Here is a 114,117-nt window from a genome sequence, read left to right as displayed (position 1 = left end):
CGCCCGCCGCCTAAAGGCTGCTGCGCGAACCTCGCCGTGCGGCAGCTCGCTCCGCTGTTCGGCATCTCGCCCGCCACGGTCTGCCGGGTCATCCGGAGGCTGCGCCGGTTGCCGGCCCGCGAGCGGGCTCCGCGGCCGGTGGCGGACACCGAACGGTTGTGGATCGTGGACTGCACCCTGGTCCCGGTCCGCGACCGGAAGGTCGGTGCCTCGTTCCGCAACCACCGTGACGGCAACGGTCTTCTGATCGTTGTCGGGGCGCATCCTTTCCACGGCATCGGTGGGCGCCCGGCCTTCCCTCTCTGCGGCTTTCCGATCCCGAGGGCTGGAGGGAATCCGTGTCGACCGTGGGGGCCACATGCCCGAAGAACGCCTTGATCCCGCCCTGCTCAGGCTGTGCGGCGTTCTCGCTGTGGGGGCCTTCGCTCCGCTGCTCGACAGCACGATCGTCTCCGTCGCGGTCGACGCCCTCGCCGACGACCTCGGTGCCCCGACGACGACCGTGCAATGGGTCAGTACCGCCTACCTGCTGGCGTTCGCGATGGTCATGCCGGTGAGCGGCTGGGCCGGCGAGCGGTTCGGGACGCGGCGGGTCTGGCTGGGCGCGCTGGTCCTGTTCACCGTCGGATCGTTGCTGTGCGCCTGCGCCTGGAGCGTCGGGTCGCTGGTGGTGTTCCGAAGTCTGCAGGGGGCCGGTGGAGGACTGATGATGCCCGTCCTGCAGACCATCGTCATCCGGGCCAGCGGTGGCCGACAGGTCGGGCGGCTCGTCGCGGTCGTCTCGTTGCCGGCGCTGCTCGGCCCGGTCCTGGGGCCGGTGTTCGGCGGGCTGCTGCTCGGGCATCTCGACTGGCGCTGGATCTTCTTCGTCAACCTGCCCGTCTGCGTGCCGGCGCTGTTCCTCGCCTGGCGAGGTGTGCCCCGGGATCCCCGGCAGCGGGCTTCCCGCCTCGACGTGGTGGGCCTGGTGCTGGTCTGTCCGGGCCTGACCGCGCTCGTGTACGGGCTCTCGCAGTGCGGCGGTCAGGACCGGGCAGGAGGAGGGCGGGTGCTGCTGCCGATGGCGGCGGGGGCCGTCCTGGTCGCCGCGTTCGTCGGACGGAGCCTGAGGAGCAGCGCGCCCCTCATCGACATGCGTCTGTTTCGGCTGCGCTCCTTCGCCGCGACGTCGGTGCTGATGTTCGTGGGTGGTTCGACCATGTACGGCGGGATGTTCCTGCTGCCCCTGTACTGCCTGCTCGTGCTCGACAAGGGCGTCGTCGCCACCGGGCTGCTTCTCGTGCCCCAGGGCATCGGCGCGCTGGCGGCGCGGGTGGCGGGCGTGCTCACCGACAGGATGGGGCCCCGTCCGGTCGTGGTGACCGGTCTGCTGGTGAGCGCGGTCGCGACGTGGCCCTTCGCGGGCACCGTGGGTGAGGGCGCGGTCATCGCTGTCGCCCTGTTCTTCCGGGGCCTCGGTACGAGCGCCGTCAACCTCGCCCTCACCGTCGGTGCCTACCAGGGATTGGGCGACTCCCAGGTCGCGGACGCCAGCACCATGACGCGCATCCTCCAGCAACTCGGCGGCTCCTTCGGCATCGCCGCCCTCGCCGTCCTGCTCCAGCGCGGTGGCCACACCGCCACGGCCTTCGCCCACGCCTTCGGCCTGACGGCCGCCCTCACCCTCTGCGCCGTCATCGCGGCAGCACTGCTGCCCGGCCGGCGAGCCGCGGCCTCAGCGCCTCTGGCGACAGCCGAAGGACGGCCCTGACGGCCCGGCGCCGACGGCCCGATCCGGACCGACCGGCCAGCCACCACCCCAAAGGGCCCCGACAGGCTGCGCGTGACGGGACCGGTCAGGTGATCACCTCTCGCGTGACCTATGCCCGCACGTCACTGTTGACCGGGCATGAACATTGAGAGGATCCGTCACCTCACCTTCGACGGCTTCGACTACCGGTGCCGGATCGTCGAGAACGTCGCTCCCACCACCGATCCCGTCGTCGTGCTCGGCGGCGCCTTCCAGGACATGTACGCCTATCAGCGGCTCGAAGCACGCTGGGCGGCGTCCGCGACCGTCATCAGCGTGGACCTGCCGGGATCGGGCGGGGCCGATGTGCTGCCCGCCTCGTACGACTTCGACTTCCTCACCGGCGCGCTGGCCGACCTGCTGGACCGGCTGGGCCTGGGACGGGTGAACGTCTTCGGGGCCTCCTACGCCATGCCGATCGCCTACGGCCTGGCCCAGAGGCATCCTGAGCGCGTCGCCCGCCTGGCCCTGGTGGGCGCCGCTCCCGTCTACCCGCCGGACCAGCGCGCCGCGCTGCGGACCATGGCCGACGCCCTGGAGTCGGGCGACGCCGGCGTCTACGCCCGTATGAGCATCGCGGCCCTGTTGTCCCCCGCCGAGCGGGACGTCCACAAGCGCGCGGTCGTCACCCGCGTCCTCGGCCGCACGATGGGATCGGTCACAAGGGACGACATCCCCCGGCATCTCGCCTCGACCTACCGTGTCATCGACTGGCAGGGGCTACGGCCCGGGGGCGTCCGGGACGTCCCGGCGCTTGTCTTCACGGGTGAACACGACAGTCTCACCCACCCCGACCTCGGCCGCGAGGTCGCCGCGACCATCGCCGGAAGCGTCTTCACCCTGATCCGGGGCGCCGACCACCTCTGCCATCTCGAACGGCCGTTGGAGATGTCCCAGTTGCTGGATCGCTTCTTCACCGATCAACCCCTCGACGACCTGCCGTACCTCACCCCCCTCGAACACCTCGCCAGGCCGGCGGCCCTGGTCCCGTGACGGCTGCCCAGCGCCCCACGACCACCAGCCCGACACCACCTGCTTCGGCCACCTACCAAGGGACACAGATGTCCGACCTCAAGGCCGAGACGGCCGCGCCGCCCGAGCCCGCTGACCCCGGCTTCGTCACCTACACGGACGCCATCCTCCGCACCCTGGAACGCCGTCCTGCCCTTCCCGTGATCATCTGCCCTGATCGCCGGCAGATCACCGCGGGCGAGCTGCGCGACAGCATCCACCGGCTCGCCCGCGAGCTGATCACGCGCGGCGTCCGTCCCGGACAGACCGTCTCCCTGCTCACCGGCAACACCCCTCAGGCGCTCGTCGCGCGCTACGCGGCCAACCTGGCCGGGGCGCGCGTGACGCCCCTGTACGACGGGCTGAACGCGGACGCTCTGGCGCACCTGATGGACGTCGCCGACACCGAGATGCTGCTGGCCGACCCCACCCGGTACGCGGACCTGGACCTGCTGAAACCGTTCCTCCACGCGCCGATGGTGGCGACGCTGGGCCCGCACCCGGACGCCGACGACATCTGGACGGCGGCGGCCGGGCAGCCGTCTGCGCCCGTCGCCGTGCCCGTCGGCGCCGACGACGACTGGTGCATCCGGCACACGGGCGGCACCACGACCGGGCTGCCGAAGAGCCTGCAGATGAAGCACGGCCCGTACCGCCGTACCCTGGACCACCTCTGCTCCGCCGGAGGCGCCCCGCCCCGCTATCTGGCTTGCACGCCGCTCACGCACATCGCGGGCCTCTGGGCGGACGTGGCGCTCCTCCAGGGCGGATCCGTCGTCCTGCAGCCGGCCTTCGATCCCGGCGAGGCCCTCGCGGCGATCGAACGCGAGCGGATCACCCGGCTGTTCCTCCAGCCACCCCTGCTGCACCGGCTCCTCGACGATCCCGCGCTGCCCGCCACCGACACCTCCAGCGTCCAGCAGGTCACCTATGGCGGCAGCCCCGCGTCGACGTCCAGGCTGCGGCAGACCGAAAGCGTCTTCGGCAAGGTGCTGCACAGCTGGTACGGACAGAACGAGACGCTCGGGCTCACCGAGGTGGGCCCCGACGAACACGACCGCGTCGGCCGGCACGGACAGATCACCGTCGGCCGCGCCATGCCCGGCGTCGAACTCCGCGTCGTCGACCGGGACGGCAGCGTCCTCCCGCGCGGCAGCGAAGGCGAGATCCACGCCCGCGCCCACAGCGCCATGAACGGCTACTGGAAGCAGCCCGAACTGACCGCCCGCGTGCTGCTCGACGGCTGGGTGCGCACCGGCGACATCGGCTACCTCGACGACGACGGATATCTCTTCCTCGCCGACCGAGGCCACGACACGATCACCGTCGACGGCACCCGGGTCTACCCCAGCGAGATCGAGGAGGTGCTGACGGCCCACCCCGCCGTCGCCCAGTGCGCCGTCTTCGGCATGCGTCGCGACGACAGGTTCGAGCACGTCCACGCTGCCATCGTGCCGGCCCGCGGCCACAGCGCCGACATCGACGACCTGCGCCGCTTCGTCGAAGCCCGCAAGAGCGCCCTCCATGTCCCCCACACCTTCCACGTCCTGAAGGCCATCCCGCTCAGCGGCATCGGCAAGCCCGACAAGCACGCGCTCCGCCGAGCGCTTTCCTGAGCGGCGGATCCGCGACGTGGGCGGGCCGCGCGGCCCGGGCCTCACGGACACGTCGTGGACTTCGCGCCCGGCCTGCGGCACCTGCGTCCCCTCAGAGGTCAGTCCGCGGTGATCCGCAGGACCCCCGTCACGGTTCCCTGGAGGTAGGAGCCGTCGGGGGCGACGGTTCCGGCCATCTGGAGCGTGTCGTACAGCGACCCGATGCCGACCTGGTGGGAGCGGACGACCCGCCCGGTGGCCGGGTCGACCTGCACGTAGCGGTACGGGTCGAGGAGGCTCGTGCCCTTCGTGCCGGGGATGACGGGGTCGCGCACCACGGTGTGGAGGGTGTGCGTGGCGGTGGACAGCTTCGGGACCGCCGCCGAGCGCAGGGCGTTGTCCCAGACGATCGCGCAGCCGCTGCCGTCCGGGCGGATGTCGACCCGGGTCAGGCCGCCGGCGAAGTCCGCCGACGACGGTTCGGAGGGGCCCGCTCCGTCCGGGAGCGCCGGATACGGGTAGCCGTAGGTGCCGGCGACGTAGACGCTGGTGCCGGCGCCGACGGGGGAGTTCTCGCTGCCGGGGCCGCCGGAGGCCACCAGCACGGGCGAGGAGCAGACCTCCGTCCCGTCGGCCGTGCGGTACACCTTCAGGCGGACGGTCGTGTCGGCGTTGTCGACGATCGCGACCCACTCGGTCCCGGAGGACGGGCCGAGGAACGTCGGGGTGGAACCGCTGCCCCAGCTCAGCAGGCCCGGCTTGCGGGCCCGCCCCCGGTCGTACGCCTGCCGCCAGACGGTCCGGGGCACGCCGTCGTCGCCCGCGGTCAGCAGGTAGGTGGCGTGGGTGCTGGTCACGGCGGTGCCCTCGGGAGCGGTGGAGATGCTGTTGGCGACCCGCTCCCCGGCGGGCAGCCGCAGCGAAGAGACCTGCCCGGTGCGGTCGTCGGCGAGGCCGACCGTGCCGGCGCCCGTGGCGAACCAGACGCGGCCCCGCCAGTCCGGCGACAGGCCGGTCACCGCGTCGCCGTCGGGGACGGCCTCGGCCAGCGAGAGCCGCCGGTCGACCGAGAGGCGCCAGTCGCCGGAGGCGTCCCTGCGGTGGCCGACGCGGAGGAGGCTGCGGCTGCCGTCCACGACGACCAGCCGGTCCTCGTGGTCGAGGTAGGCGTAGACGCCGCCGAGGAGCGAGCCCTTGGTCAGTTCGAGCGAGGTGAGGGACGCCCCGGTCGCCGGGTCCAGGAGGTGCACGGTCGGCACCTGGCCGAAGATCGGCGTGCACAGCACCACCGGGAGGCCGTCGGAGCCGACCAGGACGGTGGGGCAGGCCGAGGCGAGGGCAGTCCGCTTCGAGGACAGGGCGCCCGCACCGGGCCCGGCCAGCGGGGTGGTGTCGGAGGAGCCGGTGTCCCCGTGCATGGTGGCCGTGCCGTCGGGGCCCGCGTACGGGTTGTGCGGCGGTACAGGTACGGAGGCGGCGGCCGCGATCGGGGCCGCGCCTGCGGGAACGGCTCCGGCGGGGACGGCGCCCGCGGGGAGGGTTCCGGCGGCGAGGGTTCCGGCGGCGAGCGCGAGGACGGAGAGCAGCGCGGCGGTCGGCGGCCGGCGCCGGGCGCGGGGGAGTGTGTTCGGGACGGACAGGGGGGCGGGCATGACGGGGTCCTTCCGGGCGGCGGGGCTCGCACGTGGGGGCGAGCCGGGAGTTGGCCGCGCGCACGGCGGGGAGCCCCCTCGCCCCGAACACGCCGGCCGGGGCCTCGAACCTCAGGACGGCAGGGAAGGGCGGGGAGCGGTGGTGCGGGGGAGAGCGGTGCGCGCGGGCGGCTCCGGCCGTGCGGACACGGCGGGCCGGTGGGACCGCGGCCGGGCACGTGCGGGCGGGGCCGCGGGGGTCAGCGCGGAAGGCGACAGAGCGCGCCCGACGTCCGTACGAGATCGACGTGACGTCGGCGCGTGAACAGCGGGCGCCGGGGATGCATGGGTGTGAGGGAATCAGGTGCCCGTCGGCGGGGTCAAGGCTCTCCGCCGACCGTTCCACGGATCGGGACGGAGGGAGGAAACGGGATGAACAGGGCTGAGCGGGCGGGGAGTTGGTGCCACCGGCGCTCTTCGGGACCCTTCCGGGCCCTTCCGGCCCTTCTCGGCACTTTTGGGGCCGTCTGGGGCCGGCCCCACACCACCACCGCGCTGCCCGGCGGCCGAGTGCCGCCGACTGGTAGAGACGCACCGTCACCACCGTCCCATGCTGATCCCCTGGCTCCCCGTGCGGGGATCAGCCGTTTCCAGGCCACGCACACCCTCACTCGTCCGCGTGGCTCCTGCCCCGCCGCCGCCCTGACGTCCGGTGTCTGAGGGACCGATACGCTCATGAACTGCCGCACCACACCTCCGCCGTCCTCCTTGCGGCCGGCGGCGCGGTGCCGGGGCTGGGGAGGGCTCCGCATCCGGCTGGTGGCCGCGGGCGCTGCGCCGGCCCCTGCGGCCTCGTACGGGTACGACCGGCAGAACTCCTGCCGTGCGGTGAAAGGGCGCGCGGGGTGCTCGCCGGATCGCGGTCAAGCGCGGGCGCAAGCAGGGAGCAGATCGCGCCGCGTCCGCCCGGACAAGAGCGGCGCGCCGGCGTGCGGGCCCCAGCATGTCAGGACCCGGAAACACGCTGTACGGGCTGGCACAACTTCGGCAAGCTGTCCCGATGCGCATCAAGACCATCAGCCTCATAGCCACCACCGCCCTCGCTCTCGCTCTCACGGCGTGTAGCGCCGCCGACAATCCGCCCGCCACGTCGACCAGCAAGGACGGAGCCCAGGCATCCACCGCCGCCGCCCCGCCGGCCGCCGACGACGCCCCGAAGTCCGGCCTCCCCCCGAAGCCCACGGGGAAGAAGCGCACCGAACTCCTCGAAGCCCTCGCGGTCGTTGCGCCCGACGTGGTCCGCTTCGAGGAGAAGGCCATCGACGCCTCCCGCAACCAGTGCAGCGGACTCACGTCCGATCGGGCAGCATGGCTCGCGTCCCAGCGGTTCACGTACAAGGACGTCACCACTGACGAAGCCATCGGCGCCGCCATCAACCAGGTCCTGAAGGACCTGAAGTTCTGCGACGTCTGATCCCCAGGGGGTGCGGAGACGGACACCCACCCCTGGCAGGAAGGCCCGGATGGACCCGAAAGCGGTGGAACGAGCAGGGCCACGGGATGCACCACGTGACCCCGACCGAATGCGACAGCTCCTTGTGGGACGTCAGGGCCGTCGACGAGCGCGTACTCAGCGCACTTCGCCACCACGACCCGGGGGCCACGGACCTCTGAACGAGGTGCTCCACTCGGGCGAAGCGACAGGCGGTTCGCGGCCTCGGCGACGGTCCCGTGGAAGAGGTAGGCATGCCTTGAACGGTTCCAGCATGAGACAGGAGGAACAGGTCCGGCGCACATCACCAGGCCACTTTGGCCGGATCGGGGCTCGACAGGTGGTGCGAGGCTCCCGAGCATGGCGCAAGACGTCGAGACGCTACGGGGGACCCTGAGGTGTGCGCGTTCTCGTTGTGGTCGCGCCGGAGGTCGTCCGGCGCGGGGTGAAATGGGGGCTGGGGGGCCGTGGAGCGGATCGGCGACTACACGGTCGTCCGCCTGCTGGGCAGTGGAGGAATGGGCTCCGTCTTTCTGGCACGCTCGCGGTCGGGAAGGCTCGTGGCCATCAAGGTCATCCGGCCGGAGTTCGCAGCCGACCCCCGGTTCAGGGAACGCTTCCGCCAGGAGATCGAGGCTGCCCGCAAGGTCGGGGGCTTCCATACGGCGGCCGTGGTCGACGCGGATGCGGACGCCCCACAGCCGTGGATGGCCAGCGCATACGTCGAGGGACCGACCCTGCAGGCGGAGATCGCCGAGCGCGGAGCACTTTCCGCAGCGGAGTTGTGGCGGCTCGCCGCGGCGCTGGCCGAGGCACTCAAGGCGATCCACAGCCACGGTCTCGTGCACCGCGACCTGAAGCCCGCCAACATCGTTCTGGCCTCCGACGGCCCCCGCGTCCTGGACTTCGGGATCGCCCGGGCCGTCGAGGAGTCCCGGCTGACGACCGACGGCGTGGTGGTCGGCACCGCGGGATACCACTCCCCGGAGCAGGCCCTCGGACGTCCGGTCACGGGGGCGAGCGACGTCTTCGCTCTTGGCGCGGTCCTCGTCTCGGCGTCCGGCGGCAGCGCGTTCGGCCACGGCTCGCCCGCCGGACTGATGTACCGGGTGGTGCACGAGAATCCGGACGTCTCCACAGTGCCGCCATCGCTGCGGCCCGTGGTCCTCGCCTGCCTCCACAAGGAGCCTTCCCGCCGCCCGGACCCGCACGAACTGCTCAACCTGTGCGCAGCGGAGGCCGGAGCCACGCCGACGCACGACGACACGGTGCTCGACGACGCGCCACCCCCTCGCACCGTTCCATCGCCGCCGCGGCCCCCACGGCAGCCGCCGACGGTGACGGCGGAGAACCCGTCCCCTCCCCTGGCCGTGTACGGCGTTCGCAGATCCGTCTGGCTCGTGCAGATCCTGCGCAACGCGCTCGGTGTGGCCGGACTCGTCACCGGAGCGGTGCTGAGCGGCACGGACGCCGTCCCCGTCGCGGTACCGGTGACGTGCGGGTCGGCCGCCTTCTTCCTGGCCATCCGGCTCCTCGGCCTGCTCGGTACGGCCAAGGACGGCCTCTCCCTCAGCAGCCGCGGTATCGGACTGGGCCCGCCGAACAACCTCGTGGTCATGCCCTGGCACGACATCGAGGCACTGGAGCTGACCCGGCACTCCGGGTGGACGGAGCTGACCGTCCACCTCGCCGTGGTGCGGCAACTGCCCACGGGTGCCCACCACCCGACCTGGGTCCGCAGCGGCCGGAACGGTGCCACCCGGATCCGTACGCGCAGGCTCACCCCGCTCGACACCACGCCCCAGCTGTCCGACGCCGTGCGTGCGTTCGCGAAGTGGCAGCGGATCCGGGTGAGCGAAGGCTGAACGGGGGGGCGCACTGCAGGGCTGCGGGCGGGCAGGTCGGCCGGTGCCCGGGAGTCTTCACGCCGTCGAGGCCGGGCGTCAAGGAGCTGTCAGGGGAGGGCAGAGCGGCGCCAAGAACGCGCCAGGACGGGCGGACAAGCATGGGGGAGGGGTGGACGCTGAGCGGAACCCGATCTGAAGGAGTCCCGCCCGCATGACCACCGTGACCGCCGAGAAGGACGCCGTACCCGGTGCCGAGGAACCGCCCGATACCGGCGCGCGGCACAAACTGACCGCCGTCACCGGGCTCGCGGCCCTGTCCCTGGACGCGATGGCGTCGGTGGCGTACGGGCCCGAGGCCGTCGTGCTGGTCCTCGCCACCGCCGGCGGGCACGGGCTGGGGTTCACGCTGCCGGTGACGCTCGCCATCGCGGGGCTGCTCGCCGTGCTGGTCGCCTCGTACCGTCAGGTCATCGCCGCGTTCCCGGACGGCGGCGGTTCCTACGCCGTGGCGAAGGCGCACCTGGGACGTCGTACGAGCCTCGTCGCGGCCGGTTCGCTGGTCCTCGACTACGTGTTGAACGTGGCCGTCGCGGTCACCGCCGGTGTGGCCGCGCTGACGTCCGCCTTCCCCGGCCTGTACGGCGACCGGCTGATGATCTGCCTCGGTGTCCTGGTGCTCGTCACGGCCGTGAACCTGCGGGGGATCGTCGACTCGGCCCGCGCCTTCATCGTCCCGACCGCCGTCTTCGTCGGCGCGATCCTCGTCGTGATCGCCGTCGGCCTGTTCCGCGACGCGCCGGCATCCACCGCGGCCTCCGACGGACACGGCTCCGTCCTCGCTGACAACGCCACCACCGTCGGCGCTCTGCTCCTTCTCAAAGCGTTCGCCTCCGGCTGCTCCGCGCTGACCGGTGTGGAGGCGATAGCCAACGCGGTGCCGTCCTTCCGGCCGCCGGCCGCCCGCCGGGCGATGCGCGCGGAGGTGGCACTGGGCGGGCTGCTGGGCGTGATGCTGATCGGGCTGTCGGTGCTGATCTCCCGTTTCGGGCTCCAGCCGGTGGAGGGCGTCACCGTCCTTGCCCAGCTCACCGACGCCTCCCTCGGCCACAACGGAGCCTTCTACGTCGTGCAGTTCGCGACCGTGGTGCTGCTGGCGCTCTCGGCCAACACCTCCTTCGGCGGGTTACCCGTCCTGCTGAAACTGCTGGCCCGGGACAACTACGCGCCGCACGTCTTCGGCCTGAAGGCGGACCGGCAGGTGCACCGGCACGGCGTGGTGTGGCTGGCGATCGTCTCGGCGGCACTGCTGGTCTTCTCCGGAGGCGACACCAACACCCTGGTGCCGCTCTTCGCGATCGGTGTCTTCGTCGGCTTCACGATCGCCCAGGCCGGCATGGTCCTGCGCTGGAGGGCCACCCGGCAGTGGGGCAGGGCCTTGCTCAACGGTCTCGGCGCCGTCCTGACCGGCGTCTCCGCCGTCGTCGTCACCGCCACGAAGTTCCACGACGGAGCCTGGCTGATCGTGATCGCCCTGCCCGCGCTCGTCCTCGCCTTCGAGACCGTCCATCGCGCGTACGGGCGGATCGGCGAGCGCCTCGGCGTGGGCAGGATCCCGGAGCCGCCGCACCGCGAGCGCTCCCTGGTCCTGGTCCCCGTCTCCTCGCTCACCCGGCTCACCAGCGAGGCCCTCACCACCGCCGTCTCCCTCGGCGACGAGGTCCGCGCCGTGACCGTCTGCCATCCCGACCCCGAGGACCTCGCGGCTACCGAGGCCCTGGAGCGTGACTGGGACCTGTGGAACCCGGGCGTCCAGCTCGTCCGGCTCTCCTTCGAACACCGCTCGCTCGGCCGGCCCCTCAGCGCCTACGTCCGCGCAGTGCGCGACGCCGCCCCCGCAACGCGTGTCACGGTCCTGATTCCCGAGGCCGAGCCCGAGCGGCTGTGGCAGCGACTGCTCCAGAACCAGCGCGGCGCGGTCGTCGCCCACGCCCTGCGCCGGGACACCGACGCCGTGATCTGCCGGCTCAGGTTCCGGCTCGGGAACCGCTAGCCGGCCGATGGTCTCCGCCATGCCTCCGACGCGGACACGCCGCCGGAGACAGGACCCCTGGCCATGGGTCTCACGACGGCCGTGCACCAGGGGCGAGGGGCGGCCGTCCGGTCAGCCGACGTGGACGCGGGGGCGGCGGTCCCGGTCGGACTCCGCCTCGCGCAGGATCTCGCGGGTGACCGGGGCGATCTCGCCCTGACCGAAGAGGAAGAAGCGGAGGAAGTTGGCGAAGGGGTTGCCCTCGGTCCACTCGAAGTAGACGTGCGGGCGGACGCCGGTCATGTCCCGGGCGTGGAGCAGGAGAGCCGCCAGAGCATTGGGGACGGAAGAGGACTCGACGGTGAGCACCCGGAAGCGGTCGTGCAGCACCTCGCCGCGGACGGTGAGGCCGGCCTCGAACTCCGACGGGTCGGTGACCGTCACCTCGACGAAGACGAAGTCCTCCGTGCCGGGCAGGTCGTTGTCGGCGCGGATCTGGTCCTTCTTCGCCCGGTACTCCTCCGCGTCGCGGTTGTCCGGCTCGTTGGCGATGAACCGCGGGGTCCGGCTGGCGATGTCGCGGATGAACCGCTCGGCCATGTCGTCGAGCTCGACGTGGGTGACCCGGAGCTCGAAGGCGCGGCCGAGCCGGGAGAGCAGCGAGATCAGGATGATGCCGGCGATGAAGCAGGCGCCGATCTTCACGCCGTCCGGGCGCTCGATGACATTGACGACCGTCGTGTACAGGAAGACGACGGAGATGATCCCGAACCCGATCGTCCAGCCGCGCTGCCCTGCCTTGCGGGCCGCGATGGTCACCGCGATGGCGGCCGAGCAGATGAGCACCAGGACGCCGGTGGCGTAGGCGCCGCCCTGGGCGTCGACGTCGGCGTCGAAGATCCAGGTCACGAGGAAGGCGACGAGGGTGAAGACGATGACCATGGGGCGCACGGCTCGCGCCCAGTGCGGGGCCATGCCGTACTTCGGCAGGTAGCGCGGCATCAGGTTGAGCAGGCCGGCCATGGCGGAGGCGCCCGCGAACCAGAGGATGAGGATCGTGGAGACGTCGTAGACGGTGCCGAAGGCGTTGCCCAGGTACTCGTGGGCCAGGTAGGCGAGCGCGCGGCCATTGGCTTTGCCGCCGGACTCGAACTCCTCGTGCGGGATCAGCACCGTGGTGATGAAACTCGTGCAGATGAGGAAGACGCTCATGATGAGCGCGGCGGTCGTCAGGAGCTTCTTGGTGTCACGGATCCGGCCGGCGGGCTGCGCCTCGGTGTCGCCCTGGTGGCCCTTGACGTGAGGCATGACGGCGACGCCGGTCTCGAATCCGGACAGGCCGAGGGCGAGCTTGGGGAAGACGATCAGCGCGACGCCGATCATGACGAGGACGTTGCCGTGCTCCTGCGTCAGGGCGGCGGTCCAGTCGGTGACGACGTGCCCCTCGGTCAGCACCTGCCACAGGCCCTTGACCACGACGACCGCGTTCAGCGCGAGATAGATCCCCACCAGCGCGACGGCGACGCCGATGGCCTCCAGGAACCCCTTCAGGAAGACCGCGCCGAGCAGCGCGATCAGCACCATCGTGATGAGGACCTGTTGGTCGTGCAGGGCCGACTCCAGGTGCGGGTTCTCCACGAGGTGGGTGGAGGCGTCGGCGGCCGACAGGGTGATGGTGATGAGGAAGTCGGTCGCCGCGAAGCCCAGCAGCGTGAGGACGAAGAGCTTGCCCTTCCAGAAGGACAGCAGTCGCGAAAGCATCGCGATCGAGCCCTCGCCGTGCGGGCTCTCCTCGGCCACCCGCCGGTAGACCGGCAGCGCGCCCGCGAGGGTGACGACCACGAGGACGATCGTGGCGATGGGGGAGAGCAGGCCGGCCGCGAGGGCGGCGATGCCGGGCTGGTAGCCGAGGGTCGAGAAGTAGTCGACACCGGTCAGGCACATGACCCGGTACCAGGGCTGCCCGGTGTGCCCGGCGTTCGGGGCCGTCTCCTTCGGGCGGGAGGGTTTGCCCTTGCCCATGTCGGACAGGCCCTCCAGCATCCACGCGCGCAGCCTGCTGCCGCGCGTATCGGTCGTGGTGGCCATGGGGGTGCTCCTGGGGTCTGCTCGACGAAGGGATTCGGGCCGCTGGTCGCGCGGCCGAGCCAGCGTAAGCAGCGGCTGAGAGGGTTCAGCAGTCGAGCGCGTCAGGGAAGCGTCAAGATCCGCCGGTGGGGCGTCACGTTCCTCACACCGGGCGCAGCCTTGAGGCGTCCCCGGCGTACGGGGGCCATCGAGGAGGCCGACGATGCGTGTGCCGTTCCGGGAGGTCGGCGCCGTGGCGGCCGCGGTCCTCGCCCCTTCCTCGTGGCGCTCGCGTTGCTGCCGGTCCGTGCGACCGTCACTCCCGCCCACCTCGCGCTGGTGCTGGTCCTCGTGGCCGTCGCCGTCTCGGCGTGGGGAACCGGTGGGCCGGCGCGCTTGCGGCGGTGACGGCGGCCGGGTTCGACTTCTTCCACACCGAGCCGTGCCAGGTGCCCGGAGCCGTACCGGTCCCGGTCGAGGGCGCGGCGGGCGTACCCGAAGGCTCAGGGCGGCTGGTTCACCCCGACGGACACCCCCGGGGAAGGACCGCCCATGGTCGTCACGCTGCCCTGCGCGTACTCCCGGACGCAGGGTGTCCCCGCCCCTACGGAGCCCTGACAGCGGCCTGGGACGTGCGAACGATGCCCCCAGTCAGGCACGGGAGCCGGTCGCGTAGGGGACGCGTCAAGAGCGGCGTCAAGGACGTTAGAGCGGCGTCAACGACGACGGAGTGCGGCCGAAAAGGCTGTTTCCTCATCTCGTCAGAGAATCCGCTCTTCCTTCTTCCGGGAGTTCACGATGGCCGACGTGGCCTTCGTCGTCACCACGGTCGCGGTCTTCGCGCTGGTGGCGTTCATCGCCAAGGGGGTGGCGAAGCTGTGAGTGCCGAGAACGTGATCGGTCTGCTCGTCGCCGCCGCCCTGCTGGGATACCTCGTCCTCGCGCTGGTCAAGCCGGAGAGGTTCTGAGTACGGATATGAGTCCCGTCCTGGCTGGAATCCTCCAGCTCCTGGCACTGATCGTCGCGCTCGGTCTCTCGTACCGGCCGCTGGGTGACCACATGGCGAAGGTGTACTCCTCGGAGAAGCACCTGAAGCCCGAGAAGTGGATCTACAAGGCGATCGGCGCCAACCCGGCGGTCGAGATGCGCTGGCCCGCGTACCTGCGCGGCGTCCTCGCCTTCTCCGCGGTGAGCGTCCTCTTCCTCTACCTGCTCCAGCGGGTGCAGGGGTCGCTGCCCGGCTCGCTCGGCTTCGTGTCGATCGACCCCGACCAGGCGTTCAACACCGCCGCCTCCTTCGTCGCCAACACCAACTGGCAGTCTTACTACGGCGAGCAGGCCATGGGCCACGTCGTGCAGACCGGCGGCCTCGCGGTGCAGAACTTCGTGTCGGCGGCGGTCGGCATGGCCGTCGCGGTCGCCCTCGTCCGCGGCTTCGCCCGCTCGCGCTCCGGCGAACTGGGCAACTTCTGGGCCGACCTGGTCCGCGGAGTCGTCCGCATCCTCCTCCCGATCGCCGTGATCGGCGCCCTCGTCCTCGTCGCGTGCGGAGCGATCCAGAACTTCTCCGGCATCCACGAGGTCGGCCAGTTCACGGGCGGGACGCAGCAGTGGAACGGCGGGGCGGTGGCCTCCCAGGAGGTCATCAAGGAACTGGGCACCAACGGCGGCGGTTACTTCAACGCCAACTCCGCCCACCCCTTCGAGAACCCCAACGGGCTGTCGAACCTCTTCGAGATCTATCTGATCCTCGTCATCCCCTTCGCGCTGACGCGGACGTTCGGCCGCATGGTCGGCTCGCTGAAGCAGGGGTACGCGATCCTCGGCACGATGGTCACCATCTGGATCGGTTTCACCGCGCTGATGATGTGGACCGAGTTCGCCGGGAAGGGCCCGGCGTTCGAGCTGGCCGGCGGGGCGATGGAGGGCAAGGAGACCCGGTTCGGCATCGGCGCCTCCGCGATCTTCTCGGTCGCCACCACGCTGACCTCGACCGGCGCGGTGAACTCCTTCCACTCGTCGAACACCGGTTTCGGGGGTGGAATCAACCTGCTGGGCATGCAGCTCGGCGAGATCGCGCCCGGCGGCGTCGGCTCCGGCCTCTACGGCATGCTGATCATGGCGATCATCGCGGTGTTCATCGCGGGCCTGATGGTCGGCCGCACCCCGGAGTACCTGGGCAAGAAGATCGGCACCCGCGAGATCAAGTTCGCGGCCTGCTACATCCTCGTCACCCCGGCGCTCGTCCTCGGCTTCACCGCCGCCTCGTTCGTGCTGGACACCCCCGCTCACTCGATGACGAACAGTGGCGCGCACGGCTTCTCCGAGATCCTGTACGCCTTCACCTCCGGCGCCAACAACAACGGCTCGGCCTTCGCCGGCCTCAACGCCGACACCCAGTGGTTCAACTCGACCATCGGCATCGCGATGCTGCTCGGCCGGTTCCTCCCGATGGTGTTCGTCCTCGCACTGGCCGGCTCGCTCGCCGAGCAGACGCCCGTCCCCGAGACCGCGGGCACCCTGCGGACCGAGAAGCCGCTGTTCACCGGCCTGCTGGTCGGCACGATCATGATCATCACCGGTCTCACCTACTTCCCGGCCCTCGCGCTGGGACCGCTCGCCGAAGGGCTCGCGGCATGACCATCGACGTAAAGAAGCACGAGGACGACATGTCCACCTCCGTCCCCTCGACGAAAGCACCACACGGCGACCTGTCCGGCGGGCACCCGTCGGCCGGCAGGGTCGGCGGCGGCCTCTTCGATCCGAAGCAGCTGATCGCCTCTTTCCCTGACGCGATCAAGAAGCTTGACCCGCGCGTGATGATCAAGTCGCCGGTCATGTTCGTGGTGCTGGTCGGCTCGGTGGTCACCACCGCGCTGGCGATCAAGAACCCGGGCGACTGGTTCGGTTGGGCCATCACCGTCTGGCTGTGGCTGACCACGGTCTTCGCCAACCTCGCGGAGGCGGTGGCCGAGGGCCGCGGCAAGGCGCAGGCGGACACCCTGCGCAAGGCCAAGACCGACACCGTCGCCCGCCGCATCATCGGCACGAACGAGGAACGCGTCCGCGGCACCGAGCTGAAGATCGGTGACCTGGTGGTCTGCGAGGCCGGCGACGTCATCCCCGGCGACGGTGACGTCGTCGAGGGCGTCGCGAGCGTGGACGAGTCGGCCATCACCGGCGAGTCGGCGCCCGTGATCCGCGAGTCCGGCGGCGACCGGTGCGCGGTCACCGGCGGCACCAAGGTCCTCTCCGACCGCATCGTCATCAAGATCACGACGAAGCCCGGCGAGACCTTCATCGACCGGATGATCAACCTCGTCGAGGGCGCCGCCCGGCAGAAGACCCCGAACGAGATCGCCCTCAACATCCTGCTGGCGTCCCTCACCATCGTCTTCCTGCTCGCCGTCGTCACCCTGAAGCCGTTCGCGATCTACGCCGGAGCCGACGACCAGACCTCGCTGATCGTCCTCACCGCGCTCCTGGTCTGCCTGATCCCGACCACCATCGGTGCGCTGCTCTCCGCGATCGGCATCGCCGGCATGGACCGGCTCGTCCAGCGCAACGTCCTGGCCATGTCGGGCCGCGCGGTCGAAGCCGCCGGCGACGTGTCGACGCTGCTGCTCGACAAGACCGGCACCATCACCCTGGGCAACCGCCAGGCGTCGGAGTTCGTCCCCGTACGCGGAACCACCGAGGCCGAGGTGGCCGACGCCGCCCAGCTCTCCTCCCTCGCGGACGAGACGCCCGAGGGCCGCTCGATCGTCGTCCTCGCGAAGCAGCAGTACGGGCTGCGCGAGCGCCACCAGGGCGAGCTGTCCGGTGCCGAGTGGATCGAGTTCACCGCCCAGACGCGCATGTCGGGCGTGGACGTGGACGGCCGCAAGGTGCGCAAGGGAGCGACCGGTTCGGTCGTCGCGTGGGTGAAGGAGCAGGGCGGCAGCGTCGCCGAGGAGGCGCAGGCGCTCACGGACCGGATCTCCCAGGCCGGCGGCACGCCGCTGCTCGTGGCGGTGCGCGACGACAAGGGCGCGCGGGTTCTCGGCGTCATCCACCTCAAGGACGTCGTCAAGCAGGGCATGCGGGAGCGGTTCGACGAACTGCGCCGGATGGGCATCAAGACCATCATGATCACGGGTGACAACCCGCTGACCGCGAAGGCCATCGCCGAGGAGGCGGGCGTCGACGACTTCCTCGCCGAGGCCACCCCCGAGGACAAGATGGCCCTCATCAAGCGCGAGCAGGCCGGCGGCAAACTCGTCGCCATGACGGGTGACGGCACGAACGACGCGCCGGCGCTCGCACAGGCCGACGTCGGCGTGGCGATGAACACCGGCACGTCGGCCGCGAAGGAGGCCGGCAACATGGTCGACCTCGACTCGAACCCGACCAAGCTCATCGAGATCGTCGAGATCGGCAAGCAGCTCCTCATCACCCGGGGCGCCCTGACCACCTTCTCGATCGCCAACGACGTCGCGAAGTACTTCGCGATCATCCCCGCGATGTTCGCCGTGGCCTACCCGTCGCTCGACAAGCTCAACATCATGGGCCTGACCTCCCCGGAATCCGCGATCCTGTCGGCCGTCATCTTCAACGCGCTGATCATCGTCGCCCTCGTCCCGCTCGCCCTGAAGGGGGTGCGCTACCGCCCGTCGAGCGCCGACTCGATGCTGCGGCGCAACCTCGGTCTGTACGGACTCGGCGGCCTGGTCGCCCCGTTCGTCGGCATCAAGCTCATCGACGTCCTCATCTCCCTCATCCCCGGAATCGGCTGACCACGATGAACAACTCAGCAGCGAACACCGGCCGTGTCCTGTGGGCGGGCCTGCGCGCCCTCCTGGTCCTCACCCTGGTCTGCGGCGTCCTCTACCCCCTCGCCGTCACAGGGATCGCCCAACTCGCCTTCCCCGGCAGGGCGAACGGCTCGGAGATCAAGGACGCGAGCGGGCAGGTCGTCGGCTCCGAACTGATCGGCCAGACCTACGACCTGCCCCTGAAGGACGGCGAGGAGACTCCCACCCCCGACCTGCGCTGGTTCCAGCCCCGCCCGTCCAACGGCCTCGGCACCAACAGCGTCAACACCCAGTACTCGATCATCCTCTCCGGCGCCACCAACCGCTCCGGCGACAACGCCGACCTGATCCAGTGGGTCAAGGACGCCAAGGCGGCAGTGATCAGGGACAATTCCACCGCCGACTACAAGGTGAGGCCCTCAGACGTGCCCGCCGAGGCCGTCACCTCCTCCGGCTCCGGTCTCGACCCGCACATCTCCCCGGAGTACGCGGAGCTCCAGGTCCACCGCGTCGCCGAACGCAACAAGCTCACCGTCGACCAGGTCGACCGGCTCGTCGCCGAGCACACCGACGACCGGATCCTCGGCTTCATCGGCGAACCCCGCGTCAACGTCCTGAAGCTCAACATCGCGCTCAAGGACCTGGTGGCCAAGGGCTGATGGGCTTGACCGAACGACAGCGGAGCCGGTACGGCCGTGGACGATCCACGGCCCGCCGGCTTCCGCCGTACACCGAACCACGACAGGAGGGGCAGCACCGATGACCCGGGTGCTGGTCGTCGAGGACGACGCGCAGCTCGCACGCGCACTGGTGATCAACCTGCAGGCGCGGAAGTACTCCGTGGACGCGGCACCCGACGGCGCCACGGCGCTGCGACTGGTGGCCTCGGAGCGGCCGGACATGATCCTGCTCGACCTCGGTCTGCCTGACCTGGACGGTGTCGACGTCATCAAGGCGCTCCGGGGATGGAGCAGGGCCCCGGTGCTCGTGCTCTCCGCGCGCAGCGGTTCCGAGGACAAGGTCCGAGCGCTCGACTCCGGTGCCGACGACTACATGACGAAACCGTTCAGCATGGACGAGCTGCTCGCCCGCGTGCGGGCGGCGACCCGGCGCACCGAAGAGGCGCCGACCCGCCCGCTCACGACGGGTCCGGTCACGGCCGAGTCGTTCACCGTCGACCTCGTGGCCAAGAAGGTCCGGCGGCAGGACCGTGACGTACGGCTGACGCCGACCGAGTGGCACCTCCTGGAGATCCTCGTCTGCAACCCGGGCGTTCTCATCAGCCAGAGGCGCCTCCTCACCGAGGTCTGGGGGCCCAGCTCCAGCACCAAGACCAACTACCTCCGGGTGTACATGGCCCAGCTGCGGCGCAAGCTGGAAACGGACCCGGCGCACCCCCGTCACCTCGTCACCGAGCCCGGCATGGGCTACCGCTTCGAGCCCTGACCCCTCCCGACACCACGCACGAGAACGGCAGCGCACATCACCATGGGACGTGGAAGGTTCCGCATCTATCTCGGCGCGGCACCCGGCGTCGGCAAGACGAACGCGATGCTTTCGGAGGCCCACCGCCGGGTCGAACGAGGCACCGACTGCGTCGTCGCCTTCGTCGAGCACCACCACCGGCCGCGTACGGAGGTGATGCTGCACGGCCTGGAGACGACGCCGCGCAAGGAGATCGCGTACCGGGACACCGTCTTCACCGAGATGGACGTCGACGCGGTCCTCGCCCGCCGCCCGGCCGTCGCGCTCGTCGACGAGCTCGCCCACACCAACGTCCCCGGCTCCCGTAACCCCAAGCGCTGGCAGGACGTCGAGGAGCTCCTCGCGGCGGGCATCGACGTCATCTCCACGGTCAACATCCAGCACCTGGAGTCCCTCGGAGACGTCGTCGAGTCGATCACCGGCGTACGGCAGCAGGAGACCGTCCCCGACGAAGTCGTCCGCCGCGCCGACCAGATCGAGCTGGTCGACCTGTCGCCGCAGGCGCTGCGCCGCCGCATGGCCCACGGCAACGTCTACAAGCCCGACAAGGTCGACGCGGCCCTGTCGAACTACTTCCGCCCGGGCAACCTCACCGCCCTGCGCGAACTCGCGCTGCTGTGGACGGGCGATCGGGTCGACGAGTACCTCCAGGAGTACCGGACCGAGCACCGGGTCTCGATGATCTGGGGCTCACGTGAGCGGATCGTCGTCGGCCTCACCGGCGGCCCCGAGGGGCGCACCCTCATCAGGCGTGCCGTCCGCCTCGCGGAGAAGGGCGCGGGCGGCGAGGTCCTCGCCGTGTACATCTCCCGGAGCAACGGGCTCACCGCCGCGTCGCCCAAGGAGCTGGCGATCCAGCGCACGCTCGTCGAAGACCTCGGCGGCACCTTCCATCACGTGGTCGGCGACGACGTCTCCTCGGTGTCGTCTGGTGCGGCCTCTCGATCTTCTGGGAGGGCGCCGGCACTCCTCCGTACCCCGGCGGCGTTCTCCCGTGGTGGCCGAGCGCCATCCCTGTCCCGGGATTCTGAGAGATCGGCGCCGGTAGTTCACGGCTTGAGCCAGAGGCGGACTGCTGCCGCGGTGACGGTGCCGTGGAAGACATAGGCTCGCTAGTCGTAACGGGTCGCGACAGCGCGAGCGTTCTTGAGGCCGTTGGTGGTCCGCTCGACCTCGCTGCGGCGCTTGCATCGGTCAGGGCCGAAGTCGACGGGTCTTCCGCCCGCACTGCCTTTGCGTCGGCGGTCGGCGCGTGGCTCCTTCAGAGGTCGCTGTCAACGGGTGAGGTGCCGTCGGATGAACGGTGCCGTTCCAAGGACGAATGCGGCGAAGACGGTCAGCCGCTGAAGGCCAAGCTGAGCGGTGAGGCTGCTGTGCTGGATGCCGTAGACCGCGTACCAGTTGGCGGCGAGGTCCGTCGCCATGATGGCGCAGGCCAGGTCGGTTCCTCGGCGTTTGCCTCTGATCAGGAGCACCGCGGCGAGCGCGTCGAACAGCGCCAATGACGACCAGTAGAGGTTGAGCCACTCCGGTGCCCAGCCGTAGGGGTGCAGGCCACGGCTGAGGAGGTCGGTGACGTGCGCCGAAGCGCCGACGAAGAGCAGCGCGGCCGCGATGACGCAGACCGATATGACGGTCCAGCGCGGGGAGTGGTGCATCCATCCGATCACGCTGTGGATCGTCCCACTTGGGGGCGCGGCCCGTCAGGCTGCCAGTTCGAGGAGAGGGAGAACGGAAGGGGGGTACCGCGATCTCCGCCGCTCGCGTCCGAGCGCGCTGGGCCGAGAACCACCTGCAGACGCCACCTAGACCCATCCTGCCGCAGTCGTGGTCCCCTTGGTGGGCCGGCTCGCCGCCGGCGCCCCGACCCTGGCTGAGGAAGCAGCCGAGAACGTCCTGCCCCTGCCACGTTGGCTGGTTGTCAACCTGTGAGCCCTGAGCTGACTGGGCCGCGACGGCGCCCCCGCCCGTGAATGAGGCCACAGAAGATAGTCTGCAACAAAACCATCTGCTACGGTCTTCCTTGTTGGGGCAGCTGGCGCGCCATCCGCACCGCAGCTGTCCCACCTGCCCTCCCGCCCCACCCGAACCACCGAAAGGCTGTCCGACATGAGCGAGCGCACCGCCCCTGAGACCACGGGCACCACCCAGAACGACGGCCCGGCCCCCCGGGCGCTCACCGACCAGGAGCTCTCCCGGCTATTGAGCCGGCAGCAGTTCGGCGTACTCGCGAGCGTCAGGAGCACCGGCCACCCGCACCTGTCGACCGTCCTCTACGACTGGAACGCCGAGGAGCGCGTCCTGAGGGTCTCCTCCACCGCCGACCGCCTCAAAGTTCGCCAACTGCGCCGCGACCCGCACGCCTCACTGCATGTCAGCGGCCCGGACATCTGGTCGTTCGCCGTGGCGGAGGGAGAGGCGGAGATCGCGGATCCGGCCGACGAGGCGGCCCCTGGCGAGCAGCCGCTGCCTGACCGGCGAGTGACCATCCTGCTCCGAGTCTCGCGCCTGTACGGGACCGCCCTGGATGTCCCCGCCCAGGACTGAGGAACCGCACCTTGCCGGAGCAGGAGAATGCGATCACACCTCATGCGTGGGCCGAGCAACGTCACTCGCTGCGCTGCGCAGTGAGAGTCCGACACCCTCCAGTGCGACAGGGAGTCCCACACCGGCGGCATAAGGTCATCGGCGTGCCATCGCAGCTGAGACTGTGTCATTCATGGCCGGCGGAGCGCAGAGAGCGGACCGCAGGAGGTGACGGCCCGGCTCGGGTGGGCGCGGGAGCCGCGCGAGGTGACCCCAGGCCGTCGGCCTGTCACGGAGATCGCCGGGATCGACCGGCTGTGCGAAGTGCCGCGATGACAGCAGCGGTCGTGGGGTTGGTCGTTTCGGTGTGGCGGGTCGCGGCGAACAGCAGGCGTTGGATCGGGTGGTCCTCGATGGGGGCCGTGTGGATTCCTGGGGTGGCCGGGTCGATGGCCGTCTGGGGGACGAGCGCGGTGGCGAGGCCGGACCGGGCGAGGGCGAGCTGGGCGGCGATGTCGGCGGTGACGTAGCGGGTCGTGGGGGTGAAGCCGGCCTGTCGGCAGGCGTGCAGGATGGCTTGTCCGCAGTCCGTGGTCGCCGGTGGCAGGACGAGGTGGTGCGTGGCCAGTTCGCGCAGGCCGAAGGGCCGTTTGAGGGATCCGTCGTCGGCGGTGACGACGAGCAGCGGGTCGTCGAGCAGCGGTGAGACCGCGATGCTCTTGGGCGTGGTCTCCGGCAGGTGGTGGTACCTCTGCCCCAGCACCACATCGACGGTGCCGAGGGTGAGTTCCCGCAGCTGCGCCTGGTCGGTGACGAGACAGGTCACGGCGAGCTGTGGATGCTCCGTGCCCAGCGCGATCAGCGCGGGCGCCACGATCCTGGCGACCGTCGACGGCAACGCGGCGAGCGTGGCGGTGGCTCCCACCGTTCCCTTGACCGCCGCGACGGCGCACTCGGCCTCCTCCATGGCGGCAAGGATCCGGTCGGCGTGTTCGAGAAGGACGCGACCCGCCTCTGTGAGGGCGACGGTCCGCCCGTCGGGACGCAGGAGATCGACCCCGACGTCGTGTCTCAGCGCGGTGAGCTGCTGGGACACGGCGCCGGAGGACAGCTCAAGGGACTGGGCGGCCGCGGTGATGGAGCCGCGGGCGGCGACGGTTCTGAGCATGTGCAGACGGCGGATATCGAGCATGACTCGATAGATTAGCTAAAGGGTTGCCTCAGAAAGCATCCCCTTGACCTGCGGTGTCGAGGTGGGCGACCTTCTGCGCATGGAGATCTTCGACTGCATCGCCGCCGTGGCCGGGCCGGTCCACAACTTCGGTGACGAGTTCATGTCCGACGAGGCGACCGCCACCATCGGCCTGCGTGCCGGATTCGCTCCTGGGCGCGGCTTCTACTGTCGCGGCCGGTTCGGGGTTCTCGGCGAGGCACCGGTCGCTGTGGTCCAGGCGGTGCAGGGGTTCCTCGGTCCCGATCTCGTAGCCACCGGTTGGCGGGTCGGCAGGCCCGTGATGCCGGCGGACGAGGCCGTCGCCTGCTACGCAGAGGCTGTGCGGACGTGGGGGCGCGCCCACATTCCCGCCGATGCCGATGTGGAGCACTTCAACCGCCTGGCACAGCGGCTGATCGACGCCGCCGACGCCGACGCGCTGCCGCTGTTCGCCGGCTGGCGCGCGCAGCCCGTGCCAGGCGACGACCCGGTCGGGGCGGCGATGCAGCGCGTCCACGTCCTGCGGGAACACCGCGGCGCCTGCCATCTCGCGGCGGTACGTCTGTCCGGCCTGAGCGCCCGGGAGGCGATGGTCGTCAACCTCGGCGTCGAGCAGGCGACCCACTACGGCTGGCACGAGCCGGGTCCGGCCGCCGCGGCCCTGGTCCCCCGGTGGCAGCGAGCGGAGCGGCTCACGGACGAACTCCAGGCGCCGCTCTATGCCACGCTGACCGCCCGGCAGCGTGTCGAGTTCGCCCAGCTGGTCGACGCGTTGACCAGCACCCAGACCTCATGACGGTACGTCGTGGAAACCGGCAGGCATACGAAAGGACGGCTGATCGCGGCCATGCTTCTCACTCATGAGGGCCGTTCGCCCTCCGTCCACCCCACGGCCTACGTCGCTCCGAACGCCACGCTGTGCGGGGACGTGCGCGTCGGGGCCGGGTGCCGGGTGCTGTTCGGCGCGGTGCTCACCGCCGAGGGCGGACCGGTGGAACTGGGCGAAGGCTGCATCGTCATGGAGAACGCGGTCCTGCGCGGTACCCGGCGGGATCCGCTGCTCCTGGGGCGACAGATCCTGGTGGGCCCCACCTCCTACCTGACCGGCTGCCGGGTCGAGGACGAGGTCTTCATGGCCACCGGCAGCCGCGTCTTCAACGGAGCGCGGATCGGGGCCCGCTCCGAGGTACGGATCAACGGCATCGTGCACGTGCGCACGGTTCTGCCCGCCGACTCGACGGTGCCGATCGGCTGGGTCGCCGTCGGCGACCCGGCGCGCATCCTCCCGCCGGAGGACCACAAGGGGATCTGGGAAGTGCAGAAGGAGCTCGACTTCCCCGGCTACGTCTTCGGCCTGGACCGGCCCGGCGAAGGCCAGAGCCTGATGCCGGCCATCTCCGAACGCTTCGGCCACAGCCTCGGCCGCCACAGGGATGACCACCAGCTCTGAGCCCCGCTTGGAGCAGGTGTGTCCAGGGTTGGGAAACACCCGGTGAGCAGGCACCACGAGGAGATGCCGCACACGTGAGACTGATCGGCTGTGCCGTCGACCTGAGACAGCGGACGAGTCGCTGCTCCGCGCACGACCTGTTCCACGAGCGGCGAGACCCTAATCCGTAGTTATGAGCGTTCCGCAGGAGCATGGGCTTCTCGGAGCGTTCGCGTACCAGACCGTGACATCCAGGTGCAGCCGGGCCGTCGAGGCCTCAACGTAGATCGGTGCACGATCGTGGTGCTCAGGGCGGTGGCGGTCACGTGGGCGCTGGGTGGATGTCCTGCGAGACCCAGGCGATCAACGTCTATGTGTAGAACGACGGCGTTCAGCGCCTACGTGACTGCCATCGCCGTCAACACCTACGGCCTTGATCACTCGTTGGTGTGCGTGGTGCGAGCCCGCCGCACGGTGACTTCTTGATACGCCCGAGCCGCCCGAGCTCCCGCATAGACCGAGTGAGGTCGCTGCGTGGCCCGCATGCGCTCGTGAACGGCGCACACACCGAACTCTGGGGAGGGGAACCTTGATCTACTGCGGAATCGACTGGGCGGAACGCACCCACGACGTCGCCCTGGTCGACGACACCGGCCTGCTGCGGGCCAAGCGGCACATCACCGACGAGGCGGACGGCTACAGGATCCTGCTGGACCTGCCGGCCGAGTACGGCGACACCGAGGAGACCCCGATCCCGGTCGCGACCGAGACCTCCCGCAGCCTGCTCGTCGCCGAGCTGCGGACCGGCAAGCGGCAGGTTTTCGCGATCAACCCGATGGCCGCCGCCCACTACCGCGACGGCCACTCCGCCTCGCGCCGGCGACGCCCTGGTCCTGGCGAACATCCTCCGCACCGACATGCACGCCCACCGGCCCCTGCCCGAGGACTCCGACCCAGGACGAGCGATCGCCGTCCTGCCGCGCCCAGCAGGACTCGCTGTGGAACAGGCAGCAGCTCGCCAACCAGCTCCGGTCCCTGCTGCGCGAGTACGACCCCGCCTCCCTGGCGGCCTTCACCGTCTGGACCGACGGCCTGTGCCGTCCCGAGGCCCGCGAACTCCTCGAGCCCGCCTCGACCCCGGCCCGGGCCGCACGGCTGACCCGCACCCGGATCCAGGCCACCCTCAAGCGAGCCGGCCGCCAGCGCGGCATCGAAGCCGAGGCCGAGCGCCTCCGCAAGGTCTTCCGCGGCGAGTGGGCCCACCAGCCGCCGCTGGTCGAGGATGCGCTCGGCGAGCAGATGCTCGCCCTCCTGATCCGGCTGGATGCCGCCTGCACCGCCGCCGACCAGCTCGCTGAGGCGGTGGAAGAGCCCTTCCCGCAGCACCCGGACGCCGAGATCCTGCTGAGCTTTGGCGGCCTCGGCATCCAGCTTGCCGCCCGTGTCCTGGCCGATCTCGGCGACGACCGCAACCGGTTTGCCGACGCCCGGGGCCTGAAGGCCTACGCCGGCTCCTCACCCATCACCCGCGCTTCCGGCAAGAAGTCCGCCATCACCAGACGATGGGTGGAGAACGACCGACTCAACCAGCCGGCTACCTCTGGGCCTTCGCCTCGTTGCTGGCCACTACCGTCACTCATTCGGTGGCCTTGCCTCAGGTCCGGCGTGGACCTTTCACGCGGACGCGAACGTAGCGCTCGCGGAGGAGACTGCCCACGTTCACTCGTCTGGAGTCTCCGTTGCCAGCGGGATACCGCACCGCCGGCAGTCGTTCGCGTGGTCGTCCTGGCAGACGTAGCCGATGGCACCATCCACGCACCATTCGGCGGCCTCCTCGGAAAGCAAGTCAGGCCCGGCAAGAAGCAGCCGACGGAATTCCGTGGTGTCCGCGATGTCGGCCGGCCGGTTGGTGAACCACTCGTCGAACCAAGGCTCGTCTTGGCGCATGCGCCAGTGCGCATTCTCCCGGTCGTCGACAGCCGTAAGGAACCGATCGACGATGCGCCCCCAACTCGGTGCTCCGAAGCAGCCGTTGTCGGACGCACCGAAGGATTCGATCAGGGTTCGCAGGCCGAACTCCTTCTCGTGAAGGCAGTACCTTCGCCCCCATGAGATCGCGACCTGCGCCATCTCCGCGAGTTCTTCTCGCGGATCAACGTCGTGCGCCGGGTCGTCAGGGTTGTGGCAGGCCAGCCCGAGCTCGAGCACGGACTGCCCGGTCGGCAGCACCCGGGACGGGTTGACGATCGCGAGACCGAGACCGATCCAGTCGACATGGTCGAACGACAGCATCGAGCGCACGAGTCGGGTGGTTGCCGTGTTGATCCGCATCATCGTGCCGTCGTGCAGCGGACTCTTCCCGGCATGCCAGTTCTCGACGGGTGTGTTGCGCCACACGGCGAGCGTGATGCGGGTGGCAGCGAGCCACAACAGGGCGTCGTCGTCGAGGTGCCCGAACCGCTTGGCGCACTCCTGGGCACCGTAGGTGATCAACTCTTCCGGTCTTGGCCACCTGTGACTGTCGGGCCCTTCAGGCGCGTACTCGTAGTCGCCGGCGTACTCGTCGAGGATCGCGATCAACTTGGTCGCGCTGTAAGCCTCGCTGTACTCGGAGCCGTCCGGCCCCTCGACGGCGTACATGTCGTGGTCCCAGGAGACGTACACGTCGCCCCAGACCACGACGTCATCGCACTCGCTGGCGTTGTCCGTCACAACCGGCCTGATGGTGATCGGGGCAGTACGCCCGTCGGTTCGCTCGCCGTCCTTCTCGGCGGCCCATGCGGTGATGACCCCGAGCGGCTTCGGAAGGAGAGGACCGACCTCGGTGATGCTGAACGGCTCGACGTCGTCATCGGTGTCGAACCGGCTATTGACAAACGCGACCGCCTCGGAGGGCGTGCTGACGATGGACTGGCTACCACTCTCGTTGTCAACTACACGCCACAACGCCCTGTTCTTCACGGTGCTCTCCGATCGCGGTGAGTGCACCCGAGGTGAGTGCGATGTGCCGGTCGCTCGGCACTGACTGCAATTATGGGCTGATCAACCTGTCCGTAGTCCCGCAGGCGCTCGTCGGCGAAGACGCTCGGGATGTTCGTGGGCAACCTGCTTTTCGCGACCGCAGACGGCTGGCCCGTCGGAAGAGGCGGCGGCTCGCCCACCCGTTCAGACAAGAAGCCGTGGACCGTGTCCTTCAACGCGCAGGGTTCCTCGGTGGTACGGCAGGCCGACGTGATCACCGTCTGGTGCTGAGCCGGGGCTTGCAGCGAACACGAGAGCCCGGGAAATGACACGGACCTGATACAGCCGACGGATGATGCGGCGTGAGACGCCGGATAGAACCGCAGGTCACGGCGGCGCCGCATGACACGGAACTGGAACCTACAGGCCCCCAGGCTATGCAGCCCTGTCGTGTGATCGCACGCGACCCCGCGCCATCGGGGGAGGGAGGTGGTCGCCACCGGGATTCGAACCCGGGTTTCCGATTCCGGGCGAACCGGAGACCGGTGTCCTCGGCCGCTAGACGACGGAGACCACGGGCGCATCGTATGCGAGCGGGACCACGGGCCCGGGCGGGATTTGTCCTTCCGTCTCGCCAGCACCACAGCCAAGCGCAAAGCGGCCGCGGCCTGACGAGAGCGACCTCGTGGTGAGAGCGACGGCTGAAGCTATCGCTCTCGGCGCGTATTCAAGCTCTCGACAAGCGAGACCCGCGCAGGGCCCGAGAGGCTCACTGGGAGACTGCAACGAGATAAGTCTCTTGGGTGGGGGCGGGATATGAACCGAAGACTGTTCGGTATGGCATGCACGCTGATCCTGGCGGCATCGGCCAGCGCGACTGGCTGCGGCCGCTACTCCCCATGCCCAGGGGCGGGTCAGCGGCCGGGGGGAATCAGCACGCAGGATCTGGTCGGCACCTATCAAAGCGCTGTCGGACGCTTGACTCTCAGCAACGACCGGACGTTCACCACACTCGGGTGGCCCGCAAGTCTTGAAGAAGCCACCGGTGACCCGCAGAGCAGAACCGGAAGCGGAACTTGGCAGCTGACTACCGCTGACGACTCCGGCTGGCCTGTCTCCTTCACCTTCCACAAAATCAGCGGCTACTGGGACAGCGACGTCAACGGTGGGTACTACGGAGACGGTCTTTACGTCAGCGGCAGTCGCGAGACCCCATACCTCTACGGATACGTCGGTGACCCCGACAGCTGTGAACTCGACACCTTCACGCGCAACCGCTGAAACATGCTTCCCACGGCCTCTGCCGATGAACCTGCTCACCAACAAGGCCAGGGGCGGCGGGATCGGGGGAACGTCCCCCTGGAGGTCGATCCTGCGACTGGCCAGCACCGCTGCAAAGCAGGACAGCGAGTCCCACGCTGACACACCTCGCTGGCGGGCGGCTGGAGGCCGGCCTCAAGTACCGGTCCGGGCGGATCGTCGAGCGGGCGCGTGCCTTCCGCCGTACCCTCACGGTGACGGGATGAGGGTGGGGATCACTGGGCACCGCGGGCTGAGTACCGAGGTCGAGGAGCGGGTGCGCGTGCTCCTGGCCGAGGCCGTTGCCGCGTACGAGCCCAGCGAGCTGGTCGCGGTGTCGTGTATCGCGGACGGCCCCGATGCCTGGTTCGCCGAGGCGGTGCTGGATGCGGGCGGTCGTCTGGAGGTGGTCATTCCGGCCAGGGAGTACCGCGAGAACCTGCCCGAGTGGCATCACGCCGCGTACGACGCGCTGCTCTCCCGCGCGGCTGACGTCCCCGAGGGCGGCATGACCCAGTCCACGTCACAGGCGCACCAGGCCGGATCCGAGATCCTCGTCGGCCTGGTGGACGAGCTGTCGGCGGTGTGGGACGGCAAACCGGCGTGGGCGTACGGTGGGACGGCGGACGTCGTTGCGTATGCCGAACGTACCGGCGTCCCCGTCCGCGTGCTGTGGCCCGAGGGCGCCAGCCGCTGACCCGCACTGCCCGATGGCCCGCCCTCTGATGGGAGCGGGCCGATGTGGCCCCCGACTCCCTTGGTGTGGGGACGAGTCCGTGTGATCGGATAGGCCCATGACGCGGACCTTGTACCTGTTCAGCAGCGCGGCGCCTCCGGTCTTCGACATCGCCCGGGTCATCGAGGAGGCGCAGGCCGCCGGCTGGGACGTCTGTCTGGGGCTCACCCCGACGGCGGCTCGCTGGCTCCACGCGTCCCTGGACGGTCTGGCAGCGCTCACGGGCCGGCCCGTGCGGTGGGACTACCGACTGCCCGGGGACCCGGACGTATGGCCGACGCCGGACGCTGTCCTGGTCGCACCCGCCACCTTCAACACCGTGAACTCCTGCGCGCTCGGCATCACGGACAAATGGCTCGTCGGCGTGGTCGCCGAAGGAATCGGCAAAGGCATCCCGATCGCGATGATGCCGTGCGTCAACAGCGCCTATACCGCCCACCCCCAGTGGGAACGGTCGATCGAGACGCTGCGCGCTTCCGGGGTCCGCCTGGTCTATGGCGAAGGAGGGTTCGTGCCGAACGATCCCGGCCAGGGCGACCCCTCCACCTACCCCTGGCCCGCCGCGCTGGAGGCCGTTTCTGACCTCCTGTGAATCTGGCTTGTCTGCCTCCGGCCGGGCTTCACACGATCGGCGGCCGGCCAGCGCGGGTGAGGCGGGCGACCGTGCGCCGGCTCATGGGCGTACGGCGCCCTTGGCTCTCGCACATGCCTTCCCCGGAAGCCGGCGACGATAGCGCGCAGAGCGGCCTTGTGGCGGAACCGCCAGAGGCTGAGCAGCACGAACGCGGCAAGGTTGAGGGGATCAGGGGCGCGGGGAGGTTGCGCCGGGCGAGCCAGACGCGGTTGCGTGCGTTGAGCCGGTAGAAGCGGTCATGGCGGGCCGGGTTGGTCGCTGGGTGGTGGACGACGATGTCCGGCAGGTAGCGGCCGGTGCCGCCCTGGTCCCGGAGCTTCCAGGCCAGGTCGATGCCTTCGTGGAAGAGGCAGAAGTGGCCGGGCCAGCCGCCGGCGGCGTCGAAGGCGGTGCGTCGGATCATGACGACGCCTTCGGCCATCACCGTGACGATGCCGGGCCTGGCCGGGTCTCCTGCGCGGAGCCGGGGGACCCAGCGGCGCACGGTGATCCCGGTGTCGGGGTCGGCGATCCGGGGCCGGCCGAGGGCGAGCTCGGTGAACAGGTGCCCGAAGTCACCCAGCTCGCCCAGGCCCTGCAGGCAGTCGGCGGTGATCTCGTCGGCGCGGACCGAGCCGATGATCGCGGTGACCTTCTCGCCCTGGGCCGCGGCCCGGTCGGCGTAGGCCCGGATGTGCCCCAGCAGCGCGCGTTTGTGCCGGTACTGGGTGCAGGTGGGGGCGCTGATGGTGACCTGGCGGATGCCGTGGGCTTCGAGGCGGTCGACGTAGCCTCCGCCAGGTCACGGTGACCGGGGCCTGGCGCGGCACGCAGGTCTCCGCCGGCCACCTCTGCACCGATGGCCCCAGCGGCGCGTGCCCAACAGGCCGTGCACCTGCCCGGCCGGCGATGACGGCCGTTTCTGCCGCCGGGGGAGGCGGCAGGATAGGGCCTCGGGCATCGCGGCGAGTGGGCTGATCGTGTGCAGGCCGCGGTTGTCCAGTTGGCCGGCCTGGGATGGCCGATCCCGTGCGGTGCGTTCACGGGGAGCGGGTGGTGGCGGTTCTGTACCGCTTGAGGGGCGGGGCCAGAAGGTCCGTCTGGGGCGTGGTGGCAGTGGGAGCCGCCGGGTTCGGTGCGGGGTGAGGGGCGGCTGCCGGTGTCGCGGTCATGTGCGGTCCGCCGGGTTCTTCAGGACCTCGATCACGCTGGCGTAGCTGTCGGAGCCGTGGCCCGCGGCCTTGGCTCGTTCCATGGCGGACTTGAGGAGTTCGGGCAGGGCGTTGTCGATGCCGCGGGCGGCCGCGGCGTGGAGGAGGTGGTCGATCGTCGCGAGCTGGACGTCGATAGTGGCGTCGTCGCCCGGGTAGTGGCCGGCGTCCACCTGGGGCGCGTAGGTGGCCAGGAAGCCGGACACGGCGGTGAGCCAGCGGATCGCGACAGGGGTGAAGGACGTGGCTGGTGTCTTCTCTGCGCCGACCAGCGCGGTCCCGTGCAGCCAGCCGGTCATGGTGGACCACATCAGGCCGAGCAGCGCGGCGTCGTAGAGCGAGGCCAGGCCTGGGTCGGCGCCCAGGTACAGAGGGTCGCCCAGCGCCCCGAGCGTCGGACGATGCGCTTCGAAGGCGGCGCCGGAACCGCTGTACAGGAACATCATCTCGGGGCTGCCGACCCCGGGCGGGGTGGTCATGATCGCGCCGTCGAGGTAGTCGGCGCCGTGCGACCGGGCCCACGCGGCTGCCTCGTCGGCCTGCTCGGGGGAACCGGAGGAGAGGTTGACGAGAACCCTGCCCGCGAGGGAGCCGGCGACGGGGTCGAGGACGGCGTGCAGCACCTCGTAGTCCAGTACGCAGGCGATGATCAGAGGACTCGCCGCGATCGCCTCCTCGGGCGTCGCGGCCAGGCGGGCGCCCCGGTCGGCCAGCGGCCGGGCCTTGTCCGCCGAGCGGTTCCACACGGTGGTCCCGTGCCCCCGCTTCAGCAGGGTGGTGGCGAGCGCCGACCCCATCGAGCCCAGTCCGATCACGGTCACTGCCGGGTGGTCAGAACGCATGCGAAGTCTCCTTGCTCGTCCGCTCTGTGGCGGTCGGTCATGTGAGCTCCAAGATCGCAGGGCACGGTGGCCGTCGACAGTGACACTGTTGACGGTGTCCACCAAATTCCCGCCGTACCCTGCGAGGCATGAATCCTGGCTCCGTCGCCCTGGTCGTGACCGACGACATCGGGTTTCCCTCGTGGGACCTTTACGAACTGAGCATCCCCTGTACGGTCTTCGGGAAGCCGCAGCCCGACCTGGCCGACCCCTGGTACGACCTGCGGCTGTGCAGCACGGGGCAGGGCGGGCAGGACGGCTCTCCGGCCGAGACCGGTCTGTCACTGCGGACGCGCCACGGGCTCGACGACCTCGTCGACGCCGACACCGTCATCGTCCCCTCGGTGCCCGACCCCTGCGTCGACGAGGGCCGGCCGCTGCCGCCGGAACTCATCACTGCCTTGCGCCGCGCCCACGACGCGGGTGCCCGCATGGTCTCCCTGTGCACAGGCGCCTTCGCGCTCGCCGAGGCGGGCCTGCTCGACGGCCGCCGCGCCACCGCCCACTGGATGCACACCGCCCAGCTCGCCGAGCGCTACCCGAAGGTGGAAGTCGACGACTCGGTGCTGTACGTGGACGACGGCGACGTCCTCACCAGCGCAGGGCTCACCGCCGGACTCGACCTCTGCCTCCACCTGGTACGCCGTGATCTCGGCGCGCACATCGCAAACCAACTGGCCCGCCGGATGGTGGTCCCCGCTCACCGGCCGGGCGGCCAGGCGCAGTTCATCGACCTGTCCGTGCCCACCGCCGACGACAGGAGCCTGGGGCCGGTACTGGACTGGGCCCGTGCCCGCCTGGACCGCCCCCTGACGGTCGAGGACCTGGCACGGCGTGCCGCGATGAGCACGCGGACCCTCCACCGGCGACTCCGGGAGGCCACCGGGACGACACCCCTGCAGTGGCTCCTCAACCAGCGCCTGGCACGGGCCCAGAGCCTGTTGGAATCGACAGATCTGCCCATCGAGAAGGTCGGCGAGCTGAGCGGCCTCGGCACGGCGAACAACCTCCGCTACCACTTCCTCAAGCAGGTCGGCGTCTCCCCGAGCGACTACCGACGGGCCTTCCCCCGGACGATGCCCGAGCCCTCTCCCGCTCCTGAGAAGCGGCCGGACGAGAGCCGACAGCGCACGACCGCAGCGCGTCCGACGCCCCGGTAACGCCAGGAACCCCGAGGCCAGAAGCGCCACGACGAAAGCGAGCGGGCGACCTCGCCTGTCACAGGCCAGATCGATCTTGTTGGTCAGCCCGCCGCACCGACCATCACCTGGGGATCGCGCTGCGCCACCACCGGGCCGTGCGCCGTCGCGCAGGAGCTCCAGCAGGAGCCCGCCGAGCGCGGCGGCACCACCGACAAGGATGCAGCCCCGCGCAGCCGGAGCCGGGCCGTCCAGCCTTCCGCGGTGCGCCCGCACGAGGTGCGCTACCGGAGCCGGCCACCGAGATCATGGCCGGGATCCGGTACAGCCCGACTGTGACCGGTCGGCCGGGCGGGCTGTTTCCTCGCTTCTGCCGATGCTGGTCGTTGGGGGCGGGTCGGTCTCCGGTTCGTTGCGACGTCCGGCCTTTTTCCGGCTGGACGGGAGGAAGGGTCAGGCGAGCGCCAGGAAGAGCTTCTCCAGATCCTCCTGCGTCATGGGCGGCGCCTCTGAGTCGTCGGCGAGGCACTGGCGCATTCCGCTCGCCACGATCTTGAACCCGGCCCGGTCCAGGGCCCGGGACACGGCGGCCAGCTGGGTCACGACGTCCTTGCAGTCACGGCCCGACTCGACCATCGCGATCACCGCTGCCAGCTGCCCTTGCGCCCGCCGCAGGCGGTTCAGGACGGGGCGTACCGATTCCGCGTCTACCTGCACGAGATCCTCCTTCGCCCCCCTGAGCAAGAATACCCCAGAGGGTATGGATCAGGACGTGGTGGTGTGCTGCTCGTGTCCCTCCCTCGGCGTGGAGCGCCCTGGCCCGAGGACAGCCTCGTGCGGGCCCGCGGGACGTCGGGGCCGACGGCTCCGGGCTGCTATGGCGGCTGCCAGGGCGGCGCCGAGCACCGCCCACGTAGCCGGTTGGGTCCACAGGCCGGTGTCGAGCTGCTGGGCGAGGACGAAGATGCCCATGACGACGACGAACCAGCCGAAGGCCTTGCGCAGAGCGATTTGGGGGATGCGGCCGGCGACGCGGGCGCCGATGAGGCTGCCGATCACCGCCGCCACGGTCACGGTCAGGGCGACGCCCCAGTCGATGGACACCCCGGAGAGGTGTCCGGCGAGTCCGGCGAAGGACTTCATCGCGATGACGAGGAGCGAGGTGCCGACCGCGATGCCCATGGGCAGTCCGCCGAGGATGGCGAGGGCGGGGACGACGAGGAACCCGCCGCCGGAGCCGACCAGGCCGGTCACGGCGCCGACGACCAGGCCCTCGACGGCGATGTGCTGGAGCGGCAGGTCGCGCTGGGCGGGGCGGGCCTTGCTCGTGTCCCGGCGCGGCTTGCGGAGCATCGCGTAGGCCGTGGCCAGCATCATCAGCGCGAACGCGATGAGCAGGATGGTGCCCGGGATGTACTCGGCGAGCCGTCCGCCGCCGTAGGCGCCGGCCATGCTGAAGGCACCGAAGAGCAGTCCTGTCCGCCACCGCACCCGGTGGGCGCGCGCGTGCGGGATCAGGGCGGCGAGGCTGGTGACGCCGACGACGAACAGCGAGGTGGCGATGGCTTCCTTGGTGTCCTGTCCGGCGAGGTAGACCAGGATGGGGACGGTGAGGATGGACCCGCCGCCGCCGAGGATGCCGAGGCTGACGCCGATGAGCAGGGAGGCCGCGACGATCAGGGCGGTCACGACGCGCTCCGCAGCTCCGAGATGACGGTACGGATGTCGGTGCGCGGGCCGCGGTTGTAGGGGAGCTTGGACAGCAGGACGCCCATGGCGCAGGAGTTGCTGAGGGCGGCGTAGGTCAGGCCGGCACCGACGGCGGTGCCGATGAGATGGACGCCCGGGATCAGGATGCCGGCAAGTCCGGTGGCCAGGACGACGGAGCCGGCGACGAGGCGGACCTGGCGCTCCATGTCCCAGCGCTCAGGACCCCGCTCGACGGGAGCTCCGGCTGCCTCCCAGGCGTTCATGCCGCCTTCCAGGACACGGAGGTTCGGCAGGCCGGCCTGGGCGAGGGCCTGCTCGGCCTCCCGGGCGCGCTGGCCGGAGCGGCATACGAGCACGACCTCCTCGTCCAGGTGGGACAGGAGCTCCGCGCGGTGCTCGCGCAGCGTGCTCAAAGGGACGTTGTACGAGCCGGGGATGTGGACGGTGCGGAACTCGCCAGGGGTGCGCACGTCGAGCAGGCGCGGAGAGCTGCCCTCCTGCACGAGGCGGTGCAGGACGGCGGGTGTGATCGACTGGGCGGTGCGCTCGGTGTTCATGCAAGACTCCGGAAGGTATGTGCGAGGGGATAGGCAGGGGCTGTAGGCCATGGGGCGCCCCAGGTGTGGGAAGAACGAAGGGGCCGTCGTGGGCGGGGCGGTGGGCCCCGCCCACGACGGGGGAGGGGTGGGGGCAGTGCGGCCCCGGCTCCTCCACGGGCCGGCGGTGCACGGCGGGAAGGGGCCCGGACCCGTGCCCGACCGGCGATCGGGTGGTCAGACGGCCGCGGGCTCGGCCGCGAGGGCCCAGGCGGCCCAGCCGCCGAGGATGTCGGAGACGTCCCCGAAGCCGCGGTGGCGCAGCAGGCTGGCGGCGATGGAGGACCGGTGGCCGCCGGCGCAGTGCAGGACGAGGGGCCGGTCGGCGGGGAGTTCGCCGGTCCGGGCGGGCAGCTCGCTGAGCGGGATGTGCAGGGCCTCGGGGATGAAGCCGTTCGCCTCGCGCTCGCCGCAGGTGCGCACGTCCACCACGAGCGGCGGGTTCTCCCCGGCCAGGGCGGCCTTGAGGTGCGCGGCGGTGAGGCGGCTGGCCGGGACGACCTCGCCGGCCAGCACCCGCAGCGTGTCCTCGGGGTTGCGGACGTAGCCCACCACCCGGTCGAAGCCGATGCGGGCGAGACGGGTGACGACCTCCTCCTCGCGGTTCTGCGGGGCCATGACGACCAGTTCGTCGGCCGGGTCGAGGACGGTGCCGGCCTGTTCGGCGAAGCGCCCGTCGGCGGGGATGTTCACCGCGCCGCGCAGGTGGCCCGCGGCGAACTCCTGGGGGTCGCGGGCGTCGACGACGACCGCTCCGCCGGCGCGCACGCCCTCGAACGCGTCGAGGGCGAGCGGCCGGGCCGCGGCGGTCGCGTCGTACAGGGTGCGGTCCCTGCGGTTGAGGTCGGCGTCGTAGGCGAAGTAGCCGGGCGCCGCCGACTGTCCGGCGGTGACCAGGGCAACGAACTCCTCGCGGCTCATCGGCGCGCAGGCGTAGTTGGTCGTCCGCTGCTCGCCGATCGTGGAGGACTTCTCCGTGGACAGGTTCTTGCCGCAGGCGGAGCCCGCGCCGTGGGCGGGGAAGACGCGGACCTCGTCGGGCAGGCCCATCAGCTTGTTCTGCACGCTGTCGTGCAGCATCGCGCCCAGCTCCTCGGCGGTGACGCCGACGGAGGCGAGCAGGTCGGGGCGGCCGACGTCGCCGATGAAGAGGGCGTCGCCGGTCAGGACGCCGTACGGGACGGTGTCGTCGGCGTGCTCGTACACCAGGACGCTGATCGACTCCGGGGTGTGGCCGGGGGTCTCCATGACTTCCAGGACCACGTCGCCCAGGGCGATCCGCTCACCCTCGGCGAGGTGCCGGACCGGGTACTCGGTCTCGGCCCGCCGCCCGTAGCCGATCCACGCGCCGGTCTCGTCGGCCATCTCCAGGTGCCCGGCGACGAAGTCGGCGTGGAAGTGGGTGTTGATCACGCCGACCACGGTGAAGCCGTGGGCCCGGGCGTCGGCGAGGTACTCGGAGACGTCCCGGCGCGGGTCGACGACGACGGCCTGCCCGGTCTTCTCGTCGGCGATCATGTACGACGCCTGGGACAGGCAGTCGAGGTAGTACTGGGCGAAGAACACGGCGAACCTTTCGGCGGAGAGATCGGGCGCGGAGCGGAACCCCGCGGAAGTGCGGTGAGGCGGAGGAGCCGGTCGTTCAGGCGGCTTGGGCGTCCGAGCCGCGTACGACCGGGCGGCCGCCGCGGGCCCATCCGGAGGTGCCGCCCGCGACCGAGACCGCGGGGACACCGGCGGCCTCCAGGTGTTCGGCGGCCCAGGCGCTGCGGTTGCCGCTCGCGCAGATGACGTAGACGGGCCGGTCCACGGGGAGCGAGGCGAGGTGGTCGCCCAGCTCGGAGAGCGGCGCGGGGCGGACCCCTGGCACATGGCCGGCCGCGTACTCCTCCGGCTCCCGCACGTCGATGGCGACGGCACCCTCCGCCAGTGCGGAGGCGAAGACGTCCAGATCCACTTCACGCATGGAAGATCACCCTTTCGGATACCCCCCGGGGTACTTACGTCTTCGACTGTAGGCAGGGCCGAGAAGGGAAGTCAAATACCCCCCTGGGTATCCGGAATCACAGGAGGGGCCGCGCGAGAAGAGCGCGAGATCAATACCCCTAGGGGTATGGTGATCTGCGGATACGAGAACGGAAGGGACGGCAACCAGATGACCCAGACGACCATGGCGGCACTGCCGCCCTCCCCCGTCGGCGTCCGGCTGGGGCTCCGGGAGAACCGGGCGCAGTTCGTCCTGCTCGTCGTCGTCACGGCGGCGGTCGGGGCGCTGGTCGGACTGGAGCGCACGACGGTCCCCCTGATCGGGACCGAGGTCTTCGGGCTCGCCGGGAACCTGGCCGTCTTCTCGTTCATCATCGCCTTCGGCCTCGCCAAGGCCCTCACCAACCTCGCCGCCGGGGCGCTCACCGCCCGCTTCCGCCGCAGGCAGCTCCTGCTGGCGGGCTGGCTGATCGGCGTGCCCGTCCCGCTCACGCTCGCCTGGGCACCATCGTGGTGGTGGATCGTGGCCGCGAACGCCCTGCTCGGCATCAACCAGGGGCTGACCTGGTCGATGACCGTCAACATGAAGATCGACCTCGTGGGGCCCGCCCGCCGCGGGCTCGCCACCGGCCTCAACGAGGCCGCGGGCTACGTCTCGGTCGGCGTGACAGCCCTGCTCACCGGCTACCTCGCCAGCCACTACGGCCTGCGCCCCGCCCCCGAACTCATCGGCGCGGTCTTCGTCGCCGCCGGCCTCGCGCTGTCCCTGTCGGTCAGGGACACCGCAGCCCACCTGGCCCTCGAACTCGCCCGCCACCCCACACCCGAAGGCGGACCGGCAGGCCGGCCGTCCTTCGGGGAAACCTTCGCCCGCACCTCATGGCGCGACCGCTCCCTGCGCGGCGCCTCCCAGGCCGGCCTGGTCAACAACCTCAACGACGGCCTGACCTGGGGCGTCTTCCCCCTCCTGTTCGCCGACCACGGCCTCGGCATCGCCGCCGTCGGCCTGATCAAGGGCCTCTACCCGCTGCTGTGGGGCATCGGCCAGATCCCGGCCGGCCACCTCGCCGACCGCATCGGCCGCAGACCGCTCATCGTCTCCGGCATGCTCCTCCAGGCCGCAGCGCTCCTGTCGGCCCTTGCACTGCTCGACCGCCCGCTCCTCGCCGGCGTCGTCTCCGCCATCGGCCTGGGCCTCGGCACCGCGCTGGTCTACCCCGCGCTCATCGCTTCCGTCTCCGACCACGCCCACCCCGCCTGGCGCGCCCACGCCCTCGGCACCTACCGGTTCTGGCGCGACATCGGCTACGCCGCCGGCGCGCTGGTGGCAGGCGTCCTCGCCGACGCGCTGGGCCTGGACGTCACGGTCCTTGCAGCCGCCACCCTCACCGCCGCCTCGGGCCTCTTCGCCGCCCGCTGGATGACCGACCGCCCCCGTACCTGACCGGCCCACTTCGCGCCCGCACCATCCGGGCCAGGTGCGTCGCCCGGCACCGGTTCCCCGCGGTCAGGCGGAACCTGCTCCGCCATGGTCCGGCGGGAGCAAGGGCTGTTGTCACAGAGGAACCGGCGGATCCGCAGCCGCAGCAGCACCCGCCGCCCGCCCAGCGGACGGTCGGCCAGGCGTCGCACGTAGGTGCTGTGCACGCGTGAGGCGGTCACGCCGCACGAGGGGCATGTCACCGTCGGCGGCCGAGCATGCCGGCCGATCCACACAGCATCCCCAACGACGCCCACCGCGTCGACGCCCAACCCCTTGACGTCGGGCCACACCAGAGCCCAGAACCGTTTGTCCCCCACGAGCACCACGCTGAGGAACGGGCATCGGGCATCGAGGGCTACAACAGGATGTTGAGAACTGGGAGTCACGAAATATCCGCCGCAGCCTGCCGTGATCCTGCGATCCGGAGCGCGGCCACGCCGGACGGCACTACCACCGGGCGATGGAGTACTACTGTGCCGACGCCGTCGATCCTTTGCTGTGCGGTGCCTGGGTCGCCCGCGGACCAGGACGCCCGCCGGGCGGGTGCACCGTCCCGGCCGGTCGCCCGTCTGCTCGGCGGCGCCGTGACACCCATGGCGAGCACCGTACGGGTCGAGGGCCGCTGGAGGAGCTGAGCGCCGGTTTCCGGCGCTGAGCGGAGGCAGGTTTCGCGCGAGTGACACGGGGCGGGTGTCATGGCCGACGGGTTGGGCGCCGGCCCCCGCTCGGGGGATTCGCGTTCCGGCGCGCCGCCCGGTGGGACGACGGTTCTGTACGCCGCCCCGGTGTGGCCGTGATGAGATTCCCCGGTGGGGTGCGGCTTCCGGCAGGCCGGTAGGGGGATGTGGACGTTCGCGTCATTCCCCGTCGTCTCGTCGGAGGTCGGCGCGATGCTGGGCGGCTGACGGGTCGTCGACGGAGCCGTAGCGCAAGAAGACGTGCGCCGGCCGGAAGGGCAGGTCGTTCAGGACGGGGGCCATGACGGCGGAAGGGGCGTCGGCGTCCGGTCCGTCGGCGTAGAGGATCACCTCGCCGCCGCCGTACTCGTTTCCGTCGAACTCGTCGGCGCCGGCTTGCTCGATCGCCTGTGTGAGCAGGGACTGGGACTGGCGGACGGTCTCCCGTTGGCTCGGCTCGCCGAGGCCGTCCTCGGCCGGTCGGTAGTGAGCGATGACGGCATGCTCAGCGTCGTCTTCTGCTTCGTCTGTGTCGGTCATGCGGGAAACGGTCTCCATCTCCCTCTCCTACTCGCTGCGTAGACCGAGCGGGTTGGCCTCGACCCGCTCCAGGGCGGCCAGGGTCTCGGGCTGTCCGGTCGGCGCGTACCGGTGGTGGGAGGCGGGCCTGCTTTCCGGCCCGTGCGCCCGCAGCAGCTCCTCCAGGCGCTCGCGGTGCTGCTTCGCGAACGTTTCCAGGCACTCGGTGTACCCCTTGGCGTTCCCCGGAGCGCGATGCGCTCGGCGCGACGTCCGGGAACTCTCCGTCCGTGCGGCGTGCCCGGCGCTGCCGTGGTCACGGCCCTGCGGAAACCGTTCGGCGGCGGCCGGGAGGTCCTTTGCGTCCAGTTCTGGAGCCGGGCTCGGAAGCCCCTGTTGCGCGGCCGTTCTTGACGATCGGGGGTTCATGCGCTGGGGTCTGTCTCGGGTGCGAGCACGACCTTGCCGACTACGGTGCCGGACTCCGCGTGCCGTAGTGCGGCTGCCGCCTGGTGCAGCGGGTACACGCGGTCGATCTTCGCCTGGACGGTTCCGTCACGCAGCAGTCCGAAGACTTCGGTGAGGTCTTCGCTCAGGGCGGTCCGGTACTGCTGCGGGTTTCGGGCCTTGCCGGCCCACAGGTTGAAGAAGTGGGCACTGCGCCCGTTGGGCAGGGCGTTCCACAGCGCCAGCCGGGCCACGAGCCGCAGGACCGTGAGGGTGCCGTTTCCCGCCTGGTCGCGGGTCGAGGCGCTGCCGTAGGAGACGAGGGTGCCGCCGGGGGCGAGCATGTGCCAGGAGTCCTTGATGCCCTTGCCGCCGACGTGGTCGAAGACCGCCGCGACCCCGTGCGGGGCCAGCTCCCGCACCCGGGCGGGAACGTCGTCCCGGTAGTCGACGGGCAGCGCCCCCAGCGCGGCGACGGCGTCCTGGTTGCGGGCCGAGGCGGTGCCGATGACGCGCACGCCCCGGGTTCGGGCGAGCTGGACCAGTACGCTGCCGACGCCGCCGTTGGCTCCGTGGACCACGATGGTGTCACCCGGCCGGACGTGTGCCGTGCGAAACAGCATCCGCCAGGCCGTCGCACCGTTCGTCACGAGCGTCTCGGCTTCCACCGCGCCGACCCCCTCCGGTACGGGTACGAGGTCGGCGGCGTCCAGCAGCACGTGGTCGGCCCAGCCGCCGGTCTTGGTGAGGGCGGCTACCCGCTGGCCCACGGCCGGGCCGGGCTGTCCGTCGGCGGTCGGCGTCCCCAGCTCCTCGACGATGCCGACGAGGTCGTAACCGGGGACGAAGGGGAAGGCCGGCATGTCGTAGTACTTGCCGCGGCGCATCTGCTGTTCGGCGAAGCTCACGCCGCTGGCCTCGACGCGGACCAGGGCCTGGCCGGGGCCCGGCTGCGGACGTTCCCGCAGGCGGACTTCGAGGCTCTCGGGCTCGCCGACGGCGGGGAGGACGATCTCGGTGATGTTCACAGGTGCTCCTCGAGGTGGTAGGGCGGTAAAAACGACAAGGATGGAGTGGTCAATCACTCACTCTTTGGCCCGGAGGGGTGGCCGCCGCTGCGCGAGCGAGCGGCGGCCGGGTGGCCTGCCGGGGGAGGGGCGGGTCAGTAGTGGACGATGCCCGCGGCCAGCGTGCGCGTCCAGGGGGCGTCGACGGAGGAGGCGTCCAGGGAGACGATCAGGTGGCAGAGCATGCCGGCCGCGAAGAAATTCTGGATCTGCTCCTCGCTGCCGCCCGAGGCGCCGCGGACGTACTCCACGGTGCGGGCGTACCCGGCGCGCACGGCCTCCCTGATCGCGGGCTCGGAAACGGCCGCCGCCTGGGCGTGCAGCTGGACCAGGAGCAGGTCGTTGTCGCTGATCAGCCGGGCGTAGGCGTCCCCCATGGAGTCGAGCACGACCTGTGCCTCGCTGCCGGCGGCCTCGGCCGCGCCCTGCTCCAGGGCGGCGCGCACCCGGGTGAAGCAGTGCTCGACGACGGCGGTGAAGAGGGCTTCCTTGTTGGGGAAGAGGCGGTAGACGTATGCCTGCGAGATGCCGGCCGCCTTGGCGACCTCCCCGGTCGTCGTGCCGAAGTATCCGCGTGCCGCGAACGCCCCGATGGCGGTGCGCAGCACCGTTTGCCTGCGCTCCTCGGCGGTGGACAGTCGGCGGGGTTCGGTGTTCATGTGAGTACTCAATCACTCACTTTCTCCTTCAGTCAAGGAGTCTGCAGTCTTCAGGCCGTCCAGCTGGACCGTTGACGCCCAAAAGAGTGAGTGATTGACTACTCACACATGGAGGTCGGGTGGTCCTTCACCCTCCCGGGCCTCCGTCTGCCCACGCCGCTCTTCCGACATCAGCAGGAGACACCCATGGTTCCCCTCGTTCACGCCGCCTCTGGACTCCTCGCCGCCGTCATCGGCGCCGCCCACCTCGACTCCCAGCCCGTGACCATCGACGAAACGGCGCCCGTGATCACCCGCGACGCCATCGTCATCCACGCCCCGGCCAGCCGCGTCTGGCACATCCAGACCGACGTGGAGGGATGGCCCGCCTGGCAGCCGGGCGTCAGCTCCGTCGCCAAGAAGACCAAGGGCGCCCTGCGGCCGGGATCGTCCTGGGTGTGGTCCACTGAGGGCCTGGAGAACATCACCTCGACGGTCGAACAGGTCGAACGCGGACGTCGCATCGTGTGGGGAGGCCCGGCTGCCGGCATCACCGCCGTCCACGTCTGGACCTTCGAACCGACCGAGGACGGGGTCATCGTGCGCACCGAGGAGTCATGGACCGGCGAGCCGGTCGACGCCAACGCCGAGTACCTGCAGGAAGCCCTGGACGCCTCCCTCGACCACTGGCTTCACAACCTCAAGCACCGCGCCGAACAGGGAGCATGACACCTCTCCCGTGCAGGCCCGCCCCCGGCCCCCTGGGTGACTGATCGATCATGCGTGGGGCCGGGGAGTCCGCCTTGTTGAATCGTTCTCCGTACCTCGTCTTTGGACATGCGGGTGAACTCGGCGGGCGGCCTGGACAGCACGGATCTGTTCCCGGCTCGCCGCAGCCGCGAGGAACGCCGAGCCGAGGTGGCGGCCGGTGTCGGTGTCGAAGACTTCGATGGTGTCGTCGTCGTGGGGGAGGCGGCGTACGGAGACTTTGGTGCCGGTACGGCCGTTCATCCACGGGGCGAGGCAATCGCGGCGGCGCCACCGTACGCCGGACGTGCTGATCGTGTGGGTGCGTCCGTCGTCTTCCAGGGCGAACGTCCCCAACTGCGCCGCGGGGACGTCCGTGATCGGCGTGGGGTCGGCCTGCCACGCCTGGAGGGGGTTCCCGTTCAGCACTGGCGGGTGGTGGCTGGTGTTCACCAGGTCACCCAGTTCAGCAGCAGTCCGACGAACGCCTCATAGGCCAGGGGTGGGGCGTCGGGGTCGGCGAGCCGGCCGCCGGTGAGTCTCTACCGGCCGGTGTAGCGGGGCAGTGAGACGAGAGCATGGTTTCCACGGCGTTGTCGAGTGCCTCGATCGTGCCTTCAGGTGCGGGCTGTAGGCAGGCAGATCGGTCACGGGGGCGGCGGGCGCGCCTATTGCCGAGGTGACCGCCTGGCACAGGAACTCCTTGCCGCGGTCGACCCGGATCTGGCCGGGCAGCCCGCCGACCGGCCCGAGGGGATGGCCCCTGCTTGGTCTGCACGCCTTGCGGACCTTGTACTGTTCCCCGCTCGCGCAAAGATGCACCCCAGTGCCGAGCAGGTGTGGAACGCGCTTGACCGCTCCCCGCCCGGGCGGCCATGGGGAGGCTCCGGCGCCTTTCGATGCACCGCGCCAGACGCCGCTGCCTGATCCGGCCAGATCGGCAGGACACCCGCTGGCCGCGTTCTGCCACCGGGCCACGGGGCTCTCGCTGCACGACCGTTGCGACGGCGAGTCCGCGGGCCTCACCCGGGGACCCGGCCCGTCCGGCCTCTTCCTCGGCTTCCAGCGGGCCGACGACGACCATCCCCCGTCCTGGCCGGGGCGGGACGGCCCGCGGCAGCTCCACTGCGACTTCGGTGTGGACGACCTCGGCGCGGCGGAGGCCCGGCTCGTCGAGTGGGGCGCGACCGTACCCGCCGGCCGGCCGGACGCGCCCGACGGGCGGGCCTTCCTGGACCCGGCGGGCCACCCCTTCTGCCTGACGCTCCCGCGCCCGCCGGCGTAGCCGCCCGGGTCGACACCGGGGGTGGCCGCAGCACGCTCAGCCCGAACCGGACGTGCGTCCCCCCTCCTTCCCGAGCAGCGCGAGACCCAGCTCGCTCGCCCGGTAGTACACCTCGCGCCGGTACCGGTGACCGGTCACGAGCCCCGTCTCGCGGAGCACCGTCAGGTGCTGCGAGACCGCCCCGGGCGTCAGACCGGTCTGTTCGGCGAGGGCCGTGGTGGTGGCCGGGGTGCTCGTACGACTCAGGAGCCCGGCCCTGCTGCGCCCGAGCAGCCGGGCGAGCCGGTCGCCGGGCTCCGCGGACCGCTCCCACAGGGTGCCGGTTCCGCGCGCCGGGTAGACGAGGCACGGCGGGGCGGGGCCCCGCCCCGGAAGCAGGATGGGGCGTGCGCTGAACACGCTCGGAGTGAGCGTGATCCCGCGCCCGTCGAGGTCGAGCCGGTCCGCCGCCGGGCCCCCGCCCCACGTCAGCCGGTCGTTCGCCCACCGCAGGCCCGGGTGCAGGTGCGCGAAGACCTCCTGGATGCCGTCCTCCGCCAACTGGCGTGTCCGGTAGGCGAGATCGGCCTCCAGTACGGCCCTGACGCGGGCCCAGTACGGCCGCACCCCGACCCGCCACCACGCCAGCACCGCCCCCGCGAGCTCCGGGGCCCCCTCGAGCGGAGCCGGCCCGTCGAGCAGCGGCAGTTCCTCGTCGATCTCGGCGAGCGGGCAGCGCGGGGGAGGCAGGCGGGCCGCGAGCTCCGCCAGGTGCGGCACCAGGGCCGTACGTTCCGTGCCGACGGCCAACGCCCGCTTGATCCAGGGGAGATGCAGCGCGTGCCCGCCCGGGTCCGTGGTCGCGCGCAGGGCGGCGACCGTCTCCAGGAGCGGCGACACCGCGAACCTCAGCTGCGCCAGGTCGTCGACCCCGAACCGTACCGATCCCACGACCGCCCCTCCGTCCTTCCCGTGAGCTTTTAGCCCAGGCTAAAACAATGGTCGGCGGAAGCGGCGGCTGGTGATGTTCCTCGACATGACCACGCTCGCGCCCGACCGCGCCCGCCCGCCCCACGTCCTGCTCCTGCCCGACTTCCGCCGCCTGTGGATCGGCGACACCGTCAGCCAGGCCGGCGCCGCCGTCACCGTCCTCGCCCTCCCGCTCGTCGCGATCGGCCCACTCGGTGCGTCGCCGTTCGAGGCGGGGCTGCTGGTGATGTGCGAGTACCTCGGCTTCCTGCTCCTCGGCCTGCCCGCCGGTGCCTGGGTGGACCGGATGCGCGGTCGCCGCGTCATGATCGCGGGCGACCTGGGCCGCGCGGCCCTCCTCGCGACGCTGCCCGCCGCCGCCTGGCTCGACGTCCTCACGCTGCCGCAGCTGTACGCCGTCGGCTTCGGCCTCTCCGTCCTCACGGCCTTCTTCGACATCGCGTACCAGAGCCAACTGCCCCGGCTCGTGGACGCGGACCGGGTGGTCGCGGCGAACGTGGCCCTGGAGTCCTCCCGTACCGTCACGGCCGCCGCCGGACCCGGCGTCGGCGGCGCGCTGATCGCGGCGGTGACGGCGCCGGTCGCCCTCGTCGTCGACGCGGCGAGCTTCCTCGCCTCGGCCGTCGCCCTCTCCCGCATCCGCCGCCCCGACCCCAAGCCGGAACGCGTCCCCGGCGCCCGCCTCCGCGACGAGATCGCCGAGGGCCTGCGGTTCGTCTTCCGCGACCGCCTCCTGCGCGCGCTCACCCTCACGGCGGCGATCTCGAACCTCTGCGGCACCATCGGCGCGTCCATGCTGCTCGTGCTCCTGGCCGGGGAGTTGGGCATGTCCCCGTTCCTCTGCGGCCTCGTCTTCACGGCGGAGGCCCTCGGCGGCCTCCTCGGCAGCCTCCTCACCACCCGCGCCGTCGCCCGCCTCGGCGAGACCCGCGCGATGTGCGCGTCGGTGGTCGTCAGCGGCGCCCTGTGGCTGGCGGCGCTCCCGTTCTTCCACGCCGACTGGCGCTACGCCCTCGCCTGCGTGCTCCAGGGCCTTGGCTGGACCGCCTTCATGACCTTCAAGATCGCCTCGGTCGCCCTCCGCCAGCGCGTCACCCCCGCCCCCCTCCTCGGCCGCGTCACGGCCACCGTCCGCTTCGTCGTCTGGGGCGCCATGCCCCTGGGCGCGCTCGCCGGTGGCCTGCTGGGCGAGTACGCGGGGGTCCGTACGGCCCTGTGGACGGGCGGGGCCGGCGAACTCCTCGCAGTCGTCCCCCTGTTGCTGGTGGCGGTACGAAGGAGCCGGGAGTCCTGACGGGCGCGGGGCTTCGTCGCTCTCCCCGGCACGGGAGTGCAAGCCGACCGGGGTTCGCGTTCAGTCGGTGTCTTCCCCCGCCGCCTCCTTGAGGACCGGGCAGCGGCGCGGCGCGAGGGCGAGCAGGGTCAGGAGCATCAGCGCCGCCGCTGCCGCCGCTGCCGCCGCGCCGACGTACACGTAGACCACCGCCTCCTCCACCGCCCGCCGCAGGCGGTTGGCGGCCTCCGCCGTCAGGGACGTCGGGGCGTCCAGCGCGCGGGCGAGGGCGTCCAGGTCGCCGGCGGTGCCGTCCAGGCCGCGCGGCGAGGACCGCGTTGGCGACCGCGCCGAAGAGGGCCGCGCCGACGCCCTGGCCGACCTGCCGGCAGAACAGTACGGACGCGGTGGTCGTCCCTTCTCCTCGTACGGGACCGTGGCCTGCACGCCGGCGATCAGCGGGAGTTGGACCAGGCCGAGGGTCGCGCCGGGCGCGAGCATCACGAGGGCCGGCTGCCATGCCTCGCCGAGGCAGGGGAGGAACGGGAAGGCCAGGAGCAGGAGCAGGGCGGGCGAGATGCCGGCGGCTATGGGGCGGGTCCGAGGACCGACTGCGCGTACGTCGGCAGGAAGACCGTCGGGGCGACCATGAGCAGGCCGAGCGCGCCGAGGACAGGTTGACGGCGGCGATCGTGCGGCGGCGCCAGATCCAGCCGGGGATGATCGGTTCGGCGGCCCGGCGTTCGACGACGACGGTCAGTGTTGGCTCCGTGCGCTTCGTACACTTCAGTGTCGGCGGACAGGGTCTCACCGGGGGTAGGGGTGACGGGAACCCCAGGGGGTGTCTTTCCGATCATCTGACCGGTGGTCCGGTCGTGAGGGATGGGGAGATGTCTGACGCCGCCTGGGCGGTGATCGAGCCGTTGCTGCCGTCTGTAGGCCGGGCCCGGGGCGGTGGCGGTATCGCCAGGTCCTCGAGGGCATCGTGCTCAAGTTCCGCACCGGTCTGCCCTGGCGGGACCTGCCCGAGCGGTTCGGCCCCTGGCAGACCGTGCACGGACGCCGCTTTGCCCGCTGGGCCGCCGACGGCACTTTCGACCGCCTGCTGTCAGCGGCCCAGTCCCGGGCGGAGGTGGACTGGCTGGTCGCGATCGACTCCACGATCCTGCGGGCCCATCAGCACGCGACCTCTGCTCCCCGCTCGCGCGGGTTAGGACGATGCCACCCGCCCGCCTGTTGTGGTGTCGGACCCTGCTGACAGGGTTGCCGCATGGACGAGTTCATGGGCACCCAGGCCCCGCCCCGCCGGATTCAAGATGCTGTTGAGGCGCTGACGGCGTTCGAGCAGGCATGGTCGGAGCTGACCGTGCTCCGGCGTCCAGAGCCCGCGAAGGTCGATTGGGCGGCTGTCGAAAGCGGTCTGGGCACCGCTCTCCCGCCGGACTTCAAGCTGCTCACCGAGCTCTATCCCCGCCTCGTGGTGGGGGACACGCTCTTCGTCACCTCCCCGCAGCCCGGCGATGAGCAGGCATGGGTCGAAGCCACACTCGAAGACCTGGAGATCGTCGAGGAGTGGTGCGAATACGCGGAGCTCGATCCGCCGGTGCAGGCTTTCCCGGCATCTGGCGGCCTTCTCCGCTGCGGGTCGACAGACTGGGGCGACTACCTCCTGTGGTCGACAAGCGGGGATGGCGCCGAATGGACGATCACCGTGGCCACCCGCGGAGGCGGCTGGTGGCACTACAACGGCGGACTCGTGCAGTTCCTCACCGGACTGGTGGACGGCAGCGTCGACCAGTGGGGACTGCACACGATCAGGCCCACCATCACCGGCCACCCCCCGGCCTCTGCTTGAAATGGTGTTCCGCCGGCTGACGCTCCATGATCTGCGGTGTCGTGTGCTTCTGCTGCGCCGGCGCGTCCAGGCCCTCACGCCGCATTTCGTCGATGAAGCCCTTCACCGGCTCCAGCACGCTCGGCCGTGGCGGCGGCTTCCGATTCGACGGTGCCGGCGGCTCCAACGCCGTCCGCACCGGGTTCCGCGGGCACCTTGACCGCGCGGCGAGCTCCCGCCCCGACAGCCCCTGCTCGCGATGAACCCGGCGGATCCTCTCGAACGGCCTCTCACGTGACCTGTACACCAGCGGTTTCCCTGGCCTGGACCGTGATCAACAGGCACAGCGTGACGGCCAACCAGCGCACCCTCTCGCCATTGCTCCGAAAGCGGCATGTTCCACACCATCACGCCGCATGGTTCCCGACTCACCGATGAACCACCGGCTCCCGTCCACACCGAAGACGTGGCTTTCCTTCACCCCGACAAAGACACTCGACTGCTCCCAAGCGCATGCGGGGATGGCCCTCACGGCGAGCCCATGGACCCGGCGGCCTCCGCTGCTTCCCGCGCCCGCGGGCCGGCGGCCGTCATCACCCCGCCGGGGCTCGGCGCCTGCTCCCCGCTCGCACGGGGATGGCCCCAGCCTCGCGCTGGGCGGACTGGGCAGCGGCAACTTGGCTTTGTTCACGGTTTCGGTTCTGGCTCATCTTCTGCGATATGGCCACGCTGAGTGACCGCTGAGCTTCTCCGGGCGGTAGCCGGAGCACCGTCCTGGGCCTGGCTGTTGTCCTTCCCGGGCCGGGAGCGCCCGCCCCGTGTGTGGTCGGCGTCGATGAGTACGCCACCGGCAAGGGCCGCCACTATGGCACCGTTCTCGTCGACGTCGAGCCCCGCCGCCCTGTCGACCGCTGTCCGGCCGGGAGGCATCGAGCCTGGCGGCCTGGCTCGCCGAGCGGCCCGGCGTCGAGGTCGTGTGCCGGGACCGGGCGCCGTTCTTCGCCGAGGGCGCCACCGCTGGTGCACCGCAGGCTATCCAGGTCGCGGACCGGTGGCACCTCTGGCGCAACCTCAGCGAGGCCGCCGAGCGGAGCGTCGCCCAGCACCGTCGCTGCCTCCGCGCGCTGGTTCCCACAGCGGACGCGCACGGTTCTCCTTGGCCGCGCGGGCACCGATTCGCCGATCGGACCCGGGATCGGCATGCCGCCGTCCACGCACTGTGACAGCGGGACACAGCATGCGCTCGGTGCAGCGGCAGCTCGGGATGACCTACCGCACCGTCAAGCAGCTCGCAGACGTTGCGACGCCGGAGGAGCTGTTCACCGGTCAGCGGCAGAACCGGCCCTCCGTCCTCGACGACTACAAGCCCTATCTGGACGATCTCCGGAGCGAGGGCTGTACCAATGCCTGGAAGCTGTGGGAGCAGATCGTGCCGCTCGGTTACAAGAGCGGCTACCAGCGCGTTCGCGCCTGCCTGCACGTCAAACGCACCTCACCGCAGCCGGTGAGCGCCCGGCCCACGCCCCGAACCGTCGCCGGATGGATCCTGTGCCGTCCGGACACCCGTACCGAACCCGGGCAACTCCAGCCCAGCCTCCACACCCTCGCCGCCGGCATCGACCGCGGCCGTGACGCCGTCATCGCCGGCCTGACCCTGCATGGGATCCCGGGCACTGTCGAAGGCCATGCCAACCGGATCAAAATGCCCAAGCGTCGGATGTTCGGCCGCGCCGGCTTCTCGCTGCTGCGCAAGCGAGTCTCCTCGCTTCGTGAGGGCAGCTGCTGTTGTCAGCATCTCAACGGTTCGCCGCTCTGCCAATGGTGACCGCGGACAGGATCGGGTCGGTAGGCGGCACCAGCTCCCTGGAGGAGACCTCTAGAAGGTGTGCCGGAGCATCGCCATGCTGCAAGGCGGTCACGTACTCGATGATCTGAGCGTGGGAGAGCGCGGGCACTCTTTGGCGCAGGATGTGCATGGCATGAACCCTCCCACGAGCGCCTGCCACCGCCCGGACCTCATCATGCAGATCGTCCACTGCGGTCCGCGTGACCTGCTGCCGAATGCGGACTCGGTAGTCCGCCTCCCACGCGTCCGTTGCCGCGGAGACGACACCGATCTGATGCACACTTCCGTCGACGCGGTCAACAAGGTACGGCCCATTCCCGGCCAGTGCGAAGTCCGGGTTTCGGGTGCGCAGGTACTCCTCAGATGTCCAGGAAATGATCCATACCAGCTCATGCTGCTTTACATGCGACACAGCCATGCGTATCGGGACAAGCCCAAGCGACAGCTCTCGCTGGTAGTCGCGTTCCAGCTCTTCCTCAACGATCTGAACCGCGGCATCTCGTTCAATCACTTTGGCAGGATCTCGTACGGCCCGGGTGGCTACCAGCAGGTTTTCTGCTGGCTTCACGTCTTGGCAGACCGTGGTGGAACAGGCGAACGGTGCCAGCAGGCCGTTGCTGATTCTCCGAGCGATGGGGTACCCGGCGATGACTCACGGTGCCCCCGTCACAGAACCTGTGTCAGAACCCGAGAACGGGAGGTGCCTGTCGGCGCTCGGCGACGGCGGGACGACGGTCGCCACCCACGCCCGTAGCCGGCGCTTCTATCCCGGCCCCCGAACGAGCGGCCCACGGTGTCCTACCAGTCGGCACCGAGCTGCTGCCCGAAGCAGGTGCCGGGGCCGGCTTTGGCGGCGACGGTGATGCCGGAGCAGCGGTGGACGGCCCTGATACCGGCGGTGATCGCGGGGCGGGGCCCGCCCCCTCCTTTCCGAAGGATGTGAGCGGGTGGGCACAAGCGGGTGCTGACGGACTGAATCAGAGTGTGGTGATGCCGTTCCAGCCGCAGCCGATTTTCACGCGGGTCTTCAGGGCGCCCTTGCCGTCGCCGTCGTAGCGCCACAGCGTGCCGGCGGTGTCGGTGGCGAGGACGTCGGGTATGCCGTCGCCCGACAGGTCGCCCGCGCCTGTCAGGTGGAGGGTCTTCCAGCCCTGGCCGATCTTGGATCGGCCGCCCCGCTCGTAGCGGTAGAGGTCTCCGGCCGGGGTCTGCCCGAGGTAGCTCTGGTAGCCGCCGGCGGTGACTGCGCCGATGCCCGTCAGGCGGTAGCCGGTGTAGCCGTGTCCGGTCTTCTGGCGGGTCTGGAGGCCGCCCCGGCTGTTGCCCGCGTACTGCCAGAGAGCGCCCGAGGGGTCAGTGGCCAGGACGTCCGGGAAGCCGTCGCCCGTCAGATCGCCTACTCCGGTGAGCTTGAGGTCTTTCCAGCCGGTGCCGATCTTCACCTTCGCCGCGAAGCGGCCGTCTGTCGTTCCGTCGAGGCGCCAGAGGCCGCCGGCGGTGTCCTGGGCGAGCGCGTCGGGGCGGCCGTCGGCGTTGAGGTCGCCGGCGGCGGTGAGGCGGTAGCCCTTCCAGCCCCAGCCGATCTTCACGCGGGGCTTGAGGCCGCCCGTTCCGTTGCCGTCGTAGCGCCACAGGACGCCTGTGCTGTCCAGGGCCAAGACGTCCGCGCGGCCGTCGCCGTTGTAGTCGCGGCGGAAGGCGCCGTGGGGGTTCCATCCGCGAGGGATGACCCATGAGAGGTCGGAGGCACTGGTGTCGGGAGCCGAGAGGATCTTGGGGGTGCTGCCGGGAGCGGTCGCGCCGCTGACGGTTGCCTGCTGATCCGTGCCGCCGGAGATGTACGCGACCTGGGAGCCGTCCGGGGACCACTCAGGGAGCATGGCGCTCGCTCCCTTGGACAGGGAGTACTCACTGCCACTGCTCAGGACGCGGGCGCGGACGTCGTGCGCGCCGTCGACATAGGCAGAGAAGGTGATCCGCTCGCCGTTCGGTGAGAACGTCGGGTGCAGGCCGTAGGTGACGAGCTTCGGGGCGCCGCCCACGCGTGGGTCCCAGATGTGGACCGCGCTGCCGCGCAGGAAGGTGATGCGTCCGTCCCAGGCCACGTCGACCTGGCCGTCCCAGGTCTGTTCGGGGGTGGCGAAGACGTAACCGAGGTCGCTGCCGTCGAGGTTGACTCGCATGATGCGCAGGCGGTCGTGGCCCGGTTTGGCCCGGAAGCTCAGGTAGAGCTGCTTGCCGTCGGGTGTCCAGTCGAGGCCGGTGAGCCAGCCGTCGGGCTCGTTGATGTCCATGCGGACGGGGCGTGCGTTGAGGCCGTCGGCGTCGGCGACCCAGATGTCGGCGAAGCCGTCGTTGTTGATGAAGGCCATGCGCAGGCCGTCGGGGGAGTAGGTGACGCCGCTGATCTCGGCCGTTGTCAGGCCGGGGCCGGTGGGCAGGAGGGTGCGTCGGTCGGTGCCGTCGGCGTTGACCGTGACGACAGTGCTGTGGCGGATGCCGGCGACGTCCTTGTGCTCGGTGAAGACCACGCGGGGCTTCGGTATGACCCCGGCGGCGTGAGCCGGTGCCGTCGTGACCGCAGTGAGCGCGGCGGAGGAGGCGAGGGCGGCCAGAGCGGCCCCGAGCACGCGACTGCGCCCCCGGGTGCGGGTGGAATGGGTCAAGTGATCCCCCATAACGAACGGATATGTCGGACGCGGTCGGTGACGTTGCCCGGGAATAGGACGGACCGCCCTGTCGAAGGGTTGTATGCCGCCAGGCGTCGGCCCGCTAGACGTGGCGCCGCCTGACACGAGCCCGGCGACGGGTTCAGCCCTTGGACGTAGAGTGGGCCCCCGGCGCTGTCGTGGTGTCTCCCGGGGCGTTCCGCTGTCCAGTCCTTGGTTGCCTGCACGAGAGCCGTCTGCCCCTGGGCGCTCCTGACTGTCGCCATGCCCCCTCGACATCCTCCCCGGCTGCTTCGACTGCCTGGAAGGAGCGGCAACCGCAAGGCTCGTCGGGGACAATCCGAACCCATCTCCGCCGACGAGGGATCCGGGCCGTGTTCCCGCAGCGCCAACCGGAAGAAACGAGGTCGATCCGGCGCCCGCCCGCCTTCGACCGCTAGAGCTGCAAACGGCGCAACACTGTCGAACGGTGCATCAAAAGACTCAAGCAGTGGCGCGGCATGGCCCCCCGATACGACAAGACCGCGACCGCCTACCTCGCCGCCGTGGTCATCTGGTCGGCGAGGTGATCCGAAGGAAACTGCCTAACCCACGAACCTCGGCGGGGCGGGTGGTTGAACGACGTCAGTTGATGGAGAGCCTGGCAGTGTCGGGTAGAACTGCAGGTCAGGAAGTCTGCTCCCCGCTCGCGCGGGGATTGTCGACGTACTCCTGTGAGTGCTCCGCCGAGTACGGAGATATCTGCACCAGTGAGAGGTCGGGGCAGCCGGAGTCAGTTCGTGGGCGTGACGGTGGCGGGAAGGTGAACTTCCAGCACGACTGCGGTGCCGGCCACAGTCCGGTCCTCGCGCATGCTGATCCGTTGGCCGGTTTCGACGTGCGTCCAGCGAGAGGGGGTGAGGGGAACGAGGCGAACAGTGGCCCGGCCGCCGGGCTCCACAACGGGCATGCCCTCGACCCACAGCCTGGCGATGCTCACCGAAAAGCCTCCGGTGGGGGAAAGGTTCCCGATGTCCCACATGGCCCGCAGAACACCGTGACCGGAGATTGGCGTCTTACGTCGCGCCTCCGTAGCTGGACGGAGCGTCAGATCCGCCCGGACCATTCTGTTCCCGCGACACCGCGTCCGCCGTTGAGTTGTACCCGCCGGTCGACGGCGACGGCTGGTACGCCTCGCAGGTGCGCGACTGGGTCGCGGTCTGCCCGCAGCTCGGCGACCCGGCGGTCCGCCTCTATCTGATCCTGCGGTCGCTGGTGATCGACAAGCATGGGCCGGTGCGCAAGCTGACGCTGGCGGAGCTGTGTCATCTGCTGCCGCGCAAGGCGGTGGCGCCGGGGGAGCGGCCGGAGCCGTCGAGCGTTTTGCGGATCCGCGTCCTGCTCGACCAGCTCACCGGAGTCGGGCTGGTCACTACCCCCGAGGGCCACCGGCTCACCACGTCTTCCCGGGCATTGGCGGCCGGGCAGGGGCTGCGGATGCGGATCAACCTGATGCCGTGCCGGTCGTACGCCGGGCCGCGCAACGCCTTCGACGTCCTGGACGAGACCCGCCCGGCCGCCGAGCAGGCGGCGCTCATGGCCCGGGCGCGGGAGCTGGAGCTCGCCCGGGCCCGCCGGGCAGCCCGCGAGGCGGAGCCCGGGAACGGGCCGCAGACCAGGGCAGCAGGCTCGGGTCAGAATTCCGGCCCAGGGGGCGCGGGTTGGAATTCTGACCCGCGGGGCCAGAATTTTGACCCGCGGGGTCAGAATTCTGACCTGGATTCGGGGGCTGACCTGCAAGAACGCGACCTCCCGCTCAGTCTTACCGCTCAGACACCGGAACGTCCGTCCGTCCCCTCAGGTAGTAGAGGGCGGAGGGAAGACGGACGGCGGGACGGAGGGACGGACAGACGAAGGCCCGCAGCGGGTGCAGGAGGAGGACCGGCCGCGGGCCGGAAGCGCGGACGCGGAAGAGCGGCAGGAAGGGGCCATGGGGGAGCGGCCGGAGATGACGGTCGGCCTCGACGTCCTGTACCGCCTCGGCGCCCAGGTGCCCGCCCTGGCGCTGGCGGGTCGGCCGCTGGCCGACCAGGCACGCCGCCTCGACGCCCTCCTCGACCACACCCCCTGGACCGCCGACACCCTCCTCGCCGCTCTCGCCGCCCCGTTCGAAGGCCCCGTCCGCACCAGCGCCGGCGCTGTCGTCTCCGCCCGCATCACCGCCCTGCCCGCCGCCCCCGCCTACATCCCGGAGCAGAACGAGACGCGGAGCAGCGTGGTCGCCGGAGAGAGGGTGCGGCGGGTCATGGCGGAGTGCACCGAGCGCGGACGGCCGCCGGAAGCCGGCATGGACCTGTGCGCCGCCTGCGCCGACTGGCCGCTGTGCCCGGCATGCCACATCTACCGCACCCCCGCCGGCACCCCCTGCCGCCACTGTGCCGCCATCGCGCCCGCCCTTGCGGAGCCGGCCGGTGCACCGGGCACGACGGATCCGGCTGCGGGGCGCCGCTACTGCAGATCGGCCCCCTCGGACCGCTGTGCGACCGGCGCGAGGCCCAGGCCCGCCGCGCCCGTGCCGCGCGTGACGCGCAGTGGGGACGCAGCTGTCCAGGCCGCCGGCGCCGCCGCAGAGGCCGGCTCCGCCCGAAGGCACCGCACAGCAGCAGGGCCGCCCGAGAGCACATACTCGGACGGGCCCTGCGCATGGAGGAGGTCAGCGGGCGGGAGCCGCGCCCCACTCCGGGTCGAAGCCCCAGCCGGTGTCGCCGCAACAGCCGGCCGCCGAAGTTCCGGTGAGGCCCCAGCCGGTGTCGTATCCCCAGCCGGTGTCCTGGCTCATGACGCTTCCCTCCCTGGTCCGCCGGCGCCGGGTACGGCGCCGGTGGAGTGACCGTAACCCGCAGGCTGCGGCATCATGCCACCCTGAAAGGCGGACTGGGAAAGGCACTCTCCAGAGTCGGCCGTCACTTACCACCACGCTTACCACCGCAGGTCACAGCCCTGCGCAGCCCGGCGGCCCACCACGGGGCCGACGGCCGGGGCAGGGTCGGTGGCTAGGGCGTGTCTCCTTGGTCGGTTGGTCGGTTGATCGGATGTGTCTGTCCGGTTAGTGATCACTGATGCGATGTGGGGCCGGATCGAGCCGCTGATGCCGGCCGATCCGGTCCGCGGTCGGCGGTGGGCCGATCACCGCCGAACCCTGGAGGCCATCGCGTGGAAGTACCGCACCTGCTCGCCCTGGCGGGACCTGCCCGACGAGCTCGGCTCGTTCCAGACCGCCCACAAACGCTTGATCAGGTGGGCTGTGGACGGCACCTGGGAACGCATCCTTGCCGCGGTCCTGGCAGCGGCCGACGACGCTGACGACATCGGCTGGACCGTGTCGGTGGACTCCACCGTCTGCCGGGCTCACCAGCATTCCGCCGGCGCCAGAAAAAGGGGGCCCCAGGTCGGGCCGAACCCGACGACCACGCACTCGGACGCTCGCGCGGCGGCCTGAGCACGAAGGTCCACCTCGCCAGCGACGCCCGTGCACGGCCCCTGGCCCTCCGCGTCACCGCAGGCCAGGCGGGTGATGCTCCAGCCTTCGAGACCGTCATGGTCGCCATCCGCGTTCCGCGAAGCGGACCGGGGAGACCGAGGACCCGGCCCGATGCCGTCCTGGCGGACCGTGCGTACTCATCCCGCGCGATCCGAAGTCACCTCAGCCGACGCGGAATCCGCGCTGTCATCCCTCAGCCCTCCGACCAGATCGGCCACCGGCTGCGGCGAGGCAGTGCCGGCGGCCGACCGCCGGCCTTCGACCCCGAGGCATACAAGCAGCGCAACGCGGTCGAACGGTGCATCAACCGGCTCAAGCAGTGGCGCGGCCTGGCCATGCGAACGGACAAGCTCGCTATCGCCTACCAGGCCGCACTCCACCTTGCCGCCATCCTCATTTGGAGCCGGCGCTGAGCCAGACGTCCGAAGAATTCGTCAGGCCCGCCCATGGACAATGAGCTGGTTTTGTTCTCCGTCAAAGATGCCGGCCAGGACGTCGGCCTCCTGCCGGTGCCCGTCGAAGAGGCCCCGCTGGTCGACATGCACGATCAGGACGTCGTGGCTGTCGATCACCTCGGAGATGCCCCGGGTCTCAATCGTGTCCGACCACGCGTCCAGGTTCCGGCCGAACCACTCTGGCAGTCCGCACGGCTCGCTCACCGCGTCCCAGAAGTCGTTGATTGTCTCGATCAGCCGACCCCGCAGGTCAACGATCAGCTCGCTGTCCGTCATCGCAGCAGACTAACCAGCCCCACCACGAGAATCACCGGTCAAGGAGACATGCTCTAGCTCCGGCCGGCCTCGGGATCGGTACCAGGGGTGAAGACGACGGCACTGGGTACGTGGTGATCCGGAAGCCGTGCCCGGACTCCGGTAGGGCCGAGGCGGACGAGGGTCCGGCCACCGGGGCAGGCGTAGAAGTGGTTCCCCGCGTGCTAGTTTGCTGTGGCTGTGCCGTAGTGGACGACTGCTCCAGCGCGCGAGCAGGAGTCGCACGAGGGTGTGACCGGTCAGGGAGCCGGGCGAGGCGGGCGGGCATCGCAGCGTCGTACGCGGTCGGGAAGAGCGCGGGCGGGCGAGACAACTGCTGCTGCACGGCTTCGCCGATGGGCGTTCGCGGAATCGTGGTAAGCGGGACTCACCATGGTGAGCGGGGCCTTGAACCTGATAGGTCAGCCCCCTGCTTTCCCAGGTGAATGGGCCTGCTGATAGGCAACCTGATAGGCGTTCGAGCCGTGCCTTACCGCGGGGCGCGGCAGGAGGGGGCCGCCAGCGGATCCGGTCCGGTGTCCCGCCCGTGAGGTGCTCCAGCCGTTCCTCGGCTCCGCTCAGGGCGAGCGGGTCGAGCGGGTCGGCCGGAGTTCGGCCGGTCCGGCGCCCGCCGCACCTGGTGCAGCATCACCGCCGCCCAGCCCGTACCTCGCCCGCGAGGCCATCAAGGAGCACCCCGGGGCCACATGACCGAACTCATCTAGGACGTGTGTCGAAAGCGCTGTTCGCCATGCTCGTCGGTCGCTGGATACGCGAGCCGGGGGTGACGCGCGCCACCTCTCCAGGCACGCAGTTGAACGCGTTCAACGACTCTGGCAAGGTGGCTTCCCGCAGCCCGTTCCTGTCGATTGACCGACGAGGGCTGGGGGCGGGAGGGTCTGATGGCGGGTGGAAGCAGGCTGCGTGCGTGGGGGGCAGCCCTTGGCGGTTTGATGGTGATGTTGGCCGTTCTGACTGCATGCGCGGGTCCCAATCAGTACTACGAGGGAACGGGGCTCCACGACGCCACGGCGGCCGAAGTAGCCGGGGGCTGGGAGAACGTCGCGGGGACCCGCGTGGTGCTCCATAAGGACGGAACGGCCCTTGTCGAGAAGCTCGACGGGAAGGGCTTTGACTTCGAGGACGGCTGGCGTCTCTCCGGTACGGGAACCTGGCAGCTGGCCGACGACGACGGCGGCGGCGGGCAGGTCGTCCGGCTCGCGCTGACGGACCGGACCCGAGTCGAGAAGCGCTCTCCCGCGCCTGCGGCTGACCCTTTGGCTCCGGAGCCCCCGTCGACCTACTCGTGGTTCTTCTACGTGGACCGCGATCCGCACGACGGGCTGGTGCTGTTCTTCCTGTACGGCGACCCGGACATCGGGAACATGTACGTGATGACGCGCGAGACAGGGTGATAGCCATTCGTTGATCGCTGCGACCAGCACGGTCGCCTCGAAAAGGACGGCGAGCTTGTCGTACCGCGTGGCGACAGCACGGTTCCTCTTGAGGCGGTTGATCCCGCACTCGACCGCATGGCGCTGACGGTAGTCGACCGGGTAGAGGCGCGGCGGCCGGCCGCGTGGGTCCGGCATGCCATGAGGGTCCTGCGCCGCCGGCACCCTCGCGGCCGGAATCGGGTCCGGCTTCGGGACCTTTCCGCGAGCGAGCCGGCAGACGGCGTTGAAGGCGTTCAGGGGGCAGCTGTGCGGTCGAACTTCGTGATGCGCAGCTTCACCTCGGCGGTCTCAAGGGTGGTGGGAATGCCGCCATAGGTCGTCTCCCCTGGCAGCACACCGATAGCGGTCTCGGTCCCCTTGGCGACACGGACACCGTGCGTGTCGAGGGCCTCCCAATCCCAGGTGTAGTTCACCTCTTCCGAAGCGCTGTTCACGATCGTCCACGCGATCCAGATGCGGTCGGCGCCGAAGGCTCTTTGGTCATCGATCTCGAAGCTCTTCAGATCCGCTCGCTCGTTGTCCGGCTTCAGCGACGGCGCTGCAGACCGTGTCTCCTCGGCGGGAACAGACGTGGTCGGAAGCGGCGGCGCCGACGACCGACTCTTCTCGGGGGGAACGGACGCGGTCGGAGTCGATGCCTCATGCTCCTGCGTCCGTACGGGATCGGCCCCTTCTGCTCCGGAGTCACAGGCGACCCCGCCGAATGCGAACACACCGATAGAGAAAGCGACAAGAGCCCCACGGCGACCGTACATAAGCGAAAAGGTACAAGTGGATGCCCAGGCCGACACTTGAACATGCCATGTCCGCCTGAATAGCCCGGAGATACCTGTCAGACCGCAGGCAGCGAGGCAGGCGTATCTGCGGAGGCGCCGGCGCCCAACCGGAGCACGGACTCGGTCAGCTGCTCCAGTCGTGCCCGCCGCCGTGGCAGCCGTACAAACCGGAGTCGGGACGGCGACGACCGCCGCGCGGATGCAGGGTGATGTCGCCGGTGAGAGTCCGGCCGCATTCTGGGAGCGGCAGGCGTATTCAATGATCATCGGACCGGCGCATGGTTTGGCCACCGGCCTCTTCACTTCAGGAACCTGTGCGCACATACCCCAGGCGTCGTACGACTGTGTCACGCTGCACGAGAGTGAGCGGCACCTCCGGGTGGTCACGCACCTCGGTGTCGCTCACCAGCACGTCAGGCCGCGCTCCACTTGGCTTTCATCCTTACCAGGGCTCGCGCTGAGCAGGCATGACGACGCGCTACCGAGCGGAGAAACCTGGTGGTCCCTACCCGAAGAGGCCCATAGCATCCGCCTATGACCGAGAGCATCAGGATTGCAGACGACGAGCATGACGCAGAGGCTGAAAGGCAACTCGTCTGGAGAGCCGAGTCCGTCGGCCTCGCAGCGCTCGACATAGACGACGCCGAGCTCATGCATGGCTGGAGATCCGACCCCGTAGCCGCCCACCAAATAGGCATCTGGCCACGCTCACTCACCGCCGTGCGCGAGCGCATCGAGCGCGACATCGAAGACGACGATCGCGACGACTTCCTGATCCTCTCCCCCGACAGCGCCCCTGTCGGCTACGTCGCACTGACCGGTCAAAATATCGTCAACGGCACAGCTCAGGTCGAGCTGCTGCTCGCTGCTCGGCATCGCGGGCAGGGCCACGGCACCGCCGCCCTCGACGCCGTGGTCGACCTGGCCTTCGGCGAGCTCCCGATGTATCGGCTCACGGCGGAAACGCACACCGACAACACCCCCGCGCTCGCCGTCCTTGCCAAGTCAGGATTCACCCAGGAAGGGATCAGCCGCGCCGCCTGCCTCCACCGCGGCCGCCGCCACGACCTCGCCGTGTTCTCGCTACTCCGCCCCGAGTGGGAAGAGCTCGCCCGTCCTCGCGCTTGGGACGCCTGATCGGCGGAGCACTCGCGCCGGAAGAGTCGGCCGCCCTGCTTGCCCGAGTGGCCGAGCCCCGGGGTAGACGAGGGTGATAGCGCGGCCTCCGGACTCGTGGGGGAGGAAGCCGAGGGCGTAGGTCCGATTGTGGGGATCGGCGTCGGGGACTGGCCGGGCACTCGGCAGCTGGGGGTGCCTTCTAGCTGCTGGCGGACGCTCTCGACGGCGGCCCGCTCGGGTCGAGCTCAGCGAGGGCCCTTCTCAGCAGCGTCCAAGCAGAAGACGGGCGTCACCGGCGGCCGGCCTCCGCCATCTTCTGGCGGAGCTCGGCCTGGACATCCACGGAAGACCGGGTGAGTTCGGCCACCGCCGCCGGGCTTTCGCGTCGGCCAGGGACTGGAGCCGGGTGAGGATCCGGTGCCAGGTGCCGTTCCGCTGCCATCGGCGGAACAGGTCATAGACCCGGCTCCACGGTCCGTACTCGGCGGGGACGTCTCGCCACGGAACTCCGGTTCGGACCCGGAACCGTATGCCGTCGATCAGTTGCCGCCGAGGCCAGACCGGCGGTCGCCCCGTCTTCGTGCCCTTCGGCAACAACGGCTCCAGCACCGCCCACTGCTCGTCCGTGAGATCTCCCCGACCCATGAACCGTGATCATTCACAGCCCAAGATCCACTTTCGATACACGACCTAGCGGCAACGGCTGCTCCCAGTCGAACAGCAGCCGTCGCCGCCACATCAGCCCATACACAAGATCGACAGCAGTCAGTTCCGGGACCCCGCACGCACTGGCGCCCTCGAACAGAGGCCGCCTGCGCCGAAAGGCCTCAAGGACGGCCCGCTCCTGCTCCGGGGCCACTCGGTCCGCGAAGCGGTAGTCCGCGAGCCACATCAGGTTCTCCATCCGCGTCCCCCGCAGAACGGACCGCACCTGAACCTGCCAGTCCGCGGCCCGTGCGACCTCGTCGAGCCCTGCCAGGCGCTCCTGCCACTGCGGCCCGTCTCCGCGCGGCGGCCGCACGACCACAGCGCACCTGGAACCGTCCCGCATCCTTGCCATGAAGTCCGGCCGCCACCGGTACTTGGCGCGCCCCGACTGCCAGTGCAGCTCCACCGGCTCCCCACTGAAGCGGACGACCTCGGGGTCGAAGTCCAGCTCCACCGCCACCCGCAGCCGGCGCGTAGACCCGCACACCACCTTCGACCGCGACGACGACGGCCACGCCGTGATCTTCCCCTGCCGGCCGTGATACGCCACCGGGTCCGTCGGCGGCTGCCTCTCCTCAAGTGCCACACCCTTCAGGGCGGCCGCCGACGAGGCCGTCAGCTCACCCCACTCATCCAGATGCCAGCCCCTCACGTCCCGCATGCCCCTCCATCCCGATCCCGCCCGCTTCGCACGGCCATCCGACGCGCCGTCCTTCGAGCCCTGTTCCAGCCGCGTGATTGCGCACGTTGCAGCGGCATGCGCTCCCAAGGCCGGTAGGCCAAGGAGCCCGGGGAGCGCCCCGAGCCATCGGCCAAGGCCCTCAGGACAGGCACGAGCGCTGTTCCAGCGGCCCGGTCGGTGAGGCGAGCCGGCTGTGCCCCGGGGCAAGCGGCAGCCGCCCCCGCCGCCCGACGGCAGGCTGCGTTGCGGGGCCGGCCCCTGTCCGGTGGCGGTGTAGCCAGTCCAGCAGCGGGGCCCTGCCTGCCGGGACGTCCAGCTCCCACACTTCCATCAGTGCCTCGGCCTTGCCGAGCCACCGGCCGCGGGCCTGGGCGTCGCGGACGTTCGATTGCTCGAAGGCGGCCATCAGCTGAGCGAGCTGTGCCGCTTCCGGGTAGATCACCAGTGGCATCGCCCGGCTGCTGCGGTCCTCCAGTTCGCATGCCCACGCCCGGTGGACCCAGCGCAGCACCATCGGCATCGACCGCCACCAGTCCGCCGCCACCTGGAAGGCGTCGGCGAACAGCTCCTCACCCGACCTACCGAACCGCCTGTGCAGCCGGACCCGCTCCCGGTGCGCCTCGACGACCTCGGGAAGCTCCGTCAAGGACAGCCCGTCGAGCGGTTCCGTGCGCGAGTCGTCGCACCACCGCCTGTGCCGGGCGCACACCCGCCAGCTGTCCGGCATCAGCCACCAGGCCGGCTCCCTGACTCCGCGGGCTTCCGCGCACTCCGTGCAGTAGCGCACGAGGCGGCCTTCGGGCGGCTGCCAGGGCCACTTCCACACCGCGTCCCCGTCACCCGGCAGCCGGTGACGCGGCGCCAGTCCGGGCAGCGCTTGGCTTTGTTCGTGAGTTATGAGAGCACCTGTAGCTCATCGCCGAGAGCGCGCTCTTCCACGGGAGAGTGATGTCGCCGAGTTTCGAGAGCGCCTGGGTGCTTGCTTCGGGACCATGGTTGTGCTCTGCACGACGAGGGGGCCGGGGTGCTGCCGAAGTCCAAGGTCGATCTGTACGCGGCGATCCGTCGTGATGCGAAGGCTGGTCTGTCGATCCGTGCTCTTCAGCGGAAGTACGGTGTCGGGTTCCTGACGGTGCAGAAGGCGTTGACGTCGGCCTGGCCGGAGCCGCGGAAGAAGCTTCCGCCACGGGCGACGCGGCTGGATCCGTACAAGCCGTTGATCGACGAGATGCTGCGGGCTGATCTGGATGCGCCGCGCAAGCAGCGGCACACGGTGAAGCGGATCTTCGAGCGGCTGCTGGACGAGCACGGTGCGGACGAGATCTCGTACCAGATGGTCCGTGGCTACGTCGCTGACCGGCGTGAGGAGATCCGGGTCCAGGCCGGGCGAGGCGTGGTGGAAGCCTTCGTCCCTCAGACGCACAAGCCTGGAGCGGAGGCGGAGGTCGACTTCGGCGACGTGACGGTGCGGCTGTCCGGGGAGCTGGTGACCTGCTACTTGTTCGCGTTCCGGCTGTCCTACTCGGGCAAGGCCGTCCACCGGATCTTCGCCTCGGCAGGTCAGGAGGCGTTCTTCGAGGGCCACGTCCACGCTCTCAACACGCTGGGCGGGGTGCCGACCGGGAAAGTCCGCTACGACAACCTTAGGGCCGCGGTCGCCCAGGTGCTGGGCTTCTCCCGCCATCGGGTCGAGGCCGAGCGCTGGACCGCGTTCCGCTCCCACTACGGCCTGGAAGCCCTCTACTGCCAGCCCGAAATCCGCGGCGCCCACGAGAAGGGCGGTGTCGAGGGGCAGATCGGCTGGTTCCGCCGCAACCACCTCGTCCCGGTGCCCGAGGTCGCCACCCTCGCCGAGCTCAACGCGATGATCGACCAGTGGGACCAGGAGGATGAGGATCGCCGGATCCGGGCCCGTCCTCGCACGATCGGCGAGTACTTCGCGGCCGAGCAGCCGCTGCTGGCGCCGCTGCCGCAGGAGCCCTTCGAGACGGGCCGGCTCTTCACGCTGCGGGGCGACCGCTACAGCCAGATCAGCGTCCGCACCAACCGATACTCGGTGCCGGTCCGGCTGATCGGCCGGAACGTCCGCGCGATGCTGCACGCCTCCGAGCTGGTCGTCTATGACGGCCGAGAGGAAGTTGCCCGGCATGAACGGTTGATCGCCAAAGGCGGCACCCGCCTCGAACTGGACCACTACCTGGAAGCCCTCGTGCGCAAGCCCGGCGCTCTGCCGGGAGCGACCGCGCTCGACCAGGCCCGCTCCGCGGGCCGGTTCACTCCCGTCCACGACGCCTGGTGGGAAGCGGCCGTCAAGGCCCACGGCGAGCGGGACGGCACCCGCGCGCTCATCGAGGTCCTCCTCCTCGGTCGGCACCTGCCGCACGAGCACCTGGTCACCGGACTCGCCGCCGCCCTCAGGACCGGGGCGCTGAGGGCGGACGCCGTCGCTCTTGAAGCCCGCAAGGCAGCAGACGCCGACACCGCCCCTGCCGAGGCCCCGGAACCGGCAGCAGGGGGTCGGGCCAGCATCGCCCAGTTGCCGGCTGCCGTCCGTGCTCACCTGCCACCTGACAAACGGCCTCTGCCGTCGGTCGCTCACTACGACCAGCTCCTGCGGCTCCGCCGCGACCGCCCCACCCCCTGAAGGAGAACAGCGTGTCCATGCCCCGCCAGCGAGGACTTACCGAGCAGGCCGCCACGGCAGCGATCGACCAGGCATGCCGGATGCTGAGGCTGCCCACCATCCGGTCCCAGTTCCCCGAGCTCGCCGAAACCGCCGGCCGCGAGCAGATGTCCTACCTCGGCTTCCTCTCCGAGCTCCTGCTGGCCGAATGCGACGACCGGGCCCGCCGCCGCTCCGAGCGGCGCATCAAGGCCGCCGGGTTCCCCCGCGACAAGTCGCTGCGCAAGTTCGACTTCGACGCCAACCCCAACATCGACCCGGCCATGGTCCACACCCTCGCCAAATGCGAATGGATCAAGAAGGGGCTGCCGCTCTGCCTCATCGGCGACTCCGGCACCGGCAAGTCGCATCTGCTGGTCGCGCTCGGCACCGAGGCCGCGATGGCTGGCTACCGGGTCAAGTACGTCCTGGCGACGAAGCTGGTCAACGAGCTCGTCGAGGCAGCCGACGAGAAGCAGCTGACCAAGACCATCGCCCGCTACGGCCGCGTCGACCTCCTCTGCATCGACGAGCTCGGCTGCATGGAACTCGACCGCCGCGGCGCCGAACTCCTCTTCCAGGTCCTGACCGAACGCGAGGAAAAGAACAGCGTCGCCATCGCCTCCAACGAGTCTTTCTCCGGCTGGACCAAGACCTTCACCGACCCCAGGCTCTGCGCGGCCATCGTCGACCGCCTTACCTTCGGCGGTAACATCATCGAGACAGGAACCGACTCCTACCGCCCCGCCACCACCCGCGCCCGCGCCGAACAACAGGCGATCGCCTGAGCTGCGGAGACTCAGATATGGGCCCGGATCTGCTTCACCGGATGGCCCAGTCGACCCCCTAGAGCCGTCAGTTCGTCCTCGCTGAACCAGGAGCGTTCGGGGTTCCAGACGGCGATCTCGAACCGGGCGAAACCGCAGGGCCAGTCGTAATCCAGCACGTCAAGAGTGGTTGATCCTCCACAGCACGGGACCTCGATCGCGAGCGTGGTGAACCCGTCGTCGCAGTGAGCCTCAAGGAGGTCGCCCCACCACTCCGTGTCGATGGCCGCCTGACACAAGGGACAACCGATCCTCTCCAGGTTCGCCCCGCAGTCGACGGCCGTCACCACGTCGTGCCACGTCACCTCGATCTCCACGTCCAAGCCGCCCGCAACACCAGGGGCCAGGTCCTCGACGAGCGCGACGACGTGGTCGACCGCATCGCGGTCCGGCTGCCACTGCGGATCACTCGGAATGATCGACAGGACATCATCGCTCATAGCTTCCTCACCTCGTCAGGCCACTGACCACCGCAGCGTCGCGACGAGATGCTATCGATCAAACGTTCCAGTGCTGCACCGCTCTGGACCTACCGTGGCCGACACGGGAGCAGGGGCGCTCTCAGAACTCGGCAACATTTCAGCGCCAGCCCAGCCTCAGTCGCTGCCGGAACCCACCGACATCCGCTCTCGCCTCTCACCTACGCAGCCAGACAACACCAGCCAGCCGTACGCCAAGGACATCGGAAGACCCTTGCGGGCGCGTGTGCGGGGACAACCTCAGGATGCATTCGTGTACTGAGCGCTGTACGGAGAACCCCGCAGGCGGGGACGACGTGAGCGCCGGCCACACCACCCAGCCGCGCGCCGGAGACCCCCGCGCGGGCGGGGACGACGAGGGCAAGACCCCCGACGTCCTGCGGACCCTGGGGCAACCCCCGCGCGGGCGGGGACGACATCCGGCAGGCGATCTACGACGCGGTCCTCGAGGGGCAAGGACGACGACCTCGGGCGCCTGCTGGAGGGTTCCTTCCAAGGGCAACCCCCGCGGGTGCGGGGACGACGAGCACGCCACCTGGAATGACGTGCTGGCCCGCGGAAGACCCCCGCGGGTGCGGGGACGACACTTGCTGACCTGGGATGCTATTGAGCCTGGGGACGAATTTCATTCAGTTACTCATGAGCGGCGGACTCCGGGCCATCTCGGCCCAGGGTGGAAGGTGCCGGCCGGAACAAGCCGAAGGGTAAGCACAAGTATGTGCAGCGGCCCTCCTGTGGTTGGCCCTATGCGACAAAACGCCGGCCGGGCCCCTGTCGATGGTGGTGGCAATGCGCAGCCCCTCCGATACTGGGAACGTCCCGACTGTTGCCGCGCCGCAATCAGGCTCCGGCATGCCGCGCTGACCTGCAGTGGTAAGTGAAGAACCGCCTGGTCAGACCGCTTACCACGGCGCTTACCACCAGGCATCGGCCCGCTTACCACCACGCTCACCATGAGGAGTTATGGCGGTGTGACGGCGTTGGGCCTCGGTGGTCAGCGGGGTGGTGAGGTGGCCGTCGAAGAGTGAGGCATCAGCTTCGCCGACCTCTTCAAGGAGCCCTCGATGCCTCCGCCCACATGGCTGCGCTCTCGCCGCGATCCCGCCCCACCGGCCGCCCGCCCCCGTGTCCCATCTCTGCGCGGGCGGCGCGCGTTCCTCGTAAGGGTGGGTGTCTGGGCGGCGCTTGCCGCCGGCCCGGCCGCCCTGCTGGTCGCCGTCGACCGGCCGCTGCCCGCATCGCTGAAGCCGGCCGCCGCCCCCCGTCCCGCCGCCGTGCAGCCGGCCGCCGACGGCAGGGAGGAAGGTGGCCCGGCCGGGTTCGCGGAGACCGTGCTGGGGCTGTGGCTGGAGTCCGGCACGGCCACCGAAACCTCCCCGGAACTCACGCAGCTACGGCAGCTGGCGCCCGGTGCGCAGCCGCCCCGGTGGGGGCGGCGGCCGGTCGCGGTCGTGCACACGGCTGTCGTCTCCACGGCCCGGCAGGAGCACGGTGCGTGGTCGGTGACGGTCGCCGTGCGGCTCGCGGACGCTGCCGCCGGGGTTCCGGCGGAGGAGTCGGCGCGCGGGCTGCGGTACTTCACCGTCCCGGTCACCGAGACCGGCAGCGGACCCGGCCGGGCGTATGTGGCCGGGGCGCCGAGGGAGACGGCCGGGCCGCAGCCAGGCCGCCCCGCAGCCTCGCCTTACACGGCCCGGATCGAGGACCCGGCGCTCACCGACACCGTCGAAGGATTCCTCGGCGCGTTCCTCGGCGCGGACGGCGCGGTCGAGCGCTACCTGGCCCCGGGCACTGTTCTTGCCCGGCCGGAGACGCAGTTCGCCTCTGTCGACACCCTCCAGACCCTCTCCCAGGGCCGTTCGCCCGGCGCCGGACGGGACGGGGCGACGGTCCGGGCCCGCGCGGAGGTCAGGGCCACCGACTCCGCGGGCCGGACGTGGCCGATGACGTACGCGCTCACCCTCACCGCCCGCGACGGCCGCTGGGAGATCGCCTCCCTCGACACCCCCGCCGCGGCTCCCTCCCCGCGTTCCTGACCCACCCCCACCACCCCTCTGCTCGTGAAGGAGTCCGCCATGGACACCACCCCCGTCGTCCTCGCCGTCCCGATCCAGGACATCGGCGACCACCTGCTCACCCTGAGCGGCTCCTGGGCCGAGAAGGCCCTGATGGTCGTCATCCTCTTCTCCGTTGTCATCGCGGTGGCCACCAAGATGAGCCTCAAGGCCGGCATCGGCGCCCTGCTCGGCCTGATCATCTGCGTCGGCCTCTACCAGTCCAAGGACGCGCTGTCGGAGGCGTTCAAGGAAGAGATCACCAACGTAGGCACCTCGAACCCGGCGCCGGCGACGACGCCGGCGGGCAAGTGACGGCCCAGCCGGCATGAGCGCAACTCCCGCCGGGCCGGCGGCCCGCGTCGGCCGCAACTACACCAAGGCCCGTACCCACCCGTGGGTGCTGGGCAAGCTGGGCGACTTCGTCCTGTGGTTCGGCCCGTACAACACCGGCCAGCTGGTCATCGCCGCCGTCGGCGTCCTGGTCCTGATCAAGACGTTCGGCTGGTGGTCCGGGCTCGGGCCCTTCCCGCCCCTGGGCCTCGGTGTCCTGGTGTGGGCAGCCCGGGCCCAGCGGATCGGAGGTCGCGCCCCGATGTGGGTGCTCTACGGGCTGCTCCGGCGGGCGCTCCAGCCGAAGACGGGCCGTCTCGGCGGCAGGACCGCTCGCCCGCCCCGGGCGCGGCACCTGGCCGGGACCGTCCTGATCGAGCACACCGCACCGGCCGCCGAGCAGCTCGACGCCGGGAAGCGGCCGGCCCGCGCCGTCGGCGCGGAGAAGGAGCCCGCTTCCCGGCCGGCTGCCTGTCCCGAACGCCGGCGTCGTCGCCCTAACACCCGGATCACGGGCCCGGTACCGGCCGCTCCCACCCCCGACACATCCCCGGCCGGGGTGCTGGGTGGGGGAGCGGGCCCGGCCCCTACTCCCTTGCAGCAGATGCTCCATGACCGAATGAAGGCGAAGGCAGAGAGCCGATGAAGCTTCCCCTGCGGCACATCGTCGACCACCTCGTGTGGTCGACCAGCGGCACCGTGTGGGCCGTGTGGTCCCTCACCGCGGCCGGCTCCCGCTACATGCCGGACCGCACCCGCGAGCAGATCACCGCCCAGGTCACCTCCCTGGTGCGGTCTCTGCCCGGCCGGGCCCGCCTGTTCGGGCTGTGCGCCCGCATCGACGCCAGCGAGGTCGTCAAGGCGACGCTGGACGGGGTCGACTACCGGCGGCACGACGCGTGGGCGGAGGTCGCCGAGGCGCAGCTGCGGCTGCTGGCGGGTGAGGACCTCGACGAGCCGGTGGACATGCACCGGCGCACCCTGTGGCTGGCCGTTCCGCTTCCTGTGCTGGGCGGGCGGGGCCAGTGGCAGGCGACGGCCGGCACGGCGTGGTCGGAGCTCGCCGGGCTGCTGGGGCTGCCGCCGGCGCCGGTCAGTGCCCGGGAGGTGGCCGAGTACCGGGAGCGGGCCGCGCAGGTGGAGAGCGAGATCTCCGGCGGGATCGGACTGCGGCAGGCGACGCCTGCGGAGATCGTGTGGATGCACCAGCACGCCGTCGGCCGCGGCCTGGACACCGAACTCCTCGGCGAGGCCGAGCGTTCCCCGCTGCGCGGGAGCCGGATGACGGGCGGGGTGCTGCGGTCCCCGTCGCACGCCGATCTCGGCTACGCCCGCCTTCTGGAGGGCGGCAGGCCCGCCGACACCCTGGACGGGGGCCGGGGCAAGGCCGGTGGGCGGGGGAGCGGCGGCATGCTCGGGAGCCTGGCCGGCAGGCGCTGGCTCCAGGTGGACTCGACGGCCGGCACCTCCTATCAGGCGCACCTCGCGCTCGCGGAGATGCCCCGCAGCTTCACCGCCGCCGGCGGTGAGTTCTTCGCGGAGCTGGAGCGGATGCCGTTCGCGGTCGACTGGGTCGTCGACCTGACCACGGTCACTTCCGAGAAGGTCGTGGCGGCGGTGACGAAGAAGAAGCGGGACCTGGTCGACCAGGCCGACCAGTACGCCGCCCGCCGCGCGACCGGCCTTCCCGACGCCCTGCACGACGCCGCCGACGACCTGGGCGACCTCGGTGCCCGTGCCTCGCGGTCCAGTGTCGAGGTCGAGGTGCAGTCCGTCACCGCGCTGACCGTCTGGGGCACCACCCCCGCTGAGTGCGACCAGCGCGCCGCAGCCCTCCAGGCCCGCCTGAAGGGGGCGAACTACCGGCTGGTGCGGCCGGTCGGCGGCCAGGACGAACTGTTCACCCTCGGCCTGCCCGCCGCCCCCACGCCGCCGGCGGTCCGCCAGTACGTCCAGCACGAACTGGGGGAGGACTGGGCGATGCACGGAGCCCTGTACGGGCAGTCGTTCGGCGACCCGACGGGGGCGATGGTCGGCTACTCCCAGGACCTCGGGACCATCTCCCCGGTCCTGCTGAACATCGCCGACGCCCCCGCCCGCAACGCCTCCGCCTCCTTCGCGCTCGCCGGCGACCTCGGCGGCGGCAAGTCCACCCTGATGAAGCTGATCACCGGCTCGGTCGTCGACCGAGGCGGCCGCGCGATCGCGATCGACCGCACCAAGTCCCGCGAGTGGGCCCGCTTCGCCCGCGCCGCCGCCCCCGGCCGCTGCCAGGTCGTCGACGCCGCCACCGCCGACATGTCCATCGACCCCCTGCGCGTCTTCACCGACCCCGACATCGGCGCCCGCTACGCCCTGTCCTACCTGACCGTGCAGCTCGGCGTCGGCGCCATGACCGAGCACGGCGCGCTGCTGAAGACCGCCGTGAAGCAGGCAGCGGCCGCCCCCAACCGCTCCATGGCGCTCGTCCTGGACGCCCTGGAGGAGATGGCCCAGGAGGACAGCGCCCGCGGGCAGCGCGCCGGCGCGCTGGTCGAGTGGCTGCGGGTCGCAGCCGACGAACCGCTCGCCGCGGCCGTCTTCAACCCCGACCTGCCGCCGCTGGACCTCGCCGGCGATCTGACCTCCGACTTCGTCGTCATCACCACCACCGGCCTGACCCTCCCCCCGCGCGAGGCCGCGACCAACCCCGAACTCCTGCGCGCCCAGCCCCTGGAAGCCCTCATTGGCCGCGCCGTGCTGTACCTGATCGCCGCGATCGCCCGCGAGACCGCGTTCACCGACCCCCGCTTCACCCTCCTGCCCCTGGACGAGGCGTACTGGCTCACCTCCTCCGCCGAGGGCCAGGCACTGATCGACGAGATCGTCTACGACGGCCGCAAACACGGCGCCGGCGTCGGCCTCGGCTGCCACGACGTCCTCGAACTCGGCACCTCCACCACCCAGGGCCTGCTCGCCTACCGCTTCCTCGCCCGCACCGCCGACCCCGTCCTCGCCGCCCGCGGACTTTCCTGGCTCGGCCTGCCCGGCGACGACGAGGACCTGCTGCGCATGGTCACCACCGACCTCTCCCCGTACGGCAAGCCCGAACGCGCCGGCGAGTTCCTCGCCCGCGACCCCCGCATGAACATCGGCCGCTTCAAGGTCCTCATCCCCAACCTCGCCCGGATCACCGACGGCATCTACACCACCCCCACCGGCCCGGCCACCGAAACCGCGCCCGACCCCTCCCGCTACGAACCCGCCACTTTGGCCCTGCCAGCGCAGGCCGCCACCGGAGGCACCCGATGACCGACACGTTCGCCCAGCCCTCCCGCACGGCCCGCATCCGCCGTCTGCTCACCACCCTGCTGCTCACCGCCGCGCTCGTCGCGGCGGTCGCTGCCGCCAACACCACCGCCAGCACCGCCGATGACGGCTGGTGGCCCCGCACCGGCGACGCCTTCACCGCCACCGCCACCGTCACGCCGCCCGATGCCGGCGCGCCCGCCGGGCCGCTGCCGGCGGCCTGCGGCGTCGGCCTCGACCGCACCACCTGCACCCACCCCGCGGCCGCTGACGAGCAGGCGCCGGTGCTGGCAGCGCCGGTCACCCCGAGCGTCTGGACGACCGCCCTGCTCCTGCTGCCCGTGGCCGCCGGCCTCACCGTCGTCGCCCGCACCCGCCCCCGCGATCGAGCCCGGAAGGCTAAGCGATGACCCGCCTTGCGCTCCTGACGCGCCACCGGGCCGTCGTCGTCACCGCGGCGACGATGCTGCTGTGGGCGGCGGGGGAGGGGATCGCCGCGGCCGCCGACCCGGACGCCGCCGGGGGAGGAGTTCTCGGCCCGCTGAACATGACCTCCTCCGAAGGCGTACCTCTGGAGCGCTACGAACTCGACCCGATGGAGCAGGCCCAGGAGGCACAGGGCGCCCCCGAGGACCAGGACCCCGGGTTCATGCCCACCAGCACCGACAGCATCGGCGCCATCGTCCGCAACTTCCTCGCCTCCGGGCTCTTCGCCCTGTCCCGCACGGTCACCGGGTTCGCCTGCTGGCTGATCGACCGCGTCTACCACTTCCCGATCATCGACAAGCTCACCGCACCCGCCCAGCGCATCGCCGACGCCTACGAACAAGACATCATCGGCCCGCTCGGCATCGCCGGCATCACCCTGGCCTGGGCGTTCGTGTTCGGACTCGTCATGGTGATGCGCGGGAAAGTCGCCCGCGGCGCAGGCGAACTCCTGCTCTCGCTGCTCATCTCCGCGATCACCGCCACCACCCTCGTCCAGCCCGCTGTCCTCCTCGGATACGAAGGCCCCGTCCAGCAGACCCAGCGCGCCGCGCTGGAAGCCGCGGTCATCACCACCAACGCCGGCAACGCCGGCCCGAAGGTCATCACCGGACCCTGCGTCCACATGCACGGCGAGGCCCGGGACTTCTGCCTCCGCCAGGAGCGGGAACGCGCATCCGACGCCGCCGAGCGCGAGCGCATCGAGCGGTGCGAAGTGCTGGTGGCTCAGGCACGCGAGATGTGCCTGAGCGGCGAGAAGGCGGTGAACCCCGCCGATGTCTCCAAGCCCATCACCCGAACCCTGACCGACACCCTCGTCGTCGAGCCCTACATGCTGCTTCAGTACGGGCGCATCCTGGAGAAGGACGATCCCCTCTACCCGGCACACCGGCAGCTGATCGCACCCGACAACAACAATCTCCAGGCGTGCAGCAAGCTCAGCCCGTGGGCCAAGCGGGCCTGCGAGGACAGCGCCCGGCGGACCAACGCTGGACTCAACGCCCTGGAGAAGGCCGGACCTGACGGCAAGGCAGCCGTCGACCGGATGCTGGAAGCCGACTGGGACAAGGTCCTCGGGGCCCTCCTCGTCCTGATCGCCGCGATCATCATCGTCCTCGTCGTCGCCGTGATGGCCCTTGCGCTGATTGCCGCACAGTTCGGCTGCGTGATCGCCGCCATCGGCGCTGTCGCCGTCTTCCCCCTCGCCATCCTGCCCGGACCCGGCCGCGGACTGCTGTGGAAGTGGTCCGGCTACCTCGCCGGCAGCATGCTCGTCCTCGTCACCACCGCCATCTTCATCCCCCTCTTCGGCATCGCCGCCCACGCCGTCCTCGCCGACAGCAACAGCGCCCTCCTGGAACGCCTCCTCATCCTCGACGGCCTCGTCCTGACTTCCCTGATCATGTACAAGCGGCTCGTCCGGGCCAGCCGCGCCGCCGGCGCTGGCCTCGCCCGCCGCATGAGCTACGCAAGGATCGGCGGCAGCCACCTCATGGGCGGCCCTGCTGCCGACACCGCCGCCGCGTTCTCCGCCCTCGGCCTCGGCAGGGCCACCGGGTCTCCGGCGCACGCCGCCTTCCACAGCCGCGCAGGCGTCGTCTCCCAAGCGTCCCCCGCAGCACGCGGCGCCCTGGCCCCCTTCCGGCTCGGCTTCGCGGCAGCGCACACGGTCCTCATCGGACCGAAGCGCCCGCGCGTCGAGCCCGCCGCCGTCGGCCCCGACGGCAAGCCCCTCCCGGCTACGTCCGCCACACCGCGCAAGCCCGCCGTGGGCCCCGACGGTAAGCCACTGCCGGCCACCACGCCGCGTACCTCGCCACGCCGCACCGAGGGCGCCGGGTCCGACGGACGGCCGCTGCCCCAGACCGCCCCCGCTGGCGCCCCGGCTCGTGGTGTGGTGCCAGCCGGAGCCCGACTGGAGGCCGCGCTGCGAACCACCCGCTCCGGCCGTGCCCTGGTCGCCGCCTCGAAGGTCGCTTACCACTCCACCATCGGCCTGCCCGCCGGATGGAACCGGCTCGCCCGCACCAGCAGCGAGCGCGCTGTGGCTCTCGGCGCTGAACTCGGTCGGCAGCGCCGCCACTATGCGGCCGCCCACCAGCGCTGGCGCTCCGACACCCGCGCCGGACTCGGCCTGGGACGCACCAGCCGCACCTACCCGGCCACCGATCCGGCCGGCACCTCCCGCCGCTCCCGCAGCACCACCCGCCCCACGGGCACCCCGCCCGCCGGCGACGGCCTGTTCCGCGACTCCGAATCCACCAGCCCCTCACACCCGCGCGCCACCGAACCGGTCGCGGCCCTGCCGTACTTCCCGCACAACAACCCGCCGGTCCCGCCGGCCACGCCGTCCGTACCGCCTGAGGAGGGCTCGTGACCGCTCGCCGTCTTGGCTGCGGAACGGTCCTGCTCGGGTTCCTCGGCATCCTGCTCATCGTCACGCTCTTCGCCGTCGCAGCCCAGCAGCAGGACCGCCGGCCGGTCGCCCCGCCGATCGAGGCAGTCGGCGAGGCGTCAGGGATCCCGTCCCGGATGCTCGCCGCCTACCAGAACGCTGCCAAGCGACTTCCCGACGAGGTCACGGAATGCCGCGGCATGCGGTGGCCGATCCTCGCAGGCATCGCCCGTATCGAGTCCAACCACGCGGCCGGCCGGACCGTCAGCGAGAGCGGCGACATCAGCCCGCACATCCTCGGTCCCCGCCTCGACGGCTCCGGCGCCGGCGGCAACGTCACCGCCTTCCCCGATACCGACCAGGGCCGCTTGGACGGCGACACCGTCTACGAACGCGCCGTCGGACCCTTCCAGTTCCTGCCCTCCACCTGGAACGGCTCCGGCCGCGACGCCAACGACGACCACGTAGCCGACCCCCACAACGCCGACGACGCGGCGCTCGGCGCCGCCGTCTACCTCTGCGGCCGCGGCCGCAACCTCGACGACCGCGACCAGCTCCAGGCGGCGATCTTCCAGTACAACCACTCCCAGGCATACGTCGACGACGTCCTGGGCTGGATTGACCGCTACAGCCAGATGACCACCGGCACCCTCCCCATCGGCCAGCACGCCACCGGCAACGCCCGCACTGTCATCGAAGCCGCCCTCGCCCAGGAAGGCGTCCCCTACTCCTGGGGCGGCGGCAACGCTAACGGCCCCAGCACCGGCATCTGCTGCTCACCCAGCGGCAAGAGCGGCGTTCACATCCGCGGCTTCGACTGCTCCGGCCTCGCCCTCTACGCGTACGCCCAGGTCGGCATCAACCTCCCCCGTGTCGCATCCGCCCAGGCAGGAGCCGGCCGCCGCATCCCCGCCTCCGCCGGCGTCGGCGCCCTGCGTCCCGGCGACCTCGTCTTCTTCGCCTACAACCCCTCCGACGACTCCACCATCCACCACGTCGGCATCTACCTCGGAGACGGAAAAATGATCAACGCCCCCCGCCCCGGCACACAGGTGCGCACCGAAGCCCTGTGGGACGACGGCTTTGCCGGAGGGACCCGCCTCCTGTGACCACCCACCCCATCCCCTCCTACGCCCGCCCGCTCCTCCTCGGCCTGGCACTCCTCGCCGCAGGGACCGTCGTACTCCTGCACGGCGGGCCCGCCGGATCCGGCGCAGCAGAAGACGCCTCCCGGCCCCCAGCCGTGCGCACCGCCCCGCCTGCCGCAACTGCCTACCGCCCAGCCACCGGCCCCAGTGCGACGAGCCGCGCAGACGGCAAGGGCCCTGCCACTCCGGGCCGGACCGCAAGTGTCCCCGCCGCTGCGGGGCCGGCCGCGAGCCCCGTACAGGGGGCGAGCGACCAGCCAGTCTCCGGCGACGGACCCGCCGGCGACCACGCCATCCAGCGCCTCCTTGACCGCACCGCCCCCACCGACCTCCCGCCCGCGACCGCCCGCCAGCTCGCCGACCTCGCCACCCGCGTCTGGATCGCCGAGACCACCGGCAACGGCCGCACCGCATGGCCCGCCTACTTCACTGACACCAGGCTGCGCGCCCCCTACCACGATGTCCGGGTCCAGGCCGCCGTCGCGTACAGCGCGGCCGGAGAAGACGACCGCGCCGAGGTACGCCTGGTGTGGGCTGGCGCGGACGCGGCGGGCGAGTTCCGCGACGGCCGCACCGCCCGTGTCCTGCTGGAGCATCACCACAACGAGTGGCAGCCCGTCCGATGACCCACACACCACCGTCTCGTTATTCCGCCGGTTTCCGTACCGATTCCAGCAGCCCCTTTTCGAATGAATCCGGCCGTGATTGCCGAAAGTCTGTCAAGTCCCCTAACCGGCTGTGTAGTTGGATGCGCCGTTGCGTAATGTATGGCGCATATCCTGCGGCCACATCATCGCCCCGAAGCGGGCTTCGCGCAGGTGGGGGCACACGACCGCATATGCCACGGGAGGCGAGAATGACCCGCACACTCCACCGGAAGCAGTGGCGGAAAATCACATTGGCGTGCGCGACCGCCGTCCTCGCGGTGGGCTGCACCAGCAATGAACCGGCCTCGCCGAAGCCGCCCGCCACCACCCCCGCCCCCACCACCCAGGCACCCGAACCCACTCAGAGCCCGACGCCTGCCGACCCGGCCGAAGCCGCGAAGAAGGAAGCGATCACCACCTACCTCTCCCACTGGAAGGAGGTGGAGAAGCGCTACGCCGACAAGACCCACAAGGCCGGTGACCTGAAGAAGTACGCGGCCTCAGCGGCGCTGTCCCAGTTGGAGCTGGACACCAAGCGGATGGTGGAGAGGAACACCATCGCTGTCGGGAAGGTCACCGTAGGCAACCCGACGGCCGTCAGCGCGGACATCAACCGCAAGATTCCGAACGTCGTCATCTCCAGCTGCCTGGATATCTCCCAGTGGCAGGTCCTCGATGCGGACACCAGCAAGCCGGTGTCCCTGCCGAAGGAACGGCTGCTGCGGTACGTCATCAAGGCGACCGTCGAGAAGTGGCCTGAGGGCTGGCGTGTGATCCGTGACGAACCGCAGGACAAGAAGTGCTGACCCGGAACCGCACAGTCGCAGCGGCAGGCGCTGTGCTTGGCGTCGTTCTCATCTCTGCGGTCCCAGCCCAAGCAGACGACCCCAAAGGGACGGTCGGCGGTGACTGCGGTCCGTTCTTCTGCCGTGTCGAGGTAGACGTCCCTGCCTCGAACGGCGGTGGCTCAACGAGCGGCGGCGGGACCTCGGGCGGAACGAGCGGCGGCGGGCAGGAGAAGCCTGCTACTCAGCCGGTCTGCACGTACAAGAAGCTCGATCCCCAGCCGCCCGCGAGCAGTCTCGACTGGGAAGAGCACGAGCCCGGCGACGGTGCCGTGTACGAGGAGACGTGCACCTACGACAATGGGCTGACGGAGTTCGCCGAGGTGCGCAACGTCTGGCGCGCGACGCCTCCCGCCGCGGTCGCGGTCGATCCCGCAGTCCTGGCTCAGCAGGCGCTCGACCAGATGCTGCTGCGGGGCCCCGACATCGGGATCGTGCCGAAACCCGGCGGCATGGGCCTGGTCGGTATGCCCGTCTACATGTGGACCGAACGCGGACCCGAAACCTACGGCCCCAACACGGCTTCGGCGTCGGCCGGCGGCATCACGGTGAACGCGACGGCGAAGGTGCGGAAGATCGTGTGGCAGATGGGCGACGGGAAGACCGTCACTTGCACCACCCCCGGCACCCCGTACAAGGCCGCGTACGGCAAGAAGCCGTCCCCGGACTGCGGCCACCGCTACAGCCAGCCCTCGACTGCCGGCTCGTATCACGTGGTGGCGACCTCGACGTGGATCGTCGACTGGCAGGCGACGACCGGCCAGTCCGGGCAGATCACCCAGACCCGGCAGAGCGCGGTCGATATCCGCGTCGGCGAGCTCCAGGCCGTCGGCAGCGGCTGACGCCACTTTCCGCCCGACTTCTCTGTTCCTGCACGTTCTCGTTTCCTTTCAGGAGAGGCGAAAGACCGTGAGCAAGACCGCTGTTCCCCCGGCTACCGCCGGGCAGGTGCCCGCGCAGCAGGGGCCCCCGCAGATCCCTGGTGCCGTGGTCGGGTTCCGGGCCCGCCGCCGGCGTCCCGGCATGTACGCGCTCGCCATCGCGCTGATTGCGGCCGGCGGCAGCGGCGGGTTCCTGGCGTTCCAGGCGACGGGGGAGCGGACCCCGGTCCTCGCGGTCGCCCGCAGCGTGCAGGCCGGCGACGTCATCAAGGACGCCGACCTGATCGAGGCGCAGGTCCAGCTGGATCCCGCGCTCAAGCCGGTGCTCGCCGCCGAGCGGGACAAGGTGGTCGGCAAGCGTGCCGCGGTCGCTCTCACCCCGGGCTCGCTCCTTACTCAGGGGCAGGCCACCGCCCGGACGCTGGTGAAGCCGGGGGAGCGGCTGGTGGGGATCGGGCTGAAGGCGTCGCAGATGCCCGCCACGCGTCTGTCCCCAGGGGACAAGGTGCTGGTGGTGGCGACCCCGGCCGAGGGGCAGATCGCCGGTGAGGACGGCAAGCGGCCAGCGCCGGTGGAGATCGCGGCCCGGGTGGTGAAAGTGGGGGAGAAGCAGGCCACCACCGGAGACACCGTCGTCGATGTCGCCGTTCCTTCCCAGTTCGGTTCGCAGCTCGCGGCGCAGGCCGCGACCGGCGATGTCGCTCTCGTCGTCGATTCGCCGGGGGGTTCGTGATGGCCGTCATCGCCCTGGCCGGCCTGCCCGGCGCCCCCGGCGTGACGACCACCGCGCTCGCGCTGCTGCGGACGTGGCCGCTGGAGGAAGGCCGGCGGATGGTGCTGGCCGAGTGCGACCCGGACGGCGGCGCCATCCTCGCCGGAGCCTTGCGCGGCGAGGCCACCGCCGACCGGGGCCTGCGCAACCTGACGCTGTCCTCGCGCACCCAGGACCTGGTCGACGCGTTCTGGCCGCAGCTGCTCCTCCTGGACGACGGCGGCAAGCACAGCGAGCGCAACAGGCTCCTGCTGCCCGGCCTCACCTCCCCCGACCAGGACCCAGGGCTCGGACCCGTGTGGTCACAGCTCGCGGCACTGTTCACCGGCATCGAGAAGCACGGCCACGACGTCCTGGTCGACCTCGGCCGCTCCGGCGCCTACGGGCCCTCCGGCATCCTGGCCCTGCGCGCCGACGCCGTCCTGCTGGTCGTACGCGGCACGCTGCGCAGCTTCCACGCGGCCGCCACCCGCATCAAGACCCTGCGCGCCCAGATGGACGACGAACCCGGCCGCGGTGCCGGCGCCCTCGGTCTCGTTCTCATCCAGGAAGGCCCCTACGGCGTGCGGGAGGCAGAGGCCGAGCTCGGTGTCCGGGTGGTGGCGACCCTGCCGTACCGTCCCGAGGAGGCGGCCGTGCTGTCCGACGGCGCGCCGGAGAGCGCCAAGTTCATGCGGTCGAAGCTGATGAGCGCGGCCCTCGACGCGACCACACCGATCCGGCAGCACGTCGCCACCCGCCGCGCCCGGCTGGTCTCCCCGCTCCAGCAGCGGCTGCTGAACGGAGCGGCTGGTGCGAGCTGAACCCATCCACCCGGCCCCCGTTCCCCAGCCCGCGCGGACCGCGCCTGTCCATGACCCGCGCCACCCCGGCCGGCCCACCACGGCGTATGGGCCGCTGGCTGCCTACAGGCCGCCCGCGCCTGGCATCGCACCGGCTGCGGGCTTCGGGCTCGCACCGCGGGTGAAGGTCGACGCGAAGGCGGCCGGCGAGATGAAGCGGCGGGTCAATGACCAGCTGCTCGCCGAGGCGAAGCTGAATCCGGCTCTGGCCGGCAGCAAGGTGCGTCAGCAGCGGGCCCGTGCCCTGATCAGTGAGCAGGTCGCCGTCTGGGGAGACGCCGCCCGGCAGGTGCGGGTGGTGACGCCGGCGGAGGAGGAGCAGCTCGCCGCGCTCGTCTTCGACATGCTCTTTCGTTCCGGCCGGCTCCAGCGCTACCTGGACGATCCGGCGGTCGAGGACATCTGGATCAACGGCCATGACCGGGTCCACCTGAAGTACTCCGGCGACGGCGAGCCGGTCGAGGCCGACCCGGTCGCCGAGTCCGAGGAGGAACTCCAGGAACTGGTACGTGACCTGATCCGCAACAGCGGCCAGTCCGGCCGCACGTTCTCCACCGCGAGCCCCGACGTCGCGCTGCGCCTGCCCGACGGCTCACGCCTTCAGGCCCTGCATCCGGAGATCACGGGCGAGCGGACCTTCGTCACGATCCGCCGCCACCGGCTCCTCAACGCCACCCTCGACGACCTCGTGACCGCCGGGGCCATGGACACCACCATCGCGTCGCTGCTGCGCGCCTGCGTCCGGGCGCGGCGCAACGTGATCGTCGTCGGTGAGCAGAGCAGCGGGAAGACGACGCTGATGCGCGCGCTGCTGCGGGAGATCCCGCAGCACGAGCGGTTCGGGACGATCGAGACCGAGTTCGAGCTGTGGGCCCATCAGAACGGCTACCACACCCAGGTCGTCCCGATGGAGGCCCGAGAGTCCAACGGGGAGCGGGTTGACGGCCGCGCGGTCGGCGAGATCACCCTGCTGGACCTGATGTACCGGGCGAAGCGCATGTCGCTCAAGCGCGTCGTGGTCGGTGAGGTCCGCGGCCCGGAGATCACCGCGATGATGCAGGCCCTGACCAGCGACCGGCCCGGCTCCATGTGCACCATGCACGCCTCCGAGCCGCACGTCGTCTTCGACCGCATCGCCGAGCTCTACCTCCTGGCGCGGGGCAACTTCTCCGAACAGCTCGCCTACCGGCAGATCGCCAACGGCCTGCACTTCGTCGTCTTCATGTCCGTCGACGAGTCCGGCCCCGCACCGCGCCGTCTGGTCTCCCACATCTGGGAGATCACCGGCATCGGCGAGAACGGCCGCCCCGCCTACAACGAGATCTTCCGCCCCGTCTCCGAGGCTGACCTGCGTGCCGCACCGGCCGCGCCGCTGTCCCCGCGCTCCCGGCGCCGCCTCGAACTCGCCGGGTTCGCCTCCCACCTCCTCGACCAGCCCGGCGCCCACGCCTGGACGGGGGGAGCGTGATGGGAGCCCTGTGGTGGACCCTGTGCGGCGCCCTCATCGCCGGCGGCGTCCTGGCCGCGATCGTCGCCACCATCGGCACGACCGCCCCCAAGGCGCCCGGCCGCACGGCCCGGCTGCGGACCGTGTGGACCGGCGGTCCGGGAGGGCAGCGGGAAGCGGCCCGCCGCCGCGCCCTGCTCACTGCCGCCGCCGTCACATTCGTCGTGGTGTGGTTCGTCTCTGGCGTCTTCGTTGCCGCGCTGCTGCTCGGCGCCGGAGTGGTCGGTGTTCCGTGGCTCCTCGATGCCGGGGCCGGCGGCAAGGCGCGGATCGTGAAGCTGGAGGCGCTCGCCGAGTGGACCCAGCGTCTCTCCGAGATCCTGCGCCTCGGACCCGCACTGGGGCAGGCCCTGGTCACCAGCCGGAAGAACCCGCCGGCCGCGCTCGCCGACGAGATCGCCGAACTCGCAGACAAGATCAAGGCCGGATGGTCCCCGGATGAGGCCCTGCGCGATTTCGCCGGCCGCCTCGACGACGTCATCGCCGACAAGGTCTGCGCCGCTCTCATCCTGTCCGCCGTCGACCAGGGCCCCGGCCTTGCGCAGGTCCTGGAGGACACCTCCGCCCAACTGCGCGAAGAGGTCGCCACCCGCCGCAAGATCGAGGCCGACCGCGCCAAGTCCCGCACCGCGATGCGCTCCATGACCCTGATCTGCGCCGGCCTCGTCCTGGTCGGCTTCCTCATCCCCTACACCGCCCCCTACGCCACCGCCCTCGGGCAGCTCGTCCTGGCCCTGCTCGGCGCGGCGTTCGCCGCGGTGCTGTGGTGGACGCGGAAACTCGCCACCCACACCCCCGTCCCGCGGTTCCTGGTCAATGACCCGCGCAGCCGCGTCAAGCAGCCCCAGCCGGTGGAGGGCCCGTGAGCCAGACCGTCCTCGTCGCCTGCGGCGCCGCCGTCGGCGGCGGCATCGCCCTCCTCGTCCGCGAGGTCCTCCCCTCAGCACCACGCCTCGGTCCCGCGCTGCGGCGCCTGAACCCGCCCCCCGCCCGCCCCGGCCAGCAGCCCACCACCCCCACGGCCTCACCGCTGGGCGGGGCGTGGGCCGGACGGCTCGCCGAGCGCCTCAAGCTCCCGCGCGCCGACCTCGACCTGCTCGCCCAGTCACCCGAGCAGTTCGTCACCAACAAGGTCGCCCTCGCCCTGCTCGGCCTCCTCGTCCCGCTCGTGCCGGCGATCGGGTGGGTCCTGATGGGCCTGTCCGTCCCGCTGTTCATCCCCGGCATCGCCGGCGTCCTGCTCGCTCCCGTCCTGTGGCTCGTCCCGGACTGGGCAGTCAAGACCGAAGCCGCCAAGGCCCGCACCGAGTTCGCCCACGCGGCCGCCGCCTGGATGGAACTGGTCGCCAACCGCGTCATGTGCAACCGCGCCCCCGACCAGGCCCTCGAAGACGCCGCCCGCATCGGCCAGGGCTGGGCCTTCGCCCGCATCCAGGAAGCCCTCCTGCGCGCCCGCACGGAGAAGTCCTCGCCCTGGGCCGCGCTCGACGAACTCGGCACCCAGCTCAAGCTCCCGGTCCTGTCCGAGACCGCCGACATCATGCGCCTGTCCGCCGACGACGGAGCCGCCGTCTACGCCACGCTGCGCAACCGCGCCAAGGCCCTGACCAACGAGCTGCTGACCGCCGACGCCGCAAGGGCGAACGCCGACAGCGAGAAGCTCCACACCCCCGCCGCGCTTCTGGCCGTCATCGCCATGATCGCCATGGCGTTCCCGGCCGTCCTCAACATCTTCTCCATCTAACCGACCCCAGAGCCCCGTCACACAAAAGGGGCCACCGACCGGAAGGAACACCACCGTGAAGAGCCCGCTCCTCTACGCCCAGGCCGCCCTCACCACCGCGGCGGCCGCCGTCCGCTGGCGCCTGGAACACCTCGCCAAGGAGGTCAAGGAAGGAGACGACCGCGGCGACAGCCCCATCTCGACCGTCGTCATCATCGTCGCCGCCGTCGCCGGCGCCCTCCTCATCGCCGGCGGACTGGCCGCCGCCTACGCCCGCGCGAACGGCAAGCTCTCCGGCATCCTCGGCGGCTGACCGACGAGGGACGAGACGCCACCATGCCCCTCCACCGCCGCCTCCTGCCCGCCCCGCACGACCGGGACCGCGGATCCGCCCCCATCCAGGTGGCGATCATCTTCCCGGTCGTCATCCTGCTCATCTTCGGCATCGTGCAGGGCTTCGCCATCGCCTGGGCCCACAACGCCGTCGCCACCGCCGCCCGCGAAGGCGTCTCCGCGGGCCGCATGTACGGGGCCGGGCCCGGCGACGGCGCCGCCAAGGCCCGCAAGGCCGCCGCCGACCTCGGCGGCAACCTCCTCACCGGCGTCTCAATCTCCACCGCCGGCACCACCCGCGACCGCATGAGCATCCACGTCGAAGGCCAGGCCGTCTCCCTCGTCCCCGGCCTGAAGAGCATCTCCGTCAGCTCCTCCGCGTCCGGCCCGATCGAGCAATGGACCACCGCAGGAGGCAGCCGATGACCCGGCGAGACCCACGCCTGCCTCGACTTGCAGGGAAGGGTGACCGTCTGCGGGGAGACCGGGGCGACGTCGCGATCGAGGCGGTCGTCGTCGTCCCGCTGCTCCTGGCGCTCGCGCTGGTCGTCATCGCCGGCGCCCGCCTGTCCCTGGCCGGGCAGACCGTGGACGCCGCCGCACAGGCAGCCGCCCGCGCCGCCTCCCTCGAACGGACCCCCCAGGCGGGGCAGTCCGCCGCCCAGGCCGCGGCCGCCACAGTCCTCGCGCAGGACGACCAGCCCTGCACCTCCAGCAGCGTCCGCGCCGCCACCAGCGGACTCGGCACACCCCTCGGAGAGACATCCACGGTCACCGTCACCGTCTCCTGCCGCGTCCCGATCGGCGACCTCCTGCTCTTCGGCGGCGGCCCCGGAGTGCGGACCATGACCGCCTCCTTCACCTCCGTCGTCGACACCTACCGGGGACGCCGATGACCACCACCCACCACCCCGAACCCGAGTCCCGAGCCGAACCCTCCCCCCGCCCCGCGCGCTGTGGCCGGCGGTTCGCGGACGACCGGGGCGGCATCTCCCCGTTCGTCGCCATCATCACCGTCCCCCTGCTCCTGCTCGGCGGCCTGTTCGCCGTCGACGCCTTCGGCGTCTCACGCGCCCACGAACGCACCGACGCTGCCGCCACCGAAGCCGCCCGCGCCGCAGCCCAGGCCATCGACCCCGCCAAAGCCGTCACCGGCGGGGGAGTCGTCGCCGAACCCGCCGCCGCGTCAGCCGCCGCCCGCGCCTACCTCAACCGGGCCGGCGTACGCGGCACCGTCACCGTCACCGACGGCGGCCGCCGCATCCAGGTCCACGCCACCGGCAGCTACCGCGCCCGGTTCGTCCCCAAGACCTGGACCGTCACCGCCACCAGCACCGCCACGCTCCTGCACGGCATCACCCGACCCGAGAAGGACTAACCCCGCCGATGCCCGCATCCCGCTCCCTCGCCAGACGCCTCCCGCGCGCCCTGGTCAGCCTGGCCGCCCTGGCCGCGGTCACCGCCGGCCTCCCCTGGGTCCTCGCCCAGGCCACCGCCTCCCTCTGGGGCCCGGGCATCGACGCGCTCACCCACCTCCTCACCCGCACCGACACCGGCGCCGCGTTCCTCCTCGCCCTGGTCATGGTCGGCTGGATCGCCTGGGCCACGTTCATCACGTCGCTGCTGGTGGAGATCCCCGCCCAACTCCGCGGCCGCACCGCACCCCGCCTGCCCGGCCTGCGCCTGTCCCAACGCGCCGCCGGCACCCTCGTCAGCGGCATCCTCGTCCTGTTCGCCTCCAGCACCATCGCCTCCGCCGCCCCCGCCCTCGCAGCCACCCCCGCCGCGACCGCACCCGCGGTCACCGCGGCCGCCGTCCCGGCCCCCGCCCACACCGACACCGCTCCGACAGCCGCGAGCGTCGAGAAAAAGACCGAGCAGACCTACACGGTGCGGGCGGTGCGCCCAGCGGAAAGCCTGTGGTCGATCGCGGAAAGGCTGTACGGGGACGGCGCCCTGTACACGAAGATCGCTGACGCCAACGAGGGCCGCACCATGGCCGACGGCGCCGTCTTCCACGCCGACGCGCCCATCCGGCCCGGCTGGACCCTGCGCCTGCCCGACACCCCCACCGTCGACGACGTGCCCACCCCCGCCCCGCAGACCTCCGCCTACACCGTGACCGCCGGAGACACCCTGTGGGAGGTCGCCGAGGACCAGCTCGGCGACGGCGACCGCTACACCGAGATCTTCGACGCGAACAAGAACAAGCCCCAGGCCGACGGCGGACGTCTGACCAACCCCAACGACATCCGCACCGGCTGGAAGCTCACCATCCCCCACACGGCCACCCCCACACCGCCGGCCGAAGCCACACCCCCACCACCGCGCACCGGCAACGCCACCCCACACAAGCCCGCCGACACCGCGAAGCCAGCACCGGCACCGGCACCGGCAAGGAACACTCCCGCGCCGGCGACCACCACCCCGGCCCCCACCCACACCGCAGCCCCTGCCCCTGCTGCGCCGGCCGCCAAGACCCCGGCGCCGGCCGCGTCCACCGACGCAGCCACCGCGACTCCGTCAGCCGTCCCGTCCCCGGCCAAGCCCGCGCCCGCGCCCGCCGCCGAGAACGAGGACGCAGACAGTGCTCTGCTGTCCGAGACGGCGGGTATCGGGATGCTCGCCGCCGGCAGTCTCCTCTCCGCACTCGCCACCCTGCGCATGCTCCAGCGACGCCGCCGCAAGCCCGGCCAGCTCCCCGCACCCGTCGACAACGAAGCCGCCGAACAAACACTCCACGCGGCCGCCGACGCAGGCAGCCTCGAACTCCTCGACCTCGCCCTGCGCACCCTCGCCCGCACAGCCCCCCAGCAGGGGTTCACACTCCCGCCGGCAAACGGCGCGAAGATCACCGCCAGCGGCGTGGAACTCTTCTTCCCCGTACGGGGCCGCGCCGACGACCAAGTAGCAGACGGCCTGGGCCCGCCGGGAGAGAACTACGCGATCACCCCGTTCACCCTGACCGCCCCGGGCCACTGGGTGCTGGACCGCACCCAGCCGCTCCTCGACCCCGACGAGGCCGTGGACGTCCCAGCCCCCTACCCGGGGCTGGTCACCCTCGGCACCGACCCCGACGGCAACCACCTCCTGATCAACCTGAACGTCTCCCGCGTCCTCCTCCTCGACGGCACCCCCACCGCCGTACGCGACACCGCCCGCGTCCTCGCCCTCGAAGCCGCCACCAGCACCTGGAGCGACCACGCCGAGATCATCACTGTCGGCCTCGGCGACGAACTCCCCGCCCTCCTCCCCCAGAACCGGCTCCGCACCGCCCCCGACCTGGCCTCAGCCCGCGCCGACCTCGCCGAACTCCTCCTGGAACAACGCCAAGAGGCAGACAGTGACAACGCCCCGGTTCGCATGCCGTGGACCCTGGTCTGCGCCGCCGACATAGAAGAGGACGAGGCCAAGCTCCTGGCCGACACCCTCACCGCCGCCCGAGAACTGCCCGTCGCCCTCATCCTGCCCGCCCAAGGCACAGCCGGCGCCTTCGGAGCCTTCGACGACGCCGTCCAGCTCGCCGTCGGCACCACTCGACCTCAGCACGTCGAGACCCTCGGCGCCGACCTGATCGTCCAGTCCCTCCCCGAAGCCGACTACCAGGCGTTCGTCGACCTGCTGCGCCAGGCCGACCGGCCGGCCCAGCCCGCTGAAGAACCCTGGACCCAAGTCCCACCCAGTCCCGTCGCGGTGGCCGTCACTGCCCACGGGGGCAGCAACAGCCCTGCCGACCCCCCGCGCACCCCGTTCGCCGCGTTCACCGCCACCCGCCCTCTCGCCCCCGTCCCCCCACTGCCCACAGGGCGGGACGGCGACCAAGAGCCCGAGAAGGAGACGGCCCAGGAAGGCAGCGAAGCCAGCCCGGCCGTCACCAACGGCACCGGTGACACGGCCAAGACCACCAGCACCGGGGAGGGGGAAGAGAAGAACGAGAACGCCGTCCCGCCACAGGCGGACAACACCGCCCCGCCCACCCGCCCCGCAACACGGCCGGTGCCCCAGCCGCCGGCCGCCACCACTACAGACCATGACAGCGGCGTGGACGACCCGGGCGACGCGGTCGACCTGCACGCCCCCGAAGTCCAAGTCCTCGGCCCAGTCGCGGTCACCGGCATCCAGGCATCCGGCCACGGCCCGAAACTCGCCCAGCTCGCCGCCTACCTGTACTTCAAGCCCGGCCGGCCCGACACCGTCCGCGAGGCGATGGACCCCCACAAGCCCTGGGGCGCCAACACGCTCCAAGTCCGTATCTCCCAGCTCCGCAGCGGCCTCGGCGCCGACCCCGACGGCACCCTCTACCTCCCGCGCGACCGAACCGGGATCTACAAGCTCTCACCGAAGGTTCGGTGTGACTGGGACCGTTTTACGCACCTCGCCGAACGCGGCCTGAGGAAGGGCCCCTCCGCAGGCATCCCCGACCTCGAAGCCGCCCTCGCCCTCGTACGCGGAGTCCCTTTCGGCGGCACCCCGCCGGCCTGGGCCGCCGTCCACCACCAGGAGATGCTCGTCCGCATCATCGACACCGCCCACACGCTTGCCGACTGGCACCGGACCGGGCCCCGCCCCGACCTCGACGCCGCCCGCCGCGTCATCCGACAGGGCCTCGGCATCGACGACAGCGCCGAACTCCTCTACCAGGACTGGATGCGCATCGAGGACCAGGCCGGCAACCACACGGCTGTCCGCACCGCTTATGAATCACTCCTGACCATCAACCGCCGCCTCGACGTCAGCACAGAACCCGAGACCGAAGCGATCTACGAGCAGATCGTGCGCCGTACCGCCTGAGCCGCCGACGTCAGGCCACCAGCCGTCGTCAACGAATCCGTCGCCCCCGGCCGCGAGAGGTCGCTCGATCCGGTCATCCACCCGCCGAACCCCGCGGGCTCGCCCCGATGCCCACTACCGTGGACGCACGGAGGGAGAGCCGACTGGTCGTTGGCCCCTCACTCCGCCCGTGCCCCGTTCCTCGGAGCGGGGCACAACGCTATGTGGGGGTGGTTCCTGCGCTGGCGCGCCCGCCCGCGAGGGGTCTGGGGCTTGCGCCGCGCTTGTTGCGGAGGGCGGCGGGTGTCGTCCCGTACCAGCGTTGGACCGCTCGGCGCAGGGCGCGGGCGTTGGCGTAGCCGCTTCGGGTGGCGATGGAGTCGATGCTGAGATCGGTGGTTTCCAAGAGCCGCGTGATGTGTGTCTGGCGCAGGGATTCGAGCTCGCCGCTCCACGTGGTGGCGTGCTCGTCGAGGCGGCGCTGGAGAGTTCGGGTGCTCAGAGCCATGCGTCGTGCCACCGTGGCCAGGGTCGGGGTGCCTTCGTTGTGGGCCGAGGCCAGGGTGGTACGGAAGAGACTGAGCCAGTCGTGCAGAGGTATCGCTGTGGCAAGGATCTGATCGGCGTGTCTTCGTAGCACGGTCGACAGGCCCGGCTGGGTGTGGTGGGAGGGGGCCTTCAGGTCTGCGGCAAGGAACGTGATCGAGTTGTCGGGGGCGTCGAAGTCGATCGCGCGCGTGCCGTAGAGCTCGGCGAGGACGTCGTGCCGCCGGGGAGCACGGACCGCCAGGGCGACGCGGACGGGTACGAGGGCGCGGCCCGCTGCCTGGCTGAGCCGCTGTCGATAGATCCCCAGCGCGTACGCGCGTATCGCGCAAGCGGCCTCGTGGGTGACGTCGGCCTGGTTCCAATGGCTGATGGTGACGTGGTCGCCGTTCTCGGCAACGTGCAGACCCTCCGTCGCAGTGTCGACGACGGTGCCGAAGTAGGTCGATGCGTCCCGGATGCCTGCGAGCGGGGTGGGGGCGGCGGTGATCAGGTAGTCCCAGACGCCGAGGGCGCCGACGTGTGACTGCCGTGCGAGCAGCACCGCCGTCTCAGTCCACGGGACGTGGACCGAGGTCAGGTCCGCGAGGCGCCCGGTGGTGGAGGCGGGGATGCGGTAGGCGTCGCCGTGGAGGTGTTCCGGCGCCAGGCCGATCAGGTGCGCGTAGCCGTTCGGGTCCGCGCCGACCATGCGGATGACTTGGACGGACAGCCGGGTGAGGGCGGACGAGGTCGTCCCCGGATGCGAGTGTGAGAGCACAGGGGCAGAGCATAGAGCAGCGGGAAATCCCAGGTGATTGCCGGTGCGAGGCACGTAGGGTCCCCAACTTGGCGCCGTCGGTCCCTTGGTGGCGCGTGTGGTCCTCCATTGGCGCGAGGTGTCCCTGGAGCGGTGGTCGCGGCGGTCCTAGCGTGAGTCGCAGGCCCGCGCGTGTTGCCTCCGGGCGGGCACGGGGCACTGTCGCGGACATCGCGAGGCCCTGGTACACCGCTTCCTTCGGAAGGACACGATCAGGTGCACACGCGTGCCACCAGAATGGGCGTCACGGTGATGACCGTCGCCGCCCTCACCATCCCGGCGACCGGTCATGCCTTCGCGGCACTGACGGCGCCCGCCGAGGCCGCCGAGGCGGTGATGCCGTACGCCTTCGAGGACGGTGCGTATCCGAACGCCGCTCAGATCGAGGCGGACAAGGGCATCAAGTTGATCCGTGGCGACGGCAATATCGTGCTCGCGGAGTGTGATCTCGACACCGAGCAGATACGCGTCCATGTCGTCGGTCCGCCGGTGAACATGCAGGACACGTACTGCTTCGACTCCAGGGCCGCCACGGGCCGGCTGACCTTGGACCTCAACCGGGCCTTCTGGATCGACGCCGCCGACCAGCCCATGAGCGCTACCCTCGCCGGCGAGGACGGCACCACCAAAACCATCACCATCGCCAAGGACGGCTACACGCCGGTCGGCGAAGGCGTGCAGGGCGGTGTGCGCAGCCGTCTGGTCGAGCTCCGCGTCACCGGCCCCAGCGGCGCCGCACCCGCGCCGTCTGGAGAGTCCAGCCACCCGTTCGCCGCCCGCCTGGAGATCGGCGAGGGCGACTCGTACCGGTCCTGCTCCGCCGCGCTCGTCGACCCGCAGTGGGTACTGACTGCCGCGTCCTGCTTCACCCGCGGGTCCACGCAACTCGCGCCCGGCAAGCCGGCGGAGAAGACCGTCGCCACCATCGGCCGCGCCGACCTCAACACCTCGGGCGGCCATGTCGCCGAGGTCGTCGACCTCGCCCCCCGCAACGGCCGCGACCTGGTCATGGCGCGCCTCGCCACCCCCGCCACCGGCGTCACCCCCGTCGCCATCGCAAGCACCCCGGTCGTGCAGGGCGACACGCTCACCGTCCCCGGCTACGGCCGGACCAAGACCGCGTGGTCGCCGCTCAAGCTCCACACCTCTACCTTCACCGCCGGTGCGGTCACCGCGAACGAGGTGAACCTCACCGGCGGAACTGCGGTCGATCTGATCTGTAAGGGCACCGCAGGCGCCCCGCTGCTGCGCGTCACCGACGGAAAGCCGGAACTCGTCGGCGTCAACAGCCGCTCCTGGCAGGGGAGCTGCCTCGGCACCGACCCCGCAGAGACCCGCGGCGAGGCGATCGCGGCCCGCGCCGACGGCGCCGTGCTCGGCTCCCGCCTCACTGCCGGCCAGCGTCTTCTGCCCGGCGAGACCCTCGCATCTGCCTCCGCCAAGCTGACGATGCGCCCCGACGGCAACCTCGTCATCACCTCGAACGCGGGCAAGACCCTGTGGTCCACCGGTACTACCGGCACCGGGGCGACCGCCCTGCTCGACGCCACCGGCAACCTCGTCGTCCGCAACGCCGCCGACACCGCGAACCTGTGGGAGGCGAAGACCACCGCCGCAGGCGGCGCCGCCGTCCTCACCGACCGCGGCAGCCTCACAGTGCACACCGCGCAGGGCGTCTCCCAGTGGTCCAGCGGCACCGTGGTCCGCAACGACTTCAACGGCGACGGCTACGCCGACATGAGCAACTGGTACGTCTACGCCGACGGAACCGACGCCATGCACCTGTTCGAGGGCACCACCGACGGTTCCATCGCCGCCCCGCACTCCTCCATGGCGCGTACGGCCACGGACCAGTGGGACCTCGCCGACATGAAGAAGGTCTCCGGCGACTTCAACGGCGACGGCATCGCCGACGTCGCGGTCATGAACCGGTACGACAGCGAGACCAAGCTGTGGACGTTCCTAGGCAAGACCAACGGCGCGTTCGAGGCCCCGTTCGCCACGTGGACCGGTCCGGTCGCCTCCTGGCAGTGGGAACGCGCCGTGCTGCACTCCGGTGACGCCAACGGCGACGGCCGCGACGACGTCATCGCCTGGTACGAGTACTCCGACACCAGCGACGCCCTGTTCACCTTCGTCGCCAACCCCCAGGGCGGCTTCGGCACCCCGGTCAAGAGCTGGACCTCCACCACCTGGACCCGAGCCATGGGCAAGACCGTCACCGGCGACTACAACGGCGACGGCCGCGACGACATCGCCGTCTTCTACGACTACGCCGGCGGCGCCATCAAGGTGTGGACGTTCCTTGCCCAGGCCAACGGCGGCTACGCCGCACCCTTCGCCGGATTCGTCCACGACGGCTGGGGCGACTGGGCCGCCACCAACGTCCACTCCGGCGACTTCGACGCCGACGGCCGCGACGACCTCCTGTTCTGGTTCGACCACCCCGACGGCCGGGACATCGCCTACGTCCTCAAGAGCAACGCCAACGGCACCTTCGTCGCCCCGCGCGCCGCGCTCACCATCGCCGCCGGCAGCATGACGTACTCGTCGATGAAGACGGTCGTGGGTGACTACAACGGCGACGGCCGCGACGACATCGGCGCCATGTACGGCTACACCAACGGCACCGTGAAGATGCTCACCTGGCTCACCAAGCCCGACGCGACCTTCGACCCCGTCAAGGTCAGCTGGTCCACCACCACCGCCGGCGCCTGGTCCTACGCCAGCACCCACTTCATCAACCGCCACAACGGCTGACACCGGGACCCGAACCAGCCGACCGAGTCGTCACAGACTGCGCGACGCAAGCGTGCGGCGGGACCCAGGTGCTCCCCGGGTCCCGCCGCGTGCCCGAGGTGCCGTGGCCACGGCACCGCCGAAGAGAAGAGAAGCCGGTGAAACCAACACCCCACGGGCCGATCCGCCCGGGAAGAATCAGGCGCGCGCTACGCGCCTCAGCGTTCGGCACGCTCCCGATCGCCCTCGTCCTGGGCTTGCTCGGAACGACGCCCGTCTCCGCTACTCCGCAGGCCAGCCCTGCCCAGTCCTTCGCCTTGGCGGAGACCATGGCCGCTGACCGCGGCCGTGTGGTGGACTATTGGAAGGTCGGCGGCCCTGAAGTGCGAGCGGCTGCCGAAGCCGCACTGACGGGAGACGACACCGCCGTCCAGGCATTCCTCACGGTTGCCGACAGCCTGCGGCACCAGGACAACCGTGTGTCCGTCAGCCAGCTTGCCAGTATGGGCGGCACGGAGCTGATGGCCTCCGCACATTCAGCCCTCACAGCAACGCCGGAGGAACTGGGGGCATTTCTCAGCTGGGGTTGGGAAGCCCCGGTGGAGCAGGATCAGCGCCTCGCGGTCGCTCGGATCGTCAGCACTGCGCGGCCCACAGTCCAGGACGCCGGCCGGGACGCGCTGAACGGCTCCACCGCAGACATCCGCGAGTTCCTGGCCACCGGTCAGTACACGGCTGCGGAGCAGGACGATCGCGTCCAGGTCGTCCAGATCATCAGTAGTGGCGGCGCCAATGTCCGTGCCGCTGGTGAGCTGGCCCTGAACGGGACCGCGGACGACCGCCGCGAGTTCCTCGACGTGGGGCAGTTCGTCGCGCGCAACAAGGACGAAGAGCACGCGACGGTTGCCGAGCTCGCGGAGCAGGCGAAGGAAGCAGGCCGGCAGGCAGCGACCGAGACCAAGGCGGCAGAGAACGAGTCGGCCAAGGCCGTCGCGTCAGCCAAGCTGGCGATGGAAGCCGCCATTCGCGCCAAGGACGAAGCGGCCGCAGCGAAGGGTGAGGTCAGCAAGGCGGCTGCCGCCGCCCAGAAGGCCGCGAAGGCCGCTTCTCAGGCGGCCAGGTCGGCGCAGCAGGCGATCGCGGCGGCCGGCGCCGCCAAGAACTCAGCGCGCGTCGCCGCGAACGCCGCCTCCCGGGCGGCGGCCACGGCCGCCGCTGCCGCGCAGGCGGCAGCGCGCGCCCAGTCCGCTGCTGCGGATGCCGCGACGGACGCGAGCAAGGCCGACGCAGCCCGCGTCGCTGCCGAGAACGCGCGCAGCATCGCCAAGGGCGCCAACCTCGCCGCCGACGCGGCGGACAAGGCGGCCGAGGCTGCCACCGCGGCAGGTGTGGCGGCCGGCTCCGCTGTAAAGGCCGGTGCGGAGGCCGACCTGGCCGCGAGCGCCGCGATGGAGGCGAGCGGCCTGGCCGGCAGCTCCAGCGCCGCCGCCGCCGAGGCGCGGGCCGCCGCAGCCTCCGCGAAGCGGCATGCGGCGGAGGCCAACCGTGCCGCGGGCGAGGCGCAGAAGCTGGCCGAGGACGCGGCGAAGGCAGCAAGGGCAGCTCGGGACGCTGCCCGTAAGGCGGCGACCCACGCGAACAACGCCGCAGCTGCTGCCGACGAGGCAGCCGAACACGCGGGCGACGCGGCCACTGCGGCCGACAAGTCCACGGCTCACGCCAAAGCGGCCAGCGAAGCCGCGGCTGCGGCGAGCGACGCGGTCCTCAAAGCCAACGAGATCTACACCCTCGCCCGCCAGGTCGAGGCCGAGGACCTCCTGGGCCGGACCAACGCCGGCATCGCCCTGGCCAGGGACCAGAAGTCGGCATACGCCACCCAGGCCGCACAGTTCGCCCAGCTGCAGCAGGCGATCAAGGACCGGGACGCCGAACGAGACCAGCTCGTGGCTATGACGGCCGAGCCCGGAGCCAGTCTCCCGGCCATCGCCGTCGCGGGACGCAAGCTGGCCCTGCGGACAGCGACCGGCGGAACGGCCTGGGGCCGAGCCGCGGCCGAGGCCGCACTGGCCGGTCCGGACGAGGTGGTCATCGACTACCTGAAGAACGGATGGAAGACCGCCCGGGAACAGGACGAACGCTCCTACGTCGAGCGTCTAGCCGAGGAGAGCGAGACCCCTGAGGTCCGCACCGCGGCCGAGATCGCGCTAGCTGGCGACGGAGCTGCTGTCACCTCTTTCATCGACGACGGCCAGTACCAGGCCGCCGCCCAGAGCATGCGCGTCCTCATCGCGCAGGCCGCCTCCGAGGGCGGCCCCATTCTCGCCGACGCCGCAAAGGCGGCACTGGACAGTGGGGACCCGAAGAAGTACAGCCAGTTCCTGATCACTGACCAGGAGACCGCTCGCACGCAGGACGAGCGAGTCCGCGCGGCGCAGCTCTTCAGCACCGGCGGCCCGGAGGTCAAGTCCGCGGCGAGAATCGCTCTGGAGGGCTCTCCGCGAACGGTCCACGCGTTCATCGTCTCCGGGCAGTACAAGGCGACACGTCAGGACCACCTCAACGCGACCCACGCAGCCCAGGTCCAGAAGCTGATCGCGGACGCCGCCAAGGTCGCGGCCGAGGCGCAGAAGAACGCCGCGACCGCGCAGAAGGTCGCCGCCATCGCACGCAATGCCGCCGCCGAAGCCAACGACTGGGCGCTGAAAGCCGACGCCGCCTCCCAGGATGCCCAGACCAGCGCGGCCAAGGCAGCCCAGTACGCCACCCAGGCCGAGGCATCTGCAGCCAGCGCCGCCGCCTCGGCAGCCACCGCACGCAAGGCAGCCAACGAAGCCAACCGCTCCGCGAAGGACGCCGCCCTCTCCGCATCCGACGCCACCCTCTCCTCCGAGATGGCCCAGGCGTCCGCCTCCGCCGCGTGGACCGCCGCTGAACAAGCACGCCAGTCCTCCATCGCTGCCGGCGCGGACGCCACGGCCGCGCTGAAGGCAGCCCAGGAAACCTTCACCATCGCAGTGAAGAAGTACCGGGAAGAAGAGGAAGCCCGCCGCAAGGCAGCCCTCGAAGCCAAGCAGCGGGCCATGCAGGAACCAGGCGCCCGCGCACGTGAGATCTACCGCTGCGGCCAGGCGTACGTCCCCTGCGATCCGGAGGGCTTCGCCCGTTGGTGTCAGCACAACGAAATCGGCTGCGACATCATCTCCATGGGGCCTGAATTCAACCAGGCCATGGAGGAGCTGTGGGGCTTTACCAGCTCGGTGACCGGTCTTGGAGATCTCGAGGCTTGCCTGGAGAAGAAGGATTTCGAGAACTGCTGGAGTCTCGCGGCCGACGTGCTCATCGGGGCCAAGCTCAAGGCACTTGAAAAGGCATACGATAAGCTGAAGGCGCTCAAGCGCGTCTGTCCTGTACCGGGAGCCAGCGCGTCTGGCATGACGACTATGTCGCTGGCCTCTTCGGCCGGTGAAGTTCCCTGCTTTGAGCACGACATCCCCGGGCTCCCGCGAGACAAGACGGAGATTGCGAACTCCGGCGGCTGTGACGTGTGTGCCCGGCGCATCCGTGAAAGCTTGGGTGGTGGAGAAATAGTCACCATCAGGCCAATCGACGAGATGATTCTCCCGAAGTACCACGACGTGGATGCCGGCTGGTACTTTCACGTAGTCGTCGTTTATGAGGGTAGGGTGTACGATGCGTGGACACCGAGGGGCGGTGAGCTAATTGCCGACTATAAGGCGAGGTGGGGGCGACCCGGGATAATTGACTTCGGCTTCTAAGGGGAATCGTGAGAGACGAGGATCTGATCCTTCGAATTCGTGAGCATCCGGGCGGGTTCGGTCTTAATGGCACCTATCATTCAACCGCGATGTTTATTGCAGGATATGATTTCGCGCGCTCGGGTGGGGTGCTGAGGGGATTCCATGAATGGCTCTCCGTCCGCGCCGGTGAGTTGTCCAGTCAGCACTGGATTAGAAGAGTTCTGCTTGAGGTGATCCCGGACCTGCGATTTCAAGGATTCGAGCAACTTCGTCTGACTCCGGAGCAAGAGAAGGAATCGGTCGACCATCTCCTTTCCTCTGTTCTTGAATTCCTCGCCGTGCGCGAAGATCTCCGAGAACTACCGAGAATGTACTCTGCGTATCACTCTCTTATCTCCTCTGTGTATGACTGTGACGAAAAGAGCGAATAGGGGAAGGCTGGGGCGCTTCTTTCGGCGCCCCAGCCAGGCGACCCAGATCATGAGTCGCGTGCAGCAGGTGTTCCTCTCGGATGGGTTGTTCTATGTTCCTGGCCTGCGGTTTTGCAGTTTCTGGGGCGAGGGGGCTCCGCAGTCGGAGCCGATGATTGCCCCGGTAGGGACGAGAGGGGAGCATTGCGCGGGAGTTGCAGATCCATCCGTCTGGGACAGAAGCGGGCGAGTATGAAGGTCGCCATCGACGTTCAGCGGGCGGGAGGAGCATCCCGCCGAACCAGCCTCCCCCGCCGCTGGCCTGCCGGAAAACTCACGAGGACTGCCCTACGGCCTCCCGGGCCGACACCGTGGTCGGCATGGCACGGGAACGTGACTTACCACGGCACGCCAAGCACGGTTGTCCAACTGTGATACGGCCCGCGGACTGGTGGTAAGTCCGGTGGTGAAGCCGGTGCCGAAGGGTGAGAAGCACGTCCGCCGCTGATCCCTTTCGAGGAGCCACCGATGTCCTCCCAGCACTCCCGTGGTCTCGACGAGGCCATCGACAACCTGGCCGCAGTCGCCACCCGCTTCTTTGCGGGCGAAGACCTCGACGGGATCCGGCGCACCGACGCCACCTTCCTGCGCCCCGGCCGCCAGATCATCGCGAAGAACCTCGACGCCCCCGTACGCCGCTCCTCATACAGGGCAGGCTGGCAGCGGCTCACCGTCCGCACCGCAGCTCTGGCCGCAGCCGCCGGCAGCGCGTACGCCTACCTCACCCACCCCGACGCCATGGCCCAGGCCCTCACCTACGGCGGCCCCGCCGCGCTGCTCGCCACGACCGCGGGCGGGGTCGCGTACCGGGTCAAGGGCCGGGAGCGGCGCGAGTTGATGGGGGAGTGGGTCAAGCCGCTGCACCACGCGCTCGCTGACCCGCTGGGGATCTCCGAGCAGACCGACCCCGCCACCTACCTTCACGTGCCACCGGACTTCTCCGACGACGACGCCGAGATCCGCATCGACCTCCCCCTGCACCTGAAGTTCAACCGGGACCAAGTCGCCGAGCTGGTCATGCAGAAGCTCGCGCTCCAGAACGCCTCGTTCTCCTGGCGGCTGGCCGGCCGCGACCCGCACCTGATCGTCAAGAAGAAGGACCGACCCCCGGCCTCCCTCGGCCTGGACGACCCCGGCGTACGCGACCTCCTCGCCTCCGTACCCGAGTCCGCGCCACTGATCGGACTGGGAGCGGGGAAGAAAAAGGTGTCGGTCGACCTCGACCACGACTCCCCGCATGTCCTGATCTCCGCCGGCACCGGCGGCGGCAAGTCCACCATCCTGCGCACCATCGCCTGCCAGTTCCTCCACAACGGCGCCCAGGCCCACATCCTCGACTTCAAACGGATCTCCCACACCTGGGCCCGCGGCATCCCCGGCGTCAACTACTGCCGCGACATCGCCGACATTCACGACGCCCTCATCGCCCTCGGCACCGAAGGACACCGCCGCATCCGCCTCGCCGAACAGCTCGGCGACGACGTCCTCGCCAGCGAGCCCGACCGCGTCGGCCCCCGCATCGTCATCCTCCTCGAAGAGATCAACGCGACGATGGCCCAGCTGCGCCGCTACTGGGAGAAGATCCGCTCCAGCGACGACCCGAAGACCTCGCCCGCGATCGACGCGCTCGCCGAGATCCTGTTCATGGGCCGTCAGGTACGCCTCCACGTCCTGCTCGTCGCGCAGTCCGCGACCGCCCGCGCGCTCGGTGGCCCCGAGATGCGCGAGAACTTCTCCACCCGCATCCTCGTGCGCTACACCATGAACGCCTGGAAGATGCTCGTACCCGAAGTCACCCCGGCCCCCAAGCCGACCCGCCATCCTGGTCGCGTCCAGGTCGTTCTCGGAGGCACCGCCCGCGAGACCCAGGTCCTTAACCTCTCCGAAGCCGAAGCCCGCGCCTGGGCCATGGCCGGCATCCCCGGACGGCACCAGCCGCTCACCCTCCGCAAGTCCCAGCCCGCCCCCGACCCGGGTCCTGTTCCGCTTCCTGGGCCCGCCCGCGCTTCGGCAGCCGCAGCCCCGGCCGGCCGGGAGGGGGACGGGGAACCGCCGATCGCGGGGGAGGAGGAGCTGATCGGGCTGCGGGTCGCCCAGCAGGAGCTGGAGGGGGTCAGCCTCGCCGGTCTGCGGTGGGCTCGGATCAACGACCCCGAGTTCCCCGATCTGGCCGGCCAGGACGGACAGGAGTACCTCTATCGCCGTGGCGATCTCCAGCGCTGGGCACGCAACCGGCTAGCAGCCCGGCAGAACTGATCTGCGAACGCCAGGGTGGAGCCGAGGCTGCCGCGCGGGCCGATGTCGGGCTGCACGAAGGGCGAGCACTGGGCTCTGTCCGGGCGATTAAGTTCGCAGCAGTCCATCACTGACGCGGGATATCAATGCCCGCCGCGCGCAGGTGCCCCTCGACCAGCCCGTTCAGCCGGGCGACGGACGGTGCCTCGTCCTCCCGGTGGTGGTTGACCACGCCGTACCGGGAGGCCGCGTCGGGACCGTGCGGTTGCTTGGTCGGCAGCGTCAGCAGCGCGCGGGCGCCCAGCAGGTTGGCGGCCACCGCTGAGGCCAGCTCCTCGATCCGCGGGTCGTCGGGATCCCAGGACCTCGCCTCCCAGCCGCGCTTGGTCAGCTCGACGAACTCGGGGTCGTCGAGCCGGTGTTCGAGGTTGGCCAGGAAGAGGTCGAAGACCTCGGGAGTCAGCGCCCGCGACAGCACCAGGGCCTCCCGCTGGGTGGTGACGTAGTCGGGGCTGAAGTCGAGCTCGGCGAGTCGCTCCAGGACCGCGCAGGCCCGGTCGGGCAGCAGGGCGCGGTCACCGTGGGCGAGCCGGTGCAGGGTGTCGCGGCGGGCGGTCAGCTCCTCGATCTGTTCGGTGAGCCGGCGGCGGACGTCGTCCAGGGCGGTGACGAACCGCTCGGGCTCGGCGTCGAGCAGATCGCCGATCTCGGCCAGCGGTACGCCCGCCCCGGCCAGGGCCCGGACCTGGACAAGGCGCAGCAGGTCGGTCGAGCCGTAGCGTCGGTAGCCGGAATGGTCGCGTTCCGGTTCGGCGACCAGGCCGAGCCGGTGGTAGTGCCGCACCGTCTTGACGGTGATGTCGACGAAAGCCGCCGCCTGACCGATCGTGAGCCCCTGTGCCATGGGGCGAGAGTAACGCTCCTCCATTGCCTTGACCTTGACCTTGGGTCAGGGTCCACGCTCATCTCACACCCGCTGACGCGAGATGAGGAATCACCATGAGTGAGCAGAACACCGCCGCCGCGCAGGACCGCCCCGAGCTGCGGAAGGCCATGCAGGAGATCGTCGACGCCGGATTCGCCGGCGTGCAGCTGCGCGTGAACGACGAGCTCGGCGAGTGGGTCGGCAGCGCCGGGGTGAGCGAGCTGGGCCGGACCGCGAAGCCGCCGACCGACGGGCACTTTCGGGTCGGCAGCGTCACCAAGACCTTTGTCGCGACCGTCGTCCTGCAGCTGGTGGCCGAGGGCCGGCTCGGCCTCGAGGACCTGGTGGCCGACCACTTGCCCGAGTTCCGGCTCGACCGGCGGATCACCGTACGGATGCTCCTGCAGCACACCAGCGGGTTGTTCAACTTCACCGGCGAGTTCTCCAAGGACGGGTCGGTCGAACCCGGTGTGGTCGCCGGGTGGGGCAAGGAGTGGGTGGACCTGCAGCACGCGACCTACCGGCCGGAGGAGCTGGTGCGGGGGGCGTTGGCGAAGCCGGCGCGGTTCGATCCGGGGACGGCCTGGAGCTACTCCAACACCAACTATGTCCTGGCCAGGCTGCTGATCGAGCAGGTCACCGGCTGCTCGCTGCCCGAGGAGACGCACCGGCTGATCCTGGGCCCGCTCGGGCTGACGGGCACCCTACTTCCGGAGACCCGGGAGGATATCCCCGAGCCGCACGCCCACGGCTACTTCGGCTACGACGACGCCGGACAGTGGAAGGTGGTCGACACCACCCGCTTCAACCCCTCCTGGGTGTCCGCCGCCGGCGACATGATCTCGACCAGCCGGGACCTCCACACGTTCTTCTCCGCGCTGAACAGCGGCAAGCTCGTCTCGCCCGAGCTTCTGGCCGAGATGCGCGTCGCGGACCCCACGATGGGTTACGGCCTGGGGGTGTTCGTTGAGGAGCTGGACGGCGGCGGCACTGTCCTCCACCACAACGGAGGGTTCTGGGGCTGGGGCGCATTGATGTACAGCACGCCCGACGGCACCAAGACCCTGACCGGCTCGCTGACCTCCGGGGACGTCGAAATGGACCTGCCCACCATGGCCGGGACGTTCGAGAGGGTGAAGCAGACACTGGTCAAGGCGGTGTTTGCCTAGGACTTGTCCGGCCGTCACGTGCGGAGCCAGATGGCGAGGGTTGCGGCGGTAACGGTGCCGAGGAAGACGTAGCCGCGCTTGTCGTAGCGGGTGGCCACTGCTCTGGCGTGTTTGAGCCGGTTGATCGTCCGTTCGACGGTGTGGTGCGCCTGGGCGACGCGGAGCTCATCGACCGGGTTCCGTCCGAGGCCCGCGCAGACCTTCTCGCGCTCGCTGATCGGCAGGGGGCACGGGCGCGGGTGAACTGGAGCGGGGACCTGGAGGTCGCTGCCTGGGGCGTGTCCATGGGCGCCACGCAGGAGCAGGTCCTGTCGCCTGAGGGATATCTGCAGGGCGGTGACCGGGTGAGGACTGAGGCTCTGTTCGTCGCCTCGGAGCTGGCCGACGACCCGTACGGGACGGAGCCGGTCATCGCCTGGCGAGACGTCCGTGACGAGAGCGCGAACCCGGGAGCGTGGCCGGTGAGAGCGCTGGAGGACCGGCCGTCCTGGGGATGGATTCCGCTGCAGAGCGTGGGGCAGCTGCGGTTCGGGATGACCCCTCAGCAGGTGGCCGCGGCGCTGGACGGCGAGGTGCCAGCCGCGCGGCGCGGCCACTTCCCCTGGCCGGTCTACCAGGAGTCCGAGCAGTGGTATCTGACCGAGGACCAGTTCGACGGCGCCGGTGTGACCGCGCACTACTGGTACGAAGAGGGCATCCCCGCTCTCGGCGCCGTGACCGTCCACGGGCGGACCGGCCCCAGCTCGCCTTCGACGGCCTCGACCTCATCGGCAGGACCCTCAGCGAGATCGACGCTGCTCTGGAACGCCGCGCCGAGAACGACGAGTTTGGCCTGCTCATCGGGTGCGGCGGCGATCTCGGCCCGGACGGGCTCGGCATGTACGTCCGGGCCGCCCGGGCCGGAGACACGGTGATCAGCGAAGCCCGGTTCTGCGCCGAGGAATGGGAAGACCACGGCTGACAAGCGCCCCGCCCGGACTCGGGGACATCGGCAGCTGACGGGCCACGTGGGGCGACGGTAGTCGGTGATCATGCGGTCCTCTGCCAGCGTCAGGAGGCGTGCCGGTAGGCGGCCGCAGGTCTGACCACGGGGTGGCCCCAGCGGGTGTTGAGCCGGTCGAGGACGGGCTCGATGCGGAGCCTGGCCTCGCGCTCGGGGTCGAGGGACATCTGGGTGCCGGGGCCTGTGTCGGCGGCTGTCAGGTCTTCGGCGGTGAGCACGATCCGCCGCACGCGGGCACGCTGGAGCGCCATGCCGTCGAGGATCCGGTACGCGGTGCTGCGGAGGTCTTCGGTGTGTCCGGACGCGGCGGGCAGTGTCCGGGTCCGGGAGACGCTCGCGCCGCCGGCGAGCCCGATGGTCAGCGTGACCTTGCGGGCGACCTGGGCGCGGCGCCGGATCCGCTCGCCGACGGTGACCACGAGGTCCAGCACGGCGGCGCGCACGCTCGCAGCATCTGTCTCGTCCCAGGGGAAGGCGGTGTGCGCGCTGGTCGACTCGGGCATCCGGTGCGCGGTGATTACGCGGGGGTCGATCCCGCGGGCACGATCGCGCATGACGCGGCCCTGCTTGCCGCCGAGGAGGCGGCAGACGACGTCCTCGGGCATCGCAGCGAGCGCGCCGACCGTGTGCAGGCCGAAGCGGCGCAGGCTCGCGGCCTGCGCGGGCCCGATGCCGTGGAGCTCGTCGACCGGCAGCGGGTGGAGGAAGGCTTCGACGGCGCGGTGATCGGGGAGGTGCAGCACACCGGACGGTCCGGCGTGCGCGGACGCCGTCGCGGCCGTCGACCACGTGTCGGCGACTCCCACGCGGACGAGGACGCCGTGTTTGGCGACGGCCTGGAGCTGGAATCGCTGTGCCAGTCGGCGAGGGGCTTCGGAGAAGACCTTGCTTGCGCCGCGCAGCTGGGCGACGAAAGCGGTGGGCGGCAGCGGCTGCACGGTCGGTGTGAACTCGCTCGCGAGGTCGAGGACGCGGCGGTAGGCGTCTTGCGTCGTATCGGGGTGGCACCGCACGTGCCAGATGACGTGATCGCGCTCGCTCATGCTGTGGCCTCCTCCCGGTCGCGGTGGGTGAGCGCGGTCCGGGCGGCGCGACGTAGGTCGGCGCGGCCGCCGGCGGACCGGCCCCGGCCGGTCCAGTACGGGTGGTAGAACACGGCGGTCTCCCAGTGGATCAGGGCACGGCGGAGCGCGGCGGGATGGACGGGGCGGGAGACGGCGAGGGCCTGGTAGGCGGCGGTCGCCCTTGTCTGCGCGGTGAGCAGGTCGAGTGGGAAGGTGGTGCGCTCCATGCCTACAATGCAAACAGACGTTCGATTTATCGCGCAACGCGAGCCGCACCGTCGAACGACTTCATGGGCTTCACCCTGGTGCGGCACCACCCCTGCCCGAGAAAGCCGCCGGCCATGACCACCGCCCCCTATCAGCCCTCCCCGAAGAACCTGAAGCCGGAGATGGCTCCGTCAGACCAGGTCGGCCTCTGCGCGATTTGTCATGAACGCTGCCATCGTTATGGCCCTGGAGGCTGCCCGCTCTGCCAGACATGTCAGGCTTCGGCGCCGGGGATGGCGTTCACTCACCGCCCGCGGACGCTCGTGTCGGTGTGACCGCGCAGATACCCCTCCCTGACGACCTGCCGCAGCTGCGGACGATCGCGAAGCTTGCCGAGATCCTCGGCGCCGCCGCGCGGGCACGGATCGCGGAGATCGAGGCCCGCGAGGCCGCCCTGCGGCCCCAGCGGCCCAGGCCGGAGGGCCCCGCGTGGGTGCTGGGCTACCTGCGTGAGCGCGGCCGCCCGGTCCCGGACCGCGTCCACCTGGCCGACTGCCGCATGGCCGCGAAGCACACCGCGCCCCTCGGCCGGGACCAGGCCCGCGCCGTCCTCGCCGAGGGCAAGGTCCCCGCGTGCCCGTTCTGCCGGCCCGACACCGAACTCGGCCTCGACTGAAGCCTCCGCCTACGCGGACTTCCGCCGCCGCGGGGAAGCCTTCTTCGCCGGCGCCTTCTTCTCAGACGTCTTCTTCGCCGCGGCGGTCTTCTTGGCCGCCGTCTTCTTCGCGGGCGCCTTCTTCGGCTTCGGCATCTCGTGCACCGTCGCCTCGCCCCCGCCCGCCGGGGCCTCGCCGCGGCGCTCCCGCGCCTCCGCGACCGACGCCTCCAGCGCCGCCATGAGGTCGACGACCTGCCCGGCCGGCGCCTCCTCGCCCGCTACCGGCCGCGGCTCGCGGTGCTCGGCCTTCGCCTCGATCACCTCGTGCAGAGCCTCGGTGTAGTGGTCGGTCAGGAGGTCGCCGAGGTCGTCCAGGTGCTCGACGGTCATCGACTCCAGCAGCGTGAGCGCCTGCTCGATCTCCTCCTCGGTGAGGTCCACGGCCGGCGGCGCGAGCTCGGCAGGGGAACGGATCTCGTCGCCCCAGTGCAGCCCCTGGATGAGCAGCGCGTCGCCATGCGGCCGTAGGACGCCAAGGCGCTCGCGGCCGCGTAGCGCGTACTTCGCGATGGCCACCTTGTCGGTGCGCTGGAGCGCCTTCCGCAGGAGTACGTAAGGCTTGGCGGCGACCTGTCCGGCCGGGCGCACGTAATAGTCCCCGGCTCCAAACTGCTCCCAGCGCAGGTCAGCGGCGTCGACGAAGGCGACGATGTCGACCGCCTTCGCGGTGGGCAGCGGCATGCCGGCGAGGTCCTGCTCCGTGATCGGAACGAGGTGGTCCTTGGAGATCTCGTACGCCTTGCCGATCTCGTCCTCGGTGAGCTCCTGGCCGTCGACCTCACAGACCTTGCGGTAGCGGATCCGGCCGCCGTCCTCGGTGTGGATCTGCCGGAAGTGGACGTCGTGTGACTCGACGGCGGCCTCAAGCGATACGGGAAGGGTCACCAGACCGAAGGTGACTGCTCCCGACCAGAGGAGACGACCGGGCATTCTCGTGCTCCTTCAGACGCCCCCCAGGGCTGTGCCCTCAGGCTATGCAGCCCCGCCTTGTGATCGCACGCCCCGTGGGCCGGACGCGGTCAGCGGCTGGTGGCCCGAATCCGCAGCTCGTGCTGCGTGCCCTGGCTGATCGTCTCCGCCCGCTCGGCTAGGTCGGCGCCGGTGAAGCCGAGCAGGGCGGCGCCGCGGGGTGGGGGGGCAGTCGGACAAAGTCACACGGACCTACGGCCGGGTGGTGTCGGGTTCGGTCACATGGTGGCCTGATGCGGTTCACACCACCGGGTGATCTTGGGTGGAACTAGACCACCGGGCGTGACGGTCGCGCAGGATGCAGACGACCGAGCACTGGTATCGAACAAGGGGAAATCACGTGACTACCGTGGCGAACGACGTCGTGAGCGAGAAGTACGGGCGGGCCTTCGACGCCCTGGACGCCGACAAGAACGGCTACGTGGAGTGGTCGGACTACCAGGCGCTGGCCGACCGCTTCATCAACGGCTACAAGCTGGCCAAGGACGACCGCCGCGCCCGGACGCTGACCGCGTTCTACCAGATGCACTGGCTGGAGGTGCTGCGGCACGCGGGCGTCGACGGTGACCGTCTCAACCGCGAGCAGTACATCCAGGCCACCCGTCTGCTCAGCGTCGACACCAGCCGGCTCAACCTCGTCGAGGGCGGCGCCCACGCGGTGTTCGACGTCATCGACGTCAACGGCGACAACGAGATCAGCAAGGACGAGTTCCAGCGTTTCCTGACGGACGTCTGGCAGGTCACCGACCCCTTCGCCCTGGAGACGTTCTCGAAGCTCGACACCGACGGAGACGGGGTTGTCTCCCGTCAGGAGTTCATCCGGGCGACGTACGAGTACTACTACTCCACCGACCCCGCCGCCCCCGGATCCATGCTCTTCGGCCAGCTCTGAGCACATCCCGCCCCGCGCCCCGGCACCACCAGGTGCCGGGGCGCGGGGCTGGCCGGCACCGGACCTGATTCCCTGGGCGCCAGGCCAACCTTGAGGAACTGCCACTTGCGTGAGGCTGCACAGCATGTCACGACTGGCTGACCGGGTCCGCAGGCTGCGGACTGACCGTGTTTATGCATCAGCTGTACGTCGTCCCCGCATCGCGGGGGTTCGAAGCCCGGCCGGCCTTCTTCCGGCCGGGCTTCGCCGTGTCTGGGATCAGGCGTCCAGGTCCTGCTGGGGGGCGTCGAGTGAGGACCGGTCCCGCACGTGGTGGGCGTCCTGGGGCAGCATCCGGGCGATGGCCTCCAGGATCGCGCGAGCAGCCACGAGACCGCTCAGATGACCCTCGGCTCGGGCGGCTTCTGCCTCGGCGACCTGTGATCCCAGCTGCCGCTCCGCCTCGGCAATCGGCAGGGCCCGCGCGGCGTCCTGGAGTGTCGCCCGCAGTGTGTGAACCTGCTCGGCGTAGGCGATGCCGGCGAGTTCTCTGTACGCGCGGTCCTCCTCGATGTCCTGGGCGTTGTCCCGCTGGCTGACCAGTTGGTCGGACAGGCCCGCGAGGACGTTGAGCAACTCACGGGTGGAGGCCAGCCCGCTGTAGGGAAGCGCGTGGGCGGCGGCGTCGACTTCAGGCAGCAGGGCTTCCGGGTAGGCGACGCTGACGGCCGGTCCGACTACTGGGCGTCCGCCCTTGTTCGCAGCGCTCTCCATCGGGACACCCCCACTTGGGCTTTCGATACGGAAAAAACATAGCGACGAGTCCGCCCGGCGATGGCTCCGCATCAGTGTTCACGGAGCCCGGCCGCGCAACCAGCGATGTAGTCATCCGCTTCCGCGCCCTGGAGGCCTTCGACCTGAGCGGGGAAACGGCACAAGCCCTCTGCCTTGGATTGGCTGGCATCTGGCCATTTGCCTTCTTCATACAGCGCGACGCCCATCTCCCGGCCGTCCCGGTATGCGGGTGTCTCCTCCGGTGGACTCTCGGAGGAGCAGGCCACCGTGCCCACCGCAACTGCGGCAGCGAACCCCCAACGCGCTAGGACGCCGACGCTTCTGCTGCTCGGCTTCTTCCCTCGCACCATCTACCCCACCCCTCAGTGCCGAGTTTTGGCACGTCAACCTACACGTTGTGTATCCCGCACCTGCGGTGGACCTGCTCGACCCCGGACGGGGCGCCTATTCCCGAGCCCGGCAAGCTCGTCAACGTGCTCGGGCGGTGATGTGAGGAGGATCTGCCACTGGGAACACACGTATGACTCGGAGTGCACCGTCATCGTGGCCACCAGCGTTTTCACCTTCTAGCCCTGCTGCTCCTGCACACGCGCGCTGGTCTCTGCCAACCACTACGCCCCCATGGGCGGCCGAGCGCTGCCGACTCGTCAAGGGCGCTCGGCTCACCGCCCGCACTGATCCCCTGTACCCCCGTGCGGGGGATCAGTCATACCCGGGTCGGCGCGGTGCCCGCTGCTGGTACTGCGGCCGGGCCGGCGGGCTTGGATACGGCGTCGGGCGTCACCGTGAACGGTGACGCCCGACGTTGTCTGCTGCGGCAGCGGTGGTCAGCTGCGCGGGGTGAATTCGCCGCGGTTCGCGCCGTCGAGGAAGCAGTCCCACACGTGGCGGGTGACGACGAAGGGAGGGTTGTCCAGGTCTTCGTTGTCGCGCAGGGCGACGCGGCCGTCGTCGAGGAAGGCGACTTCCAGGCAACCGCCCTGGGCGGAGCTGGCCTCGGACTTGAACCAGTCCAGGCGGTCGAGCTCCTCGGGGCTGGGGCGGGTGGGGGAGGTAGGGCGGTTCACGTGGTTACTCCCTTGGAATGGTGCGGCGCAGTAGTGCGATGGTGTCGGCGGGGTCGAGGGCTGAGGCGCGCAGCAGGTCGAAGGTCGCGCTGAACTTGCGGACGTCGGCGCGCTTTTCGAGGTAGAGGTTTCCGGCGGGGCTGTCGACGTAGACGACCGGGGACTGCGTTTCGAATTCGAAGATCGCGAAGGGGCCGGCCAGGCCGGGGTGTGCGCCCTTACGCTCCTCGATCACCTGGAGCGTCACGTTGGGCAGCGCGGCGAGTTCGGCGAGGTGCTGGCGCTGTTCGCGGTTGACGTCGTCGCCGCCGACGGGGCTGCGGACGGCGCTCTCGTCCAGGATGATCCAGACGGTGAGCGGGTCCTGGGTGCGGGTGACGCGCTCCTGGCGGCGCTGGCGCAGCGCCACGCTGTCTTCTATGTCCTCGCGGCGGACGCTCGGGCTCGACTCCAGGATCGCCCGCGTGTACCGGGGCGTCTGCAGAAGCCCGTGGACGAGGGTGAGCTCGAAGGCGGCCTCACGCTCGGCGCCGTTCTCCAGCTCCAGGAGCACCTCCAGGCCGGAGGGGAGGACGTCGCGGTACTGGTCCCACCATCCGGGCTGCTGCGCGGCGACGAACATGCTGGCCAGCGCGGCGCGCTGCCGCTCGTCGTGGACGCCGTAGAGGTCGCAGAGAATCTCGACTTCCTTCGGCTTGACCGCGACTCGCCCGTTGCCGGTCTCCATGCGGCTGATACGCGTGGTCGACGTGCCCAGGCGGGCGGCGACCTCCTCCGTCTTCAGCCCCTTGCTGAGGCGCAGGCGCTTCATCTCGGCCCCGGCGCTCCGCCGGCTCACCGGCGGATTCGGCTCCGCTCCGGTCACACGCCGCCCCCTTCTCCTGCGTTGCTGCCCTTGCTGCGCACTTGCCTTGCGCCAGTCTGCCCCACCCGACGAACCCGCTGCACACCCGTTTCCTCCTGGCCTGCATATTCCGACAGCACGAGCAAACTTGCTCCGCACTCGCTGCGCACTTGCGCAGGGAGTGCGCACGGCGTCACTCTAGGGGTACTCGCACACGGCGCGTAGCGGCTCGATTGCGCCATGCATCGGGCTGCCGGATCGGAGTACGACCATGCAGGCTCACTCTCAGCAGGACATTCGTGCTGGTGACGTGGACCTGCGGTCGATATCGCCGGACCAGCGTGAGCGGTTGCACGGCCTGCGCTGTGCCCGCTGCGGAGCCGAAAAACCCCCCAGGCCCGGCGGATACGCGTACAGCGTGACCCGCGACGGAGGCCGGCTCGGGTGGCCCGTGAGGGTGTGCGCCGACTGCCCGACCAGCACAGGGGGTTGATCAGTGAAACGAGATGCATCGGACACCGGGGCCATGTGGCTCGCGCGCTCCTCACGAGGCGGACAGGAGTGGGCCGTCTGGCACGAATGGAACCGCCGGCCGTACGCGGTCCTCCCCGCCGGCGCGGCGTGGGACGTGATCGCCGTTCCCCGGACATGGGCGAAGGCCGCCGCCGGGCACCGGCCCGGGGACTGGACGGACGTGCCGGTCCTGGACGACGAGGGAGCCGGCCACACCTACGTGTGGGTGCCGCTCGGCACGGTCGCGGACTGGACCGTGGCCGGGACAGTGGCGCTGGGGCGCCCGTGGTGGATCGCCGTGCCCCGCCCGGGAAGTGAGCAGACGTCGGCGCGCTGGTGGCTCCGGCCGCCCGGCGCCTGTCCCCGGCTGATGCGGCCGGCTGCCCTGCGCGAGGCACTGGAGGCCACCCGCATCACCGGCGGCGGACGGAGGAACCCGCGATGATCCCGTCCTCCCTGCACCCTCTTCCCGCCCACGGCCCGCGCACCGGCGTCGTCGAGGCCGGCGAGGCGCCCGGCCGCCGGCTGCGGAGCTATCCCGCGGCGGAGGCGCGTACGCCGTCCCGGGCCGGGTTCTGCACGGGAGTGGACTTCGGCCTGCGGGGCCTGCGCATGTCCGACGTCGGGCGGCTCTCGCTTCTGGCCGAGGGGCTGACCGCCCATGTGGCGGCCCGCGTCCGCAGCGAGAGCCTCCTCGTGGTGGCCGACCACGCCCCCGGGCTTGCCACGGTCTCGGTGATCGCCCCGGGCGGCATCGTCCGCCGGCCGCTGGACCCCGGCTCGCTGCGGCACGTCCGCGAACGGGACACCGCCGGGATCGCCCTGTACGAGATCGGCCCCGCCGCCTACGTACGTGTGGAGGTGACCGAGCTGTGAGCATCCACTGCGAGGTCTGGGCCGGAACCCTGTCCGCCCCGTACACCTGGCTGCTGCGGCAGGACGAGGCCCTGGTGCCGGTGGTGGCGGTGCGGCGGCTGCGGGCGGCGGCCTGGTGGCTGGCCGAACGGCTCGACGATGACCCCGACGACCCGCGTCTGTCCCCGAGCGCCGCCTTACGCCTGTGGCTCGGCGACGGCATCGGTCACGAGGAGGGCTCCCGCCAGCTCGCGACCGAACTCGCCGACCGCCTCACGGCCGGCGCCTACCTCACCGAAGTCGGCGCCGTCATCGGCCCCGACCGCGTCCGCTGCACCCTGACCGCGATGCCCGCCGCCGGGTGCGTGTGCGGCACCGGAGCCGCAGCGGCCCGGACAGCCGCCGAGACCGCGACCGAGCCTCTGGCGGCGGCCGGGGGGTGGTCACGATGATGCCTCCGGCTGTGGCTGATGTGCTGGCGATGGCCGGCGAACAGGTCCTCACGGCGGCCCGGACCCTGTGGCCCGGCGCCGTGGTGGTGCCAGGCCCGGTCATCCCGTCCGTCACCAGCTACGTGCAGCACCTCCACGTCGACGGCCGCCCCCTGTACGCCAAGCTGTCGGTCTGCGGCACTTCGCTGGTGTCGGTGGCCGCCGGGGTGTGCGGAGACTTCGAGACCGTCCGGGCGCGGCAGACGGCCTATCTCGCCGCGTCCGGCTCGCTGATGGCGCGCGAGGCCGAGCAGCTGCGGACCCTGGCCGGGCCCGCCCGGCTCACCACTGCCCCGCTTGCCGGATACGCCCGCGGCGTGCTGTTCACCCATCCGGTGGCGGGGCCGACGCTCGCGGACCTGATCGACGCCGAGCCCGGCCGCACCCGTGAACTGCTCGCCCTGGTCCTCGACGATGTCGCCGAAGGTCTCGCCCGCGACGGCGTCGGTGAGGCCGTCGAGCGCGCGGCGATTGGCGAGCGCGGCATCGCCGGCACCTTCGCCCGCAAGTTCAACGGCCTGTCCGGATCGGCCTACCTGCGCCGGACCGGACACGGCCAGGCCCTCGCAGCAGCGGCCGATCGACTGCGCCGCGCCCGCCCGCTCCCCCCACGGCCGCGGCCCGGGGGAGGGGTGATCTTCGGCGACCTCAAGCCCGAGCACGCGGTCTTCGCCGCCGCCGGCCGACCGGTGTACCTGGATCCGGGGCTGATGCGGGGTCACCCGGTCGCCGACACCGCGAAACTCGTCTCCCGCCTCCTGCTCGGGCTGATCGCCCGCCGCCCGGCGGCCTCCGCCGAGGCGGTCCTCGGCGGCGTCGACTCCTTCGTGCACGCCGCCGCCCGCCGACTGCCCGCCGACGAGCGGGCCGGATGGCTGCGCGAGCTCGTGGTCCTGGTCCTTATGGACACCCTCAACATCCTGACCACCTACCTGACCTGCCCGGCCGATCTGCCGCTGTCCGCGCACGCGGCCGCGGTGCAGGCCCGCGCCCGCCACATCGCGGACCTCCTCGACCACGCCACCGCCCCACTCGCGGCCGGCGGCGACGGGGCGACCTGGTGGCGCCTGTATCTGACCCGCGTACGAGAGGCGGTAACCGCATGAGGATCGGACTGATCGGAGCCGGGGCGGTCGGGCAGAGCGTCGGCGCTCTCCTCGTCGCCGCCGGCTGGTGCAGTGAACTTCTGGTCGCCTCCGGATCGCAGGCCAGTGCCCGCGGGCTCGTCACCGATCTGGAGGACCAGGCGCAGGTCACCAAGTCACGCATGCGGGTCACCGTCACCACACCGGAGGCCATGAGTGGCTGCGACGCTGTGGTGCTCTCCCCGCGGGCCCGGTTCACCAACATGGCCCGCCGGGACGTGCGCATGGCCGGGCTTGTCGCGAACGGCCCGCTCATCGTCCACCTCGCCCGTCAGCTCACCGATTACACCGGCGTCGCCGTCATGGTTACCAACCCGGTCGACGTCCTCGCCCGCGTCTTCGCCGAACGCTCCAACTGCACACGTGTCGTAGGGATCGGGGCCGCGACCGACACCGCCCGATACCGTCTGACCCTCGCCCGCCACCTCGGCGTTCCCGTCGGCGCGGTCCATGGCCACGTGATCGGCGAGCATGGCGACGGCGCTGTCATCTGCGCGTCCACCACCACCGTCCACGGCGAGCCTGTCACCGTCCCCGTCCAGCAGGTTCGCGACGAACTCGCGGCACGGCCCCGCCGGATCAGCGACGGCATCGGCCGCACCCGGCTCGGGCCCGCCGGCGCCGTCCTGGACGCACTCACCCACGCCCTCGGCCTCGCGGACGGCACCACCGAGATGTCCGTGCGCCAGGACACCGGCGTCTGGCTCGGGATGCCCGTGACCTATACCGGCGGCACCCCGGCCCTGTGCCCGCCTCCCCTCGACGACTCCGAGACCGCCCAGCTCGCCGCGGCCGAGGAGAAGCTCCACACCGCCTACACCCGACTCAACGAGGAGATCTGACCCGCATGGGTGCCGTACGCATCACCACCGCCGACGGCCAGGCCGTCACCGTCACCAGCACCACCGAAACCGTCCCCGCCTGGGCCACCCGCTACCTCGGCAGCTGGTGGACCGCCACGCCCACCACCGAGATCGACGGGCCCACGGTCTCCGCCGACCTCGACGACACCGAACTCCAGGCCCTGGCCGCCGTCGTCGAACAGGGCGACCCCGAGACGGTCGAGTACGCCGGCGCGCAGCTCCGCGTCGCCCGCGACGGCGCGCTCGTGACCGCCGTCGACGAGGACCGCTCCATCGCCTACCGGTGGGACGAGGAGTGGCGGCTGCTGCGGATCGTCGGCACCGGCGCAACCGAGCTCGCCGCTGCCGCGGCGCGCCTCGCCCGCGAACTCCTTCGCGCCCAGCTCCTCGCCGACGGCTGGCACATCCTGCACGCCTCCGCCGTCACCGCCCCCGACGGCGCCACCGTCCTCACCCTCGGCGACAAGGGCGCGGGCAAGACGACCACCGCTCTCACCCTGTCCCGCGCCGGATGGCGCCTCCTCGCCAACGACCGGGTGTTCGCCCGCGTCGAGGACGGCGTCGTCCGGGTCCTGCCCTGGCCGTCCGCCGCCGCGTTCGGCTTCGGCCTCCTCGACGCCCTCGACCTCTACGAGACCGTCCGCACCCGCCTCGCCTCCGGCGAGCGCATGCACCCCACCCAGCACCCAAGCGTCACCGACGCCCTCCTCGCCGGCCGCCGCGAACCGCTGTGGAAGAACAACGGCAAGGAGCTGAAGCCCCAGTTCTGGCCCGACCAGCTCACCGCGTGGCTGTCCATGCCGCTCGCCACCGAGGGCCAGGCCGTCGGCATCCTCTATCCCCAGATCACCGCCGGCGCCGAACCCCGGCTCACCGAAGCCGACCGGGGCGTCCAGGACCGCGACTTCTTCACCGCCGACACCGAGGACCGCTACCCCGACATCTTCGGCCTGCTGCCCGCCCCCTGCGGCCACACCGACCTGCGCCACCACCTCGACACCCTGACCTCACAAGGACTCGTGATGGGCCACGACCCCGCCGCAAACGGGCTCGTCCTCAAGGAGGCCGTGAACCGACTCGGCGTCTGACCCCAGACCGGCCCGGCCGGTGCGTACCCCCATAACGGACCGGCCCCCGGGTGCCCCGCCTCGCCAGCCGTGCGAGACGGGGCACCGTCATGTGCACACCCGCCGTCCGTCACCCTTCTGCCGCGAAACGTGCCCTGACCTGCGACATCACATGAGCACAAGCCGGGACACACGCGAGGACACACAGCGGGACACAAGGACACGGCCTGTCGGCAGGAGCGGCACCACCGGAAGCGAGGGAGCGCGAGGAGCGGCGGCCGGCCTCCGACCTGAGCCGACGAGCAGCACTCTGCCGCACGGGAGGGGACCACCGGTGGCCGAACGGTCCTCAGCCGCCAGTCGGCTCACCCTCCTGCGGCCCGGGCGCTTCCTCCTCCCGGATCGTCTCCAGCGCGTCCTGGAGGGTGAGCCGCCACTGGTACCACTGGATGCGGTAGCCGACCCGGGTCTCGCGGTGCTGGTAGGCGATGCGCGTTCCGCAGGGCT

General features: G+C 70.8%; 102 protein-coding genes, 1 tRNA gene and 12 pseudogenes (2 of these 115 running past the window's edge). 72 read left to right on the top strand and 43 right to left on the bottom strand.

Annotated features, from left to right (window positions below; genetic code table 11):
- The 5 genes and pseudogenes from ABFY03_RS01140 to ABFY03_RS01120 form a co-directional block, all read left to right on the top strand.
- Positions 1-14, top strand: the end of a protein-coding gene (locus tag ABFY03_RS01140; RefSeq protein ID WP_346168846.1) for a poly-gamma-glutamate hydrolase family protein. The gene continues 904 nt to the left of window position 1, outside the view; only the last 14 of its 918 coding nucleotides appear in the window; its start codon lies off the left edge, out of view; the stop codon is at positions 12-14.
- A 13-nt stretch (positions 15-27) separates the two neighbouring features.
- A pseudogene (locus tag ABFY03_RS01135) lies at positions 28-276 on the top strand (helix-turn-helix domain-containing protein); the annotation flags it as partial.
- 82 nt (positions 277-358) lie between these two features.
- Positions 359-1,750, top strand: a complete 1,392-nt coding sequence (locus tag ABFY03_RS01130) for a DHA2 family efflux MFS transporter permease subunit (RefSeq protein ID WP_346168845.1) — start codon at positions 359-361, stop codon at positions 1,748-1,750.
- A 138-nt stretch (positions 1,751-1,888) separates the two neighbouring features.
- Positions 1,889-2,782 (top strand): alpha/beta fold hydrolase, encoded by an 894-nt coding sequence (locus ABFY03_RS01125; protein WP_346168844.1) that lies wholly within the window; start codon positions 1,889-1,891, stop codon positions 2,780-2,782.
- A 68-nt stretch (positions 2,783-2,850) separates the two neighbouring features.
- Positions 2,851-4,416 (top strand): AMP-binding protein, encoded by a 1,566-nt coding sequence (locus ABFY03_RS01120; protein WP_346168843.1) that lies wholly within the window; start codon positions 2,851-2,853, stop codon positions 4,414-4,416.
- 98 nt (positions 4,417-4,514) lie between these two features.
- Here ABFY03_RS01120 and ABFY03_RS01115 read toward each other — a convergent pair whose 3' ends face one another.
- Positions 4,515-6,047 carry a hypothetical protein gene (locus ABFY03_RS01115; RefSeq protein ID WP_346168842.1) on the bottom strand — a complete coding sequence of 511 codons (1,533 nt, stop codon included), beginning with the start codon at positions 6,045-6,047 and terminating at the stop codon, positions 4,515-4,517.
- 239 nt (positions 6,048-6,286) lie between these two features.
- Entirely contained in the window at positions 6,287-6,373 is an 87-nt protein-coding gene (locus tag ABFY03_RS37840) for a putative leader peptide (RefSeq protein WP_350813881.1), read from the bottom strand.
- A 713-nt stretch (positions 6,374-7,086) separates the two neighbouring features.
- Here ABFY03_RS37840 and ABFY03_RS01110 point away from each other — a divergent pair.
- The 3 genes from ABFY03_RS01110 to ABFY03_RS01100 all read left to right on the top strand — a co-directional run bounded on the left by ABFY03_RS01110 (position 7,087) and on the right by ABFY03_RS01100 (position 11,415).
- On the top strand, positions 7,087-7,500 hold the full coding sequence (locus ABFY03_RS01110; protein WP_319007557.1) for a hypothetical protein: 414 nt from the start codon (positions 7,087-7,089) through the stop codon (positions 7,498-7,500).
- 485 nt (positions 7,501-7,985) lie between these two features.
- Positions 7,986-9,383, top strand: coding sequence for a serine/threonine-protein kinase (locus ABFY03_RS01105; RefSeq protein WP_386723735.1), 1,398 nt, complete (start codon positions 7,986-7,988; stop codon positions 9,381-9,383).
- A 193-nt stretch (positions 9,384-9,576) separates the two neighbouring features.
- Positions 9,577-11,415, top strand: coding sequence for an APC family permease (locus ABFY03_RS01100; RefSeq protein WP_346168841.1), 1,839 nt, complete (start codon positions 9,577-9,579; stop codon positions 11,413-11,415).
- Between the two features lie 111 nt (positions 11,416-11,526).
- Here ABFY03_RS01100 and ABFY03_RS01095 read toward each other — a convergent pair whose 3' ends face one another.
- On the bottom strand, positions 11,527-13,482 hold the full coding sequence (locus ABFY03_RS01095; RefSeq protein ID WP_346168840.1) for an APC family permease: 1,956 nt from the start codon (positions 13,480-13,482) through the stop codon (positions 11,527-11,529).
- Positions 13,483-14,339: 857 nt separating this feature from the next.
- Here ABFY03_RS01095 and kdpF point away from each other — a divergent pair.
- The 6 genes and pseudogenes from kdpF to ABFY03_RS01065 form a co-directional block, all read left to right on the top strand.
- Complete coding sequence (gene kdpF, locus ABFY03_RS01090) at positions 14,340-14,429, top strand: K(+)-transporting ATPase subunit F (RefSeq protein WP_200427395.1); 90 nt, start codon at positions 14,340-14,342, stop codon at positions 14,427-14,429.
- 8 nt (positions 14,430-14,437) lie between these two features.
- The gene (kdpA, locus tag ABFY03_RS01085; RefSeq protein ID WP_319007554.1) at positions 14,438-16,102 is read left to right on the top strand and encodes a potassium-transporting ATPase subunit KdpA; all 1,665 of its coding nucleotides are present in this window, start codon (positions 14,438-14,440) and stop codon (positions 16,100-16,102) included.
- The gene (kdpB, locus tag ABFY03_RS01080) at positions 16,099-18,237 is read left to right on the top strand and encodes a potassium-transporting ATPase subunit KdpB (protein WP_386723734.1); all 2,139 of its coding nucleotides are present in this window, start codon (positions 16,099-16,101) and stop codon (positions 18,235-18,237) included. The genes kdpA and kdpB overlap by 4 nt, the downstream gene beginning before the upstream one ends.
- A gap of 5 nt (positions 18,238-18,242) precedes the next feature.
- Positions 18,243-18,914 (top strand): potassium-transporting ATPase subunit C, encoded by a 672-nt coding sequence (locus ABFY03_RS01075; RefSeq protein ID WP_346168839.1) that lies wholly within the window; start codon positions 18,243-18,245, stop codon positions 18,912-18,914.
- Positions 18,915-19,014: 100 nt separating this feature from the next.
- Complete coding sequence (locus tag ABFY03_RS01070; RefSeq protein ID WP_346168838.1) at positions 19,015-19,701, top strand: response regulator; 687 nt, start codon at positions 19,015-19,017, stop codon at positions 19,699-19,701.
- A gap of 42 nt (positions 19,702-19,743) precedes the next feature.
- A pseudogene (locus tag ABFY03_RS01065) lies at positions 19,744-20,655 on the top strand (histidine kinase); the annotation flags it as partial.
- A 134-nt stretch (positions 20,656-20,789) separates the two neighbouring features.
- Here the strand turns inward: ABFY03_RS01065 and ABFY03_RS01060 are convergent.
- Together ABFY03_RS01060 and ABFY03_RS01055 are read right to left on the bottom strand one after the other, a co-directional pair.
- Positions 20,790-21,002, bottom strand: a pseudogene (locus ABFY03_RS01060) (IS5/IS1182 family transposase); the annotation flags it as partial.
- Positions 21,003-21,014: 12 nt separating this feature from the next.
- The gene (locus tag ABFY03_RS01055; protein WP_346168837.1) at positions 21,015-21,410 is read right to left on the bottom strand and encodes a hypothetical protein; all 396 of its coding nucleotides are present in this window, start codon (positions 21,408-21,410) and stop codon (positions 21,015-21,017) included.
- Positions 21,411-21,849: 439 nt separating this feature from the next.
- Between ABFY03_RS01055 and ABFY03_RS01045 the strand changes: the two genes are divergently transcribed.
- Entirely contained in the window at positions 21,850-22,287 is a 438-nt protein-coding gene (locus ABFY03_RS01045; protein ID WP_346168836.1) for a pyridoxamine 5'-phosphate oxidase family protein, read from the top strand.
- 268 nt (positions 22,288-22,555) lie between these two features.
- On the opposite strand, the gene ABFY03_RS01040 is transcribed toward ABFY03_RS01045, so the two are convergent.
- Positions 22,556-23,458 (bottom strand): LysR family transcriptional regulator, encoded by a 903-nt coding sequence (locus ABFY03_RS01040; protein WP_346168835.1) that lies wholly within the window; start codon positions 23,456-23,458, stop codon positions 22,556-22,558.
- A 79-nt stretch (positions 23,459-23,537) separates the two neighbouring features.
- Between ABFY03_RS01040 and ABFY03_RS01035 the strand changes: the two genes are divergently transcribed.
- The 3 genes and pseudogenes from ABFY03_RS01035 to ABFY03_RS01025 form a co-directional block, all read left to right on the top strand.
- Positions 23,538-24,275 (top strand): SCO6745 family protein, encoded by a 738-nt coding sequence (locus ABFY03_RS01035; RefSeq protein WP_346168834.1) that lies wholly within the window; start codon positions 23,538-23,540, stop codon positions 24,273-24,275.
- Between the two features lie 51 nt (positions 24,276-24,326).
- The gene (locus ABFY03_RS01030) at positions 24,327-24,929 is read left to right on the top strand and encodes a gamma carbonic anhydrase family protein (protein WP_346168833.1); all 603 of its coding nucleotides are present in this window, start codon (positions 24,327-24,329) and stop codon (positions 24,927-24,929) included.
- Between the two features lie 568 nt (positions 24,930-25,497).
- A pseudogene (locus tag ABFY03_RS01025) lies at positions 25,498-26,536 on the top strand (IS110 family transposase); the annotation flags it as partial.
- Between the two features lie 91 nt (positions 26,537-26,627).
- Here ABFY03_RS01025 and ABFY03_RS01020 read toward each other — a convergent pair.
- A complete protein-coding gene (locus ABFY03_RS01020) occupies positions 26,628-27,869 on the bottom strand; it encodes a hypothetical protein (protein ID WP_346168832.1) in 1,242 nt (413 codons plus the stop codon).
- A gap of 129 nt (positions 27,870-27,998) precedes the next feature.
- On the opposite strand from ABFY03_RS01020, the gene ABFY03_RS01015 reads away from it, so the two are divergent.
- Complete coding sequence (locus ABFY03_RS01015; protein ID WP_346168831.1) at positions 27,999-28,160, top strand: hypothetical protein; 162 nt, start codon at positions 27,999-28,001, stop codon at positions 28,158-28,160.
- A gap of 199 nt (positions 28,161-28,359) precedes the next feature.
- On the opposite strand, the gene ABFY03_RS01010 is transcribed toward ABFY03_RS01015, so the two are convergent.
- Positions 28,360-28,443 (bottom strand) — tRNA-OTHER (locus ABFY03_RS01010).
- A 263-nt stretch (positions 28,444-28,706) separates the two neighbouring features.
- Between ABFY03_RS01010 and ABFY03_RS01005 the strand changes: the two genes are divergently transcribed.
- From ABFY03_RS01005 to ABFY03_RS00995, 3 genes are all read left to right on the top strand, one after another.
- Entirely contained in the window at positions 28,707-29,150 is a 444-nt protein-coding gene (locus ABFY03_RS01005; RefSeq protein ID WP_346168830.1) for a hypothetical protein, read from the top strand.
- 241 nt (positions 29,151-29,391) lie between these two features.
- Positions 29,392-29,865, top strand: coding sequence for a hypothetical protein (locus ABFY03_RS01000; RefSeq protein ID WP_346168829.1), 474 nt, complete (start codon positions 29,392-29,394; stop codon positions 29,863-29,865).
- 97 nt (positions 29,866-29,962) lie between these two features.
- Positions 29,963-30,496, top strand: a complete 534-nt coding sequence (locus ABFY03_RS00995) for a flavoprotein (RefSeq protein ID WP_346168828.1) — start codon at positions 29,963-29,965, stop codon at positions 30,494-30,496.
- A gap of 28 nt (positions 30,497-30,524) precedes the next feature.
- Here ABFY03_RS00995 and ABFY03_RS00990 read toward each other — a convergent pair.
- A pseudogene (locus ABFY03_RS00990) lies at positions 30,525-31,073 on the bottom strand (glycosyltransferase family 2 protein); the annotation flags it as partial.
- 9 nt (positions 31,074-31,082) lie between these two features.
- On the opposite strand from ABFY03_RS00990, the gene ABFY03_RS00985 reads away from it, so the two are divergent.
- Positions 31,083-31,328 carry a hypothetical protein gene (locus tag ABFY03_RS00985; protein WP_346168827.1) on the top strand — a complete coding sequence of 82 codons (246 nt, stop codon included), beginning with the start codon at positions 31,083-31,085 and terminating at the stop codon, positions 31,326-31,328.
- Positions 31,329-31,685: 357 nt separating this feature from the next.
- Here the strand turns inward: ABFY03_RS00985 and ABFY03_RS00980 are convergent, their stop codons facing one another.
- Entirely contained in the window at positions 31,686-32,570 is an 885-nt protein-coding gene (locus ABFY03_RS00980) for an NAD(P)-dependent oxidoreductase (RefSeq protein ID WP_346168826.1), read from the bottom strand.
- Positions 32,571-32,719: 149 nt separating this feature from the next.
- On the opposite strand from ABFY03_RS00980, the gene ABFY03_RS00975 reads away from it, so the two are divergent.
- Positions 32,720-33,769 (top strand): GlxA family transcriptional regulator, encoded by a 1,050-nt coding sequence (locus tag ABFY03_RS00975; RefSeq protein WP_428838202.1) that lies wholly within the window; start codon positions 32,720-32,722, stop codon positions 33,767-33,769.
- A gap of 432 nt (positions 33,770-34,201) precedes the next feature.
- Here ABFY03_RS00975 and ABFY03_RS00970 read toward each other — a convergent pair whose 3' ends face one another.
- From ABFY03_RS00970 to ABFY03_RS00950, 5 genes are all read right to left on the bottom strand, one after another.
- On the bottom strand, positions 34,202-34,465 hold the full coding sequence (locus ABFY03_RS00970; RefSeq protein ID WP_346168825.1) for a metal-sensitive transcriptional regulator: 264 nt from the start codon (positions 34,463-34,465) through the stop codon (positions 34,202-34,204).
- 48 nt (positions 34,466-34,513) lie between these two features.
- Positions 34,514-35,437 carry a sulfite exporter TauE/SafE family protein gene (locus ABFY03_RS00965; protein WP_346168824.1) on the bottom strand — a complete coding sequence of 308 codons (924 nt, stop codon included), beginning with the start codon at positions 35,435-35,437 and terminating at the stop codon, positions 34,514-34,516.
- The gene (locus ABFY03_RS00960) at positions 35,434-36,015 is read right to left on the bottom strand and encodes a rhodanese-like domain-containing protein (RefSeq protein WP_346168823.1); all 582 of its coding nucleotides are present in this window, start codon (positions 36,013-36,015) and stop codon (positions 35,434-35,436) included. Before ABFY03_RS00960 ends, ABFY03_RS00965 begins: the two co-directional genes overlap by 4 nt.
- A 216-nt stretch (positions 36,016-36,231) precedes the next feature.
- Positions 36,232-37,620: an MBL fold metallo-hydrolase gene (locus ABFY03_RS00955; protein ID WP_319007537.1), complete on the bottom strand. Its 1,389-nt coding sequence runs from the start codon at positions 37,618-37,620 to the stop codon at positions 36,232-36,234.
- 76 nt (positions 37,621-37,696) lie between these two features.
- Positions 37,697-38,020 carry a rhodanese-like domain-containing protein gene (locus ABFY03_RS00950; RefSeq protein WP_346168822.1) on the bottom strand — a complete coding sequence of 108 codons (324 nt, stop codon included), beginning with the start codon at positions 38,018-38,020 and terminating at the stop codon, positions 37,697-37,699.
- Between the two features lie 189 nt (positions 38,021-38,209).
- On the opposite strand from ABFY03_RS00950, the gene ABFY03_RS00945 reads away from it, so the two are divergent.
- Positions 38,210-39,484: an MFS transporter gene (locus tag ABFY03_RS00945; RefSeq protein ID WP_346168821.1), complete on the top strand. Its 1,275-nt coding sequence runs from the start codon at positions 38,210-38,212 to the stop codon at positions 39,482-39,484.
- A 119-nt stretch (positions 39,485-39,603) separates the two neighbouring features.
- On the opposite strand, the pseudogene ABFY03_RS00940 reads toward ABFY03_RS00945, so the two are convergent.
- The 4 genes and pseudogenes from ABFY03_RS00940 to ABFY03_RS00925 all read right to left on the bottom strand — a co-directional run.
- Positions 39,604-39,723: pseudogene (locus ABFY03_RS00940) on the bottom strand (transposase family protein); the annotation flags it as partial.
- A gap of 657 nt (positions 39,724-40,380) precedes the next feature.
- Positions 40,381-40,758, bottom strand: a complete 378-nt coding sequence (locus ABFY03_RS00935) for a hypothetical protein (RefSeq protein ID WP_346168820.1) — start codon at positions 40,756-40,758, stop codon at positions 40,381-40,383.
- 386 nt (positions 40,759-41,144) lie between these two features.
- The gene (locus tag ABFY03_RS00930) at positions 41,145-42,194 is read right to left on the bottom strand and encodes a medium chain dehydrogenase/reductase family protein (protein WP_346168819.1); all 1,050 of its coding nucleotides are present in this window, start codon (positions 42,192-42,194) and stop codon (positions 41,145-41,147) included.
- Between the two features lie 134 nt (positions 42,195-42,328).
- Entirely contained in the window at positions 42,329-42,892 is a 564-nt protein-coding gene (locus ABFY03_RS00925; protein WP_346168818.1) for a TetR/AcrR family transcriptional regulator, read from the bottom strand.
- A gap of 186 nt (positions 42,893-43,078) precedes the next feature.
- On the opposite strand from ABFY03_RS00925, the gene ABFY03_RS00920 reads away from it, so the two are divergent.
- Positions 43,079-43,600 carry an SRPBCC family protein gene (locus ABFY03_RS00920; protein WP_319007531.1) on the top strand — a complete coding sequence of 174 codons (522 nt, stop codon included), beginning with the start codon at positions 43,079-43,081 and terminating at the stop codon, positions 43,598-43,600.
- A gap of 48 nt (positions 43,601-43,648) precedes the next feature.
- Here the strand turns inward: ABFY03_RS00920 and ABFY03_RS00915 are convergent, their stop codons facing one another.
- The gene (locus tag ABFY03_RS00915) at positions 43,649-44,071 is read right to left on the bottom strand and encodes a Mu transposase C-terminal domain-containing protein (RefSeq protein ID WP_346168817.1); all 423 of its coding nucleotides are present in this window, start codon (positions 44,069-44,071) and stop codon (positions 43,649-43,651) included.
- Between the two features lie 397 nt (positions 44,072-44,468).
- On the opposite strand from ABFY03_RS00915, the gene ABFY03_RS00910 reads away from it, so the two are divergent.
- Entirely contained in the window at positions 44,469-44,903 is a 435-nt protein-coding gene (locus ABFY03_RS00910; protein ID WP_346168816.1) for a VOC family protein, read from the top strand.
- 36 nt (positions 44,904-44,939) lie between these two features.
- Here the strand turns inward: ABFY03_RS00910 and ABFY03_RS00905 are convergent, their stop codons facing one another.
- Positions 44,940-45,833 carry an ArsR/SmtB family transcription factor gene (locus ABFY03_RS00905; protein WP_346168815.1) on the bottom strand — a complete coding sequence of 298 codons (894 nt, stop codon included), beginning with the start codon at positions 45,831-45,833 and terminating at the stop codon, positions 44,940-44,942.
- Between the two features lie 85 nt (positions 45,834-45,918).
- Here ABFY03_RS00905 and ABFY03_RS00900 point away from each other — a divergent pair, with 85 nt between their 5' ends.
- A complete protein-coding gene (locus tag ABFY03_RS00900; RefSeq protein WP_346168814.1) occupies positions 45,919-47,166 on the top strand; it encodes an MFS transporter in 1,248 nt (415 codons plus the stop codon).
- A gap of 60 nt (positions 47,167-47,226) precedes the next feature.
- Here ABFY03_RS00900 and ABFY03_RS00895 read toward each other — a convergent pair.
- Positions 47,227-47,905 (bottom strand): annotated as a pseudogene (locus tag ABFY03_RS00895) (MFS transporter); the annotation flags it as partial.
- Positions 47,906-48,035: 130 nt separating this feature from the next.
- Between ABFY03_RS00895 and ABFY03_RS00890 the strand changes: the two are divergent.
- The 4 genes and pseudogenes from ABFY03_RS00890 to ABFY03_RS00880 form a co-directional block, all read left to right on the top strand.
- A pseudogene (locus ABFY03_RS00890) lies at positions 48,036-48,355 on the top strand (transposase); the annotation flags it as partial.
- A gap of 60 nt (positions 48,356-48,415) precedes the next feature.
- A complete protein-coding gene (locus ABFY03_RS00885) occupies positions 48,416-49,000 on the top strand; it encodes an SMI1/KNR4 family protein (RefSeq protein WP_319007527.1) in 585 nt (194 codons plus the stop codon).
- Positions 49,001-49,953: 953 nt separating this feature from the next.
- Positions 49,954-50,202, top strand: coding sequence for a hypothetical protein (locus ABFY03_RS37835; RefSeq protein ID WP_386723496.1), 249 nt, complete (start codon positions 49,954-49,956; stop codon positions 50,200-50,202).
- Between the two features lie 23 nt (positions 50,203-50,225).
- On the top strand, positions 50,226-50,804 hold the full coding sequence (locus ABFY03_RS00880) for a hypothetical protein (protein WP_346172375.1): 579 nt from the start codon (positions 50,226-50,228) through the stop codon (positions 50,802-50,804).
- Here the strand turns inward: ABFY03_RS00880 and ABFY03_RS00875 are convergent.
- Both ABFY03_RS00875 and ABFY03_RS00870 read right to left on the bottom strand, forming a co-directional pair.
- Complete coding sequence (locus ABFY03_RS00875) at positions 50,776-51,393, bottom strand: YrhB domain-containing protein (protein WP_346168813.1); 618 nt, start codon at positions 51,391-51,393, stop codon at positions 50,776-50,778. The two genes, ABFY03_RS00880 and ABFY03_RS00875, sit on opposite strands and share 29 nt — an antisense overlap.
- 409 nt (positions 51,394-51,802) lie before the next feature.
- Positions 51,803-53,491, bottom strand: a complete 1,689-nt coding sequence (locus tag ABFY03_RS00870; RefSeq protein WP_346168812.1) for an FG-GAP-like repeat-containing protein — start codon at positions 53,489-53,491, stop codon at positions 51,803-51,805.
- Between the two features lie 329 nt (positions 53,492-53,820).
- Here ABFY03_RS00870 and ABFY03_RS37830 point away from each other — a divergent pair.
- Positions 53,821-54,063, top strand: a pseudogene (locus tag ABFY03_RS37830) (transposase); the annotation flags it as partial.
- Positions 54,064-54,266: 203 nt separating this feature from the next.
- On the opposite strand, the pseudogene ABFY03_RS00865 reads toward ABFY03_RS37830, so the two are convergent.
- The 3 genes and pseudogenes from ABFY03_RS00865 to ABFY03_RS00855 all read right to left on the bottom strand — a co-directional run.
- Positions 54,267-54,599 (bottom strand): annotated as a pseudogene (locus ABFY03_RS00865) (hypothetical protein); the annotation flags it as partial.
- A 696-nt stretch (positions 54,600-55,295) separates the two neighbouring features.
- A complete protein-coding gene (locus ABFY03_RS00860; RefSeq protein WP_346168811.1) occupies positions 55,296-55,595 on the bottom strand; it encodes a hypothetical protein in 300 nt (99 codons plus the stop codon).
- Between the two features lie 591 nt (positions 55,596-56,186).
- Positions 56,187-56,312 (bottom strand): hypothetical protein, encoded by a 126-nt coding sequence (locus ABFY03_RS00855; protein WP_346168810.1) that lies wholly within the window; start codon positions 56,310-56,312, stop codon positions 56,187-56,189.
- Positions 56,313-56,597: 285 nt separating this feature from the next.
- Here ABFY03_RS00855 and ABFY03_RS00850 point away from each other — a divergent pair.
- Positions 56,598-57,427, top strand: a protein-coding gene (locus tag ABFY03_RS00850) for an IS5 family transposase (RefSeq protein ID WP_386723502.1) whose coding sequence is annotated in 2 segments (ribosomal slippage) — positions 56,598-56,919 and positions 56,919-57,427 — 831 coding nt in all. Because the reading frame shifts where the segments join, the coding sequence is not laid out codon by codon here.
- A 21-nt stretch (positions 57,428-57,448) separates the two neighbouring features.
- On the opposite strand, the gene ABFY03_RS00845 is transcribed toward ABFY03_RS00850, so the two are convergent.
- A complete protein-coding gene (locus ABFY03_RS00845) occupies positions 57,449-57,745 on the bottom strand; it encodes a barstar family protein (protein WP_346168808.1) in 297 nt (98 codons plus the stop codon).
- Between the two features lie 920 nt (positions 57,746-58,665).
- Here ABFY03_RS00845 and ABFY03_RS00840 point away from each other — a divergent pair.
- The gene (locus ABFY03_RS00840; protein WP_346168807.1) at positions 58,666-59,178 is read left to right on the top strand and encodes a hypothetical protein; all 513 of its coding nucleotides are present in this window, start codon (positions 58,666-58,668) and stop codon (positions 59,176-59,178) included.
- Here the strand turns inward: ABFY03_RS00840 and ABFY03_RS00835 are convergent.
- Both ABFY03_RS00835 and ABFY03_RS00830 read right to left on the bottom strand, forming a co-directional pair.
- Positions 59,179-59,340 (bottom strand): annotated as a pseudogene (locus ABFY03_RS00835) (IS5 family transposase); the annotation flags it as partial. It abuts the gene before it with no gap.
- Between the two features lie 113 nt (positions 59,341-59,453).
- A complete protein-coding gene (locus tag ABFY03_RS00830; RefSeq protein WP_346168806.1) occupies positions 59,454-59,933 on the bottom strand; it encodes a hypothetical protein in 480 nt (159 codons plus the stop codon).
- Positions 59,934-60,530: 597 nt separating this feature from the next.
- On the opposite strand from ABFY03_RS00830, the gene ABFY03_RS00825 reads away from it, so the two are divergent.
- Positions 60,531-61,133, top strand: coding sequence for a GNAT family N-acetyltransferase (locus ABFY03_RS00825; RefSeq protein WP_346168805.1), 603 nt, complete (start codon positions 60,531-60,533; stop codon positions 61,131-61,133).
- 345 nt (positions 61,134-61,478) lie between these two features.
- Here the strand turns inward: ABFY03_RS00825 and ABFY03_RS00820 are convergent.
- The 3 genes and pseudogenes from ABFY03_RS00820 to ABFY03_RS00810 form a co-directional block, all read right to left on the bottom strand.
- A pseudogene (locus ABFY03_RS00820) lies at positions 61,479-61,760 on the bottom strand (transposase); the annotation flags it as partial.
- Between the two features lie 13 nt (positions 61,761-61,773).
- Positions 61,774-62,484, bottom strand: coding sequence for a TnsA-like heteromeric transposase endonuclease subunit (locus ABFY03_RS00815; RefSeq protein WP_346168803.1), 711 nt, complete (start codon positions 62,482-62,484; stop codon positions 61,774-61,776).
- Between the two features lie 160 nt (positions 62,485-62,644).
- Positions 62,645-63,151 carry a hypothetical protein gene (locus ABFY03_RS00810; protein WP_346168802.1) on the bottom strand — a complete coding sequence of 169 codons (507 nt, stop codon included), beginning with the start codon at positions 63,149-63,151 and terminating at the stop codon, positions 62,645-62,647.
- 381 nt (positions 63,152-63,532) lie between these two features.
- Between ABFY03_RS00810 and istA the strand changes: the two genes are divergently transcribed.
- Positions 63,533-65,149 (top strand): IS21 family transposase, encoded by a 1,617-nt coding sequence (istA, locus tag ABFY03_RS00805; RefSeq protein ID WP_346172177.1) that lies wholly within the window; start codon positions 63,533-63,535, stop codon positions 65,147-65,149.
- An 11-nt stretch (positions 65,150-65,160) separates the two neighbouring features.
- Positions 65,161-65,955, top strand: a complete 795-nt coding sequence (gene istB, locus ABFY03_RS00800; protein WP_346168801.1) for an IS21-like element helper ATPase IstB — start codon at positions 65,161-65,163, stop codon at positions 65,953-65,955.
- An 11-nt stretch (positions 65,956-65,966) separates the two neighbouring features.
- Here istB and ABFY03_RS00795 read toward each other — a convergent pair whose 3' ends face one another.
- Positions 65,967-66,434 carry a hypothetical protein gene (locus ABFY03_RS00795; protein WP_346168800.1) on the bottom strand — a complete coding sequence of 156 codons (468 nt, stop codon included), beginning with the start codon at positions 66,432-66,434 and terminating at the stop codon, positions 65,967-65,969.
- A gap of 1,205 nt (positions 66,435-67,639) precedes the next feature.
- Here ABFY03_RS00795 and ABFY03_RS00790 point away from each other — a divergent pair.
- The 20 genes from ABFY03_RS00790 (at position 67,640) to ABFY03_RS00695 (ending at position 88,518) form a co-directional block, all read left to right on the top strand.
- The gene (locus ABFY03_RS00790; protein WP_346168799.1) at positions 67,640-68,509 is read left to right on the top strand and encodes a conjugal transfer protein; all 870 of its coding nucleotides are present in this window, start codon (positions 67,640-67,642) and stop codon (positions 68,507-68,509) included.
- A gap of 39 nt (positions 68,510-68,548) precedes the next feature.
- The gene (locus tag ABFY03_RS00785) at positions 68,549-68,842 is read left to right on the top strand and encodes a hypothetical protein (RefSeq protein ID WP_346168798.1); all 294 of its coding nucleotides are present in this window, start codon (positions 68,549-68,551) and stop codon (positions 68,840-68,842) included.
- Between the two features lie 13 nt (positions 68,843-68,855).
- A complete protein-coding gene (locus tag ABFY03_RS00780) occupies positions 68,856-69,506 on the top strand; it encodes a hypothetical protein (RefSeq protein ID WP_346168797.1) in 651 nt (216 codons plus the stop codon).
- Complete coding sequence (locus ABFY03_RS00775; protein WP_346168796.1) at positions 69,503-72,151, top strand: ATP-binding protein; 2,649 nt, start codon at positions 69,503-69,505, stop codon at positions 72,149-72,151. Before ABFY03_RS00780 ends, ABFY03_RS00775 begins: the two co-directional genes overlap by 4 nt.
- Positions 72,148-72,558 carry a hypothetical protein gene (locus ABFY03_RS00770; RefSeq protein ID WP_346168795.1) on the top strand — a complete coding sequence of 137 codons (411 nt, stop codon included), beginning with the start codon at positions 72,148-72,150 and terminating at the stop codon, positions 72,556-72,558. The genes ABFY03_RS00775 and ABFY03_RS00770 overlap by 4 nt, the downstream gene beginning before the upstream one ends.
- The gene (locus ABFY03_RS00765) at positions 72,555-75,011 is read left to right on the top strand and encodes a hypothetical protein (protein WP_346168794.1); all 2,457 of its coding nucleotides are present in this window, start codon (positions 72,555-72,557) and stop codon (positions 75,009-75,011) included. Before ABFY03_RS00770 ends, ABFY03_RS00765 begins: the two co-directional genes overlap by 4 nt.
- Complete coding sequence (locus ABFY03_RS00760; protein ID WP_346168793.1) at positions 75,008-76,138, top strand: C40 family peptidase; 1,131 nt, start codon at positions 75,008-75,010, stop codon at positions 76,136-76,138. The genes ABFY03_RS00765 and ABFY03_RS00760 overlap by 4 nt, the downstream gene beginning before the upstream one ends.
- The gene (locus tag ABFY03_RS00755) at positions 76,135-76,803 is read left to right on the top strand and encodes a hypothetical protein (protein ID WP_346168792.1); all 669 of its coding nucleotides are present in this window, start codon (positions 76,135-76,137) and stop codon (positions 76,801-76,803) included. The genes ABFY03_RS00760 and ABFY03_RS00755 overlap by 4 nt, the downstream gene beginning before the upstream one ends.
- A 230-nt stretch (positions 76,804-77,033) precedes the next feature.
- Entirely contained in the window at positions 77,034-77,630 is a 597-nt protein-coding gene (locus ABFY03_RS00750; protein WP_346168791.1) for a hypothetical protein, read from the top strand.
- On the top strand, positions 77,624-78,511 hold the full coding sequence (locus ABFY03_RS00745; RefSeq protein WP_346168790.1) for an ATP/GTP-binding protein: 888 nt from the start codon (positions 77,624-77,626) through the stop codon (positions 78,509-78,511). Before ABFY03_RS00750 ends, ABFY03_RS00745 begins: the two co-directional genes overlap by 7 nt.
- A gap of 67 nt (positions 78,512-78,578) precedes the next feature.
- Positions 78,579-79,283, top strand: coding sequence for an SAF domain-containing protein (locus ABFY03_RS00740; protein WP_346168789.1), 705 nt, complete (start codon positions 78,579-78,581; stop codon positions 79,281-79,283).
- Entirely contained in the window at positions 79,283-80,125 is an 843-nt protein-coding gene (locus ABFY03_RS00735) for a CpaE/TadZ family protein (RefSeq protein WP_346168788.1), read from the top strand. Before ABFY03_RS00740 ends, ABFY03_RS00735 begins: the two co-directional genes overlap by 1 nt.
- Before the next feature lie 160 nt (positions 80,126-80,285).
- Positions 80,286-81,632, top strand: coding sequence for a TadA family conjugal transfer-associated ATPase (locus ABFY03_RS00730; RefSeq protein WP_346168787.1), 1,347 nt, complete (start codon positions 80,286-80,288; stop codon positions 81,630-81,632).
- Positions 81,632-82,537 (top strand): type II secretion system F family protein, encoded by a 906-nt coding sequence (locus ABFY03_RS00725; protein ID WP_346168786.1) that lies wholly within the window; start codon positions 81,632-81,634, stop codon positions 82,535-82,537. Before ABFY03_RS00730 ends, ABFY03_RS00725 begins: the two co-directional genes overlap by 1 nt.
- Positions 82,534-83,415, top strand: a complete 882-nt coding sequence (locus ABFY03_RS00720; RefSeq protein ID WP_346168785.1) for a hypothetical protein — start codon at positions 82,534-82,536, stop codon at positions 83,413-83,415. The genes ABFY03_RS00725 and ABFY03_RS00720 overlap by 4 nt, the downstream gene beginning before the upstream one ends.
- A gap of 55 nt (positions 83,416-83,470) precedes the next feature.
- Positions 83,471-83,707: a hypothetical protein gene (locus ABFY03_RS00715; protein WP_346168784.1), complete on the top strand. Its 237-nt coding sequence runs from the start codon at positions 83,471-83,473 to the stop codon at positions 83,705-83,707.
- 23 nt (positions 83,708-83,730) lie between these two features.
- Complete coding sequence (locus tag ABFY03_RS00710; protein ID WP_346168783.1) at positions 83,731-84,153, top strand: TadE family protein; 423 nt, start codon at positions 83,731-83,733, stop codon at positions 84,151-84,153.
- Positions 84,150-84,623 (top strand): TadE/TadG family type IV pilus assembly protein, encoded by a 474-nt coding sequence (locus ABFY03_RS00705; protein WP_346168782.1) that lies wholly within the window; start codon positions 84,150-84,152, stop codon positions 84,621-84,623. Before ABFY03_RS00710 ends, ABFY03_RS00705 begins: the two co-directional genes overlap by 4 nt.
- On the top strand, positions 84,620-85,105 hold the full coding sequence (locus ABFY03_RS00700; RefSeq protein WP_346168781.1) for a pilus assembly protein TadG-related protein: 486 nt from the start codon (positions 84,620-84,622) through the stop codon (positions 85,103-85,105). Before ABFY03_RS00705 ends, ABFY03_RS00700 begins: the two co-directional genes overlap by 4 nt.
- An 8-nt stretch (positions 85,106-85,113) precedes the next feature.
- Complete coding sequence (locus ABFY03_RS00695) at positions 85,114-88,518, top strand: LysM peptidoglycan-binding domain-containing protein (protein ID WP_346168780.1); 3,405 nt, start codon at positions 85,114-85,116, stop codon at positions 88,516-88,518.
- A gap of 199 nt (positions 88,519-88,717) precedes the next feature.
- Here ABFY03_RS00695 and ABFY03_RS00690 read toward each other — a convergent pair whose 3' ends face one another.
- Positions 88,718-89,803 (bottom strand): helix-turn-helix domain-containing protein, encoded by a 1,086-nt coding sequence (locus ABFY03_RS00690; RefSeq protein WP_346168779.1) that lies wholly within the window; start codon positions 89,801-89,803, stop codon positions 88,718-88,720.
- A 255-nt stretch (positions 89,804-90,058) separates the two neighbouring features.
- On the opposite strand from ABFY03_RS00690, the gene ABFY03_RS00685 reads away from it, so the two are divergent.
- The 4 genes from ABFY03_RS00685 to ABFY03_RS00670 all read left to right on the top strand — a co-directional run bounded on the left by ABFY03_RS00685 (position 90,059) and on the right by ABFY03_RS00670 (position 99,065).
- The gene (locus tag ABFY03_RS00685) at positions 90,059-92,602 is read left to right on the top strand and encodes an FG-GAP-like repeat-containing protein (RefSeq protein WP_346168778.1); all 2,544 of its coding nucleotides are present in this window, start codon (positions 90,059-90,061) and stop codon (positions 92,600-92,602) included.
- Between the two features lie 308 nt (positions 92,603-92,910).
- Complete coding sequence (locus ABFY03_RS00680) at positions 92,911-96,357, top strand: ALF repeat-containing protein (RefSeq protein ID WP_346168777.1); 3,447 nt, start codon at positions 92,911-92,913, stop codon at positions 96,355-96,357.
- A gap of 8 nt (positions 96,358-96,365) precedes the next feature.
- Positions 96,366-96,770 (top strand): hypothetical protein, encoded by a 405-nt coding sequence (locus ABFY03_RS00675; protein WP_346168776.1) that lies wholly within the window; start codon positions 96,366-96,368, stop codon positions 96,768-96,770.
- 507 nt (positions 96,771-97,277) lie between these two features.
- Positions 97,278-99,065 carry a P-loop NTPase family protein gene (locus tag ABFY03_RS00670; RefSeq protein ID WP_346168775.1) on the top strand — a complete coding sequence of 596 codons (1,788 nt, stop codon included), beginning with the start codon at positions 97,278-97,280 and terminating at the stop codon, positions 99,063-99,065.
- A gap of 106 nt (positions 99,066-99,171) precedes the next feature.
- On the opposite strand, the gene ABFY03_RS00665 is transcribed toward ABFY03_RS00670, so the two are convergent.
- Entirely contained in the window at positions 99,172-99,948 is a 777-nt protein-coding gene (locus ABFY03_RS00665; RefSeq protein WP_346168774.1) for a MerR family transcriptional regulator, read from the bottom strand.
- Positions 99,949-100,043: 95 nt separating this feature from the next.
- On the opposite strand from ABFY03_RS00665, the gene ABFY03_RS00660 reads away from it, so the two are divergent.
- The gene (locus ABFY03_RS00660) at positions 100,044-101,138 is read left to right on the top strand and encodes a serine hydrolase domain-containing protein (RefSeq protein ID WP_346168773.1); all 1,095 of its coding nucleotides are present in this window, start codon (positions 100,044-100,046) and stop codon (positions 101,136-101,138) included.
- Positions 101,139-101,245: 107 nt separating this feature from the next.
- On the top strand, positions 101,246-102,052 hold the full coding sequence (locus tag ABFY03_RS00650) for a hypothetical protein (protein ID WP_346172374.1): 807 nt from the start codon (positions 101,246-101,248) through the stop codon (positions 102,050-102,052).
- A gap of 136 nt (positions 102,053-102,188) precedes the next feature.
- On the opposite strand, the gene ABFY03_RS00645 is transcribed toward ABFY03_RS00650, so the two are convergent.
- Both ABFY03_RS00645 and ABFY03_RS00640 read right to left on the bottom strand, forming a co-directional pair.
- Positions 102,189-103,184, bottom strand: a complete 996-nt coding sequence (locus tag ABFY03_RS00645; protein WP_346168772.1) for a DNA polymerase Y family protein — start codon at positions 103,182-103,184, stop codon at positions 102,189-102,191.
- Complete coding sequence (locus ABFY03_RS00640; RefSeq protein ID WP_346168771.1) at positions 103,181-103,432, bottom strand: hypothetical protein; 252 nt, start codon at positions 103,430-103,432, stop codon at positions 103,181-103,183. Before ABFY03_RS00640 ends, ABFY03_RS00645 begins: the two co-directional genes overlap by 4 nt.
- A gap of 311 nt (positions 103,433-103,743) precedes the next feature.
- Here ABFY03_RS00640 and ABFY03_RS00635 point away from each other — a divergent pair, with 311 nt between their 5' ends.
- Positions 103,744-104,088 (top strand): DUF6233 domain-containing protein, encoded by a 345-nt coding sequence (locus ABFY03_RS00635; RefSeq protein ID WP_346168770.1) that lies wholly within the window; start codon positions 103,744-103,746, stop codon positions 104,086-104,088.
- A 9-nt stretch (positions 104,089-104,097) separates the two neighbouring features.
- Here the strand turns inward: ABFY03_RS00635 and ku are convergent, their stop codons facing one another.
- Complete coding sequence (gene ku, locus ABFY03_RS00630) at positions 104,098-105,060, bottom strand: non-homologous end joining protein Ku (RefSeq protein WP_386723500.1); 963 nt, start codon at positions 105,058-105,060, stop codon at positions 104,098-104,100.
- A 379-nt stretch (positions 105,061-105,439) separates the two neighbouring features.
- Here ku and ABFY03_RS00625 point away from each other — a divergent pair, with 379 nt between their 5' ends.
- Positions 105,440-105,991 carry an EF-hand domain-containing protein gene (locus ABFY03_RS00625; protein WP_346168768.1) on the top strand — a complete coding sequence of 184 codons (552 nt, stop codon included), beginning with the start codon at positions 105,440-105,442 and terminating at the stop codon, positions 105,989-105,991.
- 258 nt (positions 105,992-106,249) lie between these two features.
- Here the strand turns inward: ABFY03_RS00625 and ABFY03_RS00620 are convergent, their stop codons facing one another.
- From ABFY03_RS00620 to ABFY03_RS00610, 3 genes are all read right to left on the bottom strand, one after another.
- Complete coding sequence (locus ABFY03_RS00620) at positions 106,250-106,744, bottom strand: hypothetical protein (RefSeq protein ID WP_346168767.1); 495 nt, start codon at positions 106,742-106,744, stop codon at positions 106,250-106,252.
- An 848-nt stretch (positions 106,745-107,592) separates the two neighbouring features.
- Positions 107,593-107,832 (bottom strand): DUF397 domain-containing protein, encoded by a 240-nt coding sequence (locus tag ABFY03_RS00615; RefSeq protein ID WP_346168766.1) that lies wholly within the window; start codon positions 107,830-107,832, stop codon positions 107,593-107,595.
- Positions 107,833-107,836: 4 nt separating this feature from the next.
- Positions 107,837-108,697, bottom strand: a complete 861-nt coding sequence (locus ABFY03_RS00610) for a helix-turn-helix domain-containing protein (RefSeq protein WP_346168765.1) — start codon at positions 108,695-108,697, stop codon at positions 107,837-107,839.
- Between the two features lie 505 nt (positions 108,698-109,202).
- Here ABFY03_RS00610 and ABFY03_RS00605 point away from each other — a divergent pair.
- The 6 genes from ABFY03_RS00605 to ABFY03_RS00580 are packed head-to-tail and all read left to right on the top strand — an operon-like array spanning position 109,203 to position 113,631.
- Complete coding sequence (locus ABFY03_RS00605) at positions 109,203-109,634, top strand: hypothetical protein (RefSeq protein ID WP_346168764.1); 432 nt, start codon at positions 109,203-109,205, stop codon at positions 109,632-109,634.
- Positions 109,631-110,065 carry a hypothetical protein gene (locus tag ABFY03_RS00600; protein ID WP_346168763.1) on the top strand — a complete coding sequence of 145 codons (435 nt, stop codon included), beginning with the start codon at positions 109,631-109,633 and terminating at the stop codon, positions 110,063-110,065. The genes ABFY03_RS00605 and ABFY03_RS00600 overlap by 4 nt, the downstream gene beginning before the upstream one ends.
- A complete protein-coding gene (locus tag ABFY03_RS00595; RefSeq protein ID WP_346168762.1) occupies positions 110,062-110,496 on the top strand; it encodes a hypothetical protein in 435 nt (144 codons plus the stop codon). Before ABFY03_RS00600 ends, ABFY03_RS00595 begins: the two co-directional genes overlap by 4 nt.
- A gap of 11 nt (positions 110,497-110,507) precedes the next feature.
- Entirely contained in the window at positions 110,508-111,641 is a 1,134-nt protein-coding gene (locus ABFY03_RS00590; RefSeq protein ID WP_346168761.1) for a hypothetical protein, read from the top strand.
- Entirely contained in the window at positions 111,638-112,522 is an 885-nt protein-coding gene (locus tag ABFY03_RS00585; RefSeq protein WP_346168760.1) for a lactate/malate family dehydrogenase, read from the top strand. The genes ABFY03_RS00590 and ABFY03_RS00585 overlap by 4 nt, the downstream gene beginning before the upstream one ends.
- Positions 112,523-112,527: 5 nt before the next feature.
- Positions 112,528-113,631, top strand: coding sequence for a hypothetical protein (locus tag ABFY03_RS00580; protein WP_346168759.1), 1,104 nt, complete (start codon positions 112,528-112,530; stop codon positions 113,629-113,631).
- A gap of 328 nt (positions 113,632-113,959) precedes the next feature.
- On the opposite strand, the gene ABFY03_RS00575 is transcribed toward ABFY03_RS00580, so the two are convergent.
- Positions 113,960-114,117 carry the 3' portion of a GIY-YIG nuclease family protein gene (locus tag ABFY03_RS00575; RefSeq protein ID WP_346168758.1) on the bottom strand. Its footprint extends 277 nt past the window's final position, so the window shows 158 of its 435 coding nt (coding positions 278-435); the start codon falls outside the window, past its right edge; the stop codon is at positions 113,960-113,962.

Source organism: Streptomyces roseofulvus, from assembly GCF_039534915.1.
GTDB classification, from domain to species: domain Bacteria; phylum Actinomycetota; class Actinomycetes; order Streptomycetales; family Streptomycetaceae; genus Streptomyces; species Streptomyces roseofulvus.
Note: the sequence above shows the minus strand (reverse complement) of the source record. Positions and strands in the feature narration are given on the sequence as shown.

Bases quoted from the DNA above. Each gene is read 5' to 3' on its own strand.
- ABFY03_RS01130 (WP_346168845.1), top strand. From the start codon at position 359: ATGCCCGAAGAACGCCTTGATCCCGCCCTGCTCAGGCTGTGCGGCGTT.
- ABFY03_RS01125 (WP_346168844.1), top strand. From the start codon at position 1,889: ATGAACATTGAGAGGATCCGTCACCTCACCTTCGACGGCTTCGACTAC.
- ABFY03_RS01120 (WP_346168843.1), top strand. From the start codon at position 2,851: ATGTCCGACCTCAAGGCCGAGACGGCCGCGCCGCCCGAGCCCGCTGAC.
- ABFY03_RS01115 (WP_346168842.1), bottom strand. From the start codon at position 6,047: ATGCCCGCCCCCCTGTCCGTCCCGAACACACTCCCCCGCGCCCGGCGC.
- ABFY03_RS37840 (WP_350813881.1), bottom strand. From the start codon at position 6,373: ATGCATCCCCGGCGCCCGCTGTTCACGCGCCGACGTCACGTCGATCTC.
- ABFY03_RS01110 (WP_319007557.1), top strand. From the start codon at position 7,087: ATGCGCATCAAGACCATCAGCCTCATAGCCACCACCGCCCTCGCTCTC.
- ABFY03_RS01100 (WP_346168841.1), top strand. From the start codon at position 9,577: ATGACCACCGTGACCGCCGAGAAGGACGCCGTACCCGGTGCCGAGGAA.
- ABFY03_RS01095 (WP_346168840.1), bottom strand. From the start codon at position 13,482: ATGGCCACCACGACCGATACGCGCGGCAGCAGGCTGCGCGCGTGGATG.
- kdpA (WP_319007554.1), top strand. From the start codon at position 14,438: ATGAGTCCCGTCCTGGCTGGAATCCTCCAGCTCCTGGCACTGATCGTC.
- kdpB (WP_386723734.1), top strand. From the start codon at position 16,099: ATGACCATCGACGTAAAGAAGCACGAGGACGACATGTCCACCTCCGTC.
- ABFY03_RS01075 (WP_346168839.1), top strand. From the start codon at position 18,243: ATGAACAACTCAGCAGCGAACACCGGCCGTGTCCTGTGGGCGGGCCTG.
- ABFY03_RS01070 (WP_346168838.1), top strand. From the start codon at position 19,015: ATGACCCGGGTGCTGGTCGTCGAGGACGACGCGCAGCTCGCACGCGCA.
- ABFY03_RS01045 (WP_346168836.1), top strand. From the start codon at position 21,850: ATGAGCGAGCGCACCGCCCCTGAGACCACGGGCACCACCCAGAACGAC.
- ABFY03_RS01040 (WP_346168835.1), bottom strand. From the start codon at position 23,458: ATGCTCGATATCCGCCGTCTGCACATGCTCAGAACCGTCGCCGCCCGC.
- ABFY03_RS01035 (WP_346168834.1), top strand. From the start codon at position 23,538: ATGGAGATCTTCGACTGCATCGCCGCCGTGGCCGGGCCGGTCCACAAC.
- ABFY03_RS01030 (WP_346168833.1), top strand. From the start codon at position 24,327: ATGCTTCTCACTCATGAGGGCCGTTCGCCCTCCGTCCACCCCACGGCC.
- ABFY03_RS01015 (WP_346168831.1), top strand. From the start codon at position 27,999: ATGTTCGTGGGCAACCTGCTTTTCGCGACCGCAGACGGCTGGCCCGTC.
- ABFY03_RS01005 (WP_346168830.1), top strand. From the start codon at position 28,707: ATGGCATGCACGCTGATCCTGGCGGCATCGGCCAGCGCGACTGGCTGC.
- ABFY03_RS01000 (WP_346168829.1), top strand. From the start codon at position 29,392: ATGAGGGTGGGGATCACTGGGCACCGCGGGCTGAGTACCGAGGTCGAG.
- ABFY03_RS00995 (WP_346168828.1), top strand. From the start codon at position 29,963: ATGACGCGGACCTTGTACCTGTTCAGCAGCGCGGCGCCTCCGGTCTTC.
- ABFY03_RS00980 (WP_346168826.1), bottom strand. From the start codon at position 32,570: ATGCGTTCTGACCACCCGGCAGTGACCGTGATCGGACTGGGCTCGATG.
- ABFY03_RS00960 (WP_346168823.1), bottom strand. From the start codon at position 36,015: ATGAACACCGAGCGCACCGCCCAGTCGATCACACCCGCCGTCCTGCAC.
- ABFY03_RS00950 (WP_346168822.1), bottom strand. From the start codon at position 38,020: ATGCGTGAAGTGGATCTGGACGTCTTCGCCTCCGCACTGGCGGAGGGT.
- ABFY03_RS00945 (WP_346168821.1), top strand. From the start codon at position 38,210: ATGACCCAGACGACCATGGCGGCACTGCCGCCCTCCCCCGTCGGCGTC.
- ABFY03_RS00935 (WP_346168820.1), bottom strand. From the start codon at position 40,758: ATGGAGACCGTTTCCCGCATGACCGACACAGACGAAGCAGAAGACGAC.
- ABFY03_RS00925 (WP_346168818.1), bottom strand. From the start codon at position 42,892: ATGAACACCGAACCCCGCCGACTGTCCACCGCCGAGGAGCGCAGGCAA.
- ABFY03_RS00920 (WP_319007531.1), top strand. From the start codon at position 43,079: ATGGTTCCCCTCGTTCACGCCGCCTCTGGACTCCTCGCCGCCGTCATC.
- ABFY03_RS00900 (WP_346168814.1), top strand. From the start codon at position 45,919: ATGACCACGCTCGCGCCCGACCGCGCCCGCCCGCCCCACGTCCTGCTC.
- ABFY03_RS00885 (WP_319007527.1), top strand. From the start codon at position 48,416: ATGGACGAGTTCATGGGCACCCAGGCCCCGCCCCGCCGGATTCAAGAT.
- ABFY03_RS00855 (WP_346168810.1), bottom strand. From the start codon at position 56,312: ATGAGCCAGGACACCGGCTGGGGATACGACACCGGCTGGGGCCTCACC.
- ABFY03_RS00845 (WP_346168808.1), bottom strand. From the start codon at position 57,745: ATGACGGACAGCGAGCTGATCGTTGACCTGCGGGGTCGGCTGATCGAG.
- ABFY03_RS00840 (WP_346168807.1), top strand. From the start codon at position 58,666: ATGGCGGGTGGAAGCAGGCTGCGTGCGTGGGGGGCAGCCCTTGGCGGT.
- ABFY03_RS00825 (WP_346168805.1), top strand. From the start codon at position 60,531: ATGACCGAGAGCATCAGGATTGCAGACGACGAGCATGACGCAGAGGCT.
- ABFY03_RS00815 (WP_346168803.1), bottom strand. From the start codon at position 62,484: ATGCGGGACGTGAGGGGCTGGCATCTGGATGAGTGGGGTGAGCTGACG.
- ABFY03_RS00795 (WP_346168800.1), bottom strand. From the start codon at position 66,434: ATGAGCGATGATGTCCTGTCGATCATTCCGAGTGATCCGCAGTGGCAG.
- ABFY03_RS00785 (WP_346168798.1), top strand. From the start codon at position 68,549: ATGGACACCACCCCCGTCGTCCTCGCCGTCCCGATCCAGGACATCGGC.
- ABFY03_RS00780 (WP_346168797.1), top strand. From the start codon at position 68,856: ATGAGCGCAACTCCCGCCGGGCCGGCGGCCCGCGTCGGCCGCAACTAC.
- ABFY03_RS00775 (WP_346168796.1), top strand. From the start codon at position 69,503: ATGAAGCTTCCCCTGCGGCACATCGTCGACCACCTCGTGTGGTCGACC.
- ABFY03_RS00770 (WP_346168795.1), top strand. From the start codon at position 72,148: ATGACCGACACGTTCGCCCAGCCCTCCCGCACGGCCCGCATCCGCCGT.
- ABFY03_RS00765 (WP_346168794.1), top strand. From the start codon at position 72,555: ATGACCCGCCTTGCGCTCCTGACGCGCCACCGGGCCGTCGTCGTCACC.
- ABFY03_RS00750 (WP_346168791.1), top strand. From the start codon at position 77,034: ATGACCCGCACACTCCACCGGAAGCAGTGGCGGAAAATCACATTGGCG.
- ABFY03_RS00735 (WP_346168788.1), top strand. From the start codon at position 79,283: ATGGCCGTCATCGCCCTGGCCGGCCTGCCCGGCGCCCCCGGCGTGACG.
- ABFY03_RS00725 (WP_346168786.1), top strand. From the start codon at position 81,632: ATGGGAGCCCTGTGGTGGACCCTGTGCGGCGCCCTCATCGCCGGCGGC.
- ABFY03_RS00710 (WP_346168783.1), top strand. From the start codon at position 83,731: ATGCCCCTCCACCGCCGCCTCCTGCCCGCCCCGCACGACCGGGACCGC.
- ABFY03_RS00705 (WP_346168782.1), top strand. From the start codon at position 84,150: ATGACCCGGCGAGACCCACGCCTGCCTCGACTTGCAGGGAAGGGTGAC.
- ABFY03_RS00700 (WP_346168781.1), top strand. From the start codon at position 84,620: ATGACCACCACCCACCACCCCGAACCCGAGTCCCGAGCCGAACCCTCC.
- ABFY03_RS00695 (WP_346168780.1), top strand. From the start codon at position 85,114: ATGCCCGCATCCCGCTCCCTCGCCAGACGCCTCCCGCGCGCCCTGGTC.
- ABFY03_RS00680 (WP_346168777.1), top strand. From the start codon at position 92,911: ATGGCCGCTGACCGCGGCCGTGTGGTGGACTATTGGAAGGTCGGCGGC.
- ABFY03_RS00670 (WP_346168775.1), top strand. From the start codon at position 97,278: ATGTCCTCCCAGCACTCCCGTGGTCTCGACGAGGCCATCGACAACCTG.
- ABFY03_RS00665 (WP_346168774.1), bottom strand. From the start codon at position 99,948: ATGGCACAGGGGCTCACGATCGGTCAGGCGGCGGCTTTCGTCGACATC.
- ABFY03_RS00660 (WP_346168773.1), top strand. From the start codon at position 100,044: ATGAGTGAGCAGAACACCGCCGCCGCGCAGGACCGCCCCGAGCTGCGG.
- ABFY03_RS00645 (WP_346168772.1), bottom strand. From the start codon at position 103,184: ATGAGCGAGCGCGATCACGTCATCTGGCACGTGCGGTGCCACCCCGAT.
- ABFY03_RS00640 (WP_346168771.1), bottom strand. From the start codon at position 103,432: ATGGAGCGCACCACCTTCCCACTCGACCTGCTCACCGCGCAGACAAGG.
- ku (WP_386723500.1), bottom strand. From the start codon at position 105,060: ATGCCCGGTCGTCTCCTCTGGTCGGGAGCAGTCACCTTCGGTCTGGTG.
- ABFY03_RS00620 (WP_346168767.1), bottom strand. From the start codon at position 106,744: ATGGAGAGCGCTGCGAACAAGGGCGGACGCCCAGTAGTCGGACCGGCC.
- ABFY03_RS00605 (WP_346168764.1), top strand. From the start codon at position 109,203: ATGTGGCTCGCGCGCTCCTCACGAGGCGGACAGGAGTGGGCCGTCTGG.
- ABFY03_RS00600 (WP_346168763.1), top strand. From the start codon at position 109,631: ATGATCCCGTCCTCCCTGCACCCTCTTCCCGCCCACGGCCCGCGCACC.
- ABFY03_RS00585 (WP_346168760.1), top strand. From the start codon at position 111,638: ATGAGGATCGGACTGATCGGAGCCGGGGCGGTCGGGCAGAGCGTCGGC.
- ABFY03_RS00580 (WP_346168759.1), top strand. From the start codon at position 112,528: ATGGGTGCCGTACGCATCACCACCGCCGACGGCCAGGCCGTCACCGTC.